Below are 82,288 nucleotides of genomic sequence, written 5' to 3' on the forward strand. Positions count from 1 at the left end.
GACAGCCTTTTAAGCGCATCAATGGCGATGAGTCGGCAGGAGCGGCAACAACAACCGAACGCTTGCGGCCATCTTCACCAAGAATTTCTTCAATAAACTCTTTAACTTCTCGTCCACGCTCACCGATTAGACCGACCACCACCACTTGCGCAGTAGTGCCTCGAGTCATCATGCCCAGAGTTACGGATTTACCGACACCAGAGCCAGCAAACAGACCGATACGTTGCCCTTTACCTACGGTTAGCAAACCATTAATCGCTTTCAAGCCGACATCGAGTGGTTCAGAAATCGGTTTACGAGCTAACGGGTTGATTGGCTCCGCATTAAAGGAAGCGCGTTGCTCGGTATAGATTGGACCTAACCCGTCGAGTGGATTACCGACGCCGTCAATCACTCGACCGAGCAGTTCCATTCCGACAGGGATACCACTTTCGGTGGTCATTGGTGTGACGCGAGCGCCAGGTAAGATCCCAGTGATTTGTTCACTCGGCATCAAAAATAGGTTATCGCCAGAGAAACCGACGACTTCGGCTTCCATCTGACCAGACATGGTTTCGACTAAACACAAACTGCCGATTGGCGCTTTGCAGCCGGTCGCTTCAAGCGTTAAGCCAACAACGCGTACTAATTTACCAGAGGCAATTGGTCGCGATTTTAGCCCCTCGACCTTGTACTGACTGAGACGATTCGCTAACTCAAGCATTACTCATGACCTTGGTGACGATTTGCGCCGCAGAAGTTTTGAATGACGTTCTTTACGCGATCTTCCATGCGGTAGTTAACGCTCGACTCACCCGCTTCAATTTGTACATCACCACGGTTGAGTGCTGGCTCTGCGACCAGCGTCCAATTACGGCAGTCCAATTCAGTCTCGCCATACGCAGAGCGAATGATCGCCACATCTTCCGGATTGAGTTTCAATGTGATTGCGTGACCAGAGATCGGCAAAGACTCTACCGATTCTTTAACGGTATCTAATATAATTTGTGGATTGGTTTGCACTTCAACATGAACCACTTCTTTGACCATGGTAAGCACCATGTCGACCAATTGTTTCTCCACCTGAGCGTTCATCAGCTCTAATGGTTGAGCGAACTGGTTTGCCAGCCCCATGAAGACGGCCACTTGTTGTTGAATGTATTCTTGACCCGCGGTTACACCTTCAAGCTTGCCGGCTTCGTTGCCTTCTTCGTGACCTGCGGCAAAACCTTCTTCTTTACCTTTTTCATAACCTTGCTTAAAGCCCGCTTCTTGACCTTGATGCAGACCTTCCTGATAAGCGCCTTGTTTGATCAGTTCGATTTGCTCTTCAGTCAGAACCAGCTCTTCATCTTCAATGGCTTCTTCAACCGTTGGCATCCAACTAGGGTCGTAGTTAAAGGCGGTTTCTTTGGCTTGTTTGCTCACATCAGAGGTGTAGTCAGGCAGCCCCCATTTCTGAGGTTGGGCAACCGTATTATCTTCTTCAGGGCGAAGGAAGCCGCGTTTTCTATCACCTGACATATCAGTACCTATCTATGAGTGGCTTAACTGTATTGTGAATTCAAGCAGTTAAACTGAGTTAATCTGTGGTTCGAGATTGGATAAAGAAAAGCCCCAACAGTGTGGGGCTTTTGAGGTTTCTGTATTAAAGGAACTCGTCGGCGCCACCAGACAGCATAATTTCGCCACTGTCTGCCATCTTCCTCGCAATACCCAAAATCTCTTTCTGAGCCGCTTCAACATCAGAGACTTTGACTGGCGGCATCGCCTCAATATCGTCTCTCATCATATCGGCAGCACGTTTAGACATGTTCTTGAAGATCTTCTCGCGTAGACCTTCATCGGCACCTTTAAGTGCTTTCTGTAGAATGTCTTGTGGAACATCACGTAATAGTCGTTGAACACCTTGATCATCAACTTCAATAAGGTTTTCAAAGACAAACATCAGATCTTGAATCTGTGTTGCCATGTCTTCGTCTTGGTCACGGATTTGATCCATCAAGACGCCTTCCACGTTGTTGTCCATGTAGTTCATGATCTCAGCCGCGGCTTTCAGGCCACCAATTTTGGCTGCTTGAGCACCCGCTTGACCCGCGAACTGTTTCTCCATGATTTCGTTCAGTTCAGCAAGCGCCGAAGGTTGAACTTCTTCAAGGTTGGCAATACGCATCATAAGATCCAGACGAACTCGCTCTGGGAACTGAGACAAGATCTCAGCCGATTGATCGGCATCGAGGTACGACAACACAATGGTTTGAATTTGAGGGTGCTCGTTGATGATAATGCTCGCCACCTGACGAGGATCCATCCACTTGAGCGAATCCAAACCTTTCGAACCTGTGCCGAGAAGAATTTGGTCAACAAGGTTGTTCGCCTTGTCTTCACCCAGAGCAGCAACTAGCGCATTACGCATGAAGTCTTCGCTGCCCATACCAATGTTGGTGTACTTCTGAATATCATCTAAGAAAGCACGGTGCACTGCGCCTACTTTCTCTTGGGATAGGTCTGTAGCTCGCGCCATCGCACTACCCACACGCTGAACCTGCTTTGGTTCTAGGTGACGAATAATACCAGCAGCATCTTCTTCATTTAAACTGAGCAACAAGATCGCAGCACGCTCATCGCCAGAGATAGAGCCGATATCCACGCTAGAGACATCAAGCACTTCACCGCCTTCAGTTTGTTGTGGAACTATTTCGTTAGCCATCTACCATCCAATTCTTAACTACTTGAGCTGCTAGCTCTGGTTCATTCGCTACAAGTGCACGTACTGCTTTCAGCACGTCCTCGTCTTTATGAAGGTTTGGTAAGTCGATGCTTGAACCAAATTCAAACAGCTCACCACCTTCAATATCACCACCAATTAAGCTGGTTTCGCCGTCGGCACCAATTGGCATACCATCAGGGCCGTACATCTGTTCATCGTTGTCTGCTGCTGGGTTAAGCAGTTTCTTCATTGCAGGGCGAACAAGTACCAACACCACCACAATAATAACCAAGGCACTTGCAAACCAACGAACCCAATCATTGAAATTTGGATGCTCCCAGATTGGTACATCAGCAACAACATCTGTTACTTGAGGTGCAAACTGCATGCTTAATACGTTGAGCAAATCACCACGAGTTTCATCAAAGCCCACCGTACCAATCAATACTTGGCGAATCGCATTGATCTCGCTAGCCGGGATCGGAGTATGAATCACTTCACCCGTATCTGGGTTCAAGGATTGACGGTCTTTGATCGCAACAGAAACCGTCTGGCGGTTAACCGTGCCGCTCTGTTTACGTTCATGACTGATAGTGGTGTCTAGCTCAAAGTTTCGAGTCGCTTCTTTGTGAACAGAGCCTTGACCTGTCATCGCGCCGTCTTTCATCTGAGCCACATCTTGTGGAATTGAGGCATCCGCTGGAGGCTGGTTACTCAACGCACCCGGAATACCCGCCACCGTATTTCCATTGTTGTAATCTTCTAAGGTGTATTCACTTCGAGTCGCCGGTGTATTCGGATCAAAACGTTTTCTGGTTTGCTCCACAGCACTGAAATCGAGCTGGATATCAACCTGAGCGGTGTAGTTACCAAACCCAAGAATAGGAATCAGGATGGAGTCAATTTTTTCACGCAGCGCTTGTTCTTGATTGCGCTCTAACTCGTGTTCTTTACGACGCGCCGCTGACATAGGGTCTTGAGAGCCTGAGCTCAACAATCGACCATGCTGATCGGTCACCGTAATACGTGAGGTTTTCATTCCCGGAACGGCACTTGCCACCATATCCACAACAGAATCAACTTCTTGCTGCTTGAGGTTAGTACCTGTTTTTAGAGTTAGGAATACAGAAGCAGAGGCTTCTTGATTATGACGTACAAAAACACTCTGCTTCGGCAGGGCCAATAAAACCTGAGCTTTACGCACCTGTTTCATCTGCTCAATGGCTTTGGCAAGTTGTCTTTCGCGGCTTAATTTAAGGCGTTCTTGTTCTAAACGTTGTGATACACCAAAACCCATGTCTTGCATGAGGATGTCATCACCCGCGTTTCGCTCTTGATTCAAACCCGCTCGTACCATATTAAGCTTTAATGAGTTGTACTCACTCGCCGGTACTGAGATGGTATTGCCTTCAAGCGTGTAATCGATCTTTTGCAGATCTAAGTAATCAAGAACGGGGATCAATTCTTCTGTTTCGTAAGCCCCTAATGGACGCATTTCTGGCTCTTTTACCCAGAAAAACAGCATCACAATCAGCGCTACACAGATAGAGATAGAAAGGACTAAGACGACCTGACGAAGTAAATCAAGATCACCGACAGCCATATCGAACTTCGATGAACTGCGTTCACCTAGATCGGGATTTTGCCCTTCTCCGTCTAGCTCAGAGCCTGCAATAAGTGCATGGTCGTTGCTATCGCTTACGGTTAAATCTGTTGTTTGACTATTATCTGCCACTATTTAACTACCCAACTTATACCGGCATATTCATCAGCTCTTTGTACGATTCGACCAATTTATTTCTAATTTGGATCGTCGCCTCAAAAGCCACACTAGATTTATTACGAGCAATCATCACGTCCGATAGGGATACGCTTTGGTCGCCACTATCAAAACGAGCTTGAAGATCACCTGAGGTCTTTTGTAATGAGTTCACATTATTGATGGCATTAGTCAGCATGTTGCCAAAATCTGCACCGACCGCTTGCCCCGTTGCTGCGGGACGCGCGCTGGCAGCTTCGACCATCATTGCCTGCATTTCGCCTTGTAAACCATCTATTCTCATCTACTACCTCAGGAGTCAAAATTATGACCATCTATTTAGCTATATTATTGACAGAGCAATTAGCGTGCCACACATTTAATTGACTAGATATCGTATTACACTAGTCAGAAAGCTGACACTACTAATCTATCCTCAGTTTGGGATATCTATTCCAGCATCGCGCATTTTAGCCAACTTGTAACGCAGTGTACGAGGGCTAATGCCCAGTTTTTCAGCCATGTCTTTGCGTCGACCATTACATGCAATCAGGGTTTCAAGAATGATCGCATACTCTTGATCTCTAAGCTCATTACCTAACCCTTCGCTGCTAGCCGCGATTTTATTGATTGGGTTTGCTTCGGCAATAGGCTTGATTTCTGGTGCAGCTACGTCACTGCCTTCGACGATTTGTTGTAGGCTGCTTGCGTCTTGCCAATCGACACCTTCAAGAAGGATATGCTCACCAGAGATGTTCTCTTGTTCGCTCAATATTAACGCACGCTGTACCACATTGTCTAATTCGCGAACATTGCCCGGCCACGGATAATTAACGAGTTTGCTGATCGCTTGCGCTGACATAACCGGTACAGGCATACCAAGTTTGGTGCAATGACGCTCAACTAAGTGCTTGGCTAAAGGCTCAATATCACCTTTTCGCTCACACAGTGGTGGCCAAGAAATTGGGAATACATTCAAGCGGTAGTATAAATCCTCACGGAAATTCCCTTCAGAAACATACTGTTTAAGGTCTCGGTTACTGGTCGCTAATACACGAACATCCAATTTGATGCTCTTACGACTACCTAATCGCTCAACTTCGCGTTCTTGCAAAACACGCAGTAGTTTGGCTTGTAGGCTAAGATCCATCTCACTGATCTCATCCAACAGAATCGTACCGCCCTGCGCTTGCTCGAATTTCCCCGGGCAAGCTTGAATAGCGCCAGTAAATGCGCCTTTTTCATAACCAAACAGGGTCGCTTCTAACATGTTGTCTGGGATCGCCGCGCAGTTAATTGCGACAAACGGCCCATCTTTTCGGCTAGAAGCATTGTGAATGTATCGAGACATCACCTCTTTACCAGAACCACTCGGGCCTAACACCATGACGTTAGCATCGGTTTTTGCGACTTTATCAGCCAGCATCATTAGCTTGATACTTTTTTCATCAGCAACGATAGCGTCGCCATTGTCGTCCGACTTTACAGGGGCATAACGGCTGACCATGTTGAGCAGTACTTCTGGCGCAAATGGCTTTGCCATATAGTCGATAGCGCCCTCTTTCATTGCAGCAACGGCATCTTCGATGTTGGCGTACGCTGTCATTAGTAATACAGGTAAGTTAGGCCAATGCTGCTTGATGTTTCTCAATAGCGCCAAGCCGCCCATGCCCGCCATCTGCACGTCAGATACGACAATATCAACGGAGTTCGATTTTAATTTGACCAGAGCATCTTCCGCACAATCCGCTTCCAGCCATTCATAGCCAGCAAGCGCGAGAGTGTCGACAAGGGCTTCGCGTAGACCTTCATCATCTTCGACGATTAACACTTTGCTTTGAGCCATAGGATTCTCCAGTGTAAATTCAGTTAAAACTTATTAGTCTTCAGAAGAAGCACTTCTTTCAAGCGGTAGACACATGGTAAAGCATGCGCCGTCGCCTTCTTCTGATATCAATTCCAGTCGGCCTTCATGTGCTCGACATACCATTTGTACAACCGCTAATCCTAGACCTGTACCTTGCGAACGAGTGGTAAAGAAGGGTTCCATAATTTTACCTTGAAGCTCTTTCGGTACGCCAGGGCCACTGTCTTGCACTGATATCTTAAGCTCGCCGTTTACGGGCCTAAAAAACACATCGATCTGCGATTCCTTGCCCGCAATTTGAACCGCATTCAACACTAGGTTGCTTAACGCTGAGGCGATAGCGTTGGCGTTGCCAAACATTTGAGTCTGTTCGCCCTCAACTTCCTGGCAATAATCAATCTGGTTGGTTTTCAATGCAGCTTCCACCATAGGGTGAAATTCGGTGATCAATTCAGACACTGTAAATGGCTTAACTACTTTGTTGTCACCACCTTTGGCAAACAACAACATGTCGTTCACTTGCTTCTCTAAGTCATGCAATCTATCCATAAGCTTAGATTGAAAACGCGTTTTTGTTGCCGGCGGCAGATTCGGCGCGGCAAGGTTTGATGCATACAGCATCGCACTTGAAAGCGGCGTTCGCACCTGATGGGCAAGCGAGGCCACCATTCTGCCTAATGAAGACAAACGCTGAAGATCACTCACGCGAGACTGCAAGAGTCGGGTCTCGGTCAAATCGGTAATCAAAATCAGCTGACCCGTGGTAGAGGCTGAAATCGCCAAACGTACTTTTCGCCCGTTCTTCAATGAGATCTCATGACCATCATCGTCTTTTGGGTCGAAGGCACTTTGAATCACTGAAAACCACTTCTCGCCAACCAACTCAACACCAAGAATACGGTGCGCTTCAGGGTTCGCTTCTCTCACTTCGCCGTGTGTATCTAACAAGATGACCCCTGCTGGCATCACGTCGAGTACTTGCTTATAGCGCTCAACCTGCTGTTCGACAGAATCTAGGTGTGATTGATTTTCTGGTTCGTTAGATACGTGCATGTCAAAAATTTGCCTCAAATACTAAAACAGCCTGAGACGTACAACACGAGTCAGGCTATTTGCTATATTTATCACATAGTTAAGCAAGCAACAACTCGACTATGGTTTATCTGTTCACTTAGCTAGAGTTACCAAATAGCTAAAAAGTGTGTGCTAGTTTTTCGTTTTCATCGAAAACTGGACACTATCGCTGCAAGTTATATTTACGCATTTTTTCAACCAGAGTGGTCCTACGCATTCCAAGCATGTCAGCAGCACGAGCAACAATGCCGCCCTGCGCTTCCAAAGCTTGATTGATCATATTCACTTCCATATCCGCGAGTAGCTCTTTCAAGTTAACCCCTTCTGGCGGTAACTCTTGAGGAGCATTGGCATTGTCGGCAATATCATCTTGCTGATCAAAGCTGAAATCTTCTGAGAATAAGTCAGCAAGTGCATCACGCTCTTGCTCCTCTTCAGAGCCAAAGCTATTAAACTCTGGCTGGAACTCAGGGATATCGCTGTATCGATATTTAGTGGGCAGATGATTCACATCAACCAAGCTGTTTGGATACAAGATAACCATTCGTTCAACCAGGTTCGCTAGTTCACGAACGTTGCCCGGCCAGTAATGCTCCATCAAAGAGTTGATAGCACGAGCCGTGAAACAGATAGGCATGCTGCCTTCCGCTTCCATTCGAGTCATCAGCTCTTGAAGCAACAGTGGAATATCTTCTTTACGGTCTTGAAGTGCAGGCATTTCAATCGGGAATACATTCAAGCGATAGTAAAGATCTTCACGGAACGAATCATCGTCGATCATATCTTCAAGGTTGCGGTGGGTTGCCGCAATCACTCTAACATCAGCTTGTATGGTGCCATTGCCACCTACACGCTCAAAGCATCGCTCTTGCAGTACTCGTAGCAGCTTAACTTGCATCGCCATCGGCATATCGCCAATTTCATCAAGAAACAGTGTGCCACCTTCAGCCAATTCAAAACGGCCTTTACGTGCGGTAATCGCCCCAGTAAATGCGCCCTTCTCATGACCAAACAGTTCACTTTCAAGCAAATCAGGTGGAATCGCGCCACAGTTTACAGGAACAAAAGGCCCTGAACGACGTTTAGAGTGATAGTGAATGTTACGCGCTACGACTTCTTTGCCTGTACCAGATTCACCAAGAATCAGCACGTTCGCTTCCGTAGAAGAGACTTGTTCAATTAAGTGACGTACTTCTTGAATGCCAGCACTTTGTCCTACTAGGCTGCGAAACAGGGTGTTCTTGCGTGCCGAAGACACAACTTGAACACCTTTGCGGCCTAAGAAATCTTTACAGTGTCTTAATGCATCACTTAATTGCGGGTAGTTAAGAGGAAGTTCAAGCTCACCAACATAGTTAGTCAACTCGTCAACCGGGTGATTGTTTTTGCCAATCACCAGTAAAGGGATGTGATTGGCGTGAACAAGCTTCTCATTCAGTAATGCGTTGAAGCCTTTACCTTTAATGGTACCAATAATGCAGCCGGCCCACTGTAGTGACCAGTCAACTTTACGTGCTTGTTCAGAGCTGATTACTTCGCAGCTCTCTCCTACAAACTCTAATATTGTGCTTAAATTGTGACGATCTTGAGCGTTATCGTCGACGACAAGCAGTTTTGCCAAACCTTGCATAAGTAGGAATTATTGCCTTTATTTTGGTGCGATGCGGAAAAACGGTGAGCAACGTAGTCTATAAAACAGTGAAAGTATCAACGATTACGGTCTACGTGGACAAATTTAGGAAATCAGCAACGAAAAAAGCCATTAGGCTATCTAATGGCTTCTATTTTATTTGATTAAAAAAATAAGGCAACCAACCAATTAAGGGATATGAGGTTGGTTAAAACTGCAATTTTTCTTTAAATTCCTACGTCAGCGGACGTCAAGTTGTGATATTCGTTCGGAATTTGGTCCCAAGCGCTCTTAATTTCGCGAATAATATCGATAACATCATCAATAGGCTGTGGGTCATTTTTGTGATTTGCCGCAGAAATTTGCGTGATCATGAACTCATAAAGTTGATCTAGGTTTTTCGCAATATCGCCACCATCGTCCATAGATAGGCAACTACGTAGGCTAATAATGATATCTAGAGCCTTACCAAGTCGCTCACCTTTCACTGGGATGTTGCCTGCTTGCATTGCCGCTTTACCTTGAATCAAACGCTCGATAGCACCGGCCATTAGCATTTGTACAATCTTATGCGGTGAGGCAGCCGTTAGCTGACTATCCACTGATACCTTTTTATATGCCTGTAAAGAACCGCGCATAGTAAACCTCTTCTATAAAAACTTTTTGTATTGTTGAACTGATTTAGCACCGTGACGGTATTTGTGCAGGGTCTTACCTACTCGACTCGTCTCAGACTGCATCAATTCGACTAATTTTCTGGTTCTGGTAATGGCTTCAAACCATTCAGAACTTTGCTTAACGTCGGGATGTGAGTCGATTATTTGAAGCACGTTTTGCAATAACTGTTCTCTGTTATCGACAAGCTGCCTTATTTCTTCAGCATTAATTTCACTAAATTCCAGTTTAGAGATAATTAGTTGATCGAGTTCACAAAGCTCCTGTAGCTGGCTATTCATCTATTAGCCCAACGCATTCATCATACTGCCCAACTGAGATTGCATCTTACTGGTCGCATCTTGCATGGCTGTGAACTTAGAGTGAGTTCGGCTCTCTAGGCTGTCCATGCGGCGGTCGAGCGCGCTTTGGTCATCAACCAAACGGTAGTTTTGCTCGACCAAGCTCTTCTCTCTAGTACGGATTGAACCCGTAATACCTGTGATACCTTGAATCGCATCTTCCACTCTTTTGGCGAAACCATTGTTGCCACCAAAGAACTCACCCAACTTATCGAAATTGTTGTTGAGTTGACGATCAAGCATGTCGTAGTTGATTTCTAGCGAGCCTTGCCTTGTGGTGGTGATACCGAATTCAGTCAAAGACTTTAGATTGTCTGGCGCACCTTCGATACTTGATGAGAACACCCCTTTCAATCGAGAGTCGGCGTTACGTACCGTACTGTCACCAGAGAGCGGTCCCTTTTGGCCTGTTGTTGGATCAACACCCGCGAGGTCTTTCGACACTTGATAGAACTGGTTATAAGAGCTCACAAAGGATTCGATATCTTGGCGAACACTGTTACGGTCGTACTCCACACCAATTTCTGCCGGCGGCTTATCTTTTGGCGTTTTTCCTTTCACCGTAATATCAATACCCTCAACGGCATCTTCAATCACATTGTTATTACTAGAGAGCTGAGCGACACCATCTAGGACAACCATAGAATCTTGGCCAGCCTGAACTTCAGTCATACCGCTATAGGTATCAAAAGATTGCTGTGCTTGTTCGAGGTCAGCTTGTGCTTTATCGACCTTCTCTAAAAGCTCTCGCTCTTCGGGTTCTAATTTAGCACGCTCAATTTTCTTGGCTTGTTCTGCGGTGAGTTCGCCTTTTTGAACTTTCTCAGCCAACTCTGCTTTTTCTTGTGAGATCTTCTCTTCGATACGCGCTTGCTCAGCCTCAAGCTTTTGTTGGGCTTCTTTCGGTGTCACGTATGAATCGGTCAGAGTACCTGAGGCAGCATTTGACCACCCCGGCACATCGGGTGCCTTCTCTATCGCTTTTTCATCAAGCTCAAGTTCTGGTGTGTAATAAGAATCTAAAAGCGTACCTGACGCGGTTTCAGTCCAGCCAGGGATATTGTCTTCAGGCATCACCGACTTTGCCGCTTGAGCTGCGTCTAGGGCAGCTTGGCCGTCGGCTGCGGCTTGCTCACCGTAGCTGAGACTTTGAGAGTCTCCGTCAGCATCTGAAGTAGAATCAGTTTGAGCTGCTGGGATGATATTGCCATCTTTATCGAGTGTTTCATTCGCATTTGGGTCATCGCTAGCGATCACTTCATCGATGAGTTCGACGGCTTTTCCTGCAGGGGTTAGAGCTAGAATATCTTGAGCAGCAACGCGCGCTTTCTCTAGCGCTTTAACACGTTCTTCAAGCGTTTTGTATTCGAGTTTTTTTAAGGGATTGGCAGCATCTGACTCAACATTAATGCTGATCTGCTGATCTGAACCAGACTGGTTCGAGGCAATGATAAGTCTTGGACCTTCGACATCATTGATAATAGATGCACGAACGCCTGGGTTGCTATCTGCACCGTTGATTCCACGAACAACTTCGATAAGTCTCGATCTGTCGCCAACTTGCACGTCAAAGCTGTCATCACCAAGCGAAACCTGCAGCTTGCCTGGGCCAAATTTCATGTCATCTGACAGTACATCAGAAGCCACTTTATGGCTTTGGGCAAGCTGCAACACATCGATGGCATATTTGCCAGCGATCGCTTCGGTAGTCGCGGTTGCAGAGACAAGACCTTCATCGGTACTTTCGACTGTTCGCACAGCAAAAGCTTTTTCCTGACGAAAGTTTGTCATCAGGTTTTTCATCGAATCAAGGGATTCTCTGAGTCTTCCATAGGCACTAATGCTGGTATCGATTCGCGTTCGTTCATTGTCGATTCGTTGCTGTTTAGGTACACGCTCCGAATCAACAATTTTGCTGACCATGGAATTGATATCCATGCCAGACGAAATCCCCATTGGGCCAAAACTCATTAAATCACCTCAATAATACGACTTAAACCTTCACCTCAAATATTCGACTATTCGAGTTTTGGGCTGCTAGGCGTCTTAGAATTTCAAGCATTTCTTCATCAGGGATCTGGCGAATAATATCACCGGTTGTGGTCTCATAAATGGTAACCACATCTCTCCCAGATTCTTCATCGACCTTAAACGCCACACCTTTGTTGAGAGAGGAGATAAACTCGTTTACCTTCTCCACCATTTTGACTCGCTCTTCATCATTTAACTCTTGTCTATGTTGAGCTAATTGAATCGCCGCTTCGGTAGCTTCCTCTTTCGATTTCTCTACCTTGTCATAAGATGTTGCTTCTTTTAGTCGCGAAATACTCGACGCACTACTACCTTCATCGCTTGCAATTTTAATGCCATTAGGTGAGCCATAAGGCTGGATGTTCGATGCGTTGGATGATATTTCCATAACACTCTCCCTCCCTCCTTTATGAGCCAAACAGTAAAACTCTACCCAGAGTAGAGTTTACCGTTACTTACCGAGGTAAGTTTAGCCCAATAAGCTTAGAGCTGCTGATGGTGACTGTTTTGCTTGAGCTAGGATAGAAGTACTCGCCTGTTGTAGGATTTGAGACTTCGTCATAGCTGTTGTTTCTTTCGCGTAATCGGTATCTTTGATACGGCTCTTAGACGCATTAACGTTTTCGTTGATATTGTCTAAGTTGCTGATTGCGTGGTCAAAACGGTTTTGGAAAGCACCTAGAGAAGCACGTTGGCTATCAACAGATTTTAGAGCACCATCAATGATAGATACGGCTTCGTTTGCACCTGCAACAGAAGTTACGTCGATATCGTTAACGGTAACGTCTTTGCCTGCACCGATACCAAGTTCACCCGCAAGGCTACCGCCGAATTCAACATCACCTTCAACTTTTTGGCTTGAAGCGAAAAGTTGCAGTTTGCCGCCTTCACCAACAGACGCTTTAACGTCTTGGCTTTGACCATTGATGTAAGTTGCTAGCTCTTCGATATCGTTGCCTTCTTTCGCAGAAATAGACAACTCTTGAGCTTCACCAAACTTATCGTTGTACTTGATCGTTAGATCAGCACCAGCACCTACACGCCAAGAAGCATCTTTGCCTTCTTCTACGCCGTAGCTCTTGCCACCCATGTCTTGAGTGTCAGTACGCATGTTGCTCATAGAAAGCATTACAGCTTCACCGGAGTCTGCGCCGATTTGGAAAGATTGGGTACCGTAAGTACCGTTAAGAAGCCTGTTACCACCAAAAGAGGTCGTTTCAGCAATACGGTTAAGTTCTGTGTTTAGAGCAGAGACTTCTTCTTGGATCGCAACACGTTCAGATTTGCTGTTTGAACCATTTGAAGATTGAAGAGAAAGGTCACGCATACGTTGCAGAATGTTGGTTGACTCATTCATTGCACCTTCAGCTGTCTGTGCAATAGAGATACCGTCATTCGCGTTTTTCACAGCCATGTCTAGGCCACGGCTTTGCGACGTTAAGCGGTTAGAGATTTGTAGGCCTGCAGCATCATCTTTTGCGCTATTGATTTTATAGCCAGAAGACAAACGCTCCATTGATTTTTGAGTACCTTCAGCCGCGCTATTCAGGTAGCGCTGAGCCGTCATTGCAGACACATTAGTGTTTACATTAATCGCCATAGTTGATCTCCTTTAGGCATTTTTTAATGCACTTATGTGACTCTCACCTCACACAAATACATGTCAATTTGTTTATGCACCAGTGTCTCTCTCACCTTACATTGGTACATATCATTTCTCTCAATCCCTTTAACGGCCCCTTAATTAGAAGCTTTAATAAAAAGTGCGATTTTTTTCGTATTCTTTTCAACAACAAAGAAAAGTGTGATCGGGCTTCAATTAATAGACCAGCATTCGTTAAAGTTTCTTATCCTCGCTCATTTATAAGTGTCGCCTTGCACATAAAGACCAAAGCCGATCCCTGATATCTCGTTCTACTCGATTCTGGGATGACGAATTACTGTTTTAGTTATTTACACACCGTCATTCCCTACAGTGAGGCACGAACGTTATAGGGAATCTCGCCTTTGTCCTTTACCACTGTCCTAAACTCTTCACTTTGCCAAATAACAGGCAATAAAAAACCCAGCCGAAGCTGGGTTTGTTTAGCGCTCATCTCTCACCACGAGCTAATTTGTGGAGGCCCAACGTTAACACTAGGGTCAACGTGACCTTTCAATCGATTAACCTAGTAGGCTAAGTGCCGAGTTCGGAGCTTGCTTCGCTTGAGCAAGAATCGAGCTTGAAGCTTGAGAAAGGATCTGAGACTTAGTCATCTGAGTCGTTTCTTTCGCGAAATCGGTATCTTTGATACGGCTCTTAGATGCGTTAACGTTCTCGTTAATGTTGTCTAAGTTGCTGATAGCGTGGTCGAAACGGTTTTGGAAAGCACCTAGCTCAGCACGGTGGCTGTCTACATACTTAAGTGCCGCATCGATTACTGCTACAGACTCTTGTGCGCCGCCAACTGATGTTACGTCGATAGTATCAACCGTTACGTCTTTGCCAGGTTGCATGCCTAGTTCGCCAGCCAGGCTGCCAGAGAATGCTACTTCGCCTTCAACTTTGTTGTTACCAGTAAACATCTGTAGCTTGCCGTCTTCAGTTACAGACGCTTTAACAGAGTCTTGTTGACCGTTGATGTACGTTGCTAGCTCTTCAATGTCGTCACCCGCTTTTGCGCTGATGTCGATTTCTTGTGCTTGACCGAAGTTATCAGTGAACGACATTTTTAGGTCGTTAGAGCCTGCTTGAACGTTCCAATCTTTATCTTTCGCGTTCTCAGTTTGGTAGCTCTTACCACCCATCTGAGCGTTATCAGAGCGCATGTCTTTCAGTTGAAGCATTACCGCTTCACCGTTATCCGCACCGATTTGGAATGATTTAGTACCGTGAGTACCGTTAAGCAGCTTGTTGCCACCAAAAGACGTCGTTTCCGCAATACGGTTTAGTTCGTCGTTCAGTGCTGTTACTTCTTCTTGAATCGCTACACGCTCAGATTTTGAGTTTGAGCCGTTTGAAGATTGTAGAGACAAATCACGCATACGTTGCAGGATGTTCGTGGTCTCGTTCATTGCACCTTCAGCAGTTTGTGCAATAGAGATACCGTCGTTCGCGTTACGTACAGCAACATCAAGGCCGCGGCTTTGAACGTTCAAACGGTTCGAGATTTGTAGGCCCGCAGCGTCATCTTTTGCGCTGTTGATTTTTGAGCCTGAAGCTAGACGCTCCATTGATGTTTGTTGTGCGCTGTTTGCGTTGTTTAGGTAACGTTGCGCTGTCATCGCTGAAACGTTTGTATTTACATTCACTGCCATGGTGATTTCTCCAATTGATTTTCCGGTATAGCGGTTTCCGACGTCTCGGAAAACCAAGTAGTTCTCTCAAAGTTACTTTTAATAACGGCGCGAAAATCAGAAGCTTTAGAAAAACTTTCAAAAAACCACAAAAAAATTATTAATTTAATATTTATCAACAACTTAATTTTCATCATTTTCTAATGCAGCGATAGATTTCAATTGATAAAAGATCCTAACCTGTTTGAAAAACGTACGAATCGCCGTCTAAATTGCTCAAGGTGGAGAAATGATCAATTGCCAAAGATCTCTGGCTTAGGCAGTTCTTGTGTAATAGATGACATTATTTGTAGTGAAGAAGAACCGTCAAATAGAGATTTGAGAAAGGTAGAGCGAGAAAATTCGCAGGAAAATAAATAGCAGAAACAAGAAATACAGAAAGGAAAAAGCCCCTTTTCCTTTGAGAGAACCGGGGCTAGTTGGCGCGTCAGAGCCTGTGTGGAGATCATCGAGAAATGAACACATTTCCGACTTGCCGTTGCATTCTTACTGTAAAAATGGATAGCAGGTGAGAGATGAGAGAGCTAAACACTCAATAGTAAGTATGCTTGCCAGTTTCCCTTGCTGCATGGCTCACGTCTGAACACGAGCAGCAAGTTCAACCAATAACTATTGCAATAGTGACATCGCAGAGTTAGGCAACTGTTTTGCTTGAGCAAGTATTGAAGTACCTGCTTGTTGCAGAATTTGTGATTTGGTCATTTGCGTCGTCTCTTTCGCAAAGTCCGTATCTTTGATTCGGCTGTTTGAAGCGTCTACGTTCTCTTGTACGTTTGCCAAGTTATTAATACTGTGGCTTAGACGGTTCTGTTTTGCACCCAAATCAGCACGCTGTGAATCCACGTACTTCATTGCAGAATCAATCACGCTGATTGCGTTCTGTGAACCCGCAACGCTGGTTAAGCTAACATCTTGAACAGAGGTTGCGCGGCCTTCACTCTTAATACCTAGCTCAGACGCTAGACCACCAGAGATAGACATTGCACCTTCAAGGTCAGGCTCAGCAACGAACAATTGAATGCGACCATCATCAGTAACCGATGCGTTCACAAGGTCAGACTGACCATTAATGTAAGTCGCAAGCTCTTCGATATCATCGCCCGCTTTGGTATTGATGTCTAAAACGATGTCTTCACCCGCTTTGGTTCTGAATTCGAACTTAAGATCGCTAGCTTGTGCAGGCACTTCCCAGCTCTTGTCTTTGCCGTTTTCAGAATCAAACGTTGTACCACCCATGCGGAAGTCATCGGCACGAATGCTCGTCAGAGCCATGATCATCGCTTCACCAGAATTAGAACCAATCTGGAACGATGCTTCACCAAATGAACCGTTCAATAGACGACGGCCACCAAAAGATGTAGTTTCCGCGATACGGTTAAGCTCATCTTGAAGTGCCATTGACTCTTCGTTCAGTGCAGTACGCTCTGCTGGAGAGTTAGTACCGTTTGATGACTGAATCGCTAGATCACGCATACGTTGTAGTACGTTGGTTGATTCGTTCATCGCGCCTTCAGCGGTTTGAGCAATCGAAATACCGTCGTTAGCATTACGCATTGCGACATCAAGACCACGAGATTGTGCCGTTAGGCGGTTCGAGATTTGAAGACCCGCTGCATCGTCTTTCGCGCTGTTGATCTTGTGACCAGATGACAAACGCTCCATAGAAGTCGCTAAGTCATTAGACGCTTTATTTAGGTAACGTTGTGCTGTCATAGCAGATACGTTAGTGCTTACATTGATAGCCATTTTGCTCTCCTTATGAGTTCGCAAAGTTTCTGCGAAGCGGCCAGCTTTACTCTCATATGGATAAGCACTGACCGTGTATTACTCGATAAACCCTATACAAGGTTTAAGATCTGTATTAATCATTTATAACCAACACAGATACAAGTTGTATGCCAAGTTTAATATCATATGAATAATTTTTTAATTATCTAAAAATCAGAAACTTACAAACAACACTGCGCAATTATGATTTTCTAATATCAGAAGATGAAAAACATTCACCTTCCTTATTGCCGTTTTTTGCCACTATTCTAGAAACATCATGCTTCGTACAAAAAAGCGGCAAACTGAGGCGTTATTCGCACGTATGGCATAGCACATACGGCAAGGAATCAACGCCATGGTCATCGACAAGTCACCATTAAATACCGATTGATCATTAAATATAGTTAAACAAGGTCAGGTCTTTGGTTTTGCCAAACGCTTGTTGAGAAGCCTGTAGTGCTCGAGAGTTTTCATTGAACTCAATGATCGCTTTTGAGTAATCCAAGTCTTCAAAGTTGCTTTTTGCTTTTGCTAAAGACAACTTAAAATCTTCATGTTGCTGCTCTTGAATATCCAGCGTACTTAAACGTGCACCAACATCGGTTCTTGCCTTGGTTAAATGAATAAACGCGGCATGGAACTCTTCGGTTACTTGGTGCAATTTCGCCGTCGCCGATGCATCCGATACTGGGTTTTCAGCCTGTTCAGCGGCTTCTTTAAACGTATCAAAGATAGAGAATGTCTTTCTCGGCTCTAAGGTGATCGAGTCACCTTTCGTGATCTGGCCTTTAAGTTGGATATTCAGCCCTTCGTAGACAATGCCTGTCGAAGGATCAAAATCTTCCGCGGCGACTACTGTCCCATCTTTCTCAAGCTGGTAGGCGTAGTTTCCGGTCTGCATATCCACAAACGTCACCTTGTACGTTGATGAATCTTTGGTTCTGTTGGTCGCGCGCTCTAGCAATAACTCAGAAGCAGACTCTAGTTCATACTGAGGCTCGTAGTCACCGAACGGATTGTCTATTTCCATAAACATCTTGCTGCCCGGATCATTCATTGCCATTTCAAAGCTGCTTGCCACACGCATCTTGCGTTGGTAGTCATCACCTTGATAAGTCACGTTTCCTTGATTATCTCGAAAGAAAGGCTGATTCTTTGGTTTAGTACCCGCAAATGTGTAGTTGCCCGACTCATCTTGAGAGTTGGCTAAATGTAGGAAGTTATTCGCCAATTCTTGAATTTCACGCTTCTTAGCTAAACGATCTTCTGGAGAAAGCGCACCGTTGATCATTTCCATCACGGTTCGTTTTGCTTCATCAGCAAAGCCTTCAGTGTTAGAAACCAATACCTCATGATGCTCAAGACGGTTTCTGACTAGAGTAATCGCATCGACATACTGTTTAAGCTGTTCTGACTGCTGACCAATGTTCTGCAAATAGTGCGTCGCTAATGGGTCATCACTTGGCGACTGTAACTTCTTACCGGAAGCAAGTTGCGCTTGGTTGTGATGCACCTTGTTCTCTTGACGGCGCAAGTCATTTTGTACTGACTGATAATTATGGAAGCTAGAGATACGATTCAACATTTATACCTTCCTATCTCAGAGCCAAAATCGTGTTAAACGTATCGTTGGCTGCTTGCATGATGCGTGAAGAAGCCATATACGCTTGCTGAAATTTCATCATATTTGCCGCTTCTTCATCGAGGTTTACTCCCGAGATAGAAGCTATACGTTCTTGAGCCGACTGTTTTTCTAACGTCGCAATATCACTCAAGCGATTTGCCGTTGAAGACTTCAAGCCAGTATTAGTATTCAAGTTGTGGTAAAGGTCTAAAATCGTAGACTCGCCATCATTTAACAGCTTTCCTGTTTGAAGATCTTGCAGCTTACGCAGGTTACCGTTGTCACCTTCTGATGGGACAAGGTTTGCCGTAAACTTATCGTTTGCCACCGCGCCGGGTGTGAGCTCAAACGTTGTACCGTTGATGGTCACTGGCCCTTGTGGCGGATACGGTTGAGGCTGCATTAAAATGTTACCCTTCGGATCCGTCACAGCAAACTGCTCACCTTTTGGTGAGACAATCACTTCAAACTCACGCAGTTGACCTGCTTCTAGGATTTTGAATCCCGCTGTACCCTTGGCAAACGTGGTCGATGCCTCATAACTTTGCGCAGCAATGTCTTTCGGGTCTTTGGTTTCCATCTGTATTTGAGCAGCAAAATTGCGCGTTGGACGCAGTAACAGCTTCTCTCCTAGTTCAGGAGGATTACGTACTTCCACTCGCATGCCATCAAGATAAAAAGCACTACCGCTAGAGTCGGTCGCCATCTTAACGGTCTCACCGTTCGGCTTAGTCACGACATAATCACTGCCATCATATTTCAGGCCATACTCACCGCCTTTTAAGGCAGAAGTATCATCAATGTATACCGCAACATCGGCTTTCGATTGTCCGCTAGCCGTGACACGAGATTTTGCCACCAGCTCTGAGTTCACGTCGGTAAACAGGTCCTTACCTACGTTGCCGTTAAGATCCAAACCTTGTTCTTGAAGACTATTGACCTCATATGAAAACGCGGTCGCCAAACGACCAAGCTCATCCATGATTGCCGGGATATGTTCGTCACGCATGTCTAGCATGGCGCCGATTTTTCCGTCGATATCACTGCTGGTGATCGGTTTTAAAGACTTACCTTCAACAATTGCTAGGCGGCGCTGATGTGCATCGGGTAAACCATCAACCATTTTTAATTGGCTTGCTTCACTACCAGAGACCAAGGTATGGCCATTACCAATATGGACATTAAACCCTTCGGCATTTGAGCGTGGTGTCACCGTTACTTTGGTGTAACCAGAAAGCTCATTAATCAACTTTTCATGCTGATCTCGTAGGTCATTGTGAGGGCCAGGAGTTCGCATCATTAAACGCTGAACATCACGGATCTCGTACGCAAGTTGATTAACTCGCTCGATACCCATATCTAGTTTTTTATTCGTAGAATCAGACTGTTGACGAACCGTTTCATGGAATTCATTTAACGTCTTGCTGAGTAGTCCAGCCTTTTCTAGTACAACTTTTCGAGCACCTACATCATTCGGTGTATCGGCTAATGTTTTAACCGAATCAAACCATTCATTAAGGTTTTCTGGAATCTTCTTCGAAGCAACCGATGACAGCATACTCGACAGCATATCGAGGTTCGCTTCTGTGTCGCCTTTATTGGCGGCATTGGTTGTCGATAAGTTAAGTTCGTTGACGGCAAATTGGTCCCAAGAGCGGCGAACATTTTCCACATGCACACCCATACCGTAGCTTTGGCCACCGTACTGACGCGGGTCATTCACACCTTGAATCACAGATTGGCGGCTATAACCCTCTGTGTTGGCGTTAGAAATGTTATGACCTGTGGTGTTTAGCTGTCTCTGAGCAGTAAGAACACTTTGTGCCCCTACATTCAGAAGATCCGACGCCATAATGCCCCCAAAAAACTTAACAAAATCAGGATAAACTGATTAACTACTAGTTTAAAAAGCAATATATGTGCCAATAGGGATAGCAGAGAGCTAAAAGACAATAATTTATTGAAGTGTAAGGAGATAACTAAGGGTTTCGCAGCAAACTTTGAGGTGGCAGATAAGAAAAGAGCCTGCCAATGGCAAGCTCCCGAGTACATTCAATAACGCTAGTTCATCTCGTCAATCTTGGCTTTCACTCGCAAGACCTTGTCTGCATAGTTAGGGTCGGTTGCGTAACCTGCTTGGTGAATACCTTTGATGAAATTCTCTGAGTTGCCTTGATGCTGCAATGCCGTTTCGTATCTTGGGTTTTCGTTCAAGAACTTCACATAGTCGTTAAAGCTATCTTCAAAGTTTGAGTAAGAACGGAAAGATGCGGACTCTTTAACCGCAGTTTTACCATGGAACTCAAGCGTCTGCGTAGCAACCTTATCACCCTTCCAACTTCTGTCTGCTTTGATGTTGAATAGGTTGTTACTGTTGCCCAAAGAGTTCTTAATCATTTTAGAACCCCAACCCGTTTCAAGAGCTGCTTGTGCCAATAGTAGAGACGAGTCCACACCAAGCGCACTTGCCGCTTTTTCAGCGTAAGGCTTCATTGAAGTCACAAACGATTCTGGAGAATCAAAGGATACTGGCTGTTTTGCTGCTGACATATCTGTTGCTGACATAGCTTGCGCTGATTGAACGTCTGACGCTCGCTCTTCCGAACGGCCTGAGTATTGTGGTCTTTGCAATGAAGCATCAAAGCCTTCACTGCGAACCTTCTCTTCAGAGGCATCGCTTGCTTGGCCTGCGCTTAGCTGAGCTACGATCATATCCGCAAGACCTAACGAACCTGAAGCGCTCAACTCACTTGCCATTTGGTCATCTTGCATCTGACGATAGAACTGCTCGTTCTGGCTGTTCAACATATCCGACTTAAAGCTCGAGTTAGCATCGCGCATTGACTTAAACAACATCGAGGTGAAAATCGATTCAAACTGTTTTGCCGCAGCGGTTAATGCTTCTTTCTCGCTACCTTCTTCACCGTTTACCGCTTGTTGACGAAGGCGGTCTAGGCTACCGATATCGTGAATAAAGCCGATGTCATTGTTATTTTTAATCATGCTTTACCCCTTAGATAATGATCAACTGGCCTTCAATCGCACCCGCTTGTTTCAGTGCTTGAAGGATTGCCATTAAATCAGAAGGTGCAGCGCCCACTTCATTGACTGCGCGTACCAAATCGTCCAGCGTTAGGCCCGGTTCAAATTTGAACATCTTGCCATCGCCTTCCGTGATTTCGATATCAGAATCAGGAACCACTACCGTTTGACCACCAGAGAATGCATTCGGTTGGCTTACATTGAGATTTTCTTTGATTGCAACCGTCATACCACCGTGGGTTACTGCCGCCGCTCTTAGGCGTACGTGCTTACCAACCACAATAGTACCGGTGCGGGAGTTAACAATAATTTTTGCAGAACCCTCTGCAGGATCAAATTCGATGTTTTCGATTGCCGATAAGAAAGCCACGCGTTGGCTGATTTCTCGAGGAGCGCGAACTTTTACTGACGTCGCGTCAACCGCAGACGCCATTTGTGGACCTAGGAAGTTGTTAACCGCATCAGCCAAACGCTGAGCCGTTGTGAAATCAGATTGAATTAGGTTAAAGGTTATGTAGTCACCACGGCCGAATGGCGTTGGGATCTCTTGTTCAACCGTTGCACCGCTAGATATGATGCCGACATTAGGGTTGTTACCGACGATTTTAGAGCCATCGTTACCTTGTGCACTAAAACCACTTACTACCAAGTTGCCTTGCGCTACGGCATACACTTGACCATCAAGACCTTTTAGGAAGGTTTGTAGCAGCGTGCCACCACGTAGGCTTTTTGCCGAACCGATAGAAGATACGGTTACGTCAACTTCCTGACCTTGCTTAGAGAAGGCTGGCAGTTCAGCAGTCACAATAACAGCCGCGACATTTTTGGTTTTTGGCTTAGTGCCGGGCGGCAATTGGATGCCAAAATTTTGCAGCATTGCGTTAAATGTTTGATCGGTAAAGGGAGTTGTCTCACCAGTACCCGGCAAGCCCGTGACCAAACCATAACCGACAAGTTGGTTACTACGAACACCCGCCACTTTTGCCACGTCTTTGATTCGCGCAGCATGGGCACTGGTGGCAAGAAATAGCATGCCGAATAGTACGAGTGTCAGTTTTTTCATTGAGTAACCTGTCTGTATTGCTTTAATTTATAATAGCTTAGCTAAATGTGGCTGAGTGATAGAGGCTGTCAGTATGTCGTCGTCCTATCAAGCTCTACAGAGATACATTAAAGAATCGTGCCAAGAATCCAGGCTCTTGCATATCTTTCTGCACGCCCGTGCCCGAGTACTGAATTCGTGCGTTAGAAACACGGTTTGAAGCGATGGTATTTTCAAAATCAATATCATCAGGACGGATGGTGCCGCTTAGGCGGATATACTCATCGCCTGTGTTCAGTGTCATCCACTTCTCACCACGAACCACTAGGTTGCCATTGGCTAATACTTCGATCACTTCTACGGTAATATAGCCGCTGATGCTGTTACTTTGGTTGGCTGATGCATCACCAGCGAAGGTATTGGTGTTGCTCAGATCGTAAGAGAAGTTGTACTTATCGATCGTCAGCTCTTGACCACCAACAGCCAGCGGCTCCATCGATGCATCATTCGACTTAGACATGTCTGCGTTGGCTTTTTTGGTCGCTCGAGTATTCTCATCTAGCGCTACAGTGATGATGTCACCAATACCACGAGGCTTTGAGTCGTCATACATGCTGCCAATGTGGTTCACATTAAACAGTGAGCCCGTTGCCGCTGCGTAATGCTCTGGCTTCTGCTTGGGGTTGATTGGCGCCCATGCAGGGTCACCAGCAATTGGATCGGTTCGCCCACGAAGCGTGTCAATAATGCCAGAGCTATCTTGTGCCGACTTATCACCTTCCACAGCATCAACCACTGTGGTTGCATTTTCTTCCGCCGGAGTCTCGATCGGGTCCAGAACAGCACACCCCGACATAGACATAAACAAAGCTAAACAAAAAATACGTTTCATGGCGATATACTCTCAGCAGGCAGTGGTAAATGGGTCAATTAGTAAAAACAGATCGATTAATTTAAAAAGTAAACGGCGAATAAACCAATTACAGCTGTTGGTTAACAAAGCTCATCATCTTGTCTACCGACGAGATAACTTTCGAATTCATTTCGTATACACGCTGAGCTTCAATCATGTTTACCAGCTCTTCGGTTACGTTTACGTTCGATGTTTCTAGCATCGATTGGCGGATGTTACCTAGGCCATCAAAACCCGGAACCCCCTCTTGTGGGTCGCCACTCGCGCCAGTTGGCAAGTAAAGGTTTTGACCTACTGGCTCTAGACCGCCTGGGTTTACAAAGTCAGTAATGGTGATTTGACCAACCACGACGTTGTTTTGCTCACCACGTAGACGAACCGATACTTCACCGTCGTTACCAACCGTTACCGAGATCGCGTCTTCAGGAATCACGATTTCTGGTTGTAGAGGGTAACCTTGGCCCGACGTTACGATCGCACCTTCACCGTTCAATGTGAACTGACCATTGCGGCTGTAACCTGTTTCACCGTCTGGCATTTCAACTTGGAAGAAACCGTCGCCTTCAATCATCATGTCTAGGCTGTTAGACGTCGTTTGTGCGTTACCGTGAGTGTGCACTTTTTGAGTTGCGACGACCTTAGAACCGGCCCCCAGCATCAAACCACTTGGCAGCTCAGTATTCTGAGATGATTGACCACCCGGTTGATTAATATTTTGGTAGAACAAATCTTCAAATACCGCGCGGCTCTTTTTAAAACCAATAGTCGAGGCGTTGGCAAGGTTGTTCGAAATCGTTGAGATATTGGTTTGTTGGGCGTCTAAACCCGTTTTACTTACCCATAATGCTGGATGCATAGCAATGTCCTTTAAATTCTATTAGCTCATACGAAGCAGTGAATCAGACGACTTGTCCATTTCCTCTGCTGTGCTCATCATCTTGACCTGCATTTCAAACTGACGTTGTAAGTCAATTAGGCTGGTCATTTCACCTACGGCATTTACGTTACTGCCTTCGATAGCACCTTTTAGCAACGTTACCGCTGCATCTGATTCGTATGCCTGATCTGGGTTTTTCGAACGGAATAGACCATTCGTATCTTTAAACAAACTTTGGTTGTCTGGACGCACAAGCTTAATACGATCAACCACGGCCAATTCTTCAGCTGGAGCGCCTTGAGGAATCACCGAAATCGTACCGTCAGTACCAATTTCTACTTTACTGATTGGGATGGGCAGTGTGATTGGTGCATCGTTTTCACCTAGTACCAAATGGCCACTTGCGTTAGTTAGCAAACCGTTTTGGTCAACCTTAAGGTTACCGTTACGCGTTAAACCTTCGCGGCCGGTGTTATCCATAACTGAAATCCAACCATCACCTTGAACGGTAACATCGAGATCTCGGCCAGTGGTAACCACACTACCTTGCGCGAAATTATGACCAGGACGCTCTGTCATGCTGAAAACACGAGTAGGCATGCCTTCACCATACGCTTGCATTGAACGTGCTTGTGCTAAATCAGCACGGAAACCCGTTGTACTTACGTTGGCAAGGTTGTTTGCACGTAGCTGCAAAGCCTGCATATTTTGCTTTGCGCCACTCATGGCAAGAAACAGTGCGCGATCCATAATTTTGCTCCAAAAAATCATCTTCTAGAGCTTATAAAGCAAACACTGTGCCAATATTTTTAACTGTTATTTATCAATAATTTAAATAGAAAACGGACAAAGAGGGGTGATCATTAAAGGATCATTCAGGAAGAATTGTTGCCAGTGGCATTACCGTGCGGCAATAGGGGCGGCAAATACGAAGACAAACAACAATACCCAATTCAATAACATTGAATTGGGTATTCGCAGATGATTCAAACGCTCGAAACGATTAACGAATCTGAAGAATATTCTGCTGTAGCTGGTTGTGTACTTCTAGAGAACGCGAGTTCGCTTGGAAGTTACGTTGAGCAGAAATCAAATCAACCAGTTCTTGAGTCATATCGATGTTCGACTGCTCTAGCGAACCGTTGTTGATGCTACCAAATGAACCTTTGTTCGATTCACCCCAGATCTTGTCACCAGAGTCGTTGGTAGAATCCCATTGAGTACCGCCTTTCTTATCTAGACCTTGCTCATTTGGTACACGAACCAAGCCTACACGGCCAAGCATCACGTTTTCACCATTTGAGTAAGTACCTAGAACACTGCCGTACTCATCGAAATCGATTTTTGTTAAGAAACCTGTTGTCGCGCCATCTTCATCAAACTTAGTCAATTCAAACGGAGCGGCAAACTGGGTTGATGAATCTAGACCAAACTTAAGCACTTGAGTTGGATCAGCACCGTTCAAGTCAATAGGGTTCGCACCAGCACCCAGTGGTTCCGAGTTAATCGGCTGACCATTGTTCAGGCTTGCTAACGTACCGTCATTGTTGAACTTCATTGTGTGACCAACATGACCTTGTGCATTCGTCGCATCACCACCAGTAATGTTGACCGGCTTTTCACCGTTCTCATCTGACATGGTGTAGTACGTTTGCCAAGTGTTTGGTTGAGTCTGATCTTTGAGGTAGTAAGTCGTTAACTTGTAAGACTGACCCATAGAATCGTATACCGTCGAAGACGTTGCACGGTTATAAGTATCAGCATCTTTGAAGTTAAATGCAGCCGGGTCTTTAAGATCACCGTTTGCAGGAAGGTTAACCCCTACTTCAATGTTTTCTGTCTGTTTTGGTTTACCAAACTCAGCAGGAATGTCGAGAGGCTTTGGCGCGTAAGAAAGAACTTCACCCGAGTTTGGATCGACATCGTAACCTAAAAGAAACTCATCGTTAGCGGTAACCATGTAGTTGTCTTTGTTTAGGTGAAATGCACCATTACGCGTTAATTCGTTAATCTCTGGCACCATGCGATCTTTCGATACTGCAAAGAAACCTGTACCACTTACACGTAAGTCCATTGGGTTGTTCGTATAAATACTTGAACCTTCGTGGAACTGTTGCGCCACTTGGCTAGCTTGCGCACCGCCACCTGCCGTCGTTTTTGCGTTAGTGAACAACGAGCTTGAGTAAACATCACCGAACTCGGCACGAGACTCTTTAAAGCCAAATGTGTTTGCGTTCGCAATGTTGTTACTGGTTGTATTCAGGTCTAATTGTGCAGCGGATAGGCCGCTTAAAGCTACATATGACATTCCATTATTCTCCTAATCTATCTAGCTAGCATAGTCACTCAATAAAGAGCTACGCTTTACCAACTTCTAGTACTTCAGCAAGTCGTACTGGCGATGTGAAACCAGCCAGATTGAGTAGTACGTTGCCATCGCCCTTACCAAGAAGCACACTGTTCACGTTCGCATAACTGGAAACTTGGAACTCTGTGTTCTCGCCATCCAGCAAACCCGACGCTTTCACGTTGTATTTACCGGCCGGCAATGGGTTACCGTCTTCGTCTTTTCCGTCCCATTCAACACGTGTATCACCAGATGGTTTAGAGCCGATATCAAATGTGCGAACCAATTGGCCAACTTCGTTCTCAACACGGACCATTACATTGTCCATTGCCTGAGGAAGCTTAACCATTGCCGCCATACCGCCATCACCGGGTTTTACACCTGCCGCACCAGGAACCAATACATCACGCCCAACCAAAGAGGATGCCTGAAGTGCTTGGTTAGAGGTCATTGATGAATTCAAGCTTTCAAACTGTGTATTCATTTTGCCAATGCCATCTACGGTCGCAAATGAAGCCATTTGCGCAATCATCTGGTCATTGCTAACCGGCTTAAAAGGGTCTTGTTGTGCTAGTTGCTTAGTCAACAAAGATAAGAAGTCTTCTTGTTTAAGATCCTGCTTACCTGTTGTTTCGTCGGGCTTCTTAGCGCCATCTTGAAGACTCTTCAGCTGGTCAACATAGGACAAGCCGCTTTGACCAACATTGTTGTTGATTCCAGCCATGTGCTACCTCCTTATCCTTATTGACCCATCTGCAGCGTACGCAGCAGCATTTGTTTACTCGAGTCAGCAACCTGTACGTTCGTTTGGTACGCACGTGATGCCGAAATCATGTTTGCCATCTCTTCCATAACGTTTACGTTAGGCTTGTAGATGTAGCCTTCGTTATTCGCTAATGGGTGGTCCGGGTTGTACTCCGCGCTCAGCGGCTTATCGCTTTCTACAATACCTAATACTTTCACAGGCACAGTGTGGTCACTGTTGCGTGCTCGATTTAACTCAGCGCCGAACACTGCGTGGCGAGCCTTGTAAGTTTCTTCAGCAGAACTACTTACACTGTCCGCGTTCGCAAGGTTGCTCGAGGTCGTATTTAGACGAACAGATTCAGCACTCATCGCAGAACCAGTCACATTGAATACATTAAATAAGCTCATCTAATTATTCCCCTTTAATCGCTTTAGTTAAATTCTTGAACTTACTTCCTAGGAAGTCGAGAGAAGCTTGATGCCTAATTTGGTTTTGCATGAAAAGGTTTCTTTCCAAATCCAAATCAACCGTGTTGCCATCTCCTGTATCAGGTTGTGTAGGAATTCGATACTTCGTTTCCCCGTTCACCGTTGTTGAGGCAGAAATGTGCCGACCATCTGTACGGCTAAGACCAATGCTTGCCCCAGAACTTGCCGCTTGCAGTGATTTCTTAAAGTCTAATCCCTTTGCTTTATACCCAGGCGTGTTTGCTTGCGCGATATTGGTGGAAAGCACCTCAGCGTTACGCTCACGTACACCAACTGTGTGCTGGTGAATGCCCAAAGCATTGTCAAAAGAAATAGCCATGTAAACCTCAACTCAAGAACTGACTGTTATGAAATAACCAAAGCAATATATATACCAACTTTTGAAACAAGGCGGTCTATCAATGCTTTTACAGGTTACTCGTGGGTAAACTTGCAATATACAAGCCAAAAAATAGAGTAAATTGGAATGTCACTCTGACTTAAAGATATAGCTTAAGCAGGAAAAAGAAAACCCAGCACTTGGCTGGGTTTTAAATTTAGACGGTAACGTTACACCTAATATGGGTGCCGTTCGTTACTTTAATTTGTAGATGATGCCTGGATTACAGCGAACCATTTCAAAACGGTCGGTTAAGCCTGTTAACGATTCAGACGCACCCAATAGTAAGTAACCACCAGGGTTTAGGCTATTTGCCATCTGGTTAAGTACCTTTGATTTCATATCAGGTGAGAAGTAAATCAGCACGTTACGACAGAAAATAATGTCGAACTTGCCTAACAATGCATAGCTGTCCATCAGGTTCTGAGGGCGGAAGTTCACCATGCGCTTGACGTTATCTTTCACTTTCATACGGCCATCGCCCGCATCTTCAAAGAAAGTACGACGGCGCTCTGGAGAAAGTCCACGTCCCAATGCAAGGTTGTCGTAAGCACCAGTGCGGCACATATCCAACATACTTGCTGAGATGTCAGTTGCGGTAATCGATACATTTGGCAGCATACCTGGCTTACGAGCTTGAGTTTCAAGAATCGTCATTGCCATTGAGTATGCTTCTTGGCCTGAAGAGCTTGCCGCAGACCAAATCTTAATAGGACGTTTATTTGCCGCTATTTCCGGTAGAAGCTTATCCGCAAGCACAGCAAACGGGTAAGTATCACGGAACCAAAGTGTCTCGTTCGTCGTCATGGCATCGACAGCAGCCACACGCAGCTCACGGTTTCGACCTGTTACTACATCTCTCAACAAATCAGATAACGAAGCTAACTTAAACTTCGTTACTAATGGGCTCAGACGACTGCGCACTAAATACTGCTTGCTGTCACCTAATACAATGCCACATTGAGATTCTAAGAAACGGCTGAAATCGCGATACTCTTGATCACTTATTGTTATAGCAGTCATTAATGTCTCTTTTAGTTAGTTAACGCAGCTTTTACCGCTGCACCAAGCTCATCCGGGTTGAATTTAGCGATGAAGGAGTTAGCTCCAACACGCTCAACCATGGCTTGGTTAAATACACCACTCAATGATGAGTGTAAAATTACGTATAAATCTTTAAGTTCGGCGTGACGACGAATCTCAGCAGTCAGCGTGTATCCATCCATTTCTGGCATTTCGATATCAGAAATCACCAATGAAATCTGATCGTAAATACTGCCTTCGGATGACATCTGCATCAGCTTCTCATAGGCTTCTTTACCATCCTTCACCGAGATAACTTCAAAACCAATCGACTCAATAGCACGCTGAACCTGCTTACGAGCAACGGTCGAGTCATCAGCAATCAAGATGCGGCGAACCAGTTCTTTCTCTTGTTCTACTTTCGCAATATCTTCAGCAATCTTGCTGTCCATTGTTTCATCAACAGGAGAGATTTCTGCAAGGATCTTCTCAACATCAAGAATTTCCACCAATTCATTATCAATGTTGGTTACCGCTGTCAGGTAGTTAGCTCTACCTGCGCCATCTGGCGGCGGAAGAATCGATTCCCAGTGCATGTTAATAATGCGCTCTACTGAACTTACCAAGAAACCTTGAATGGTTCGGTTAAACTCAGAGATAACCACAAAACACTTTTCAACATCCGTTGTAGGACGGCCACCAATCGCTAAGCTCAAGTCGATCACAGAGATCGTTTGGCCACGAATGTGTGCGACACCTTTAACCAGTGGGTTCAAGTTTGGCATCTTTGTCAGCTTAGGGCATTGAAGCACTTCTTTTACTTTAAAGACATTAATGCCGTAACGCTGACGCCCCATTAGGCGAAAGGTTAGTAATTCTAATCGGTTTTGACCGACGAGTTGCGTACGCTGATTCACCGAATCAAGAATACCCGTCATGAGCTCATCTCCATATCAAACTTTTTTGTATAAAAAGTGTTAGTCTACTGCAGGCTACGAACCACCAGAGAAACGGAATGACGTATTATAAAATAAATTTGCCACCTCTTTCCATAGCAATGTGTAGAGCTACTTTTAAAACTGTCGCTAAGTTTATCGGCATTTTATCAATATTGTTTAGTTTTTTTGTACAAGCTGCGACCCCAGAACAAATTGAGATGATTCAGTCTGCAGCGGAGCAACATATCCTTGATACGGTAGAGCAGCCACAAGGTGGCGAACTCTTTGTTAATTCAGCAAATGTTGACTCAAGAATCAAATCGACAGACTGCCCAGTGCCTTTAGAGACCAGCGCTTCAACGACCACTAATACCCGCAGCAGTATTACGGTTTTAGTGCAATGTGTACCTGATGAGTGGCGAGTTTATGTACCCGTGCGCCTTTCGATGTCGGTGCCCCTTGTCACCACAACTCGCTCACTCGCGAGAGGCGAAATCGTCGGTCAATACGATGTCACCACCGCTATGATTTCTCTTAACAAGTTTCGTCGCCAAGGTTTCACAGCTCCACATCAAGTCATCGGCGCTAAGGTAAAAAAGAACCTAAGACCGGGTGATGTTGTAGAAAGAGGTGATATCTGTGTCGTATGCCGAAACGAGAAGGTTATCATACAGGCAGTAAAAGGTGGCATGACCATTACCACCAAAGGAACTGCGCTTACCGATGGCTCTATGGGTGATCAAGTAAGAGTGAAAAATGATAAATCACAGCGTATAATTGAAGGGATTGTTACCAGCATGTCTGAAGTCACGGTTTACTTTTAACTCTTTACTTCTAAATTGACGGTATCGTTAGCGATTTCACTCTCAATTCTAACGCCAAATATAACGGCTGCGGTGTTTGGTCCCTTTTCGACTATTGAGCTAAAAATTGCTAAAGTATTCGAACCCTTGGTCGATATTGACTGTACAGGTTCCCATTTTTGAAGAAAAAGGCTTAACTATGGCAGGCATTGATAATATTCGTTCAGGGCAAACCCTAACGACCACTAACCGATCAGCAGTACGCTCTGATTCTAGTTCTGAGGCATCACGCTCTGATGTATCAACTAAATCACCAGCAAGCAAAGATGCGGTTTCACTGAGCCAACAAGGCAAAGCGATTGGTCAGCTCCACCAAGATATGGCAGCACAGCCAAGCTTTGATTCTGTGAAAGTAGCAGCGATCAAAGAAGCAATTGCGAACGGTTCATACACTGTCGATCCAGAAAAACTGGCAGACAACATGATCAAGTTCGAAGATGAATTAAAAGGCCTTTAAGCCAGCACTCACTTTTGATTGAAGTGATTGTCTTAAAGCACACGAGGTTTGAATAGGTTTACGTTATGGCGGCACTAGCAGATTTAGTTAATTTCCAACTTCAAAATGCCAAAGCCTTATCTGAATTATTAAGTTCAGAGAAAACCGCTATTACGAGCCGACAATCAAACGATATTGAGCGAATCGCCAAAGAAAAAGTGGTCCTTGTTGAACAACTAAGATCAACCGATCAGCGAATCGCAGCCCATACCAATATCTCAGAACTGACCGAGAATCCTGAACTTGCTCAGTTAGTCACAAAGATCCAGTCTATAGTGCACGATTGCCAGCAAGCGAACCTTGTGAATGGCGAAGCCTTGAATCGAGCGCACCTTAGCTTCAAAAAACTCAGCAATATGATGCAGCAAAGCCACGGAAAAATTGGCATGACCTACAATGCCGGTGGTCAAACGCATACGATTTCTACGCTGGGAACCAATGTAAAAGCATAATTAAGCCCCCTGTCTTCAATAATATCTTTAGTCACCTTCCTGCTCGTATCTGTGTCTGTGTCCGTATCTGTATCTGTATCTGTGTCTCAGCTTATCCTTAGCATGATATCCGTCAAAACTCCCACTAGTTTGGTAAATGTGCCGAACGAATTGATAAATATAAAAAAGCAGCAAGTATTTTCATACTTGCCGCTTTTTTATTCATAACAGTTATTGATTGCCGATACGCCATCTGGAAAACGAGAGCAGCCAATATAACTGGATAATCCTATCACTAGACGCCCGTTAGGCTAGAACAACGTTTGTTGTCTCTTTTCAGGTACAGGTTGAACTTCACCGTAATTACGTAGCTGTTCCATCTTACGGATATCAAGCTGAAGCTCTGTTACATAGCTATCACCCACTGGGTAGCTGCGTACCACTTCTGCACCGCGGATTACGCCATCAACCGCACCAGAAGTTCGCTCTGTACCAAGGCGTTGATCTTCCAACTCTGCTCGACCACTCACTCGCATACCATAGACTTGCTCAGCAAGTTCACGATAGGCGTCGATCTTGGAAGCTCTCATCGCGCGGATACGTCTTTCTTCGTCATTACGTCCCTTCTGCTCGCTGATACTCGCGTAACCAACGGCAACTAAGTAGTCGTCTGGTCTCATGTTTTGCAGTGGCTGACAGCCAACAATCAGTAAAGCGGCAACAACAAATATTAACTTCTTCATCTCGAACTCCTAGGGGCGAAGAATAACAGTATAAGGCTGGCTGATCTTTGGGTCAGAACGAATGATAACGCCATCTTGAGTTCGAATACTGTTTAGAGTATCTAGGTCACGACCAATACGGTCTGCAGGCAAGAAGCCTTGTGCCGTCGCCACGACAATCCGAGTTTGCATGCCAACAACACGAGCATTGACTAACACACCGCCTTCTTGGCGAAGCATAGTGCCTGTCAGTACGTACTGTACGTCTTGCTCTTGAGCTAAGTCTTTCCAATCGCGGCTTAACGCGAAGTCACCTTGGTGAGTCACTTGAATAGAACCTGTTGTTTTGAAATCAACAACCTTGAAGCCACGACGCTGAAACTGATGAATGAAACCTTCTGATACCGAGTTTCCTAGCCAGTTCGTTGTGTCCATGTGCTGCAGGTCGACAAACGACGTAATCGCTATTGGAGTTCTTGCTGAGATACTCGTATTCGAAATGATCAGATCTTCAGTCATACTTTCCACGAAAAAATCCATGGTATGGCGAGGGCTATCCATCAACATAAACTGACTGCCTGAATACTCAGACTTGCCGTTATAGATTGGCGAATAAGCACATGAGGTCAACAACATGACACTCATTACTACGAGCCATTTTTTCATTCTCTTATCTCCAGATAGGTTTAGTGCTCCCTGTTCCAATATGTTCTCACCATTATTCTTTTCAATGGATTACAATGTTGGAACAGTCTTTGCTTTTCATTAATGGTTCAGATTAAGAAAAACGCACTTAAGTCAGCTTCAAGCTTATAGTTATTTGTTAAGCAATATTTATACCCAACTGGTAACGAATAGATGAAAAAAATAATTTCTTACTTATTTTCAATAAGTTCACTGATAACCATAAGCTTCAGTGCTCATGCCTCTTGGTATGAAGTTACCGGTACCGCAGCCATCGTATCGTCAGAGAGCGCCGCAAGGGTCCACGCTTTGGAAGACGCGGTATTTAAAGCGATCCAGTTCTCAGGAGCCGACATTGGTAGCATTGCCAACCTCACGCCCTACCTCGACGCAAACAAGAAAGAGTTTCAATTTACCAATCATGAAGTGCGCTACATCTTGGTAGAAAAAGAGAAAAAGCGCAGTGGCAATATAATGATCACAGCAAGGATCGATATCTATCCTTCGGCAAATGCTTGCCATGAGAGCCAATACAAGAAGACATTTTTGGTCGGTAACATTGATGTGACCTCCCCTCAGCAAGCTGTAATGGGAAGAATCTATAACATTGGTGATGATTTTGGCCATGTCGTGGATCGACAGCTGGCGCAAGAGTCTCGCAGCTTTGTTTCCGTTGGCACGACCAATTACGATATCGACAAGCGTCGACCAGAGGTGATCAAGATGATCGCCCAAGACACTGGCGCGCAGTACATCATTGGTGGTGACATTACCGATTTAACTGCGACCATCGAATCCAAGCTTTTGAAAGACGACATCATCAATCGCCAGTTTGCGTTAGAGATGCAAGTCTTCGATGGTAAAACAGGTCATCAGGTTTACAACCGTAGCTATCGTGAAGTGGCAAAGTGGCCATTTGCTAAGACCAGTGAAGTGGACACCCGCAGTGCTCGTTTCTGGGCATCAACCTACGGCAGTATGATGCTGCGTGTTAGCCGCAATATTATGTTGGACTTAGAATCTGAAGTGTCATGTAAGATCACACTTCCAGAGGTGGCTGCAGTATTTGGTAACACTGTGACCATTGATTTAGGTCGAATGCATGGTGTTCAACAAGGTGACAAGCTGCAGCTATGGCACACCGGTTCGTTTATCGACCAACGCGGTTTACCACGTAATAAGGTATCTCAAAGCGACATCACGCTGACGGTTTCTCGCGTTTATGAAAACGAAGCAGAACTAACTATCGACCAACCAAGCCTTGCAGGAAGCATTCAAATTGGTGATGTGATGCAGAAAATCATGTAGTTAGCGACACGCCCGTCTCATAGTTTCTAATAAAGCCTTAGCACTTTTGTTAAGGCTTTATTTTTTTCATGGGTATTAGTTTCGGTTTTGCAGTATTTGGCGTAATCTTATTAATAACATAATCATCACTTAGCAAACTATGAGTCAGAATAATCTAATTGGTGCTACCGGTTACCGCTTTATCTCGAAAGGTAAAACCGCTTTTAAGATCCACATCCATACTCCCGAAGATACGGTGTTGCATCGGTCGGTCGGTTTTGTTCGTATGGGTGAAGACAAAGCACTGAAGAAAACCATTAAATTAAGAGATGAACTGGGCAGACAGCTTTGGGGTAAGTTTTGGCCCAAAGTCCTCAAAGAGCCCTACCTGATGACGCGTCTACCTCATAGTCTAGAACCCAAAATTGTATTTAAGCCAAATCCAACTCAGAGTGATCCTGAACACCGCGACGAGTGTTACATCGCTAAGTGGCGTGTATTCTCAGAAAACGGCGACTACAAATACAAAACTAAGGTGTGTTCCATCAGAAAGCACGGCAGACTTGCCGCCTATAGCCAGACCAAACGCGCCCTGCTTGATGCCCACAAAGACGTGATTGATCTGCTTGTCTTTATGGGACGATTGAACAGCATCGACCTGAAGTAGCCTGGAGTGCAATTAGGTTGATTTCCCATATTGTTCACATACAAAAACAGCCGCACATTGCGGCTGTTTTTATTTTTAGATTAGTCACCTAGCGCTTTAGCATTTTATCCACACGCTAAATCGACCATCTAGCTTCGGCATATCTCTGCCAATGTCGTGAGTCGGCGCTTAGACTCTTTCACATAAGGGTTGGCTTGATCCCATGCGTAACCCGCCAGAATTGAGCACACCATCTGCTTAATCTTTGGGTTTGGATCTTGATAAAAAATCACATCCTGCAAAGTACCTGAGTACCACCCCTCAACATACGTTCTAAAGGTGTTTACGCCAACCATCAACGGATCGGCATAATCGCGCTCCCAATCGACGTGTTCACCGTTAAGCTGCTTTTCAACACACTCAACCGCAAACTGAGCTGACTTCATCGCAATCGTCACGCCGGATGAAAATACGGGGTCAAGAAACTCACCGGCATTACCCAGCAGCGCATACTTGTCTGTTGCCAGGTGCTTTACGTTGGCAGAATAACCACCGATTTCGCCCGCAGGGTTCGGATACTCTGCATTTGCCAGTATCTCAGCCAAACCCGGCTCTTCTGTTGCCAGTTGCTTAATCGCGGCAATCTTATCTTGTGGGTATGATTCAAAGAACTTAGGCTCCCCGACAATACCAAACGAAGAAACACCGTTACTAAACGGGATCAACCAATACCAAACATCAGGATTAGTTGGGTGCACTGAGATCAAGATCTTATTGCGGTCATATTCAAGGTCGGTATCAACCTCTGCAATATGATCGTTAATGTGCGTAAAAATAGCTTTGCGTGGAGGAAGTGATGACGGCTCTTCCAAGTTAAGCATTTTCGGTAGCACTCGGCCAAAACCACTGCCATCTAAAACATATTGCGCTTCTAGCTGATAGCGTTCTCCACCCAACACTTGCACATCTAAAATGGTGCTGTCGTCGGTGAAATTAATGCCCATCAACTCATGCTGGTAATCAATGCAGACACCCTTCTCCTCAGCCGTATCCGCCAAAACCTTATCAAAGGCACCTCGCTGAACCTGAAACGTGGTTCCTGGACCAGAAGAGAACTTGTCTTCAAAATTGAACGCCGTATAAACGCCATTTTTGCGAAAGGCTGCGCCATCTTTGTATTGGAAGTTGGCGTTGATTACTGCATCAGTCATCCCTGCCTGTTCAATCACTTCCATGCAAGCTGGTAACAGGCTTTCACCAATAGAAAAGCGGGGGAATACGCTCTTTTCAATCACTCGAACATCGATGCCTTTTTTATGAAGCAAAGACGCAGCAATTGAACCTGACGGCCCAGCTCCGATGATCACCACTTGAGTTGATAGTTTTTTCATTATTTAAGCCATGTTTGTTATTTTTATTGCGCGCCAGCTTTCAATTCAAGAAGTGTGTGACCAAGACCGATGTCGTCGGTACGAGTTACCACTTCAAAGCCCGCTTCTTCAACGATCTCTAAGAAATCTTCACTGCGGTAAAAACGGCTGTTGCCATTTGCCAAGCAGGTAAAGTAGAGAGACGTCGCGTTTAAGCTATAAGAAGCCGCATCGTATTTCTGTGCATCCCAAAACAGTTCAAGGATATAGACAGTCGCGTCTTCTGACATATGAGAGCGAACACGCTTTAATATGCTCAGAATCTCCATTGGCGAGAAGCAATCAAGGAACTGGCTCATCCACCACACATCGGCACCCGTTGGCAGAACTTGCTGTTTATCCAACATGTTCGCTGGGAATGGCGTGACTCGGTCTTGATGACCGCTCTGCGTTGCATTTGCCATTGCCATTTCTAGCTGTTGTGGCAAATCAACAATCGTAACTTCAACGTCCGAGTCGTGATTGCAACACTGCATCGCCCACTTACCGGTGTTACCACCAATGTCCACCAGCGACTTAGGTTTCTTGCTGAAGACTTTTTCAAGTAACACAGGGAACGAACGATCCGAATAAAAATGATCGAACTTGAACCAGCTCTCTTTGGCTTTTTCTGGCAATTGAGACAAGCCTTGGTAAATGGTTTCCCAGTCACCCAGCTCTTTCAAGCCCGCGGGAGTGCCTTCTTCAATCGCTTCGGTTAGATGCATCATCGCGGCGTAGCAAACATCGGCAGTAAAATCCATGTTTGCGTTGGTCATGCCATCGTGCAGAAGGTAGAAGCCAAGGTTGGCCATTTTGTAGTTAGGTTTGTCCCAAGTAACAATATGCGCACTTAACGCCATATCGAGCAGGACTTTTACGCCGTACTCAGAGACACCTGTTGATTCAGAGATAGACTCTGCTGGTAAACCCTCGTTGCCCGCGTCATCTAACGCTTTCAAAATGCCTAAATCACGAAGTGTACGAGCAGTATGAAAAACAATCGGAGCGAAAGACAATTTCTGCGCTTCTGTTTTTGCTTCTAATGCGTTGAATGGATCTAATTTATATTCCGACACGAAAAACCTAACTTTAAATAATAGAGAGTTACTCAGCTGCCATTTGCGCAAGCTTACGTTTAATATCAACGTTTAAGTTATTAACCCAACGGTTGTAATTACGGTGTATTTCACCATCGTCGTACTTCAAATTCTCTGACTCAACGTAAAGAATAGAGTAAAACTTATCACTATAAGGAATTTCAACCACAGCGTGGTGCGAACGAACATACAATTCAGCGCGGATCAAGCCAGGCTTTATTTCTGAAACCAACCAGCCTCGATTTTCAGCAGATTCATAAATAGCTGATTTAACCTGTTTACTTTGAAGATTCAGTGCAACTGGAGTATCCTCAACATTCATTACAGGTTGGACGCGTCCACATCCTGCAAGAACGAATATGAATAACATTGAAACTGCTATTTTTAGTAATTTCATTTAAATTCCTTATCTGTGTTTATTTATAAGCGCGCATAGTATTTAGTTAGACTCAAAGCAAATCAATACTCTATGTCAAATCAATCCCAATTAATGTCGTTTAATATTGAGAAATGGTCTGCAAATTCAGCGGGGCTCAATTCTGTTGCCCAATGGCAAGCGTGGAGCACTAAGTTAGATTGGCCACAAGATGGCTCAACTGAATTTAAAGCGATTCCTCCAATGATGCGCCGCCGAATGAGTGTACAAAGCAAACTTGCTGTCCAAACCGCGTTAACCCTATTAAAAGACACCTCGATTGATTATCTGGTCTTTGCTAGCCGACATGGTGAGTTGCATCGAACCGCCACTTTGATTCAGTCGATATTAGAAGGTGACGATGCCTCACCAATGGCGTTCTCACAGTCGGTACATAATACCGCAGCCGGTCTAACCACCATTGCCGCCAAAGCGCCGATTCCACTGACTTCAATCGCCGCAGGGCAAGATACTTTCCATAACGCTCTGATCGAAGCTTATCTTTACCTTCATCAATATCCGTCGCATCGAGTGTTAGTTATCGATTTCGACCAACCTCTGCCCGAGCTCTACCAAGAGTACGAAACACAGAACTTTGCTGATTATGCGCTGGGCTTAGTGCTCACCGCTGGCAGTGAATACTCTATTACTAGGACAGTAGAGACCAATCAAGCACCTTCCGTGTTACCACAAGGGTTACAAACGCTCCAACATATCTTATTAGGTACAAATAAGTGGGCTATTGCTGGCAAGCACCAAACTTGGTCTTGGGTAAATAACACCGAGACAGGTACAGCGTAATGAGCAGAGTAGACCAATATTGGCGAGTATTCGCGACAGGCCTCTGCTTTACCATCTTTGGTTTGGGTGGCTTAGTATTGAGCTTCTTAATCTTACCGACTATCGCGCTAACCACTCCCAATACCATTAAAAGAGAGCTTAAAGCACAGCGATTAATACGTTTCTCATTCAACGCCTTTTGTCAGTTCATGAAGTTCACCGGCGCGATTGATTACCGAATTGATGGTGCGGATCTATTACGTGAAGATCGTAACTGTATCATCGTCGCCAATCACCCTAGTTTGATTGACTATGTATTGATCGCCTCTCAACTTCCTCAATGTGATTGCCTCGTTAAAGCGGCCATTTGGGAAAACCCTTTTATGAAAAGGATTGTCAAAGCGGCAGGTTATATACCGAACCAAGCCCCTGACGATCTTTTAGAGCGCTGTGAAGAACGCTTCTCACGTGGCAATGTCCTGCTGATTTTTCCCGAAGGAACTCGCACAACGCCAGGAATTGAACCATCCTTACAGCGTGGGGCGGCACAAATCGCGACTCGAACACAAACCGATTTACGCGTGATTCATATTACAGTTTCTCCGACATTCTTAACGAAAGAGAAAAAATGGTATCAAGTTCCTGCGACGAAGCCCTTTTTTCATGTCGCGGTGAAAGGTAAAATAGAAGTCGAACCATTTATTGAAGGCTCAAATAATTTAACTTCGGCAGCAAGGCGCCTTAATCATCACCTTGCACAAACAATTTTCCCTTCCGAAGAAAACATTTAGTGTATCAATAACATAACAGGCGATATCGGCATTTCGAAAATACCTCATATAATGTAGAATCGCCCCCTTAAAGCAGCATTCAGATAAAGCATTAAGTAGGCCAAAGTGGAAACATTACACAACGAACTGAAACAACTGATCATCGACGCATTGAATCTTGAAGACATGAGTATTGATGAGATTGAAACGGAAGCTCCACTATTTGGTGATGGACTTGGATTAGACTCTATTGATGCACTAGAGCTTGGTCTTGCTATCAAGAAGAAGTACAACATTGTTATCGATGCCGACGATTCAAACACTCGCCAGCACTTTGCATCCGTTGAAAACCTAGCAAACTACATCTCATCTCAAACGAACAACTAGACAGATCTTTATGACACAAGCTAACCAACAAGAAGTATACAACCAGGTTAAAGATGCGCTGATTGAGCTGTTCGAGCTTGATGCTGAAGATATCACGCCTGAAGCACACCTTTATCTTGATCTAGACCTAGACAGCATTGATGCGGTCGATTTGGTCGTTCACCTACAGAACGTAACAGGTAAGAAGATCAAACCTGAAGAGTTCAAAGCAGTACGCACCGTTAATGACGTTGTAGAGTCTGTAGTTGAACTATTGAAGGACGCATAATGCGTCCTCTGCTGACTTTACTGTCGGCAATCATACTTTTCACTTATCCAATAGCGGTTTACTTTGGACTCAACAAGTTTGGCCTACAAACCGTTGGTATCGTCTTGGCCGTTATCTTTGCTGTCCGCATTTTCACTGGTGGTCAGGCCAAAATCAAAGAGCTAAAACACCTAGCTTGGATCAGTGGTAGTGCCGGGATTGTTCTGCTGGCATTAGGATTAACCTTCAAGCAGCATGGCTGGTTAACCTATTATCCCGTCATCGTTAACGTTTGTATGTTGGTTGTGTTCGCTTCAAGCCTTTGGCAACCGCAAACGATTATCGAGCGTCTTGCTCGACTCCAAGAGCCTGAACTTCCGCAAAGTGGCATTGATTACACACGGAAAGTCACCAAAGTTTGGTGTTTGTTCTTTGTTATCAATGGCTCTATTGCCCTTTATACCTGCTTCCAACCTCTTGAAATATGGACCCTATACAATGGCTTACTCAGCTATTTATTCGCAGGGTTACTCTTTGCAGGAGAGTGGATAGTAAGACAGCGCATTCGTCAGAGTTAAATTGTTATGACACAAACCGTATCTTACATCTCGTTGTCTGAGCTTCTCAGTCAAGCAAGATCCCCTGAATCGATTGTCTGCTTTGACGACAATAGCGAGATTACGTGGCAAACATTTAACGCCGACTTATCTCGACTCGTGCACCTTTTATCTTCATCCCCTTTTCAACGAGTTGCGATTTGTACCCAAGACAGCTACCTATTTTCGGTGGCCTTTTTAGCGTGCGCAGTCAGCCGCAAACACATCATTTTGCCAGGTAACTATCAACCTTGTGCGCTTGCCGAGCTGAGTGAACATTTTGACTGTCTGTTGGTTGATGAAGCGATTGGTGCAGTGGAAGTAAGTGAAGTTCGCAATATCCAAACCTTATTAGACACCGAAACACGCGAGCCTCTAACCGATAATCTTCCCGCCATTGAGTTAGCAGCAATCCAATTGACCCTATTTACTTCAGGTTCAAGCGGTACGCCGAAGGCAATCAATAAAACACTAGAACACCTAGATATTGAAACGGCTCAGCTAGATAAGAACTGGGGAGAGTTGATCAAAGGTAATCGAGTTCACAGCACGGTTTCGCATCAACATATCTATGGTTTGCTGTTTAGAATCTTATGGCCACTATGCTCTGGTGTTCCATTTGCTCGAAGCAACCTTGAGTACCCTGAGCAGATCCTTTCTCACGGCAATAAAAACTGTGTGCTGATCAGCAGCCCTGCTCTACTCAAACGATTAAAGCATGAGACCAATACCGCGCAGCTTGCTGGTGTGTTCTCTTCAGGTGGCCCCTTACCCACTGAATCGGCTCACCAATCACAGAATCTGCTTGGTCATTTACCTATTGAGGTTTTTGGCAGCACAGAAACTGGTGGTATAGCCTTTCGTCAGCAAGAGAGTGCTCAAACGCCTTGGCAACTTTTTGACTGTCTTGAGGCTAGTCTCAACAGTGAGAATTGCATTAAGTTATTGTCGCCCTACATCGATAACAATAACTGGTATCAAACCGCCGATGAGTGCGAAATGGTCTCGGAGAATCAATTTATATTGAAAGGCCGAACCGACCGAGTGATCAAGATAGAAGAAAAACGAGTATCACTGGTTGAAGTCGAAAAGCGACTTGAGCAACTGCCTTGGATAAGCGAATGTGTCGTCATTCCATTTGAAGAGCCGGAGCGCTTAATCTTGGCGTCGGTTTTGGTATTATCAGAGGAAGGCCAAGCGAAACTCGCCACCATGAGTAAAGGTAAATTCTGGTTGATGCTACGTTCAGAACTTAGAAAGTGGTTAGAACCGATCGCTATCCCAAGAAAATATCGCATTGTTGGTGAGATTCCACTCAACAGCCAAGGCAAGCGACTAACCTCTCATATCGAACAGCTAATAAAATCATAGAAACCGCTGATCGTATTTTACACTGAGATTATCTTTTTATATTTTTGTCAAAACACCTATTTTCAGCCCAAGGATTCTAAGCACACGCTATGGATAAGAGAAAGCCAAACATCATTGCTGTTGACACTGCAGAGAATGAATCGACCCTGACCCTCCATGTAACTGGAGACATCACCGATTTTAAGGGGCACTTCAAAAGCTTCCCTATTCTTCCGGGTGTTACACAGATTGATTGGGCGCTTTACTATGCAGTCCAAGAGCTGAATGTCCCTGGTTGCTTTAAAGGCATGGAAGTCATCAAATTCCAAGAGCCTATCCTGCCTGATGCAACAATCCAGCTATCACTCAAATGGGATGCTGACAAAGACAAGCTCAGCTTCAGTTACACCTCGAACAAGGGTGAACATACCCACTCTTCAGGTAAAATGAAGCTGGGAGAGAAAAGTGAATAGCGCTGCCGTCGAGGCTACTTCTCAGCACCAAAAAAAAGAAAGTAGCTATAACGCTTGCTTCCTGATTCCGTGCTTTAACCATGGCGCAACCATGCCTTCTGTGGTTTCTTCACTCCATCATTTTGAATTGCCGATCATCATCGTTGACGATGGCAGTGAGAGCGCTACTAAACAGTTCCTAGCTCCCCTTACCGATAGCCCAAGCGTAACTTTGGTAACGCTCGAACAGAACCAAGGCAAAGGCGGCGCTGTAAAAGCTGGCATCAAGCGAGCGCAAGAGCTCGGCTTTAGTCATGCCATCCAGATTGATGCTGACGGCCAACACGACCTTGAAGCACTACCCGCATTAATCCAAGCTTCGCAAGCCAAGCCGATGCGCTTGATATCAGGTCAGCCTATCTACGATGACAGTGTGCCCAAAGCAAGGCTCTATGGGCGCTACGCGACACACATCTGGGTATGGATAGAAACCCTTTCTCTATCAATTAAAGACAGCATGTGTGGCTTTAGAGCGTATCCGATCAACCAGACACAAGCAGTGCTCAGCAAATACGATGTTGGGTCTCGAATGGACTTCGATATCGAGATTCTGGTTCGCCTGTATTGGGAAGGCTGCGACATCGACTTCGTTGAAACGCGGGTTATCTATCCTGAAAACGGCATCTCTCATTTCGATGCGCTGTGGGACAACGTAAAAATCAGCTGGATGCACACGCGTCTTTTCTTCGGCATGCTACCAAGAGCACCAAAACTGATTGCTCGCCATTTCAAATCCGATTCTGCTAAAAGTGGGCAAAACCAAGATTCCTTGGCTGAATCAAACAAAAACGAGTCAGAACAGCCCCATTGGTCTCGCACTCAAGAGCGCGGCACTGTACTGGGCATCAAACTGTTATTGGCTGTTTATACCTTGTTAGGCCGAGGCGTATTTAATCTTATTTTGCGCGGTGTGATGCGTTACTACCATCTAACGGGTAAGCGTGCACGAAACGCTTCTGAGCAATACTTGTTTCAACTAAAGGCGTACGCAGAGCAGCAGAACATAGAGTTACCCGCAGAGCTAACCAGCTATAACCATCTGCTTTCATTTGGCCATACGATGCTCGACAAGCTCGCTGCATGGAAAGGTGATTTCTCGGCAGATAATCTGACTATTCATGGCCAAGACCAGTTCGAGAGCATGGTGGCAAACCAACAAGGTGTGCTAATCCTTGGATCTCACCTTGGCAATATTGAGCTGTGCCGAGCTTTAGGTCGCAGACACTCGAACATCAAAATCAATGCTTTGGTTTTTACAGAACACGCTGAACGTTTTAATTCCGTGATGAAAGCCGTGAACCCGCAATCTGACTTAAACTTGATTCAGGTGACATCGATGGGGCCTGATACCGCTATCTTGTTGCAACAAAAACTGGAGCAAGGCGAATGGATCGTGATTGTTGGCGATAGAACCTCCACCAGCAAAGAGAGTCGCTCAGTATGGGCAGAGTTCTTGGGTAAGGAAGCGCCGTTCCCTCAAGGACCATTTATGTTAGCCTCTGTTCTCAAAGCACCCGTATTTTTGCTGTTTGGTTTACGTGACGACTCACAGAGAAAACCGCACTTTAATGTCTATTTTGAGCATTTTAGCGACAAAATCGAATTACCTAGAAAGACCCGCGAACAATCTTTAAAGCAAGTCGTTCAACAATACGCAGACCGACTTCAGCACTACACACTGAGAGCACCGCTTCAGTGGTACAACTTTTTTAATTTTTGGACATTGAGCAAGCACCATGACGAAAAAGAATCCAAATAGCATCACCTTTGGTGCCGAACGCCTCACGATTGAGGATGTTGTCGCTATCTCACAGGGCGCAAAAGCCTCGATGAACTCAAGTGAAGCATTCACATCTAAGATCGACCGTGGTGTCGCTTTCTTAGAACGCCTACTCAAAGAGGAAGGCGTAATTTATGGTGTAACAACGGGCTACGGTGATTCATGTACCGTTGCGATTCCACCAAATCTTGTTGATGAATTGCCACTGCATCTGACGCGCTTTCACGGCTGTGGTTTAGGTGAAATACTATCTCACGAGCAAGCTCGCGCAGTATTAGCAACGCGTCTTTGTTCCTTGTCACAAGGCGTATCTGGTGTGACTCATGATTTGCTCAACCAGATCGTTACTCTGATCAACCAAGATATCTCACCGCGTATTCCGCAAGAAGGCTCTGTTGGTGCCAGTGGCGACTTAACGCCGCTATCATACTTAGCAGCAGCACTGATCGGCGAACGCGATGTCATCTACAAAGGTGAAGTGCGCCCAACCAGTGACGTCTACAAAGAGCTAGGCATTCGCCCTATCAAGCTTAAGCCAAAAGAAGGCTTGGCATTGATGAATGGTACGTCTGTCATGACGGCATTAGCGTGTATCGCTTATAAGCGTGCAGAATACCTAGCTCAGCTATCAACTAAGATCACGGCTATGGTATCGGTCGGTATGCACGGCAATGACTTCCACTTCGATGAAGCCTTGTTCGCAGTAAAACCTCATCCGGGTCAACAACAAGTTGCGGCATGGCTGCGTGATGATCTGCAAGCGGATCGCCCGCCACGTAACAGTGACCGCCTACAAGATCGTTACTCTCTGCGCTGTGCTCCACATGTTATCGGTGTGGTTCAAGACTCTCTACCTTGGCTTCGCCAGATGATCGAGAACGAGTTAAACAGTGCAAACGACAACCCAATTATCGATGGTGATAACGAACGCGTACTGCACGGTGGACACTTCTATGGTGGTCATATCGCAATGGCAATGGATACACTAAAAACTGCCGTAGCCAACCTTGCTGACCTGCTTGATCGCCAAATGGCCCAGCTGATGGATTACAAGTTCAACAACGGTCTGCCATTCAACCTAACCGGTGCTGAAGGCGAACGTAAGCCAATCAACCACGGCTTCAAAGCAGTACAAATCGGCGTGTCAGCTTGGACAGCAGAAGCATTGAAACACACCATGCCTGCAAGTGTGTTCTCTCGCTCAACTGAGTGTCACAACCAAGACAAAGTAAGCATGGGCACCATTGCTGCTCGTGACTGTTTACGTGTCCTAGAGCTAACCGAACAAGTCGCGGCAGCGTCACTTCTGGCTGGTACGCAAGCGCTTGAACTTCGTAAACGCCATAATGAGCTTGATGAGCACCACATGAGTGAGAACCTAAAGCACATTCGCGACGAAGTGCTTAAAGAGTTTGAATTTATCGTTGAAGATCGACCACTTGAAGGCGATCTACGCCACTTCATTGCTCGTATTCAAAGTCAGCACTGGTCACTTTACTCATAAAGTAGCTAACTTCATATAGTAACCAACCCTTTACGCAATATTGTTGAGAGCGATTTATGTCTGAAATTCTTCATCCATTACAATCTGAGGTGACACTTATCACCTCATTCCAAGATGCCGATCCAATGGGCGTGATCTATCACGGCAACTACTTCCGATTTTTTGAAGAAGTTAGGCGCATCATGATGGATAAGATTGAGTACAACTACCATGAGATGAAGGATTCAGGCTACATGTGGCCGATCATCGACACGCGCGTAAAATACATTAAGGCGATACCGTTTAATCACAATATTAAGGTCACGGCGAAGCTCACCGAGTGGGAAAACCGCCTGCGTGTTGACTACGAAATTCACGATGCCCTAACCGGTGCTCGCATGACTCGAGCACACACAATGCAGGTCGCGGTGACCATTGAAGAGCAAGAGATGTGCTTCGCTTCGCCGAAAGTGTTTACCGATAAAGTCGAGCACTGGCATCAATTCGGCTGCTTATCCCAATCAACTGAGCAGCAGCCAAGCGACCAACAATCAGACCCATCTCAAGTATCTAACACACAGCAGCAGGTGAAACATGAGTCTGTTTAAACGCAGTCGCAAACACATCAGCATCGCATTACTAGGGCTTGCCTCTGTGATGGCGAGTAACCTTGTTATTGCTAACGAAAATTCAGCAACCGTCGGCTCTATTTCAGATCTGCAAACAGTATTAAGCGCAAACAACATAGTGCGTGGTGAGTTCACTCAAACACGCAACATGGAAATGTTCGCCCAGCCTTTGACGTCACAAGGTACATTTCTGTTAGACAAATCAAGTGGCTTACTCTGGACACAAACAACACCCTTCCCTGTGAGTTTGGTGCTCACCGATAACAAACTGAGCCAAAGGTTTGCCGATCAACCCGCTAAAATCATTACCGATAAAGAAAACCCAATGGCGTTTTATTTCAGCCATATCTTCTTATCGGTGTTTCATGGGGATACGCAAAAACTTCAGGAACAGTTCGCACTCGATTTTGAGCCAGCAACTGTCACAAGCTCTGATGAAAATACAGAGAATAAATCTTGGACACTCACTCTAAAGCCTAAAAGTGCGCCGATGAACGCGGTGTTTGAAGCCATTACTCTGCAAGGTAAAAATGATATTGAACGCATTGAACTGAGAGAGATTCGTGGAGACAGCACGGTAATCGAATTTAGTCAGTTAAGCCATCTACCGGAAGTATTATCAGATGCTGAAGCGCAACAATTCCAACTCTAGTCTTGCCCTTGTTTGGCTTGTTGTCGTCATGCTATTTAGCGGATTGCTGATAAAACAATTCGCTTTTTCTTCGTCGGTACCGATTGAAAGCAACATCCTAAAGTTACTACCAGAAAACCAGCAAGACCCAATGGTGGAGCAAGCCTTTCAGCAGATATCCAGCTCGATGAGCGAGCAAGTGGTGTTTATCATCAGCGCCCCAGAAATCGAACAAGCCATGGTTGCGACCGACGCTTTTGAAAAAGCTCTCAACCAAAGAGCATTTTCAAGTCAGCCAACTCTGTTTCAGCAAGTTCAAGGCAAAATCAGCGCCAGCACCCAAAGCCAATGGAGCGATTTCTACTTTCGTCACCGAGCTCAACTGCTGACCCAACAACAGAAAGAGACGCTGACCCACTCTCCTGATTCGCGAGCTCAATACGTCATTCAGTCTCTGTACAATCCGTTCTCAGGCGTCACTGCAGCCGAACTGTCGATGGACCCATTTCTACTATTTCGCGACTACATCAGCGCAGTTGGCGTTCAATCAAGTAACTTTGTTCTGAAAGAGGGCTACCTCACCGCTCAATCGAATGAGCAAACTCATATTTTGGTGACCGCTACACTGGCGGGCTCGCCTTATAGCTTGGCGATTCAAGAACAACTTCCCGATCTTGATTCAATTGAGCGCGAAGTCGAAAAGCAGTTTGGCGTCAAAGTGCAGCATACTGGTGTGGTGTTCTACGCCAATTACGGTACCGAAAGCGCGAAATCAGAAATCAGTACCATTGGTTTGGGCTCTTTGGCCGGTGTTATTTTATTGGTGTGGCTGACGTTTCGTAGTGCCCTACCACTCGCCTTATCTTTGCTCTCAATCAGTACTGGGTTATTGGTTGCGCTGGCAAGCACCGTCGCTATCTTCGGCAAGGTTCATCTGTTTAGTTTGGTGTTCGGTGCCAGCTTGATTGGCGTATCCATCGATTACTCCTTTCACTACCTGACTGACCGCTTGGCGGCTGGTAATAAATGGCAAAGCGACAAAGGGTTGAAACATATTCTCGTTGCGATCACCTTGGGTCTGATTACTAGCTTGATTGGCTACCTAGGTTTGTTGGTCGCACCTTTCCCGGGTTTACAGCAACTTGCTCTGTTTTCGTCGATTGGGCTGATCGCTGCTTACGCCAGTGTGGTGTGTTGGTATCCAGTTTTAGCGGCAAAACCGAGCCAAGAGCGACCTCTCCCCCTGTCGAAACTTTGGCATACTTGGTTAAGCCTCTGGAGCAACCAAAAATTTAAAATTGGCTTACCGTTAACTGTGACTGTCTTGAGCCTGATGTCACTCAGCCAAATTCGTTACGACGACGATATTCGCCAACTTCAGGCGATGCCACAGCAACTCAAACAGCAAGAGCAAGCCATTACTGAAATCTCAGGATTAGGCGGTGGGCAAAATATGCTGTTGGTGACTGCCAACAGCGATCAAAAGCTACTCAATAAACTGGCAGAAATCACCACAAGCTTAGATTCTCTAGTCGATAGCCAAGGTATCTCAGGGTATCGCAGCATAAATCAACAGTTGCTAAGCGAACAAGAGCAACATGATAACTATCAGCTAGTTGAACTACTCTATGGCCAACAAAGCCATATATTACAAAGCACGCTAGGTTGGTCTAGTTTCCCAGAATTACCTAAATTCGAAGCAATCACGGTATCTGGGTTTTTGGAGTCGCCGGTGTCAGAACCTGTTCGACCACTCTGGTTAAAGCCGATCGACGGACAAGCGGCGTCAGTCATTTTGATCAAAGACGTCACAAACTCAGAACTGTTCTCTCAATGGCTAGATTCAAGCTTTGCTCAGCAACAAGGTGTTAAATACTTGAATAAAGCCGATGAAATATCAGCTCTTTTTGCGGAATACAGAGTCAAAATCACAGAGCTATTATTGATAGCTTTGGCCGCTATTGGGATGGTGTTAGGTTGGCGTTACGGTGTGAAGCAAAGCCTATTAATGCTGTTGCCTTCATTGATTGCCGGAGTGGCGGGATTAGCGGTTACGGGTATTTTAGGTTCCACGTTGAACCTGTTTAATCTGCTGGGATTGATTCTGATTTTAGGGATTGGTATCGACTATACCCTGTTCTTTGCTGAGCAGAAAAAATCACTAAGCACCTTATTAGCGATTACCCTATCGGGTCTCACGACGTTGCTTTCATTTGGCTTATTGTCACTAAGTCAGACTCATGCCATTCATAGCTTCGGTGTTACTGTTCTGACAGGGATCTTTGTCGCGTGGCTACTTTCGCCACTCGCGATCAACAATAGCAAAAACGTAGAAAGACCAACTTCTCGAGAGGTTTTTAGATGATCAGGACATTAAAAATCACCTTCGTCACGCTAATGGGTGTAATGCTCAGTGCCTGCTCGATGGTTTCTCAGCAGCCAACTGGTGCAAGTGTGTCTATCAACAACGACACCGAGCTAGCACTACCATTGCCAGCTGAACTAGGGTACTCCTTCACGGCCAGTCAGCTGATTAGCGCTACGTGGGAAACCGACACACAACAGCTGCCTGTTCAAGTCGAAGTCACAGCGGATAAAGTGGTTTTGGCGGGCTTCTCCTCTTGGGGTACGCGTATTCTATCGCTGCAATACCAGAATCAAGTGATCGACTCACAAGTTCTATCTGGCCTTGGCGCGACTTTACCGCAACCCGAACAGGTGCTATTTAATTTAATGCTCACCTTATGGCCAGCAGACGCATGGGCGCAACCTTTACAAAGCATAGGTTGGCATCTGGTCGATACCGACAAAACAAGAACCGTTTTTGACGACAACCAACAAGCCATCATTCGTATTGAATACCAAGCAAAAGTTGGCGAACCAAAGACATCTGGAGAGATTGTTTTCAAGCATCTAATCCAAGGCTACACCATCACCATACAAACGTTGAACTCAACGATTGTCGACAACCCAAGTAAGAGTTGAACACTATGCCTATTTACATCCAAGACTGTGGTTTCCACTCAGCGCTAGGTTCAGAGATTGCGGACATTCATGGTTGCCTGAAAGACGAGCGTGAATCAAATATGGTCGAAGTGAATGATATGCTGAACGATGGTAAACATACTGTCGTTGGTCAAATTGCGGGTGAGCTGCCACCTATTCCTTCAGATCTTACGCAATACGCCACTCGCAACAATCAACTGGCGCTGTCAGCTCTAAATCAAATTGAAGATTCTATCAAGCAAGCAAAATCTCAGTTTGGTGCAGATAGAATTGCAGTGGTTATCGGCACCAGTACTTCGGGAATTTCGGACGGTGAAGCCGCTTTTAAACACAAACTCGACCAAGGTTCTTTTCCCGAGCATTATCACTACTCAAAACAAGAGCTAGGGAACACTTCCGAGTTCGTTAGCCAATACTGCTCATTAACCGGGCCAAGCTATGCGGTCTCAACGGCTTGCTCATCCAGTGGTCGTGTGTTCCTCACTGCGCAACGTTTGCTAGATTCAGGCATGGCTGATGCTGTGTTAGTCGGTGGTGTGGACACCTTATGTAAGCTGACACTCAACGGTTTTCATGGTCTTGAAGCACTCTCAACGACACATTGTAAGCCATTTAGTGCAACCCGAGATGGTATCAACATCGGCGAAGCGGCGGCATTTATGTTGCTCAGCAAAACAAAGTTAGCCGGTGTTAATGCAACGCAAGACACGTCGAACATTGCCTTATTAGGTTGTGGTGACAGCTCTGATGCACACCATATTTCAGCGCCCCACCCTGAAGGCAATGGCGCCGAGCAAGCGATAAAAAAAGCGTTATATTCTGCACAGTTACAAGCAGAGGACATCGGTTATATCAATGCCCATGGCACAGCAACGCCACTCAATGATTCAATGGAAAGCAAAGCCATCCATCGTATTTTTGCAAACAAGGTTCCCGTTAGCTCAACCAAGCCGCTTACCGGGCATACTCTAGGAGCTGCAAGTGCGATTGAGGCGGCGATTGCATGGCATATTTTAAAATATGACTTACCGCTTCCCTTACAAAAATGTCAGGATAAAGCTGAAGATATTGAGATTGATTTGGTAAACTGTACCCAGAAACTTAAAGTAAAGAACATCTTAAGCAACTCGTTTGCTTTTGGTGGTAACAACATTAGCCTGATTTTTGGTGTAGTAAATGACTGATATCCCTTCTGTAGACCAACTCCTCCCTCACGATGATCCGATGATATTAATCGATCGTGCGATCAGCGTAGAGGCGTTGTCGATCCACTGTCAGGTCGATATTGGTGACCATAATCTGTTCTTTGACGCCCAATCTCGAACCGTACCTGCTTATGTTGGTATCGAGTTTATGGCGCAGTCTGTTGCTGCTTGGTCTGGATACCATGCACTGAAAAATGGCACCACTCCTCCAATCGGTTTCTTACTCGGTTCTCGTCGCTACAAATCACTGTGTGATAAATTTACTCAAGGTCAGACCCTTGATATCTATGCCGAGCAACTGATGGAAGACAGTGGCATGGCCGTGTTTACCGCTAGAGTCGAAGACCAAGGCGAGTTAGTGGCTCAATGCCAACTCAATGTCTACGTGCCGACCGAACAAAAATTACAAGAAATGAAAACTAGGAGCCCATCATGAGCCGTCAGGTTTTAGTCACTGGTGCCAGCAAAGGCATTGGGAAAGCGATCGCTATTCAACTCGCGAAAGACGGATTTGAAATCGCCGTTCATTACATGGGTGACAAGCAAGGTGCTGAAGAGACGCTGCAGTCGATCACTGAACTGGGTGGTACTGGACGTCTTATCCAATTTGATATCAGCAACCGCAGCGAGTGTCGCGAAAAGCTTGAGTCTGATATAGCTGAACATGGCGCTTACTACGGTGTGGTGAACAACGCGGGCATTACTCGTGACACCGCATTCCCTGCGATGACAGAAGAAGAGTGGGATAGCGTGATTCATACCAACCTCGACAGCTTCTACAATGTGCTCCACCCTTGTGTGATGCCTATGGTTCAGAAACGCAAAGGCGGTCGCATCGTTACTCTGGCGTCTGTATCAGGCATCATGGGTAACCGCGGTCAAACCAACTACGCAGCAGCTAAAGCCGGCGTGATTGGCGCGACTAAGTCTCTAGCTTTAGAGTTAGCGAAACGCAAGATCACGGTAAACTGTGTCGCTCCAGGCTTAATTGATACCGGCATGGTTGATGAGCACGTGAAAGATCATGCCCTTCCCCAAGTTCCACTGCGCCGCATGGGCGAGCCAGAAGAAGTAGCAGGCCTTGTGAGTTATCTCATGTCTGATATTGCAGGCTACGTTACTCGCCAAGTAATTTCAGTTAATGGAGGCTTAGTATGACCCGCCGCGTTGTTGTAACTGGCATGTCTGGTGTTACTGCCTTTGGTAATGATTGGCAGCAGATCGAGCCAAAACTGAAAGCGTGTGAAAATGCCACTCAATATATGCCAAGCTTTGAGCAGTACGATGGTCTCAACACTAAGCTTGCTGCGCCTATTGATGACTTCCAACTGCCAAAACACTACAAGCGTAAACAAGTGCGTGGCATGGGACGAGTATCCCGCCTAGCTACCGTTGCGACAGAAAATGCATTAGAGCAAGCAGGGCTGATCGGCCACGATATTTTAACCAATGGTGAAACCGGTATCGCTTACGGCTCTTCAACCGGCAGTACTGATGCCGTTGGTGCGTTTGGCGTGATGCTTAACGAGAAATCGACACGAGCAATCACAGCAACCACCTATGTTCAAATGATGCCACACACCGCTGCGGTCAATGTGGGGCTATTCTTCGGTCTGCGCGGCCGCGTGATTCCCACCAGCAGTGCGTGTACTTCAGGAAGCCAAGCGATTGGTTATGCCTATGAAGCGATTAAGCACGGCTACCAAACCGTGATGGTTGCCGGTGGTGGTGAAGAGCTATGCCCAACTGAGTCTGCCGTTTTCGATACCCTTTTTGCTACCAGTTTAAAAAACGACACACCAAAAAAATCTCCTAGCCCTTACGACAGTGGGCGCGATGGCCTTGTTATCGGTGAAGGCGCTGGCACGCTTGTTCTTGAAGAGTATGAACATGCTGTGGCTCGTGGCGCAAAGATCTACGCTGAGATCATCGGCTTTGCCAGCAACTGCGATGCCGCTCATGTGACCCAACCTCAGATGGAAACCATGCAAATTTGTATGGAAAAAGCTTTGAAAGACGCACAACTTCCGGCTGAAAAGATTGGCTATGTTTCTGCACACGGAACGGCGACTGAAAAAGGCGATATTGCGGAAAGTAATGCGACCGCGAACATTTTTGGTGAAGTGCCAATCAGCTCGTTGAAAAGCTACTTTGGTCATACGCTTGGCGCGTGTGGTGCGATTGAAGCTTGGTTAAGCCTAGAGATGATGCATTCAGGTTGGTTCAGCCCAACATTGAATCTTGAGAATATCGACGAACAGTGCGGCAAGCTCGATTACATCACAGGTTCAGGTCGCGAATTGGACGTTGAATATCTGATGAGCAACAACTTCGCTTTTGGCGGAATCAACACCTCAATCATCTTCAAAAAAATCTAGGATAGATAATGAAAAACTGGTTAGTTGCTGCTGTTGTCGTTTTACTCGCAGGTTGTAGTGCTCCGAAATATTCAGGAAACGCACTACCAGAAGCAAATACAATCGAACATGTAACGATTGTTGAAGACGAGAAAACTCGTGCGGTTTTTCTCGATTCCATGCTCGACTGGTGCCTGAATAATCAGGTTAAATGTAAGGTCGTGGCAGACGGTTCAGAACATAATCCAGAGGACATCACGCTTGATTATGTCTCTCGTTGGAGTTGGGATTTCAGAACATTTGTGGCTGACGCAAAGATCTCGGCTTATCAAGATCAACAGCGCGTAGGCAATGTCGAATTCAAAGCGCCAAACAGCGGAAACTTTTCTAAGTTTGGTGACGATATGGAACGCATCAAAGCGATGATGGATATCTTGTTCGATAAGAAAACAGCCGCGCAAGCGACTCAAATGATTACCGACGACAAGCTCTAACGAAATCGTTCAGAGACTAAAGATCGAGACAAATAAAAAGGGTCAGTAACCAAGTTACTGACCCTTTTTTTGATTCTAGCAATCGCTCAATTAAGCGTTAGCTTCACGCTCAGCGATGAACTCAAGAGCCATCTTGATGCGAGCGATTACGCGCTCTTTACCAACAAGCTCCATCACTGCGTCAACAGAAGGAGACTGACCGCCGCCTGTTACTGCTACGCGAAGTGGCATACCGATTTTACCCATGCCGATCTCTAGCTCTTCACATACTGCTGCAATCACACCATCTTTGATGTTTGCAGTAGTGAAATCTTCAAGCGCTTCAACCTTAGCAAGAGCAAGCTCTAGTGGGCCTTTAGCAACACCACGTAGGTGCTTCTTCGCTGCGCCAGCTTCAAACTCAGAGAAATCTTCGTAGAAGTAGCGAGATTGCTCAGCAAGTTCGATAAGCGTGTTACAACGCTCGCCAACTAGCTTGATCACTTCAGTGATAGCTGGGCCATTTGTTGTATCGATCTTCTGTGCGTCTAGGTGCCATTGCAGGTATTTAGCTACGTACTCAGGCTCAGAAGTCTTGATGTAGTGGTTGTTCAACCAAAGTAGCTTATCAGTGTTGAATGCAGAAGCAGACTTGCTGATAGCGTTCAGGCTGAAGAATTCAATCATCTCTTCTTGAGAGAAGATCTCTTGGTCACCGTGAGACCAGCCTAAACGAACTAGGTAGTTGTTTAGTGCATTTGGTAGGTAACCTTCGTCGCGGTATTGCATTACAGAAACAGCACCGTGACGCTTAGAAAGTTTCGCACCGTCATCACCAAGAATCATTGCACAGTGAGCGAAAGTTGGAACTGGCGCGCCTAGTGCTTCATAGATGTTGATTTGACGAGGTGTGTTGTTGATGTGATCTTCACCACGAACAACGTGTGTAATACCCATATCCCAGTCATCCACTACAACTACGAAGTTGTATGTTGGAGCGCCGTCTGTACGACGAATGATTAGGTCATCAAGTTGGCTGTTCGCGATTTCAATGCGACCACGGATTTGGTCATCAAATACTACGCTGCCTTCTTTAGGGTTACGGAAACGGATAACGCATGCATCACCTTCTTTTGCTGCTTCGTTTGCTGCAACAATTTTAGGGTGGTTAGCATCGTAACGAGCCATTTCTTTGTTTTCTTCTTGCTCTGCACGAATTTCATCAAGCAGTTCTTTAGACGCGTAGCATTTGAATGCTTTGTCTTCAGCAAGTAGCTTATCAACCATTTCGTTGTAACGGTCAAAACGCTTAGATTGGTAGTAAGGACCTTCATCCCATTCCATACCCATCCATTGCATGCCTTCTAGAATTGCATCAACCGCTTCTTGAGAGTTACGCTCAAGGTCCGTGTCTTCGATACGTAGAACGAATTCACCACCTTGGTTCTTAGCGAATAGCCAAGAGTAAAGTGCAGTACGTGCACCACCAACGTGAAGATAGCCAGTTGGGCTAGGAGCAAAACGAGTTTTAACCGTCATTTAAATACCTTGATTATGTAGGTGATTCTTTTAGTGCTCGCCATTACAAAGCCTGTAACAGACAAATATCACTAAATTTTGGGCGCTATTTTATCACCACCACTTAAATCTACAATCAGTAGTGAATGATTAATGTGCTGATCTTGTACGAAAGCTATCGTAGAAGGAGAAAACCAATAGCTCAAGTACATGTCATACGCTCTAAAAAGGAAAATTCTCGTCACGCTCGCGATAAACCTCATCCATTCCATCACTCTATATTTCAACAAATATTAAATTCTTTAATTTATGTTTGACCTTACCCTTACGGGAAGGTTTATGTTAGGGCTAGATGAGAATTGGAGTATCGATATGAACCATTACACAACTGCGCTCAACGGCCTAAATTGCATGGGGTGTGCGAAGAAAGTTCGCACACTGTTTGATGATCTCGACAATACGACGATCAATGACATATCGCCGACGTACATCGATATTTCGACGCCTTTTAGTTATGTTGAACTCAACGAACAGTTAGCAATTCTTGGTTATTCCATGGGTAATTCGCTGCATCTTTCATTATCAGGGCTCAGCTGTGGTAAGTGCGTGAACAAACTGACTCAAGCGCTTCAACAAACCGAGCAAGCCTCAAATCTAGAAGTCACCAAAGATGAATTGTCGTTGGTTACTCTGCTTGAAGAATCAGAGCTTATTGAGCTGGTCGAAAGTGTGGGTTATCACGCAGCTCCCTACTCTGAAGCCAATAACCTTTTATCTAGTTCAGATTCAGAAAACGAACAAGCAGATAAAAAGATTGAAGATGCTGAAGACAAAACCACAGCTAGCCAATATACCTATCACCTTGTTCTTGATGGAATGACGTGTGCGAGTTGTGTTTCTTCAGTCGAAAAAGCACTGAAAAAGAATGAGTTTGTCGACCAAGCGCAGATCAACCTCGCTGAACAGACAGCCTTGGTTTTCACCTCTCAAACAAGAGACATCATTGAAAACGCTCTAATAGAATCGGTGAAAGCTGCTGGTTATGGCGCTGAGTTTGTCGACGATGCAGCGACTCAACAGCAAAAACAACAAGAACAACAACTTCGTACTCAACAAGCCTTCCTTAGAAACTCAGTAAGTGCGCTGGTGATCGGTGCTCCGCTGATGGCATGGGGCGTGTTCGGTGGCAGCATGACCATTGCCACATTTAACGATCAACTGGCTTGGGGCTTGGTTGGTGTCGTTTGTTTGATACTGCTTGCTACCTCAGGTCGTAGCTTCTTCACGAATGCTTGGCAGTCGCTTATGCATAAGCGCGCGACTATGGATACCTTAGTCGCTCTAGGTACAGGCGCAGCATGGTTCTATTCAATGCTGGTTGTGCTGATTCCATCATGGTTCCCAGAACCATCGCGCCATGTCTACTTTGAAGCCAGTGCAATGATTGTCGGCCTTATCTCTTTGGGTCACTACATTGAAGCCAAAGCCAAAGCACGTACTACAAAATCGCTGCAAGCACTGATTAATTTACAGCCTCAAAAAGCGGTGGTTATTGTCGATGGCAAAGAACAAACCATCGCAGTAGAAGCCATTCAGGTAGGCATGCAGGTACGAGTAAAACCCGGAGAAAAAGTGCCGGTTGATGGTGTCGTAGTCTCAGGTGAATCTTATATCGATGAGTCGATGCTGACCGGTGAACCACTTCCCAACGTTAAATCAACTAATGATGGCGTTTCTGCGGGCACCATTAATGGTGATGGTAGTTTAATTATTGAAGCGACTGGGATTGGATCAAGCACCATGCTGGCTAGAATCATTCAAATGGTTCGCCAAGCGCAAAGCAGTAAACCAGCAATCGCCAAGCTTGCCGACTCTATCTCAGCCGTTTTTGTTCCGGTTGTGGTCGCAATCGCAGCGGTCGCCGCCCTAATTTGGTTTTTTGTAGGCCCACAACCAAGCGCCAGTTACATGTTAGTGGTATCAACCACAGTGCTGATCATCGCTTGTCCATGTGCATTAGGCCTAGCCACACCGCTTTCGATTACTGTTGGCGTAGGCAAAGCGGCTGAGTTTGGCGTTCTTATTAAAGATGCGGATGTATTGCAGTCTGCCAGCAAAATCGATGCTGTTGTGTTTGACAAAACAGGGACATTGACCCAAGGCAAACCAACCGTTCAACAGGCCTTTTACGCTAATCTAACGGAGCAAGAGTTACTGGCTTATGCTTATTCAGTAGAAGTAGGATCTGAGCACCCACTTGCCAAAGCCGTTTGCCAATATGCAGAGAGCTTGGAAGTTTCAGTACTCCCACACAGCGAATTTGAAAACCAACGCGGGCTTGGGGTTCAAGCTACAATTAACGGCAAGAACGTGCAAGTTGGCTCGCTTAAGTACCTCACCCAGTTAGGTATCAATACAGAGATTGGCGCGAATTTCATCGTGCTTTGCCGCTCGCAAGCGTGGACGCCTATTTTCATTGTAATTGACCAAAAACTGGAAGGCATATTGGGCATTTCAGACGCGTTAAAAATGGATAGCAAACAGGCGATAGCTCAACTAAAATCCGCCGGAATTCACACTGTGCTATTAACGGGCGACAACGACTCTGTGGCTCAAGCAATAGGTAAAAGCGTCGGTATCGACGAGGTTATCTCGGAAGTGCTTCCAGAGCAGAAAGCTCAACATATTGTTCAGCTTCAACAGCAATATAAGAGTGTAGCTATGGTCGGAGATGGTATTAACGACGCGCCTGCACTTGCTCAAGCAGATATAGGCATAGCAATGGGTAGCGGCAGCGATGTGGCGATTGAAAGTGCGCAAATGACACTACTCAACTCGTCGCCATTATCTGTCAGTAACGCGATTGAGCTTTCCCAAGCGACCGTGAGAAACATGAAGCAAAACCTGTTTGGTGCCTTTATCTATAATTCACTTGGTATTCCAATTGCGGCTGGTGTGCTCTACCCATTCTTTGGATTTTTACTTAGCCCTGTCGTTGCAGGCGCTGCGATGGCGATGTCATCAATCACCGTAGTCAGCAATGCCAACAGATTAAGACTGTTCAAACCCACTCATTCTAATATCAACAAAAACCATATTCATGAGGTTAACCATGATTCGTAAAGTTATGACTCTTACTGCACTCGCTGCAATCTCAGGACAAGCTTTAGCTACTGATGTTCTAAACCACAAATCTCCATACTGCGGCTGCTGCACAGAATGGACAGAACATATGCGAGATGCTGGGTTCGATGTTACTGAGAAGCTCCACGATGATATGAACCCAATCAAGCAGAAACTAGGGGTAACACAGGAGTTAGCCTCTTGCCACACTGCAGAGATCGACGGTTACGTATTTGAAGGGCACATTCCAGCAGATGACATTAAAGCCTTTCTAGAAAACCCACCACGTAATGCGATTGGTTTAGCGGTTCCGGGTATGCCAATGGGTTCGCCAGGCATGGAGTATGGCGATAAGAAAGACGAGTATTCTGTGTATGCGTTTAATGAAAAAGGTCAGGTGTTTGAATACCGTCACTACAACGGGAAATAGAACCTAAACAGACCAACACACAACTATAAAAAAGAAGTCATAAAAATAGAGCCTAGCATTCAGTAAACCCAAGACTGTGGTTTACTTGCTAGGCTCTTTGCTTTTGGACAGTAAAGCAAATCTTGTCGCGGCACCAACCGGGCTGTTAGTACCGCTATGTTCCCTTCGCTAATTAACTAAGAAGTTATTCAACAACAAAGCTATTTAACAAAGAAGTCCACTTGGCTAATAATCTAAGCGACTAAGCAACCAAGCGAATCAGCTTAGAAGCCGTAAGAAGCACCGAATACGAATGCGTTGTTCTGCTTAGAAGCACCGTTTGCGAAATCTACACCGTTAGCTTGGCTACGGAACTCAAAGTAAGGTTGAACACCTTGACGAGTCCATGTTGCACGTAACTCGTGGTCCATCGCTTCAGCGTCAATCATGTAAACGTTGTTGTAGCTAAGCGCTAAATCAGCATTCACTGTGTAAGCAATGCGGTTATCCATGCGGTAGTCTGTGTCAGCATTAGCTGAAGTATCATCGATGTGTGCACGAGTACGGTTACTAATAGAGATGCCGTTGTCGAAGTTGTAACCGATCTTAACTAGTGGACGGAATTGAATGCTTTCGCCTGCAGAGAATAGGTGTTGGTAACCCGCAGCAACCCATAGTTTGTCAGTGATGTTGAAAGATTGCTCACCACCTACAGTGATACCCGGAGTGTTGTTACCTGTAGTAGGCGCACCACCAGTTTCAGCTGAAGTCAGGCCTTCAAGCTCACCCAATTGGATACCATCAAACTCAGAATAAACCGTGAAACCGCCTAGAGAGTTGTCAAACGTGTGACCAGCTTCTAGCGTAGAAGTCATATCAGAACCGTGGATACGGCCATCGTCATGAATTTGGATGTTACCCGTTACGTAAGAAGAACCAGCAAAAGCACTAGAAGCGAAAGCAAGAGAAAGAGCACTTAGAGCGATAATTTTTTTCATAGTAAACTGCCTTAGTTTAATTTTTTCAGCGGCACATCTTCGGTACATCATTCACCTTCACCGCTTGAGTAGTTGGTAGCCTCCCTGGCATGAAATCTATGTTGCTCGAATTAATTCGCGTTTAAAAATAAAAGAATGGGCAGAGTGATCTCTCTCACTATCAAAAAAGAACAAGTTATTTAATACATTAAAATCATATAGTTAAAAACATAAAAATTGATAAAAAACTCAAGACGAAAAAACCTACAGATCCAGATCACATTATTTCACGCTACGAAATTAGAATGAGTTAGTTCAATCACACTTGATTTAGAGTTTTTTATGGGGGACTTATTTTTTGAAGAGAATAATGAGAAGCGCGTCACTTTTGCGATGGAACTCACCTTATGTGCATTGTTGACGATATAAACAAAGAGTATTTCTATATGTTTCAGCTTAAGAGAAGTGCCTAACTTAGTTTGGACGAAAAAAAAGCTCCCACTTTTATCTGAATAAGACAATAGCTAGGGAGCTTTTCTATTAATGTTGCTTATCGATTATTTTACCGAAGTCACTCGACTTACTTTCTCGCCACTTTCAGAGATAGAGCGGATGTAAGTTTCACCAGAAACCGATGGACGTTGTTGCTCATCATACGTTAGCCAGTTTTCACCATCAGCTGAGTATTGAAGCTCTACGCCTGGGAATTGAACGTTCATTGCAAGCTTGCCATCAACCACTTTTGCACCCGGAACTGGCAGTCGGTAATCAATACCCGCTTTTTCAAGCTTAGCCAGCTCACGTTGGCCTACAATATTCGCGAAACGATTAAAGTCACTGTTTAGAGCCTCCTTATTTACTAAGTCAGTATCTTGAGAGTACTCAACGCCCACTTTGTAGTCGTTTTCCCAATCCGCTCGGTGCCATGCACGCTCAGCTGCGGCAAGAACGCGCGGGAATACCATGTATTCATACTGCTCGTCGGTACGTACTGTTTCAGACCAAAGCTGCGCTGACAAACCGTAGAAAGGTTTCGCTTCAATCTCACCTTTACCACTGAAACCATTGCCGTCACGGTCTAATGACGTTTCTGCGTTTTGCGGCATGTTCTCTGGAGCAAAGCCAAACATCTTACGAGTATCGGTTGCACGCGTTGCCCAGTAGTAACCACGCTCTGCGGCATCTACTTCGTATGGCATATCCATGTATACGTAATCTGGGTTAGAAACAATTACGTCATAACCTTTCGCTGACCAGTCGTAAACTGATGAAGTGCCGCCCCAGTAAAGAACATCCCAGAAGTTAACGCGCGTACTTTCTGTTGCAAATGCTTCTTCACCTTCGCTGTATTTCAGGCCATCTTGCCACGCTTGGAAGTGTGGAATGCCCTTCTCAGCAACAATCTTAGACACCTCTTCTGCAAAGTGGCTTGGCAGATGACCGAAATCGCTTACTGTACCGTCCGCAATTAGTTTCTGACATTGTGGAGACTGTTGGAACGGCTTATCTTGCTTAGATAAATCAATGTTACCCTTCCATGCCACTTTGTCTTCTGCATTAATATCTTGTAAGCCAGCGCCTAACTTAATGTTTTTCGCTTCATCGCCACCAAAGTGCCAAGTCGTTAGCGGAACACCCGCTTCTTGGTGCATTGCTGCCACTTCAGAGATCACTTTATCAACAAAGTGAGTCGACGATTCCATACATGGGTTAATGAAGCTTTGCTTATCGTAGAACTGAACAGTAGTCACGTTCGATGTATCTTGTGGATCCATCAAACGGTATTCGTTCGCTTCCGCTTCTTTACCTTCCGCCATTAGGCGAGTGTAACGTGCTTCCATTGATACCACAGCAGAACGAGCGTGTGCTGGCATATCAATCTCTGGGATAACTTCGATGCTGCGCGCTTTTGCGTAGCTTAAGATCTCGACGTAATCCGCTTTACTAAAGAAACCAGAGCCGAAGTTGTCTGTTGTTGGACCTGAACCTAGCTGAGGCAGTAAACAGCTTTGCTCTTCCAAATCGAAACAACGATTAGACCCTACATCCGTTAGCTCTGGTAAACCTGGGATTTCTAAACGCCAACCTTCATCATCCGTTAAGTGAAGGTGCAGTTTATTCATCTTGTAGGCTGCCATTTGATCTAGCGTGGCTAGGATGGCATCTTTTGAGTGGAAGTTTCGAGCAACATCCACCATCACACCACGGTAGTCAAAGCGTGGAGCATCTTGGATCGACAGTTGTGGTAATGATTCAGCGTTCTGACTGTCTATTAGGCCAAAAATAGACTGAACTGCGTAGAAAGCGCCAGTTTTATCAAACGCTTTAATTGCAATCCCCTCTTCCGAGATGCTTAGTTCATAAGCGCCAGATTTCGCTAAATCACCCGTAAACTGAGTAGGAACAACAGCGACACTCACAGGTAGGTCGCCACTCACATCTACGTTTACCACATCTGCACGTTCTTCAATTGCTGCGAATTGCTCAGCGTCGAATGCGTCTTTAGGTAGGGCAATACCACCAGCAATGCTAACTGAACCTTCACCGGCTTCTACCGACATTGGCGTTGGTAGTAAAGTGGTTGATACGTCTTGCGTTGCTAGATCCGCATTCTTTTCGAAACGCGTAACAGCAGTCGCCATTACGTTGTTGTCATCAGGCGTACGCTTTAGGTTGTTTCCTTCTAAACCTGTTACGAACGACGCGACATCTTCCGTATTCAATGAAGCAATCATCTTAGGTTCTGCGTTTGGTGCCGTTACAAATGCACCCGGCATAAAGTCGGTTTCAAACAGTTGCCAGTATTCACTGGTTAATGGAAGAATCACTTCTTCACCCGCTGCAAAACCATCGAACTTTTCTGTTGGTTCAAGCTTGTGTAAGTCGCCGGTTACGCGAGTGATTTTAAACTGCTCATTATCAACATCTAAGATAAGGCGAATACTGTGGAAGTAGATGGTCCAATCTTTTGAATCAATCGCTTCACCATCGTTAGTTAACGTCATGTTCACTTTATTACATGATGCCCACTCTGCGCCTAAGTCCTGACAAGCCATGCCTTCGTTTGCACCGTGGTTCGTCAAGATTTCGTATTGCACATCAAGGTTATCAGCCAGTGCATTCACCACCTTTTGCTCTGGTGCTTGTGTTACAGCACAACCCGCCAAACCAGCCAGTACCGCTACAGATAGTAAGTTTCTCTTCAACATCGTATTCACCCATAAATTTAAAAATTGAGTAAGAAGCAAATTAGAGCGCTTCGAAAGTTAGCTAAACTATATGGGCTTATTTTTTACCGTGAATTAAATCAAGCGAATAAAGTGATCAGCTTCAAATCTCAAAAACAACGATAAAATTAATTATATAAAAATCATCAAGTTAGAATTAACGGCACTTCCGTCAGTTTTATTTTGACGTAAAAATTGAGAATTGAATCACAATCTTTTTAAAGGATTTCATAAAATCGTGTCGTTGATAGAGAGAAAGGTTTAAGAGTTTGTTCGGGTTGTTATACTTTTCGTACAAACAACGTGACATCGTTCTCAAAAAAAACCGTTAAAAAGCACCGTCAAAATCGATTTTAACGAGTTTAATACTTCCTTAAGGAGCTCCCTTTGCGTCCACTCTGGTACATGGTTTTATTCGTTCTCGCTTTTTCAGCTAGGCAAGCGGTCGCAGAACCCCTTTATTGGCAAGCAAAAAAGGAGGATATGACACTCACTATCTTAGGTTCTGTGCACGTTGGGGACGAGAGTATGTACCCACTTCCTTCGGCGATCACCGACGCGCTAAAAAACAGTGATGGGTTAGTTATCGAAACGGATATTAGAAAGTCTGATGGCGTTGTATATCCCCACAACAAACTCACAACTGCCGATGTACTCAATGAACAACAGCTGCAATTATTAACCGACATCTCAAAATCATTGGGCATGCCGACGCAGCAACTGCTTAGTTCACCACCTTGGGCAACTTCTCTCTCCATACAAATGCAGCAGTTAAAAAACCTTGGTTATGGCTCCGCCAGCGGCGTTGATGCGACACTCGCTCACAAAGCGACTATCCAAGATGTACCGGTGATCAGTTTAGAGCCTCTGCAGTTCCAAATAGACCTGATGACAAAACAAAAGGACGACGGTAAAGAGTGGTTAGTCAGTAGCCTTGAAGAGTTCGACCAAACTGATCGTGTGGTTCATTGCCTGATTGAAAGCTGGAAAGCGGGTGATTTAGCGAAGCTGGAAGCCTTCTCAGAGCTATCAGAGATGTCGCCTGAACTTGAGAAAGCATTCTTAACCGATCGCAACATAGATTGGGCAAACAAACTATCCTCCAATGATTGGAAACTTAAGCCTAAAGGGAACTACTTGATAGTAGTTGGCACCTTGCACCTAATTGGAGAAGGTAACCTTATACAGTTATTAGAAAAGAAAGGCTTCAGTGTCATCCAGCAATCACAAAGCCAACCGGCCCAATGTCAATTCGAGGCTAGCCAAAAAAGCTAACGATGCTCAACCTCATTTTGTTTTCGTTATAAAAGCATTTCCTTAATAACAGAATCTTTACATTTAATAGCACCATTGCAGTGCTATTATCTTTCGCTCTTTTTACCCATGGCGTTGTTCTAATGAAACCAGTACTTTTTGCTTTCCCTTTAGCCCTCACGATGCTGATGCCCTCAATAGCCTCAGCCAAAGAAACATGCACCATCGAACAGTTTCAAGCCATCGACATTCAGCCTGATACAAAAGGCGGCGTGCTAGATAAAGAAAGCGGACAGTTTTTGATTACTGAAAAGCCACCCATGCGATGCGCGAATATTACTTTCACGACGTCTACGACACGCAACCGTATCGCAAGCCAAATGAATGGTAATTTTGAAGCAAGATTTTACGGCAACCAAACGGGAAGCTCTCACTCGGTGGCGTTTGATGAAGATGAAGTAAAGGCAGGTTACATTCGAATAGGCCCTAATAAGCCAGCGGAAGCGTATGTTTGTTTTGTTACCTCGGAAACACCGATAAAAGACATCACGTGTGATGTTAAGTAAATAATTTTGGGACTGGCTTATTGGGTCAATCCTTGTATCTAAGCAAGGTGTTTAGAAAAACAAGAGATTCTCTACTCACTCCTTTGTCACTCTAGAGAATTACGCACATACCAAAATGCAAAAAAGCCGTAGCCCCTTCTATTACAAAGAGTGCTACGGCTTTCTTTAATATGGCCGGTGAAGAGCTTATTTCGAACACCAGGCGAACCCCACCTAGGTTCAAACCCTATTTCCTATACCCTGAAACGACGAAAGCCTGCTCATTGAGCAGGCTTTCTAAATCTCGGTCGGTTAAGCAGGGATTCGACGCGGCTGGGCTTCCGTCGGACTGGCGCACCAGCCCCACCCTCATGTCCCAAACCAAATAGAAACCAAAGGGTTAAAATGCAAAAAAGGCTTCTCATTTCTGAGAAGCCTTTTTCTTAATGTGGTCGGTGAAGAGGGATTCGAACCCCCGACCCTCTGGTCCCAAACCAGATGCGCTACCAAGCTGCGCTATTCACCGAGATATCTAACTGGCTGATTGCCTGTCGATGGAGCGTATAATACGGATTCTAAATTTATCCGCAAGCGCTTTTTCTCATATTTATTGTGAATTCGAATCGTTCGAACAAAAGACATACAACAACACGCTTGATGTGACGAAAAACACACAGTTACCAACAAGTATTTAACTTATGAAACAGGATTGATCCAGATCAGTGAATTGATAACACCAGTTAATACACTAACCCGTGTCATATAACTTTGAGGTATACACATGGACTTTTGGCTAGATCTCCTATTTGGTAATGCGGTGGGACTATCTTCAATGATAGTAATCTTCGGGGCTCTGGGTCTCATGATGTTTTATGGAGGTTTCTTCATCTACAAAGTTATGACTGAAAAATCTCCTCACTAGAATCGCTCAGCCTAAATCATTTACTTTTAAGTATTCTTTTACTTTATAAGTAAATGTCAAAATGCTTTGCACCGGAGCAGACTTATTGTCTTCTCCGGTTTTTCATTTTTAAACCCAGCCTCAACTTAGGTATACTTACCCTATCCTTCTCCAACTTGAGATACACACTATGTCTCATGATGACGACTTAGATCTATTCCAAGAAATGATGGGCGATGTTAAACGTATCGACCATGACACCGCTGAACACCAGAAAGTACATCGAGTCACCGAATCTCACCTTGCTAAGCGTGAAGCCGCTATGTGGCTGTCTGACGACGAGAAAGACTACTTATCATTAGATTACTCACCAATGATCAAGCCAGACGATGTCGTTGCTTATAAAAAAGACGGTGTACAAGAAGGCGTATACAAAAAGCTGCGCCTAGGCAAATACCCTATTCAAGCCAAACTCGACCTTCATAGAAAAACACTGAAAGACGCACGTAACGAAGTGCTTTCATTTTTGCGTCAATGTTTAAGAATGGATGTTCGTACCGTCATCATTGTTCACGGTAAGGGTGAGCGTTCGAATCCACCAGCAATGATGAAAAGTTACGTGGCAAATTGGCTCACGCAAATCAACGACGTTCAATGTGTTCACTCTGCTCAGCAATTTCATGGTGGTACGGGCGCAGTCTATGTCATGCTCAGAAAGAGTAATGAGAAAAAGCTAGAGAACAGAGAGCGCCATCAAAAGCGCACCAGTTAATAGGTTGAGATAGATAAATGGGCTAGTAACGATTTAGCATCAAGATCGATATTTCGTGCCTAGACTCACACCAAGTGCTAAAATTGCCTCAGTTAACGAATTTCAACTCAAAGCAACTATCCAAAGGTTGCTTTTTGTTTATCTATATTTCCGTTGTGAAACGCTAAGAGAATATCATGTCACAAGAATCCCAAGCTAAACGCCTTAATAAATACATCAGTGAAACTGGTTTTTGCTCACGCCGCGAAGCCGATAAGCTCATTGATGCAGGCCGAGTTACTATTAACGGTAAGATCCCTGAAATGGGTACTAAAGTCTTACCAGGTGATGATGTTGAGATCGACAATAAGCCTGTTCGCTCAAAAGAGAAGCCGATTTATATTGCTCTTAATAAACCAACAGGTATCACCTGTACGACTGAGCGTGATATTCCTGGCAACATCGTCGACTTTATCGGCCACCACAAACGTATTTTCCCGATTGGTCGTCTAGATAAGCCTTCTGATGGCCTTATCTTCCTAACCAATGACGGCGACATCGTAAACAAAATCCTACGTGCAGGTAACAACCACGAGAAAGAATACGTGGTGCGTGTAGATAAGCCGATTACGACGGAATTCTTGAAGCAAATGGGCGCTGGCGTTCATATTCTCGATACTGTTACCTTGCCATGTAAAGTAGAGAAAGAGACTAAGTTCTCATTCCGAATCACATTAACGCAAGGCCTTAACCGCCAAATTCGCCGCATGTGTGAAGCGCTCGGTTATGAAGTATTTAAACTACGTCGTGTTCGTATTATGAATATCTCACTAGACGGTATTCCTAACGGCAAATGGCGCTACCTGAGCGACGAAGAGATCACTGAAATTTTAGCGATGTGTGAAAGCTCAGTAAGTACGGAAGATGCGTCAAAAATGAACGCGAAAGGTCAACGCATTCGTAAAGCGACTGACGCGAAACTTTTTGATAGCCGTGAAGAGAACCAAGCTTCAACAGCGCGCCGTAATCAAAACGAGAACCGTACTCGCACTTACCGCGGTAACAATGCGGATGAATTCCGTCATGCGCCTAACTCAAAGCGTGGCCGCAATTCATCGAACGGTGAAAGCGGTGGTAATACCGAAAACTGGAAGTCGAACTCTCGTTCAGAGCGTTCAAATTCAGATAGAAACCGTTCGGATCGCAATCGCACTGATCGCGACAATAATGATCGTAGAAGCGGTAAACCGGCAAATCGCAGCCAAGATTCAAACAGACCGAACAAACCTGCACCAAAGCGTGTTGGTGGTACTTTAGGTCTGAAGAAGTAGTCAGTAAGACGAGACACTCGATATAAAAACGCCCGCTAGATTAGTCTAGCGGGCGTTTTTGTTTGTCATTCGATAGTTTTATCATTCATGACGACGACAATCTATAAACATAGATCAGCAAACTGGCCGCGAGTGAGCAGTGTTAAGTCTTTTGGGGCTAATTCAATTTCTAGCCCGCGCTTTCCTGCACTCACACATATCGTTTCAAAATCGGTAGCGCTCGAATGAACAAAAGTAGGCAGTGCTTTCTTCTGACCAAGCGGACTAATTCCACCAACAACATAACCCGTGGTTTTCTGAGCAATCTCAGGATCAGCCATCTCTGCTTTTTTGCCTTTCGCCGCTTTTGCTGCCAGCTTTAGATTTAGCTTCTGGTCGACAGGAATAACGGCAACCGCCAAATCTTTCGCCACACCATTCAAGCAGAACAACAGCGTTTTGAATACACGTTTGGGATCTTGACCAAGCGCTTCAACGGCTTCTAAACCATAGTTCGTATTATTGGCATCATGATGGTACTGATGCACGCTATGAGCGATTTTCTTTTTCTTGGCAAGATTGATTGCAGGGGTCATAACAAATCCAAACGATAGATAAACAAAAAGCGACGCCGAGGCGTCGCTTTAGTTAAATTTATCATGGTCCTAGAGTCAATCTAATTTAGCACCTATTGATACAATTGCTTGGATTCAATTACTTGTATACCATTTGGCCTGAAGGCGCGTACTTGTTCACGTCAACCGGGCTGTTTGCTTCTAGGTACTCTTTCAGTACTTCAGCATCAACAAAACCAGTATTTACGTAACCTGGGTGGTCAGACAGTTTAGGGTAACCGTCACCACCCGCAGCGTTAAAGCTTGGTACTGTGAAACGGTATGTTTCGTCTAGACGAAGCTGTTTGCCACCGATGAAGACATTCGATACTTCACCGTTCGCTACTGTCATAGAGATACCTGCAAATTGAGCGTAAGCACCAGAGTCGATTGGTTTAGTCGCCACTACATTTAGGTAATCTAGAACTTCTTTACCCGTCATGTCTGTGTAAGTCAGGATGTTCGCAAAAGGTTGTACCGTTAGCACGTCTTTGTAAGTAACATTACCGGCTTCAATTGAGTCACGAACGCCACCAGAGTTCATCACAGCGAAGTCTGCTTTTGCACGCTCCATGTGAGAAGTCGCAATCAAACGACCTAGGTTGGTTTGTTGGAAGCGAACGACGTTACGATCGCCTTCAAGCTTGCCATTTGTCTCTGCGATTTGAACTTCTAGCTGTGCCTGGCCTTGCTCTTGGAAAGGACGTAGGAATTCAAGTAGCTCTGGGTCTTGTGCGATTTCATCTTGAATAAGAACACGTTGCTTCTTACCGTCAATCTTAACTTTCTTCTTAAGGTTAACTGGAATCAGATCGTAGCTCACCATCTCTAGCTCGCCATTACGGAATTCGTAATCAGCACGACCTACGTACTTGCCCCACTCGTGAGCTTGAACGATGTAGGTACCGTTCTGTACGTCAGGCTTACACTCATCACCCGGCTTGAAGTTTTTCTTCGCAACGTTAGGACCTTCCATACATACAGGCTCTTGAGAGTGACCACCAACGATCATGTCTAGATCGCCTTCATTTAGGTAACGAGCAAGTGCGACATCACCCGGTGCGTTAACACCACGTTGGCCATTTTCGTAGTGACCCATATGAGTCACAGCAAAGATTAGATCTGGTTTTTCTGTTTCTTTAAGTTCAGCGATTAGCTTCTTCGCTTCTTCTTTTGGATCACGGAAGTCGATGCCTGCGATAAATTCAGGGTTACCAATCTTTTGAGTATCTTCCGTTGTTAAACCAATAACCGCAATCTTGATGCCTTGCTTTTCGAACATCTCGTAAGCTTGGAACTTACGTTCGCCTGTCGCTTTATCGTAGATGTTCGCAGATAGCATCGGGAAATTAGCCCAATCGATCTGCTTATCTAGTACATCTAAAGAGTTATCAAACTCGTGGTTACCCAATGCCATTGCATCGTAACCAATTTTGTTCATACCTTTAAAATCAGGTTCTGCGTCCTGAAGGTCTGACTCTGGAACACCCGTGTTGATGTCACCGCCAGATAGAAGCAACACGCTACCGCCTTCTGCTTCAACTTCTGAACGAAGTTGGTCAACTAGCGTTTTACGCGCAGACATGCCGTATTCGCCGTATTTATTCTGCCAGAAACGACCATGGTTATCGTTTGTGTGAAGAATCGTTAGCTTGTAAGTTTCGTCTTGGTTCCAATCATGAGCTGATTGAGACGCACACCCAGCTAGAGTAGCTAGAATTGCAGCACTTAGTGCTGTCTTTAGAATAAGGCGTTGCTTCATTGTCATACCTTTGAACTTTTTAGGGGAATCCACTGCTTTTTTATCACTCAAACTCAACAAATGTCCGCTAAGGAAACATCGTTAGAATTTAGTAAAACATGAAGTAGTTTAAATTAAGACGGTAAACCTAACAGAGTGATTTCATATTTATGTAGGATAGATCACCTTAATCTCCTATCGAGTGTGTAACAAAGCGGCAAAGTTGCATTTGAGCAAATAAGTGATCACAGGCAAACGTTTTCATAATTTTTTAGATTATTTGTGATTGGCTCAATTCAACATCCCCGAAAAGTGACCTTCGTTAAATTTATTCTATTTATCAAAGTCTTAATTGATACGTTATAACATAGCAATCGATGGACTGGCTGGTTTGAAAGTATCAACTTAACCGCAACTCGCTGACCGATAGGTACAAAAAAGCCGGCGTTTGCGCCGGCTGTTAATTATATGCAGTTCGATTATTTAATATCGATGTGCTCAAAGCCTTTGATAAGGTCATCAAGTGCTTTCATCTGCTTCAAGAACGGCTCTAGTTTGTCTAGAGGTAGCGCAGATGGGCCATCACAACGAGCTTGGTCTGGATTCGGGTGGGCTTCAATGAACAGACCCGCAATACCTGTCGCCAGGCCAGCTTTAGCAAGTTCAACCGTTTGCTCACGGCGACCGCCAGATGCAGCACCTGATGGGTCACGCATTTGTAGAGAGTGCGTCACGTCGAAGATGATTGGGCTACCGTTTGAAGACTTCTTCATTACGCCAAAGCCAAGCATATCCACAACAAGGTTATCGTAACCCATGCAAGCGCCACGCTCACAAAGGATGATGTTGTCGTTACCGCACTCAGCGAACTTATCAACGATGTTGCCAACTTGGTTCGGGCTCATGAACTGAGGCTTTTTCACGTTGATTACTGCGCCAGTCTTAGCCATTGCTTCAACAAGGTCAGTTTGACGAGCTAGGAATGCAGGTAGTTGGATTACATCAACCACATCCGCAACAGGCTGAGCTTGAGCTTCTGTGTGGATATCAGTAATGATCTTCACGCCGAAAGTATCTTTCAGCTCTTGGAAGATTTTAAGACCTTCTTCCATTCCTGGACCACGGTACGAATGAACAGAGCTGCGGTTCGCTTTATCGAAAGACGCCTTAAATACATAAGGGATACCCAGCTTCTCTGTTACTTTCACATAGTGCTCACAGATCTGCATTGCTAAATCGCGAGATTCAAGAACGTTCATGCCTGCAAATAGCGTAAATGGCTTGTCGTTAGCAATTGGCATGTCGCCAATGTGAACTGTTTTCTGTTCCATCATATTCTCTCTAAATAATTATTAATTAGTGAACGACCACTGTCTTTTCGTTCATGACGTTCACTTGAGATTTCAGTAACTCAGATGCAGGGTCATCTGGGCATTGGTCGATAAAATATTGGTAATCCGTCGCTGCTACTTGGTGGCAATCCAGTTGTTGATAGATAAAGCCACGGTCGCGGATTTCATACGGGTCATCAGGTACAAACGTCAAAGCAAGGTCAGTACACTTCAATGCAAGCGTATAACGCTCTTCTCGCAGCAGTGCACTCTTGAGCAGGGCTAACCACTTACCAATAATTGTTGGGTGGTCGGCAACTTCCAAGTGCTCAGGTTTCACCTTAGCTAATGGGCCGTCATGTCCAATTAACCATGCTCGCAGCGTTTGTTCGCCAACATACTCACCGTTATAAGGGTTAATGTAGACCGCAGCTTGCCCGTACCAACTTACTTTAAGTAAGAATTGAGTAGGGAAAGAGACGCCCTCTACAGGAAAGCCTAGCTTGCGACCTAGAAAAAGAAAGATCGCCCCCAGACTCACTGGAATGCCTTTCTTTCTCTCAAGCACTTTATCGATGAACGCGTTTTCCGAAGAGAAATACGCGTCTTTATCGCCAGCAAAGCCCCATTCATAAAAGAATAGTCGAATAAAAGATTCAAACTTCTGCTGTTCATCGGTTTCATTAACCAAAGCAAACTCGGCGTCTTTTAACAATCTCGCCAGCTCTTGCTCTGCCCAACTGTCTTGAGTTTCTGGGTTAATCGCTTTATTTAAGATCAATGCACCTTCAGCTAACTCTAGCTGGTCAAAGTCTTCATCAAAAAATTCGTACATAGAGTAGTTAACCGAAATAAGGAGATAATTAACCGAAAAATGTTGGTGTCTTGGTCATTGCGATTTTGCCTGCCATCGCTAACCAGCCAAGCGCACCAAAGAAAGAGAATACTCTCAGTAGCTTGTTTTTACCTAGCTTAAGCGCAAAGAAACCTAATGCGATGTAAGCCATAACACAAGTTAGTTTTTCGGTTAACCATGGTGCTGCTGGTGTAAATGGAATAAAGCCAGTGATGAAAATCAATCCAATACCCGATAGCAATAGCAACGAGTCATTGATATGAGGGAAACGCTGCAAGAAAGGATGCTTAAGCTTAGGTGAGTTAGCCATCATAAGAGCGAAACGAATCGAGAGAAGTAGCGCACTTATAGCAATCGTTAATAGGTGAAAATGTTTTAGACCTTCGTACATGGTATTCCTTTATATTTTTATATGTGCTTTCGTTAACACGAGCCTCACAATACCCGTTAATGCTCTGTAGTTCTGCATGAAATCTCTGTATTTCTGCGTTAAATGCATTACCGAGTTAAATGTATTGTCGAGTTAAAGGTATTAATTTAGCAAGTTCATCAGCCATTGCTCACAAGACGATTAACAATCACTAACTATGGACAGTAACGACCCAATGTCACTCGGTCATTGCCACCGTAATCTTTCTCTGTCACAACATCGAGATAACCGAGCGCCTGCATAATCTCACGAACTGCCAAACCTTGGTCATAGCCGTGTTCAAATGCTAACCAACCTTCATTTTCCAAAAAGCCACGTGCGTTTTCAGAGATGTATCGAATATCCGCGAGCCCTTTCTCTTCAGCAACCAGTGCTGTGATCGGCTCAAAACGCACATCGCCTTGAGATAAATGAGGATCATTCTTCTCAATGTATGGCGGGTTAGAAACAATCAGAGAGAATTTCACAACGTCTTCAGAGCTCAAAGGCTCAAACCAACTGCCGTGCAAAAAGGTAGCGTTGGTGATGTTGAGACGTTGTGCATTCTCTGTAGCAAGCTGCTGTGCTTCAGGGCGAAGATCGATACCCGTTACCTGTCGATTCGGCATCTCTGATGCCAATGCTAACGCGATAGCACCGGTACCTGTCCCTAAGTCTAGAATCGCACCTTGCTTGCCGTACGTTTTATCCAAAGCTACCTCAACCAAACGCTCGGTATCTGGGCGTGGGATTAATGTAGAAGGGGAAACTTTTAACGACAGTGACCAAAACTCACGCTCACCAATTATGTAAGCCACAGGCTCACCGGTTAAGCGACGTTTTAAAAGGGCATTGAATTCAGACTCTTGCTCTGAGGTGAGATGCTTCTCAGGCCAAGTCAGTAGGTAAGATCTTGGTTTATCTAAGGCGTGACAAAGCAGTACCGCGGCATCAATAGAGGGTGATGTGTTATCACCCTCTTGAAGCTTTACGATTGCTGCTTTTAAAGCACTTTCAACCGTATATGCTGACTGCATACTGGTTAGTTGTTCTCTGCAAGTGCAGCAAGCTGATCGGCTTGGTGCTCTTGAAGTACAGGATCAAGCAAGCTTTGCATGTCACCTTCAAGTACTTCGTTAAGACGGTAGATAGTAAGGTTGATACGGTGATCCGAAACACGACCTTGTGGGTAGTTATACGTACGAATACGGTCACTACGGTCACCCGAACCTAGTAGGTTACGACGTGTATCAGAAACCGCTGCCGCGCGGCGCTCTTCTTCTGCTTGAACAATACGAGCAGCAAGAACAGCCATCGCTTTCGCTTTGTTTTTATGCTGAGAACGCTCGTCCTGACACTCTACTACTGTACCCGTTGGTAAGTGAGTAATACGGATTGCTGAATCCGTGGTGTTAACGTGCTGACCACCCGCGCCTGATGCACGGAAAGTATCAATTTTAAGGTCGCCTGCTTTGATTTCTGGAAGATCTGCTTCTGGGATTTCCGGCATAACCGCAACCGTACATGCTGACGTGTGAACTCGGCCTTGAGATTCGGTTTCAGGTACACGTTGTACACGGTGACCGCCTGACTCAAACTTCATGGTGCCGTAAACAGCGTCGCCACTAACCTTAGCGATCATCTCTTTGTAGCCGCCTTGTTCAGAAGCATTGCTGCTCATGATTTCAACGCGCCAACCTTTCTTCTCAGCAAACTTAGAGTACATACGGAACAGGTTGCCCGCGAAGATACCCGCTTCATCACCACCCGCACCTGCACGGATTTCAAGGAAACAGTTACGCTCATCGTTTGGATCTTTTGGAATCAGAAGAATCTGCAGCTCATCAGTCAAACGTTCAATCGCCGCTTTTGCGTCTTTGATTTCGTCTTGAGCCATTTCACGCATTTCAGCGTCATCTTCGTTTGCCATCTCTTCAGCAGCTTCTAAATCTTCTTGAGCTTGCTGGTATGACTGGAAGCAAGCCGTCACTTCTTCTAGTTGAGAGTACTCTTTAGAAAGTGCACGGAATTTGTCTTGATTCCCGATTACATCTGGATCACCAAGTAGATGTTGAACTTCTTCATAGCGTTCAACAAGTGTTTCAAGCTTTACTAGAATCGAGGCTTTCATAATGTCTTATTCTGTTGGAGGTCTAATATTATTGAGGGTTTTCTAAGCCCAAACTCTGTCTAATGACCATTAATTTTGCAGGTTCTCCTTGCTCAGCTGCACTTTGAAGTGCGCGCGTTGGAGCATGGATCAATTTGTTTGTGAGCTTGTTACTTAGCTCAAGTAAGACTTTCTCAGGGTCACCGCCAGCGGCAAGTGATTGTAAACTCTTACTTAATAATTCTTCTCGGATTTCGTTGGCCGATTTACGGTAGTCACGAATACTGTCTACAGCTTGCAGTGAACGCATCCAACTCATGAATGCTGCACTTTCTTCGCTAACGATTGCTTCCGCTTGAATCGCTTCTACTTTGCGTTGTTCAATGTTGCCATCAACAATCGACTGCAGATCATCCACTGAATAAAGGTAGGCGTCATTCAATTCACCAACCTGAGATTCCACATCACGCGGAACCGCAATATCAACCAGCAACATAGGTTGATGTTTTCTTGTTTTCAGTGCGGTTTCAACCATGCCTTTACCAATGATAGGTAACGGACTTGCGGTTGAGCTGATCACGATATCCGCTCGATGCAGATGATCAGGGATCTCATTGAGGCTGATCACTTCAGCACCAAACTCTTCAGCCAGCCCTAAAGCACGCTCACGAGTTCGGTTAGCCACAATCATCTTGGTGCAGCCATTCGCTGAAAGATGCTTAGCCACCAACTCAATGGTTTCACCCGCACCCACCAATAACACGGTTGAATCGGCAATCGACTCAAAGATGTGTTTGGCTAACGTACAAGCTGCGTAAGCAACCGAAACCGCGCTTCCGCCGATCTCCGTTTCAGTTCGAACACGCTTCGCGACAGAGAATGATTTCTGGAACAGCTTTTCCATTGAAGCATCAACAGATTTGTTCTCGCGCGAGTCTGTATAAGCTTGCTTCACCTGACCTAAGATCTGTGGTTCACCCAATACCAAAGAGTCCAAGCCACAAGCTACGCGCATTAAATGTTTAATCGCCGCCTGCTCTTCATGGACATAAATGCTCGGTTTTAGCTCTTCAGGGCTCACTTGATGGAAAACGGACAACCAATCGATGAGCTTGTTTTTTGCCACGCCTTTGACGTCACAATACACTTCAGTTCGATTACAGGTAGAAAGTATGACACTTCCATTTACGTGTGCATTTGCGTTAAGTTGCTTGAGTGCCTCAGATAATTTATCTGGACCAAAAGCGACTTTTTCTCGCAATTCAACCGACGCTGTATTGTGATTGATACCTACGGCAAGCAAAGACATGTATCAGAAGTTCTCGATCAGGGAATGGAAACAAGGGGCGAATTTTACTTGATGCATGGCTCTATTTAAAGAGCAAGCGGGATTTGTTTTCCTGACTTCGTGAATTCAATGCTATAGTTGAAGCGTTTTTTAGATAAATTTGAACAAGTTGTGAGCAAATATGAGCAAACTTCTCAAAATCACGTCTCTTATTTTTATGGCCATAATTATGGTGGGTTGCTCGTCTATCCCAGAACAACCAACCAGCGTTGAATGGCAAAGTCATCAAGATCGGCTTTTACAGATAGAAAACTATCAAGCCTCAGGCAAGCTCGCTTACATTTCCCTAGAGCAACGCCAAAGCCTAAATTTCATTTGGAAGCATTCACCAAATCAAAGTCAATTAAGGCTTACGACTTTTCTCGGTCAAACTGCATTGAACCTAACCATTGATCCATCAGGTGCAAAAGTCGTGACCTATGATGATCAAGTATTTACTCATGCGAGCGCTTCAGTCTTGGTTGAGCAGCTGACAGGCTTACAGATCCCTATTGATCATCTACCACAATGGTTCCTTGGCATTCCAGATCAAGCCGATAGCTACCAATTGAACACCACCAACACGCTTGAATCTCTCACCAAACAAGTCAGCAACCAACTATGGACACTGAGTTTTGCTAACTATCGCAATACAGAGATGCCGAATAAGCTATTATCTGGTGAAGACAACAAGAACTCTAATGAAGACAACACTAAGGTAGAGACAATCCCACTCCCTACTCGATTGTCATTCAAGCAAGACAATAACAAAATCAACATTGTAGTTTCGAAGTGGACACTGAAAAAATGATAACAACGCCAACCCATTGGCCTTCTCCGGCTAAACTGAATTTGTTTCTCTACATCACAGGTCGACGTGACAATGGCTATCACGAACTTCAAACCTTATTTCAGTTTGTTGATTTTGGTGATGAACTGACGGTTACCGCAAACTCAGAAACTAGCTCGATAACAATCACACCAGAAATTCCTGGGGTCGCACTTGAAGACAACCTGATCTGGAAAGCCGCTACTGCGCTACAGCAATATACCTCAACCTCTTTCGGTGCCGATATTGAACTCAAGAAAGTACTGCCTATGGGTGGCGGTATTGGCGGAGGCTCTTCAAATGCAGCAACCGTGTTGGTCGCTCTGAATTATTTGTGGCAACTCAACCTGTCGGATGATCAGCTCGCCGAGATCGGTTTGAAGCTTGGTGCTGACGTTCCTGTCTTCGTTCGAGGCCACGCCGCCTTTGCTGAAGGGGTTGGAGAACAGCTACAGCCGGCTAATCCGGATGAAAAATGGTATCTTGTGGCCAAGCCTCAAGCGAGCATAGCAACTGTAGACATATTCACACATTCAGAATTAACTCGAAACACGCCAAAGCGAGCACTATCAACGCTTCTAGAGCAAGAATACGTAAACGATTGCGAAAAAATTGTGCGAATGCTGTACCCAGAGGTTGATAAGCAACTTTCATGGCTGCTACAATACGCGCCGTCGAGATTGACTGGCACAGGTTCGTGCGTTTTTGCTGAATTTAACAGCAAAAAAGAAGCCGAATTGGTGCGAGAACAACTGCCTGACACAGTTTCCGCTTTCGTAGCGAAAGGAAGAAACATTTCTCCTTTAAAAGAAACTCTGGCTGAATACCAATCAGCCCACCCACAATCTATTTAAAACTGGACGCAACCCGAGGTTTCCACCGTGCCTGATATGAAGCTATTTGCTGGTAACGCAACACCTGAACTAGCCCAACGTATTGCTGATCGTCTATACATCTCTCTTGGCGATGCTACTGTAGACCGTTTTTCTGATGGCGAAGTCGCTGTTCAAATCAATGAAAACGTTCGTGGTAGCGATGTATTCCTGATTCAATCAACTTGTGCACCAACCAATGACAACCTTATGGAATTGGTGGTAATGATTGACGCAATGCGCCGTGCTTCTGCTGGCCGTATTACTGCTGTAATCCCTTACTTCGGTTATGCCCGTCAAGATCGTCGTGTACGTTCTGCTCGTGTGCCAATTACTGCAAAAGTTGTTGCAGACTTCCTTTCTAACGTTGGCGTTGACCGCGTTCTTACTATCGACCTACACGCAGAGCAAATCCAAGGCTTCTTCGATGTACCTGTTGATAACATCTTCGGCACTCCAGTTCTTCTAGAAGACATGGCTAACCGTGGCCTAGAAAACCCAGTTGTGGTTTCTCCAGACCTTGGTGGTGTTGTACGTGCTCGTGCAACGGCTAAAGCGCTAGGTGATGTTGACATCGCTATCGTTGATAAGCGTCGTCCACGTGCTAACGTTTCTGAAGTAATGAACCTAATCGGTGATGTTGAAGGCCGTGACTGTGTTATCGTTGATGACATGATCGATACGGGTGGCACACTATGTAAAGCAGCTGAAGCGCTTAAAGAGCGCGGTGCTAAGCGTGTATTCGCTTACGCAACTCACGCTGTTTTCTCTGGTACTGCTGCGAACAACATCAAGAACTCTGTTCTAGACCAAGTTATCGTAACGGATTCTATCTCTCTATCTCCAGAGATGGCTGCGACTGGTAAAGTGACAACACTTAGCCTTTCTCGCATGCTTGCTGAAGCGATTCGTCGTATCAGCAACGAAGAATCAATCTCAGCGATGTTCAACTAATCAAAGCCCAATAGCTTTGCTTTAGGAACACACGAGAGAAAAACATTAAGCACTTCATTCAATGAAGTGCTTTTTTTATGTCTGAGTAATATTGCACTGTTAGTTATCACAAACAGGAATAATCGCGCAGCTATCAGCTAGCTCGCACCTTTTTCATAAACTGTGATATCATACGGCGCTTTTTGAAATCCCAAGAGAGATCCATACCTTGAGCCAACAAATAAAACTTCTCGTTGGACTGGCTAATCCAGGTCCAGAATACGCCAAAACTCGCCACAATGCGGGCGCTTGGGTAGTTGAAGAATTAGCGCGTGTACATAACGTGACACTAAAGAACGAACCAAAGTTCTTTGGCCTAACGGGTCGTATCATGGTTCACGGTGAAGATCTTCGTTTGCTGATCCCAACGACTTTTATGAACTTGTCAGGCAAAGCAGTTGCAGCCTTAGCAAAGTTCTACCAAATTAAACCAGAAGAGATCATGGTCGCTCACGATGAGTTAGATCTGCCTCCTGGTATTGGAAAGTTTAAAAAAGGTGGTGGTCATGGTGGACATAATGGTCTGAAAGACATCATCAGCAAGCAGGGTAACAATAAAGAATTCTATCGTCTTAGATTAGGCATTGGCCATCCAGGACACAAAGATAAAGTTGCAGGTTATGTATTAGGCAAAGCTCCTCAAAAAGAGCAAGAGTGTATCGAGGCCGTCGTTGACGAATCGGTTCGCAGCCTAGACATCTTATTAAAAGATGGCCTACCAAAAGCACAAAATCGCTTACATACGTTCAAAGCAGAATAAGGTTTATATCATGGGTTTTAAATGTGGCATCGTTGGTCTACCAAACGTTGGTAAGTCAACTCTGTTTAACGCACTGACTAAAGCAGGCATCGAAGCAGCAAACTTTCCATTTTGTACGATCGAACCAAACACAGGTATCGTTCCGGTTCCAGATCTACGCTTAGATGCATTAGCAAAAATTGTTAATCCACAGAAGATCCTTCCAACGACAATGGAATTCGTAGATATCGCGGGCCTAGTTGCTGGCGCATCTAAAGGTGAAGGTCTTGGTAACAAATTCCTAGCTAACATCCGTGAAACTGACGCTATCGGTCACGTTGTACGCTGCTTTGAAAATGAAAACATTGTTCACGTTGCTGGCAAAGTATCTCCAATCGAAGATATCGAAGTGATCAACCTTGAACTTGCACTGGCTGACTTAGACAGCTGTGAACGTGCAATTCAACGTAACGCGAAGAAAGCAAAAGGCGGCGACAAAGACGCTAAATTCGAAATCACTGTACTAGAAAAGCTACTTCCAGTTCTAACTGAAGGTGGTATGGCGCGTACTGTTGAACTTGGCAAAGAAGAAGCGGCAGCAATCGGCTACCTAAACTTCCTAACACTTAAGCCAACAATGTACATCGCAAACGTTGCAGAAGATGGTTTTGAAAATAACCCATACCTAGACGCTGTTCGCGAATACGCAGAAAACGAAAACAACGTTGTTGTTGCTGTTTGTGCAGCAATCGAATCTGAGCTTTCTGAGCTTGATGACGAAGATCGCGAAGAGTTCCTAGCGGATATGGGTATCGAAGAACCAGGTCTTAACCGAGTGATCCGCTCTGGTTACGAACTACTGACTCTTCAAACTTACTTCACAGCTGGCGTTAAAGAAGTTCGCGCTTGGACAATCCCTGTAGGTGCAACTGCGCCACAAGCAGCGGGTAAGATCCACACAGACTTCGAGAAAGGTTTCATCCGTGCTGAAGTTGTTGGATTCGATCACTTCATCGAATTTAACGGTGAGAGCGGTGCGAAAGATGCAGGTAAATGGCGCCTTGAAGGTAAAGAATACATCGTTAAAGATGGTGACGTTGTTCACTTCCGCTTCAACGTATAATTCTGATTAAACATCTAGAAAAAAGGCCAGTGAATTCACTGGCCTTTTTGTTTTTCTCGTTTCTAAATTGCCCCTCATCAGAAACTTAACTTCCTATATATATCGCCTTTTAGAGCTATTTTTTGTCGACAAATACGCCTCTTTGCCTAAAAAGAAACCGAACAGATGTTTATTCGCGATTTATTCAAAAAAAAAGTTGACGGGTTTCGCTCAACTACGCATAATGCGCCCCGTTCACAACGAAGCGGCAACGTCTCGAAATGAACGACAATTTGGAAATGGCTACTTAGCTCAGTTGGTTAGAGCACATCACTCATAATGATGGGGTCGCAGGTTCAAATCCCGCAGTAGCCACCATTCTTTCTTTATGAAAGAAGAACAAACAACGTTATATTGAATTACCAATGTCGATATAACTATAAAGATTTGCTGCGGTCGTGGCGGAATTGGTAGACGCACCAGATTTAGGTTCTGGCG

79 protein-coding genes and 2 tRNA genes (1 of these 81 running past the window's edge) are annotated in these 82,288 nt (G+C 45.1%); 36 read left to right on the top strand and 45 right to left on the bottom strand.

The window, feature by feature from the left end; genetic code table 11:
• The 28 genes from fliI to MSG35_RS10725 form a co-directional block, all read right to left on the bottom strand.
• A protein-coding gene (gene fliI, locus MSG35_RS10590) for a flagellar protein export ATPase FliI (RefSeq protein WP_017060680.1) crosses the window boundary here: on the bottom strand, positions 1-703 show its 5' portion. The gene continues 617 nt to the left of window position 1, outside the view; 703 of the gene's 1,320 nt are visible here — the first part of the coding sequence; the start codon lies at positions 701-703; the stop codon falls past the left edge of the window.
• Positions 703-1,503 (bottom strand): flagellar assembly protein FliH, encoded by an 801-nt coding sequence (gene fliH, locus MSG35_RS10595; RefSeq protein ID WP_017060681.1) that lies wholly within the window; start codon positions 1,501-1,503, stop codon positions 703-705. Before fliH ends, fliI begins: the two co-directional genes overlap by 1 nt.
• Positions 1,504-1,627: 124 nt before the next feature.
• The gene (gene fliG / locus MSG35_RS10600; protein ID WP_017060682.1) at positions 1,628-2,689 is read right to left on the bottom strand and encodes a flagellar motor switch protein FliG; all 1,062 of its coding nucleotides are present in this window, start codon (positions 2,687-2,689) and stop codon (positions 1,628-1,630) included.
• Positions 2,682-4,424, bottom strand: coding sequence for a flagellar basal-body MS-ring/collar protein FliF (gene fliF / locus MSG35_RS10605; protein WP_248383866.1), 1,743 nt, complete (start codon positions 4,422-4,424; stop codon positions 2,682-2,684). The genes fliG and fliF overlap by 8 nt, the downstream gene beginning before the upstream one ends.
• Before the next feature lie 16 nt (positions 4,425-4,440).
• Positions 4,441-4,752 (bottom strand): flagellar hook-basal body complex protein FliE, encoded by a 312-nt coding sequence (gene fliE, locus MSG35_RS10610; protein ID WP_017060684.1) that lies wholly within the window; start codon positions 4,750-4,752, stop codon positions 4,441-4,443.
• A gap of 132 nt (positions 4,753-4,884) precedes the next feature.
• The gene (locus MSG35_RS10615; RefSeq protein WP_017060685.1) at positions 4,885-6,294 is read right to left on the bottom strand and encodes a sigma-54 dependent transcriptional regulator; all 1,410 of its coding nucleotides are present in this window, start codon (positions 6,292-6,294) and stop codon (positions 4,885-4,887) included.
• A gap of 33 nt (positions 6,295-6,327) precedes the next feature.
• Positions 6,328-7,368 carry an ATP-binding protein gene (locus tag MSG35_RS10620; protein ID WP_048616105.1) on the bottom strand — a complete coding sequence of 347 codons (1,041 nt, stop codon included), beginning with the start codon at positions 7,366-7,368 and terminating at the stop codon, positions 6,328-6,330.
• Between the two features lie 184 nt (positions 7,369-7,552).
• On the bottom strand, positions 7,553-9,019 hold the full coding sequence (locus MSG35_RS10625) for a sigma-54 dependent transcriptional regulator (protein ID WP_248383867.1): 1,467 nt from the start codon (positions 9,017-9,019) through the stop codon (positions 7,553-7,555).
• A gap of 227 nt (positions 9,020-9,246) precedes the next feature.
• Positions 9,247-9,657, bottom strand: coding sequence for a flagellar export chaperone FliS (gene fliS, locus MSG35_RS10630; RefSeq protein WP_004736194.1), 411 nt, complete (start codon positions 9,655-9,657; stop codon positions 9,247-9,249).
• Positions 9,658-9,669: 12 nt separating this feature from the next.
• A complete protein-coding gene (locus MSG35_RS10635) occupies positions 9,670-9,975 on the bottom strand; it encodes a flagellar protein FliT (RefSeq protein ID WP_172380363.1) in 306 nt (101 codons plus the stop codon).
• 3 nt (positions 9,976-9,978) lie between these two features.
• Positions 9,979-12,006, bottom strand: coding sequence for a flagellar filament capping protein FliD (gene fliD / locus MSG35_RS10640; protein ID WP_048607823.1), 2,028 nt, complete (start codon positions 12,004-12,006; stop codon positions 9,979-9,981).
• Positions 12,007-12,028: 22 nt separating this feature from the next.
• Positions 12,029-12,454, bottom strand: coding sequence for a flagellar protein FlaG (gene flaG, locus MSG35_RS10645; protein ID WP_048607821.1), 426 nt, complete (start codon positions 12,452-12,454; stop codon positions 12,029-12,031).
• 81 nt (positions 12,455-12,535) lie between these two features.
• Positions 12,536-13,666 (bottom strand): flagellin, encoded by a 1,131-nt coding sequence (locus tag MSG35_RS10650; RefSeq protein ID WP_086971088.1) that lies wholly within the window; start codon positions 13,664-13,666, stop codon positions 12,536-12,538.
• A gap of 563 nt (positions 13,667-14,229) precedes the next feature.
• Positions 14,230-15,363, bottom strand: coding sequence for a flagellin (locus tag MSG35_RS10655; protein WP_048606522.1), 1,134 nt, complete (start codon positions 15,361-15,363; stop codon positions 14,230-14,232).
• A gap of 648 nt (positions 15,364-16,011) precedes the next feature.
• Positions 16,012-17,148, bottom strand: a complete 1,137-nt coding sequence (locus tag MSG35_RS10660; RefSeq protein WP_248383868.1) for a flagellin — start codon at positions 17,146-17,148, stop codon at positions 16,012-16,014.
• A 418-nt stretch (positions 17,149-17,566) separates the two neighbouring features.
• Positions 17,567-18,757: a flagellar hook-associated protein FlgL gene (flgL, locus tag MSG35_RS10665; protein ID WP_017631733.1), complete on the bottom strand. Its 1,191-nt coding sequence runs from the start codon at positions 18,755-18,757 to the stop codon at positions 17,567-17,569.
• A 10-nt stretch (positions 18,758-18,767) separates the two neighbouring features.
• Positions 18,768-20,648 carry a flagellar hook-associated protein FlgK gene (flgK, locus tag MSG35_RS10670; protein ID WP_048609562.1) on the bottom strand — a complete coding sequence of 627 codons (1,881 nt, stop codon included), beginning with the start codon at positions 20,646-20,648 and terminating at the stop codon, positions 18,768-18,770.
• A gap of 209 nt (positions 20,649-20,857) precedes the next feature.
• Entirely contained in the window at positions 20,858-21,799 is a 942-nt protein-coding gene (flgJ, locus tag MSG35_RS10675) for a flagellar assembly peptidoglycan hydrolase FlgJ (RefSeq protein WP_059021215.1), read from the bottom strand.
• A gap of 10 nt (positions 21,800-21,809) precedes the next feature.
• The gene (locus MSG35_RS10680) at positions 21,810-22,901 is read right to left on the bottom strand and encodes a flagellar basal body P-ring protein FlgI (protein ID WP_017076828.1); all 1,092 of its coding nucleotides are present in this window, start codon (positions 22,899-22,901) and stop codon (positions 21,810-21,812) included.
• 94 nt (positions 22,902-22,995) lie between these two features.
• Positions 22,996-23,772 carry a flagellar basal body L-ring protein FlgH gene (gene flgH / locus MSG35_RS10685; RefSeq protein WP_248383869.1) on the bottom strand — a complete coding sequence of 259 codons (777 nt, stop codon included), beginning with the start codon at positions 23,770-23,772 and terminating at the stop codon, positions 22,996-22,998.
• 88 nt (positions 23,773-23,860) lie between these two features.
• Complete coding sequence (gene flgG, locus MSG35_RS10690) at positions 23,861-24,649, bottom strand: flagellar basal-body rod protein FlgG (RefSeq protein WP_017062259.1); 789 nt, start codon at positions 24,647-24,649, stop codon at positions 23,861-23,863.
• 21 nt (positions 24,650-24,670) lie between these two features.
• On the bottom strand, positions 24,671-25,420 hold the full coding sequence (locus MSG35_RS10695) for a flagellar basal body rod protein FlgF (RefSeq protein ID WP_248383870.1): 750 nt from the start codon (positions 25,418-25,420) through the stop codon (positions 24,671-24,673).
• Between the two features lie 253 nt (positions 25,421-25,673).
• The gene (gene flgE / locus MSG35_RS10700) at positions 25,674-26,978 is read right to left on the bottom strand and encodes a flagellar hook protein FlgE (protein WP_017062260.1); all 1,305 of its coding nucleotides are present in this window, start codon (positions 26,976-26,978) and stop codon (positions 25,674-25,676) included.
• 49 nt (positions 26,979-27,027) lie between these two features.
• Entirely contained in the window at positions 27,028-27,741 is a 714-nt protein-coding gene (flgD, locus tag MSG35_RS10705; protein ID WP_010439286.1) for a flagellar hook assembly protein FlgD, read from the bottom strand.
• A 17-nt stretch (positions 27,742-27,758) separates the two neighbouring features.
• Positions 27,759-28,172, bottom strand: coding sequence for a flagellar basal body rod protein FlgC (flgC, locus tag MSG35_RS10710; RefSeq protein WP_017631739.1), 414 nt, complete (start codon positions 28,170-28,172; stop codon positions 27,759-27,761).
• 4 nt (positions 28,173-28,176) lie between these two features.
• Positions 28,177-28,572, bottom strand: coding sequence for a flagellar basal body rod protein FlgB (gene flgB, locus MSG35_RS10715; RefSeq protein ID WP_004736175.1), 396 nt, complete (start codon positions 28,570-28,572; stop codon positions 28,177-28,179).
• A gap of 255 nt (positions 28,573-28,827) precedes the next feature.
• Positions 28,828-29,655: a protein-glutamate O-methyltransferase gene (locus MSG35_RS10720; RefSeq protein ID WP_004736174.1), complete on the bottom strand. Its 828-nt coding sequence runs from the start codon at positions 29,653-29,655 to the stop codon at positions 28,828-28,830.
• An 11-nt stretch (positions 29,656-29,666) separates the two neighbouring features.
• On the bottom strand, positions 29,667-30,593 hold the full coding sequence (locus MSG35_RS10725) for a chemotaxis protein CheV (protein WP_019825285.1): 927 nt from the start codon (positions 30,591-30,593) through the stop codon (positions 29,667-29,669).
• Between the two features lie 77 nt (positions 30,594-30,670).
• Here MSG35_RS10725 and flgA point away from each other — a divergent pair, with 77 nt between their 5' ends.
• The 3 genes from flgA to flgN all read left to right on the top strand — a co-directional run bounded on the left by flgA (position 30,671) and on the right by flgN (position 32,404).
• Positions 30,671-31,417 (top strand): flagellar basal body P-ring formation chaperone FlgA, encoded by a 747-nt coding sequence (flgA, locus tag MSG35_RS10730; protein ID WP_248383871.1) that lies wholly within the window; start codon positions 30,671-30,673, stop codon positions 31,415-31,417.
• 178 nt (positions 31,418-31,595) lie between these two features.
• A complete protein-coding gene (flgM, locus tag MSG35_RS10735; protein ID WP_017062263.1) occupies positions 31,596-31,913 on the top strand; it encodes a flagellar biosynthesis anti-sigma factor FlgM in 318 nt (105 codons plus the stop codon).
• 65 nt (positions 31,914-31,978) lie between these two features.
• The gene (gene flgN / locus MSG35_RS10740) at positions 31,979-32,404 is read left to right on the top strand and encodes a flagellar export chaperone FlgN (RefSeq protein ID WP_017064136.1); all 426 of its coding nucleotides are present in this window, start codon (positions 31,979-31,981) and stop codon (positions 32,402-32,404) included.
• A 290-nt stretch (positions 32,405-32,694) separates the two neighbouring features.
• Here flgN and flgP read toward each other — a convergent pair whose 3' ends face one another.
• Together flgP and MSG35_RS10750 are read right to left on the bottom strand one after the other, a co-directional pair.
• The gene (gene flgP, locus MSG35_RS10745) at positions 32,695-33,126 is read right to left on the bottom strand and encodes an LPP20 family lipoprotein (protein WP_248383872.1); all 432 of its coding nucleotides are present in this window, start codon (positions 33,124-33,126) and stop codon (positions 32,695-32,697) included.
• A 9-nt stretch (positions 33,127-33,135) separates the two neighbouring features.
• Complete coding sequence (locus MSG35_RS10750) at positions 33,136-33,771, bottom strand: FlgO family outer membrane protein (protein ID WP_248337310.1); 636 nt, start codon at positions 33,769-33,771, stop codon at positions 33,136-33,138.
• A gap of 192 nt (positions 33,772-33,963) precedes the next feature.
• On the opposite strand from MSG35_RS10750, the gene MSG35_RS10755 reads away from it, so the two are divergent.
• Both MSG35_RS10755 and MSG35_RS10760 read left to right on the top strand, forming a co-directional pair.
• On the top strand, positions 33,964-35,097 hold the full coding sequence (locus MSG35_RS10755) for a flagellar assembly protein FlgT (RefSeq protein ID WP_248383873.1): 1,134 nt from the start codon (positions 33,964-33,966) through the stop codon (positions 35,095-35,097).
• Positions 35,098-35,236: 139 nt separating this feature from the next.
• On the top strand, positions 35,237-35,743 hold the full coding sequence (locus MSG35_RS10760) for a hypothetical protein (protein WP_048611319.1): 507 nt from the start codon (positions 35,237-35,239) through the stop codon (positions 35,741-35,743).
• Positions 35,744-35,871: 128 nt separating this feature from the next.
• Here the strand turns inward: MSG35_RS10760 and MSG35_RS10765 are convergent, their stop codons facing one another.
• From MSG35_RS10765 to MSG35_RS10775, 3 genes are read right to left on the bottom strand one after another with little or no spacing between them, the layout of a single operon-like run.
• On the bottom strand, positions 35,872-37,113 hold the full coding sequence (locus MSG35_RS10765) for an NAD(P)/FAD-dependent oxidoreductase (RefSeq protein WP_248383874.1): 1,242 nt from the start codon (positions 37,111-37,113) through the stop codon (positions 35,872-35,874).
• Positions 37,114-37,136: 23 nt separating this feature from the next.
• Positions 37,137-38,210, bottom strand: a complete 1,074-nt coding sequence (locus MSG35_RS10770; protein ID WP_172380373.1) for a methyltransferase — start codon at positions 38,208-38,210, stop codon at positions 37,137-37,139.
• 28 nt (positions 38,211-38,238) lie between these two features.
• Positions 38,239-38,628 (bottom strand): hypothetical protein, encoded by a 390-nt coding sequence (locus tag MSG35_RS10775; protein WP_019824137.1) that lies wholly within the window; start codon positions 38,626-38,628, stop codon positions 38,239-38,241.
• A gap of 72 nt (positions 38,629-38,700) precedes the next feature.
• On the opposite strand from MSG35_RS10775, the gene MSG35_RS10780 reads away from it, so the two are divergent.
• The 18 genes from MSG35_RS10780 to MSG35_RS10865 all read left to right on the top strand — a co-directional run bounded on the left by MSG35_RS10780 (position 38,701) and on the right by MSG35_RS10865 (position 54,873).
• Positions 38,701-39,447: a beta-ketoacyl synthase chain length factor gene (locus MSG35_RS10780; protein WP_248383875.1), complete on the top strand. Its 747-nt coding sequence runs from the start codon at positions 38,701-38,703 to the stop codon at positions 39,445-39,447.
• Positions 39,447-40,217 (top strand): lysophospholipid acyltransferase family protein, encoded by a 771-nt coding sequence (locus tag MSG35_RS10785; protein ID WP_172380375.1) that lies wholly within the window; start codon positions 39,447-39,449, stop codon positions 40,215-40,217. The genes MSG35_RS10780 and MSG35_RS10785 overlap by 1 nt, the downstream gene beginning before the upstream one ends.
• Before the next feature lie 105 nt (positions 40,218-40,322).
• Positions 40,323-40,583, top strand: coding sequence for a phosphopantetheine-binding protein (locus MSG35_RS10790; protein ID WP_004736154.1), 261 nt, complete (start codon positions 40,323-40,325; stop codon positions 40,581-40,583).
• Between the two features lie 10 nt (positions 40,584-40,593).
• Positions 40,594-40,851: an acyl carrier protein gene (locus tag MSG35_RS10795; protein WP_004739745.1), complete on the top strand. Its 258-nt coding sequence runs from the start codon at positions 40,594-40,596 to the stop codon at positions 40,849-40,851.
• On the top strand, positions 40,851-41,408 hold the full coding sequence (locus MSG35_RS10800) for a septation protein IspZ (protein ID WP_050633644.1): 558 nt from the start codon (positions 40,851-40,853) through the stop codon (positions 41,406-41,408). Before MSG35_RS10795 ends, MSG35_RS10800 begins: the two co-directional genes overlap by 1 nt.
• Positions 41,409-41,414: 6 nt before the next feature.
• Positions 41,415-42,797: an AMP-binding protein gene (locus tag MSG35_RS10805; RefSeq protein ID WP_248383876.1), complete on the top strand. Its 1,383-nt coding sequence runs from the start codon at positions 41,415-41,417 to the stop codon at positions 42,795-42,797.
• 89 nt (positions 42,798-42,886) lie between these two features.
• The gene (locus MSG35_RS10810; protein WP_248383877.1) at positions 42,887-43,249 is read left to right on the top strand and encodes a 3-hydroxyacyl-ACP dehydratase; all 363 of its coding nucleotides are present in this window, start codon (positions 42,887-42,889) and stop codon (positions 43,247-43,249) included.
• Entirely contained in the window at positions 43,242-45,047 is a 1,806-nt protein-coding gene (locus MSG35_RS10815) for a glycosyltransferase family 2 protein (protein WP_248383878.1), read from the top strand. The genes MSG35_RS10810 and MSG35_RS10815 overlap by 8 nt, the downstream gene beginning before the upstream one ends.
• A complete protein-coding gene (locus tag MSG35_RS10820) occupies positions 45,025-46,572 on the top strand; it encodes an aromatic amino acid ammonia-lyase (protein WP_122081953.1) in 1,548 nt (515 codons plus the stop codon). The genes MSG35_RS10815 and MSG35_RS10820 overlap by 23 nt, the downstream gene beginning before the upstream one ends.
• Positions 46,573-46,628: 56 nt before the next feature.
• Positions 46,629-47,159: an acyl-CoA thioesterase gene (locus MSG35_RS10825; protein WP_248383879.1), complete on the top strand. Its 531-nt coding sequence runs from the start codon at positions 46,629-46,631 to the stop codon at positions 47,157-47,159.
• Positions 47,146-47,832 carry an outer membrane lipoprotein carrier protein LolA gene (locus tag MSG35_RS10830; RefSeq protein WP_248383880.1) on the top strand — a complete coding sequence of 229 codons (687 nt, stop codon included), beginning with the start codon at positions 47,146-47,148 and terminating at the stop codon, positions 47,830-47,832. Before MSG35_RS10825 ends, MSG35_RS10830 begins: the two co-directional genes overlap by 14 nt.
• The gene (locus MSG35_RS10835; protein WP_248383881.1) at positions 47,804-50,176 is read left to right on the top strand and encodes an MMPL family transporter; all 2,373 of its coding nucleotides are present in this window, start codon (positions 47,804-47,806) and stop codon (positions 50,174-50,176) included. Before MSG35_RS10830 ends, MSG35_RS10835 begins: the two co-directional genes overlap by 29 nt.
• Positions 50,173-50,796 carry a DUF3261 domain-containing protein gene (locus MSG35_RS10840; RefSeq protein ID WP_248383882.1) on the top strand — a complete coding sequence of 208 codons (624 nt, stop codon included), beginning with the start codon at positions 50,173-50,175 and terminating at the stop codon, positions 50,794-50,796. The genes MSG35_RS10835 and MSG35_RS10840 overlap by 4 nt, the downstream gene beginning before the upstream one ends.
• A gap of 5 nt (positions 50,797-50,801) precedes the next feature.
• On the top strand, positions 50,802-52,001 hold the full coding sequence (locus MSG35_RS10845) for a beta-ketoacyl-[acyl-carrier-protein] synthase family protein (RefSeq protein WP_248383883.1): 1,200 nt from the start codon (positions 50,802-50,804) through the stop codon (positions 51,999-52,001).
• Positions 51,994-52,458: a hotdog family protein gene (locus MSG35_RS10850; protein ID WP_081231136.1), complete on the top strand. Its 465-nt coding sequence runs from the start codon at positions 51,994-51,996 to the stop codon at positions 52,456-52,458. Before MSG35_RS10845 ends, MSG35_RS10850 begins: the two co-directional genes overlap by 8 nt.
• Positions 52,455-53,180 carry a 3-ketoacyl-ACP reductase FabG2 gene (locus MSG35_RS10855; protein ID WP_248383884.1) on the top strand — a complete coding sequence of 242 codons (726 nt, stop codon included), beginning with the start codon at positions 52,455-52,457 and terminating at the stop codon, positions 53,178-53,180. Before MSG35_RS10850 ends, MSG35_RS10855 begins: the two co-directional genes overlap by 4 nt.
• Positions 53,177-54,400: a beta-ketoacyl-ACP synthase gene (locus MSG35_RS10860; protein ID WP_048611281.1), complete on the top strand. Its 1,224-nt coding sequence runs from the start codon at positions 53,177-53,179 to the stop codon at positions 54,398-54,400. The genes MSG35_RS10855 and MSG35_RS10860 overlap by 4 nt, the downstream gene beginning before the upstream one ends.
• 8 nt (positions 54,401-54,408) lie before the next feature.
• Positions 54,409-54,873 carry an Sbal_3080 family lipoprotein gene (locus MSG35_RS10865; RefSeq protein WP_248383885.1) on the top strand — a complete coding sequence of 155 codons (465 nt, stop codon included), beginning with the start codon at positions 54,409-54,411 and terminating at the stop codon, positions 54,871-54,873.
• Between the two features lie 90 nt (positions 54,874-54,963).
• Here the strand turns inward: MSG35_RS10865 and gltX are convergent, their stop codons facing one another.
• Positions 54,964-56,391: a glutamate--tRNA ligase gene (gene gltX / locus MSG35_RS10870; RefSeq protein ID WP_017069020.1), complete on the bottom strand. Its 1,428-nt coding sequence runs from the start codon at positions 56,389-56,391 to the stop codon at positions 54,964-54,966.
• Between the two features lie 288 nt (positions 56,392-56,679).
• On the opposite strand from gltX, the gene MSG35_RS10875 reads away from it, so the two are divergent.
• The gene (locus MSG35_RS10875) at positions 56,680-59,493 is read left to right on the top strand and encodes a heavy metal translocating P-type ATPase (RefSeq protein ID WP_248383886.1); all 2,814 of its coding nucleotides are present in this window, start codon (positions 56,680-56,682) and stop codon (positions 59,491-59,493) included.
• Positions 59,483-59,923 (top strand): DUF411 domain-containing protein, encoded by a 441-nt coding sequence (locus MSG35_RS10880; RefSeq protein WP_248383887.1) that lies wholly within the window; start codon positions 59,483-59,485, stop codon positions 59,921-59,923. Before MSG35_RS10875 ends, MSG35_RS10880 begins: the two co-directional genes overlap by 11 nt.
• 263 nt (positions 59,924-60,186) lie before the next feature.
• On the opposite strand, the gene MSG35_RS10885 is transcribed toward MSG35_RS10880, so the two are convergent.
• Together MSG35_RS10885 and MSG35_RS10890 are read right to left on the bottom strand one after the other, a co-directional pair.
• Positions 60,187-60,900, bottom strand: a complete 714-nt coding sequence (locus MSG35_RS10885; protein ID WP_048615708.1) for an oligogalacturonate-specific porin KdgM family protein — start codon at positions 60,898-60,900, stop codon at positions 60,187-60,189.
• 536 nt (positions 60,901-61,436) lie between these two features.
• Positions 61,437-64,088 (bottom strand): beta-N-acetylhexosaminidase, encoded by a 2,652-nt coding sequence (locus MSG35_RS10890; protein ID WP_248383888.1) that lies wholly within the window; start codon positions 64,086-64,088, stop codon positions 61,437-61,439.
• Positions 64,089-64,493: 405 nt separating this feature from the next.
• Here MSG35_RS10890 and MSG35_RS10895 point away from each other — a divergent pair, with 405 nt between their 5' ends.
• On the top strand, positions 64,494-65,381 hold the full coding sequence (locus tag MSG35_RS10895; protein ID WP_248383889.1) for a TraB/GumN family protein: 888 nt from the start codon (positions 64,494-64,496) through the stop codon (positions 65,379-65,381).
• Between the two features lie 122 nt (positions 65,382-65,503).
• Positions 65,504-65,926 carry a hypothetical protein gene (locus tag MSG35_RS10900; RefSeq protein WP_248383890.1) on the top strand — a complete coding sequence of 141 codons (423 nt, stop codon included), beginning with the start codon at positions 65,504-65,506 and terminating at the stop codon, positions 65,924-65,926.
• Positions 65,927-66,354: 428 nt separating this feature from the next.
• Here the strand turns inward: MSG35_RS10900 and MSG35_RS10905 are convergent.
• Positions 66,355-66,431, bottom strand: a tRNA-Pro gene (locus tag MSG35_RS10905).
• A gap of 255 nt (positions 66,432-66,686) precedes the next feature.
• Here MSG35_RS10905 and MSG35_RS10910 point away from each other — a divergent pair.
• The 3 genes from MSG35_RS10910 to rluF all read left to right on the top strand — a co-directional run bounded on the left by MSG35_RS10910 (position 66,687) and on the right by rluF (position 68,888).
• A complete protein-coding gene (locus MSG35_RS10910; RefSeq protein ID WP_017062321.1) occupies positions 66,687-66,827 on the top strand; it encodes a DUF3149 domain-containing protein in 141 nt (46 codons plus the stop codon).
• 169 nt (positions 66,828-66,996) lie between these two features.
• Positions 66,997-67,578 (top strand): DNA endonuclease SmrA, encoded by a 582-nt coding sequence (gene smrA, locus MSG35_RS10915; protein WP_017062320.1) that lies wholly within the window; start codon positions 66,997-66,999, stop codon positions 67,576-67,578.
• 176 nt (positions 67,579-67,754) lie between these two features.
• Complete coding sequence (rluF, locus tag MSG35_RS10920; RefSeq protein WP_248383891.1) at positions 67,755-68,888, top strand: 23S rRNA pseudouridine(2604) synthase RluF; 1,134 nt, start codon at positions 67,755-67,757, stop codon at positions 68,886-68,888.
• Positions 68,889-68,989: 101 nt separating this feature from the next.
• Here rluF and ybaK read toward each other — a convergent pair whose 3' ends face one another.
• From ybaK to hemA, 8 genes are all read right to left on the bottom strand, one after another.
• Complete coding sequence (gene ybaK / locus MSG35_RS10925; protein ID WP_050643097.1) at positions 68,990-69,463, bottom strand: Cys-tRNA(Pro) deacylase; 474 nt, start codon at positions 69,461-69,463, stop codon at positions 68,990-68,992.
• Between the two features lie 118 nt (positions 69,464-69,581).
• Positions 69,582-71,243, bottom strand: a complete 1,662-nt coding sequence (ushA, locus tag MSG35_RS10930) for a bifunctional UDP-sugar hydrolase/5'-nucleotidase UshA (RefSeq protein WP_248383892.1) — start codon at positions 71,241-71,243, stop codon at positions 69,582-69,584.
• Positions 71,244-71,701: 458 nt separating this feature from the next.
• Positions 71,702-72,556, bottom strand: coding sequence for a 3-deoxy-8-phosphooctulonate synthase (gene kdsA / locus MSG35_RS10935; protein WP_017069619.1), 855 nt, complete (start codon positions 72,554-72,556; stop codon positions 71,702-71,704).
• A 22-nt stretch (positions 72,557-72,578) separates the two neighbouring features.
• On the bottom strand, positions 72,579-73,388 hold the full coding sequence (locus MSG35_RS10940; protein WP_050648081.1) for a SirB1 family protein: 810 nt from the start codon (positions 73,386-73,388) through the stop codon (positions 72,579-72,581).
• 28 nt (positions 73,389-73,416) lie between these two features.
• Positions 73,417-73,800 (bottom strand): SirB2 family protein, encoded by a 384-nt coding sequence (locus MSG35_RS10945; protein WP_009848726.1) that lies wholly within the window; start codon positions 73,798-73,800, stop codon positions 73,417-73,419.
• Positions 73,801-73,994: 194 nt separating this feature from the next.
• Entirely contained in the window at positions 73,995-74,855 is an 861-nt protein-coding gene (gene prmC, locus MSG35_RS10950; RefSeq protein WP_248383893.1) for a peptide chain release factor N(5)-glutamine methyltransferase, read from the bottom strand.
• A gap of 5 nt (positions 74,856-74,860) precedes the next feature.
• The gene (gene prfA / locus MSG35_RS10955) at positions 74,861-75,949 is read right to left on the bottom strand and encodes a peptide chain release factor 1 (protein WP_019821589.1); all 1,089 of its coding nucleotides are present in this window, start codon (positions 75,947-75,949) and stop codon (positions 74,861-74,863) included.
• A gap of 28 nt (positions 75,950-75,977) precedes the next feature.
• Positions 75,978-77,237 (bottom strand): glutamyl-tRNA reductase, encoded by a 1,260-nt coding sequence (gene hemA, locus MSG35_RS10960; RefSeq protein ID WP_048609602.1) that lies wholly within the window; start codon positions 77,235-77,237, stop codon positions 75,978-75,980.
• 160 nt (positions 77,238-77,397) lie between these two features.
• Here hemA and lolB point away from each other — a divergent pair, with 160 nt between their 5' ends.
• The 6 genes from lolB (at position 77,398) to MSG35_RS10990 (ending at position 82,168) form a co-directional block, all read left to right on the top strand.
• On the top strand, positions 77,398-78,066 hold the full coding sequence (lolB, locus tag MSG35_RS10965; protein ID WP_248383894.1) for a lipoprotein insertase outer membrane protein LolB: 669 nt from the start codon (positions 77,398-77,400) through the stop codon (positions 78,064-78,066).
• Positions 78,063-78,938, top strand: coding sequence for a 4-(cytidine 5'-diphospho)-2-C-methyl-D-erythritol kinase (gene ispE, locus MSG35_RS10970; protein WP_248383895.1), 876 nt, complete (start codon positions 78,063-78,065; stop codon positions 78,936-78,938). The genes lolB and ispE overlap by 4 nt, the downstream gene beginning before the upstream one ends.
• Before the next feature lie 27 nt (positions 78,939-78,965).
• Positions 78,966-79,910 carry a ribose-phosphate pyrophosphokinase gene (locus tag MSG35_RS10975; protein ID WP_004739814.1) on the top strand — a complete coding sequence of 315 codons (945 nt, stop codon included), beginning with the start codon at positions 78,966-78,968 and terminating at the stop codon, positions 79,908-79,910.
• 208 nt (positions 79,911-80,118) lie between these two features.
• Complete coding sequence (gene pth / locus MSG35_RS10980; RefSeq protein WP_004739815.1) at positions 80,119-80,709, top strand: aminoacyl-tRNA hydrolase; 591 nt, start codon at positions 80,119-80,121, stop codon at positions 80,707-80,709.
• Between the two features lie 10 nt (positions 80,710-80,719).
• A complete protein-coding gene (gene ychF, locus MSG35_RS10985) occupies positions 80,720-81,811 on the top strand; it encodes a redox-regulated ATPase YchF (protein WP_010439159.1) in 1,092 nt (363 codons plus the stop codon).
• Between the two features lie 280 nt (positions 81,812-82,091).
• Positions 82,092-82,168, top strand: a tRNA-Met gene (locus MSG35_RS10990).
• Positions 82,169-82,288 lie beyond the last annotated feature (120 nt).

Origin of the sequence: Vibrio sp. 1CM23M (genome assembly GCF_023161755.1) — a bacterium.
Taxonomy (GTDB): Bacteria; Pseudomonadota; Gammaproteobacteria; order Enterobacterales; family Vibrionaceae; genus Vibrio; species Vibrio coralliirubri.

Coding starts and splice junctions, on each gene's coding strand:
- fliH (WP_017060681.1), bottom strand. CDS start 1,503: ATGTCAGGTGATAGAAAACGCGGCTTCCTTCGCCCTGAAGAAGATAAT.
- fliG (WP_017060682.1), bottom strand. CDS start 2,689: ATGGCTAACGAAATAGTTCCACAACAAACTGAAGGCGGTGAAGTGCTT.
- fliE (WP_017060684.1), bottom strand. CDS start 4,752: ATGAGAATAGATGGTTTACAAGGCGAAATGCAGGCAATGATGGTCGAA.
- MSG35_RS10615 (WP_017060685.1), bottom strand. CDS start 6,294: ATGGCTCAAAGCAAAGTGTTAATCGTCGAAGATGATGAAGGTCTACGC.
- MSG35_RS10620 (WP_048616105.1), bottom strand. CDS start 7,368: ATGCACGTATCTAACGAACCAGAAAATCAATCACACCTAGATTCTGTC.
- MSG35_RS10625 (WP_248383867.1), bottom strand. CDS start 9,019: ATGCAAGGTTTGGCAAAACTGCTTGTCGTCGACGATAACGCTCAAGAT.
- fliS (WP_004736194.1), bottom strand. CDS start 9,657: ATGCGCGGTTCTTTACAGGCATATAAAAAGGTATCAGTGGATAGTCAG.
- MSG35_RS10635 (WP_172380363.1), bottom strand. CDS start 9,975: ATGAATAGCCAGCTACAGGAGCTTTGTGAACTCGATCAACTAATTATC.
- fliD (WP_048607823.1), bottom strand. CDS start 12,006: ATGAGTTTTGGCCCAATGGGGATTTCGTCTGGCATGGATATCAATTCC.
- flaG (WP_048607821.1), bottom strand. CDS start 12,454: ATGGAAATATCATCCAACGCATCGAACATCCAGCCTTATGGCTCACCT.
- MSG35_RS10650 (WP_086971088.1), bottom strand. CDS start 13,666: ATGGCGATTAATGTAAACACTAATGTGTCTGCAATGACGGCTCAGCGC.
- MSG35_RS10655 (WP_048606522.1), bottom strand. CDS start 15,363: ATGGCAGTGAATGTAAATACAAACGTTTCAGCGATGACAGCGCAACGT.
- MSG35_RS10660 (WP_248383868.1), bottom strand. CDS start 17,148: ATGGCTATCAATGTAAGCACTAACGTATCTGCTATGACAGCACAACGT.
- flgL (WP_017631733.1), bottom strand. CDS start 18,757: ATGTTGAATCGTATCTCTAGCTTCCATAATTATCAGTCAGTACAAAAT.
- flgK (WP_048609562.1), bottom strand. CDS start 20,648: ATGGCGTCGGATCTTCTGAATGTAGGGGCACAAAGTGTTCTTACTGCT.
- flgJ (WP_059021215.1), bottom strand. CDS start 21,799: ATGATTAAAAATAACAATGACATCGGCTTTATTCACGATATCGGTAGC.
- MSG35_RS10680 (WP_017076828.1), bottom strand. CDS start 22,901: ATGAAAAAACTGACACTCGTACTATTCGGCATGCTATTTCTTGCCACC.
- flgH (WP_248383869.1), bottom strand. CDS start 23,772: ATGAAACGTATTTTTTGTTTAGCTTTGTTTATGTCTATGTCGGGGTGT.
- flgG (WP_017062259.1), bottom strand. CDS start 24,649: ATGCATCCAGCATTATGGGTAAGTAAAACGGGTTTAGACGCCCAACAA.
- MSG35_RS10695 (WP_248383870.1), bottom strand. CDS start 25,420: ATGGATCGCGCACTGTTTCTTGCCATGAGTGGCGCAAAGCAAAATATG.
- flgE (WP_017062260.1), bottom strand. CDS start 26,978: ATGTCATATGTAGCTTTAAGCGGCCTATCCGCTGCACAATTAGACCTG.
- flgD (WP_010439286.1), bottom strand. CDS start 27,741: ATGGCTGGAATCAACAACAATGTTGGTCAAAGCGGCTTGTCCTATGTT.
- flgC (WP_017631739.1), bottom strand. CDS start 28,172: ATGAGCTTATTTAATGTATTCAATGTGACTGGTTCTGCGATGAGTGCT.
- flgB (WP_004736175.1), bottom strand. CDS start 28,572: ATGGCTATTTCTTTTGACAATGCTTTGGGCATTCACCAGCACACAGTT.
- MSG35_RS10720 (WP_004736174.1), bottom strand. CDS start 29,655: ATGACTGCTATAACAATAAGTGATCAAGAGTATCGCGATTTCAGCCGT.
- MSG35_RS10725 (WP_019825285.1), bottom strand. CDS start 30,593: ATGACGGGTATTCTTGATTCGGTGAATCAGCGTACGCAACTCGTCGGT.
- flgA (WP_248383871.1), top strand. CDS start 30,671: ATGACGTATTATAAAATAAATTTGCCACCTCTTTCCATAGCAATGTGT.
- flgM (WP_017062263.1), top strand. CDS start 31,596: ATGGCAGGCATTGATAATATTCGTTCAGGGCAAACCCTAACGACCACT.
- flgN (WP_017064136.1), top strand. CDS start 31,979: ATGGCGGCACTAGCAGATTTAGTTAATTTCCAACTTCAAAATGCCAAA.
- flgP (WP_248383872.1), bottom strand. CDS start 33,126: ATGAAGAAGTTAATATTTGTTGTTGCCGCTTTACTGATTGTTGGCTGT.
- MSG35_RS10750 (WP_248337310.1), bottom strand. CDS start 33,771: ATGAAAAAATGGCTCGTAGTAATGAGTGTCATGTTGTTGACCTCATGT.
- MSG35_RS10755 (WP_248383873.1), top strand. CDS start 33,964: ATGAAAAAAATAATTTCTTACTTATTTTCAATAAGTTCACTGATAACC.
- MSG35_RS10760 (WP_048611319.1), top strand. CDS start 35,237: ATGAGTCAGAATAATCTAATTGGTGCTACCGGTTACCGCTTTATCTCG.
- MSG35_RS10765 (WP_248383874.1), bottom strand. CDS start 37,113: ATGAAAAAACTATCAACTCAAGTGGTGATCATCGGAGCTGGGCCGTCA.
- MSG35_RS10775 (WP_019824137.1), bottom strand. CDS start 38,628: ATGAAATTACTAAAAATAGCAGTTTCAATGTTATTCATATTCGTTCTT.
- MSG35_RS10780 (WP_248383875.1), top strand. CDS start 38,701: ATGTCAAATCAATCCCAATTAATGTCGTTTAATATTGAGAAATGGTCT.
- MSG35_RS10785 (WP_172380375.1), top strand. CDS start 39,447: ATGAGCAGAGTAGACCAATATTGGCGAGTATTCGCGACAGGCCTCTGC.
- MSG35_RS10795 (WP_004739745.1), top strand. CDS start 40,594: ATGACACAAGCTAACCAACAAGAAGTATACAACCAGGTTAAAGATGCG.
- MSG35_RS10800 (WP_050633644.1), top strand. CDS start 40,851: ATGCGTCCTCTGCTGACTTTACTGTCGGCAATCATACTTTTCACTTAT.
- MSG35_RS10805 (WP_248383876.1), top strand. CDS start 41,415: ATGACACAAACCGTATCTTACATCTCGTTGTCTGAGCTTCTCAGTCAA.
- MSG35_RS10810 (WP_248383877.1), top strand. CDS start 42,887: ATGGATAAGAGAAAGCCAAACATCATTGCTGTTGACACTGCAGAGAAT.
- MSG35_RS10820 (WP_122081953.1), top strand. CDS start 45,025: ATGACGAAAAAGAATCCAAATAGCATCACCTTTGGTGCCGAACGCCTC.
- MSG35_RS10825 (WP_248383879.1), top strand. CDS start 46,629: ATGTCTGAAATTCTTCATCCATTACAATCTGAGGTGACACTTATCACC.
- MSG35_RS10830 (WP_248383880.1), top strand. CDS start 47,146: ATGAGTCTGTTTAAACGCAGTCGCAAACACATCAGCATCGCATTACTA.
- MSG35_RS10835 (WP_248383881.1), top strand. CDS start 47,804: ATGCTGAAGCGCAACAATTCCAACTCTAGTCTTGCCCTTGTTTGGCTT.
- MSG35_RS10840 (WP_248383882.1), top strand. CDS start 50,173: ATGATCAGGACATTAAAAATCACCTTCGTCACGCTAATGGGTGTAATG.
- MSG35_RS10845 (WP_248383883.1), top strand. CDS start 50,802: ATGCCTATTTACATCCAAGACTGTGGTTTCCACTCAGCGCTAGGTTCA.
- MSG35_RS10850 (WP_081231136.1), top strand. CDS start 51,994: ATGACTGATATCCCTTCTGTAGACCAACTCCTCCCTCACGATGATCCG.
- MSG35_RS10855 (WP_248383884.1), top strand. CDS start 52,455: ATGAGCCGTCAGGTTTTAGTCACTGGTGCCAGCAAAGGCATTGGGAAA.
- MSG35_RS10860 (WP_048611281.1), top strand. CDS start 53,177: ATGACCCGCCGCGTTGTTGTAACTGGCATGTCTGGTGTTACTGCCTTT.
- MSG35_RS10865 (WP_248383885.1), top strand. CDS start 54,409: ATGAAAAACTGGTTAGTTGCTGCTGTTGTCGTTTTACTCGCAGGTTGT.
- gltX (WP_017069020.1), bottom strand. CDS start 56,391: ATGACGGTTAAAACTCGTTTTGCTCCTAGCCCAACTGGCTATCTTCAC.
- MSG35_RS10875 (WP_248383886.1), top strand. CDS start 56,680: ATGTTTGACCTTACCCTTACGGGAAGGTTTATGTTAGGGCTAGATGAG.
- MSG35_RS10880 (WP_248383887.1), top strand. CDS start 59,483: ATGATTCGTAAAGTTATGACTCTTACTGCACTCGCTGCAATCTCAGGA.
- MSG35_RS10885 (WP_048615708.1), bottom strand. CDS start 60,900: ATGAAAAAAATTATCGCTCTAAGTGCTCTTTCTCTTGCTTTCGCTTCT.
- MSG35_RS10890 (WP_248383888.1), bottom strand. CDS start 64,088: ATGTTGAAGAGAAACTTACTATCTGTAGCGGTACTGGCTGGTTTGGCG.
- MSG35_RS10900 (WP_248383890.1), top strand. CDS start 65,504: ATGAAACCAGTACTTTTTGCTTTCCCTTTAGCCCTCACGATGCTGATG.
- MSG35_RS10910 (WP_017062321.1), top strand. CDS start 66,687: ATGGACTTTTGGCTAGATCTCCTATTTGGTAATGCGGTGGGACTATCT.
- smrA (WP_017062320.1), top strand. CDS start 66,997: ATGTCTCATGATGACGACTTAGATCTATTCCAAGAAATGATGGGCGAT.
- rluF (WP_248383891.1), top strand. CDS start 67,755: ATGTCACAAGAATCCCAAGCTAAACGCCTTAATAAATACATCAGTGAA.
- ybaK (WP_050643097.1), bottom strand. CDS start 69,463: ATGACCCCTGCAATCAATCTTGCCAAGAAAAAGAAAATCGCTCATAGC.
- ushA (WP_248383892.1), bottom strand. CDS start 71,243: ATGAAGCAACGCCTTATTCTAAAGACAGCACTAAGTGCTGCAATTCTA.
- kdsA (WP_017069619.1), bottom strand. CDS start 72,556: ATGATGGAACAGAAAACAGTTCACATTGGCGACATGCCAATTGCTAAC.
- MSG35_RS10940 (WP_050648081.1), bottom strand. CDS start 73,388: ATGTACGAATTTTTTGATGAAGACTTTGACCAGCTAGAGTTAGCTGAA.
- MSG35_RS10945 (WP_009848726.1), bottom strand. CDS start 73,800: ATGTACGAAGGTCTAAAACATTTTCACCTATTAACGATTGCTATAAGT.
- prmC (WP_248383893.1), bottom strand. CDS start 74,855: ATGCAGTCAGCATATACGGTTGAAAGTGCTTTAAAAGCAGCAATCGTA.
- prfA (WP_019821589.1), bottom strand. CDS start 75,949: ATGAAAGCCTCGATTCTAGTAAAGCTTGAAACACTTGTTGAACGCTAT.
- hemA (WP_048609602.1), bottom strand. CDS start 77,237: ATGTCTTTGCTTGCCGTAGGTATCAATCACAATACAGCGTCGGTTGAA.
- lolB (WP_248383894.1), top strand. CDS start 77,398: ATGAGCAAACTTCTCAAAATCACGTCTCTTATTTTTATGGCCATAATT.
- ispE (WP_248383895.1), top strand. CDS start 78,063: ATGATAACAACGCCAACCCATTGGCCTTCTCCGGCTAAACTGAATTTG.
- ychF (WP_010439159.1), top strand. CDS start 80,720: ATGGGTTTTAAATGTGGCATCGTTGGTCTACCAAACGTTGGTAAGTCA.